We start from the raw sequence: 115343 nt of genomic DNA, 5'->3' as shown, positions 1-115343 counted from the left end.
GCCGACGGCGGCCCTGACGGTCAGCGAGGTGGACAGGCTCTTCACCATCATGCGCAAGCTCAGCGCCACCGGCGTGGGCATCGTCTACATCTCGCATCGGCTTGAGGAGGTTCCCAAAGTCGCGGACCGGGTAACGGTGATGCGCGACGGCCGGGTGGCCGGGACGACAGCCCCAGACGCACCGCAGGCCGAACTGGTCAGCCTTCTCGTCGGCCGGCCCCTGGAGGAACTTTACCCGAAACGCACACGCGCGGCAGGTCGCCGGCTCCTTCATCTCAAGGACGCCCGTTTCCATCCCGTTCGAGCGAGCGCCGGCTGGCAGGTTCCCCAAAAGGTTTCGCTCGATGTACATGAGGGCGAAATTGTCGGGCTGGCGGGCGTCATGGGTGCCGGCCGTACCGAGTTGCTCAGCGCGCTCTACGGCACCGGCCTGGCCGGCCGTTGGGCCGGCACCGTCGAGGTCGACGATCGCCCCGTGCGCCTCGAGTCCATCAGAGCTGCGCGCAGGGCCGGCGTCGCCTTCGTCACCGACGACAGGCGAGGAAGCGGGCTGATGCTGCGCACAGCCGTCGGCCGCAACCTGATCATGTCAGTGCTGCGACGGATCTCGCCGCGTGGCTTCATGTCGATGGCACGCGAAGCAGCCGCGGTGGCGCGCTCGTTCGGCCAATTCGACATACGACCGCGCAATGCCGCCATCCCGGTCGGCGCGCTGTCGGGTGGCAACCAGCAGAAAGTGGTGCTTGCCAAGGAGATCCTCGGCAATCCGCGGCTGCTATTGCTGGATGAACCGACCCGTGGCGTCGACGTCGGCGCCAAGGCGGAAATCTATGCCAGGCTTCGCGATCTGGCATCGCAAGGCCTCGGCATACTCGTCGCCTCGAGCGAAATGCCTGAGCTGATTGGCCTGTGCGATCGCATTGTGGTTCTTCGGGAGGGGTGCAACGTGGCGGAATTCAAAAGCGGCGTCGATGAACACACGGTGCTTGCCGCCGCAACCGGAAAGGCCTCCTGATGTTCGACACCAGCACGGCAGATACCGACCTGCCGAGCGGCAAGACAGCTCAGAAGCGGCGCGATCCGCTTGCACTCATCGTTCGGTTCCAGAGCCTGATCGGCTTGGTGGTCGTTGTGATCGGCGGCATCATCTTCTCGCCGCGCCGGCACGGACAGATACTGTTCATCGCCCCGGACAACATCGCCAACATCGTACGCGCCGTGTCCGAGACCGGCATCATCGCGATCGGCATGACTTTCGTCATCATCACTGCGGGCATCGACCTCTCGGTTGGCGCTTTGCTTGGCCTGGCCAGTGTCGTTACGGCCACGATGATGATCAATGGCGGCGTTGGCCTCGTGCCGACGATCCTTGCCGTGCTTCTTGCCGGTGTGGTCTTCGGTGCCGTTCAGGGCTCGATCTCGACGCGCTTCCGCCTCGAGCCCTTCATCGTGACCCTCGCGGGCCTTCAGGCCGCGCGCGGTCTGGCCTTGGTCGTCTCGGGCAACGAATACATCAACATCTCCTATGGCGACGGACCCGGGCTTGCCCCGGCTGTGTTTGCCATTCTGGGCGAGCGCCTGTTCAACAATGTGGTGCCGGTGGCGACCATCGTCTTCATCGCTTTTGCGGCGATCGCCACCGTGGTTCTCAACACCACCCGCTTTGGCCGCTATGTCTTTGCCGTCGGCGGCAATGAGCGGGCGGCGCGCCTCTCGGGCGTTCCCGTGTCCGCCGTCAAGATCACCGTCTATGCGATCACCGGCTTTGCGGCCGCTCTCGCCGGCATCGTCCATGCAGGGCAGTTCAACTTCGGCAGTGCCAATGATGGCGCCGGTTACGAACTTACCGCCATCGCCGCGGTCGTCATCGGCGGCACCAGCCTGTTCGGCGGAGCCGGATCGATGATCGGCACGGTCGCCGGCACGATCATGCTCGGCGCGCTCGCCAACGTCCTGCAGCTCAACAACATCACGCCCGCCCTGCAATTGCTCGCGACAGCCGCGATCATCATCCTGGCGGCAGTTCTTCAGTCCCTCGTCCGTCGCCGCGAAGGTCTGGTCCGTTAAGTGGGCGACATTGGAAGACTCCGGACGCCCAACTTACCCTGCGTCGGGAGAGTGAAGCTCAGCAAACCAACAGTCGAGCCAAGGGCATCGACAGGAAGGAAACAACCATGGTTATCAGGAGCACACGCAATAGCAGACAAAGGGCCTGGCAAACGTGTCTGCTTGCCGGGACCTTTCTCGCAGCCGCTGGAGGGGCTCAAGCTGCGGACCCGTTGGTCAAGGCATGCTCCAAGACCGGCGAATTCGTGGTCGGCTTTTCTCAGGCCAACAATGCCGAGCCGTATCGCCAGCACGTCAATGACGAACTCACCGCCGCCGCCAAGGCAGTGCCCCAGTTCACCTTGCAGATCGCCGATGGCGCCGGCAGCGTGAACACCCAGACCTCGCAGGTCGACAATTTCATCACCCAGAAGGTCGACCTGCTGCTGATATCGCCCTTCGAAGCATCGCCGCTGACGCCGGCGGTGAAGCGGGCCATGGAGGCCGGCATCCCCGTCATCGAGCTCGACCGCAAGACGGTCGGCGATCCGGGCAAGGACTACACGGCCTTTATTGGCGGCGACAATTACAAGATCGCCTTCGAAGCCGGCAAATACACCGCCACGAAACTGCTTCCTGACGGCGGTGAAGTTGCCGTTCTGGAAGGGCTGCCCAGTTCGACCCCTGCCGTGGAACGGCTCAACGGCTTCAAGGACGGCGTCAAGAAGAACGACAAGATCAAGGTCGTCGCCGAGCAGGCAGCGGACTGGCTGCCGGACAAGGCACAGACGGCGTTTGCCGCCATGCTGCAGGCCAATCCCGATATCAAAATGGTCTACGCGAGCAACGACATGATGGCCGCCGGAGCGCGGCTTGCCGCCAAGGGCGCCGGCAAGGAAGGGCAGATCAAGATCATCGGCACCGACGGCCTGCCAGGTCCTGCCGGCGGCATCCGGGCCGTTGCTGAAGGCGAATGGGCTGCAACCTTCACTTATCCGACGGGCGCCAAGGAGGCGATCGATATGGCAAAGTCGGTTCTTCTCGATTGCGCCACATCCGTCGAGCCGACGGTCACCGTGGCAACGACGGCGATCACGCCGGAAAACGCCAAGCAGATGATGGGTAAATAAAAATTGCGTGGCAATTGCGGTGCGGAGATCGAATTGGCACCTCCGCACCGTGTTAGCGCGTCGTTTTCGCTCATCGGCCGGCCTTCGGCAACGGCGAGGGTATCCAGGGCCCAATCAGATCGACCGTCGCTGCTCCGAAACAGCAAGAATGGAAGCCTCGGGAAGCCGCCATTAACTTTTCGTTAACCATGCCGGGCTAGCCTTAACCAATCAGTAAGGACTCGCCTCTGTGACCTGCGTCGCTCCCATCCAAAACAAGTCCATACGCTTTCGAGCACGCTCGTTTGTAGCCTTCACCCTCACCCCTGAGGCCCCGTTGGGGGAATGGCTGCAAAGCCTGGATCACTGGACCGAAAACTCTCCCGGCTTTTTTGCCGGCCGCCCGGTCGTGCTCGACCTGAATATGCTGAAGCCGGAGGTGGGCGAGATCGAAGATCTGGTCTCACAGCTCGCGGCGCGCGGGATCCGTGTCTACGCGATCGAAGCCGATGGCAACATTGCTCTTGATGCCGATCTGCCGCCGCTCCTCGTTGGCGCCAAGGAAGCCACCGCTGACGCGATTTACGTGCAGCCGGACCCGAAGGTTGCCTCAGAGTTCAAGACCGAAGAGCCGGAGGCGCCGAACTCGCTGATGATCAAGGCGCCGATCCGCTCCGGCCAGTCGGTCTTTCACCCCGATGGCGATGTGGTCATTGTCGGCTCCGTCAGTTCCGGTTCCGAAATCATCGCCGGGGGGTCGATCCACGTCTACGGCACGCTGCGTGGACGTGCGTTCGCCGGCGCAACAGGAAATTCCGCGGCTCGTATCTTTTGCCGGAAAAACGAAGCCGAACTTCTGGCGGTGGACGGCTGGTACCGCACCGCCGAGGAGATGGACGCCTCCTCGCGAGGAAGGCCGGTCCAGGCTTTTCTCGAGGACGGCGCACTTTGCGTCGCACCGCTCAATTAACAAAACATTGGAGGCACAAATATGGGCAAGGTAGTGGTTGTCACATCCGGCAAAGGGGGTGTCGGCAAGACGACCTCGACGGCCGCTCTCGGCGCCGCGGTCGCGAAAACCGGCAAGCGGGTGGCCCTCGTCGATTTCGACGTTGGCCTGCGCAATCTCGATCTGATCATGGGCGCCGAGCGGCGCGTCGTTTTCGATATCGTCAACGTCATTCAGGGAACCGCCAAGCTTTCGCAGGCGCTGATCCGTGACAAGCGGCTCGACACGCTGTTCCTGCTGCCGGCTTCGCAAACGCGCGACAAGGATGCTCTCACCGAGGAAGGCGTCGCCGACGTAATCGACAAGCTGCGCTCGGTTTTCGACTACGTCTTCTGCGACAGTCCGGCCGGCATAGAGCGGGGCGCGCAACTTGCCATGCGCTTTGCCGACGAGGCGGTTATCGTGACCAATCCGGAAGTGAGTTCGGTCCGCGATTCCGATCGCATCATCGGCCTGCTCGACTCCAGGACGATGAAAGCCGAACAGGGTGAATCGATCGCCAAACACGTCCTCGTCACGCGCTACGATGCTGCGCGCGCTGCCCGCGGCGAGATGCTCAGTATCGATGACGTTCTCGAGATCCTGTCCACGCCCTTGCTGGGAATAATTCCCGAGAGCCAGGATGTGCTGCGCGCATCCAATGTGGGCGCGCCGGTTACGCTCAGCGAAAACACGAACCCCGCTGCACGCGCCTATATCGACGCAGCAAGAAGACTTGAGGGCGAGGACCTGCCGGTCATCTTGCCTTTCGAGCGGAGGGGCCTCCTCGACCGGCTGTTGGGAAGGAGGGCAGCATGAACCTGCTCGACATCTTCAAGCGCCGCGGCAGCGCGCCGGTGGCGCGCGAGCGCTTGCAACTGCTGTTGGCTTACGAGCGCCGCAACCGCAACCAGCCCGATCTCGTCTCCGTGTTGCGCGAGGAGATCATGGCTGTAATCGCCAGGCATGTTCAGGTCGACCAGGATTTCCTGCAGGTGAGCATGGATCACGGCGAAACGACGTCGAGGCTGGAGATCGACATCCAGATCCCCAACAAAGTCGCAATGCCCATGGCCGCCGCGTTCTAGCAGAACCTCACAGCCAAGCCTTGCATCGGCTGCTCATGTGGGCGCGATGGGCCTTATCTCGCGGTGCCACATTTGATCGCGTTTGATCCTGGCCCTCGCTGGAGACTCGCGCACGGTTTGGGTCAGAAGCCATGCCGTTTGCATTTGGTAGAGAAGCCCCGCGACTGGATCCAGCCGCGGGGCGCAAATTGAGTTCTCGACGGACCTGCCGTCAAATGTTGGCGAGCAATTCGTTGACGCGGCTTTCCATGTCGGCAAGGGCAGTGTCGACGTCCTTCTGGCCACTGATTGCGGCACTCATCTCTTCGCCGATAATGTCCTGGATCGCAAACTGGCGCTGTACGGCGGACGGCAGCGGCTTGCCGAGATCGGCGACCGCAGAGATCGTGTTGCGATGCGGCAGGGCCTTGAAGGCGTCCGAGGTGATGACGGCCTTATAGGCCGGCAGGTGACCGGTGCGCGACCACTCAAAGTCGTTGTCGGCGAAGAACTTCAGGAATTTGCCGATGGCCGCGGTCTGTTCAGGTGTGCGGTCTTTCTGCGACACGGCCCAGGTGTGGCCGTCGGCATATTGCGCATGGGCGCCGCCAAACAGCTGCGGATATGGATAGACCGCATAACCGCCCTTGTTGAGCGCCGTACCCTTGGTTTCGGACTGGGCGTTGTAGTCGCCGACCACCCAGGTGCCGTTAAGGTGGACGCCACCCTCGCCGGCAAGGAAGGCGTTGATCGAGCCGCCATAATCGAGGTCCTTGGTGGTGTAGCCCTTCTCGAAGATCGCCTTGTACATCTCGACGACCTTCTTGGCTTCCGGCGTATTCAACTTCACATGCTTCGGATCGGCAAAGAAATCGGAACCCTGCTGGAAAAGATAGGTGTAGAGATTGCGTGTGTAGAGTGCAGTCTCATTGGTCAGGTTCTGGACGAAGTAAGGCTTGCCGGTTTTCTGCTTGAACTGTTCGGCCTGGGCGAGCAGTTCCTCGGGCGACTTTGGAAAGATCGGCGTACCGTCGGCATTGACGAGGCCGGCTTGTTTGAACAGATCCATGTTGACGTGATAGAGCATCGTCCAGCTGTCGATCGGCAGGCCATAGATCTTGCCGTCTTTGGTGGCGCCATTGCGCGCCGCGTCGGTGAAGGCGTCGGGTGTCACGCCGACCGACTTCAAGAGATCGTCGAGCGGCATCAACAGGCCCTTCGACTGATAATCCGACAATACGGATTCATGGATCGTGACGATGTCCGGAGCGTCGCCTGAAGCGAACTGCGCGGTCAGCTGATCATAACCCGGCCATTCCACCGTGGTGACGTTGACGTGGACATCGGGATTGTCGGCGTTGAACTTGTTGATCAGCGAGGTGATGATGCCGCATTCGCCAACGGCCTTGGTGGGATCGGTGTTGGTGCCGAAATCGGCATCGCAGGCGCCGAAAAAGCGCTGCACACTCAGTTCCGTCGCCGCAAAGCTTGGACTTGCAAGCATCATTGCGCCCACAGAGACTGCGGCAAACAGTATTTTCTTCAGTTTCATATCAGTTCCTCCTACTGAGTTTCCGCCACTCCACCCTGGATTGGCCTTCGTACTTCAATCGCTGCGCATTCCCCGGCCGGTAATTTTCGTTATCTCACCGCAGCGCCGGAGACCGCCGTGACGATGTATTTCTGGAAAAACAGGTAGACGATCAGGATTGGTGCACCGGCGAACACCGCCTGCGCCATCAGGAAGCCGATGCCTTCGGACTGGGCGAAATTGGTCTGTGTCGAGGCCATGCCGACCGTCAGCGTGAACATGTCCTTCTTCGTTGCCGAAATCAGCGGCCAGAAGTAATCGTTCCACGCGCCGAGAAAGGTGAAGATGCCGAGCGTCGCCTGTGCGGGCAGCGTGAGCGGCAGAAGCACCTTCCAGAAAATCCTGAAGCGGCCGGCATTGTCCAGCATGGCGGCTTCGTCCAGCTCCTTCGGGATGGCCTTGAAATATTGGGTCATCAGGAAGACGCCGAACGGAGCCGAAAGGCCTGGCAGAATGAGCCCTTGATAGGTGTTGTGGAACTTCAGCATGCTGAATATCTGGTGGCGGGCGACAAGCACTGCCTGTTCCGGGACCGCCAGGCCGAACAGCACGATCACGAACAGCACGTCCCGGCCGGGGAAATTCAGCCGTGCAAAGCCGTAGCCGGCGAGCGACGACAGGATCAACGTGCCGAGCGTCAATCCGCCCGAGACGATGATGCTGTTGCGCACCCAGATGAACACCGACGAAGTGCCGACGGTGTTGATGTAGTTCTTCAGTGTATAGGGCGCGTGGAACACCGAATTCGGATCGGCCATCAGCTCTGCATTGTCCTTGAGCGACAGGCCGATGACCCACAGAACCGGCGCGATCATGACGATCGAAAGCAGGATGACGAGGGCCAGCAACAAATGGTCGCCAAATGCCCGTCCCTTGATGGAAACTGCTGGGGCGCTCATGCCTGGTCTCCCCTGCTGCGTGTGACCAGGTACTGGGCCATGGCCGCGATCAGGATGAGGATGAACAGGATTTCCGATGCCGCGGCACCCAAGCCGAGATCCCAGCGACGGAATGCGGTGTCGTAGATGTAGAGCACGAGCGGTTTGGTCAGGTTGTTCGGGCCGCCGCGCGTCATCAGCCAGGCCTGGCCGAACAGCTGGAATTGCAGCACGATCTGGATAATGATCACCAGGATGAAGGTCCGTTTGATCGACGGCAGCGTGATCGAGCGTAACGTCTGCCAGCGATTGGCATTGTCCAGGGCTGCCGCTTCGTAAATATCCTGCGGAATCTGCTGGAGCGCCGAGAGAAAGAGCATCATCGGCAGGCCGATGCACCACCAGATGGTGGCAATGGCGATGCCGACCATCGCAAGGTTGGGATCGGAAATGAAAGCCGGGGCAGTTGCGCCGAACCATCCGTAGATCGTCGATAACAGGCCGACATTCGGAATGAAAACGATGCGCCAGATCAGCGTGACGATGGTGACCGACAGCACCGAGGAGGAAAAGAACAGGGTCCGCAGCACCGCGGCAGTGCGCGTGCGGCGATTGAGGCAAAGCGCCAGAAAAAGGCCGATCAGCGCCAGCGTCGGCACCGTCAGCAGCACGAAGTAGAAGGTGTTCCAGATCGATTGAAGGAAGACCTTATCGTGATACAGCCTGACGTAATTGCCGAAACCGACAAAATTTCCGGACGAGAACGTGTCGGCCTTGTGGAAACTCAGCCACATCCCCCAGAGCAGCGGGAAGAGCAGCAGCGTCGTGAAGAAAAACAAGAATGGCGCAACGAAAATGAAGTTTCGCCATTGCGGCGCATAGATGTCGGCGGTCGGGGCTCTGACGCCGGCGGCGAGCGTCGCGGTCGGGGTCATCGCCAGCCGGTCAACCATGTCAGGCCTCCCTCGCGTGCCAGGCGCGGCCGGTCTCGTTGAACAGATGCGATTTCTGGCCGTCGAAGGCGAGCCCGATCCGGTCGCCGACGGCGACGCGGCTGTTACCGGCATCCGAGCCGACGATCTGCTGGCCATCGCCCAGCCGCGCGTAGATCAGGGTGCGTTCGCCGAGCCGCTCGAGCACATCGACCACGCCGTCGGCATTGCCCTGTCCGGCGGCAACGATGCGGACGTCTTCCGAACGGATGCCGAAGGTGTACTTGCCATCGGTCAATTGGCTGGAGGCGATCTCGGTCTGCACCGATATGCCGTCCGCAAACCTGGCCGTGACGTTCTCTCCGGATTTGTCGAGCGTCGCGTCGACAAAGTTCATTGCCGGCGCACCGACGAAACCGGCGACGAATTTGGTCGCCGGGCGCTCGTAGATCTCCATCGGAGTGCCGATCTGATCGATCTTGCGATTGTTCATGACGACGATGCGGTCGGCGAGCGTCATTGCCTCGACCTGATCGTGGGTGACGAAGATCATTGTCGACTGCAGGCGCTGGTGAAGCTGGGCAAGTTCGATGCGGGTGCGGGTGCGCAACGCCGCATCGAGATTGGAGAGCGGCTCGTCGAACAGGAAGGCCTTCGGCTCCTTGACGATCGCACGGCCGATGGCGACGCGCTGGCGCTGACCGCCGGAGAGCTGGCCCGGCTTGCGATCGAGCAAATGCGGCATTTCGAGGATGCGGGCGGCTTCGTTGATGCGCGCCTCGATGACCTTGCCTGGTACGCCGATATTCGCAAGTCCGAAGGCCATGTTGTCGCGCACCGTCATGTGCGGATAAAGCGCATAGGACTGGAACACCATGGCAATGCCGCGCTTGCCCGGCGGCAGATGATCGATGCGCTCATTGTTGATGGCAATCTCGCCGCTATCGACAGCTTCGAGACCGGCAATCATTCGAAGAAGCGTCGATTTTCCGCAACCGGACGGCCCCAGAAACACGATGAATTCGCGTGCCCTTATGGAGAGCGACAGATGATCCAGCACCGTCATGGCACCGAACTGCTTGCTCACATTCCTGATCTCGATATCGGCCGTCACGTTGACGCTCCTCCTCAGCGTTTGCGCTTTCTCGATGATCCGCCCCGAAGTCAGAGCCTCAGGCGTATGACTTGGTAGGAATAGGCCGGCAGCGACAGGCTCAGCTTGCCGCCGATGACCGAGGCGCCCTCACCCTTCCTGGGGCCGACTTTGCTTGGGTTTTCGGCCGAATTGACGGCTTTCAGATCGGCGTGTGCCATCACTTGGTGATCGACGATCTCCGCTGCGCCGAAGCCGGTGAAGTCGACCACTGTTTCGATTGCCTCGCTCGAATGGCGGTTGACGGCAAAGAAGGTGACGTGGCCGGTTTGCCTGTCGTGCACACCGGCGACATCGACATAGGCGACGTCGCCCGCAACGGTGGATTTGTAGGTCGGGCTTTCCACCTTGAGATCCAGCGCATTGCCGCGGCCGTAGGTAGAAGCAAACAGATAGGGGTAAAAAATCGTCTGGCGCCATGCCGGGCCATTCGGAACGGTCATGATCGGCGCAATGACGTTGACCAGTTGCGCCAGGCAGGCGATCTTGACGACATCGGAACGGCGGATGAAGGTGTTGAGGATCAGGCCGACCTGCAGCACATCCTCGAAATTGTAGATGTCTTCGAGCAACGGCGGAGCAAAGGGCCAACCGTCGCTGCCGCCGAGTATTTTCTTGTCCTGCTCCTTGGAATGGTACCAGACGTTCCATTCGTCGAATGAGATGTAGACCTGCTTGTTGGAGCGCTTCTTGGCCTTGATATAGTCGATGACGCCGGCGACCGAGACAATGTAGTCGTCGAGCTTTTCGCTCATGGCGAGATAGTTCGGAGCGTCGTTGGCTTCGTTGTCAAAATACATGTGCAGCGAGATGTGGTCGACTTCGTTGTAGGTATGGTCGAGAACGGTCGCTTCCCATTCAGGGTAGGTCGGCATCTTGGCATTCGAAGAGCCGCAGATCACGAGCTCGAGCGACTTGGAGAAGGCGCGCATGGCCTTGGCCGTCTCATGCGCCAGCCGGCCATACTCGTCCGCGGTCTTGTGGCCGATCTGCCAAGGACCGTCCATTTCGTTGCCGAGGCACCAGAGCTTGACGTCGAAGGGCTCCTTGCGGCCGTTGGCGATGCGCTTGTCGCTCCATTTACTGCCGCCGGGATGGTTGGCGTACTCCAGAAGGTTGCGTGCTTCGTCGAGGCCGCGCGAGCCGAGATTGACGGCAAGCATCATCTCGGTGTTGGCGGAGGTGCACCAATCGGCAAATTCATGCAGCCCGACTTCGTTGCTTTCCGACGTGTGCCAGGCGAGGTCGAGCCGCACCGGGCGCTCCTCCTTGGGGCCGATGCCGTCTTCCCAATTGTAGGCGGAGACGAAATTGCCGCCGGGATAGCGGACGATCGGAACATTTAGTTCCCTGACGAGATCGATGACGTCCTGACGCATGCCATTGGCATCCGCCGTCGGATGGCCTGGCTCGTAGATGCCGGTATAAACTGCCCGCCCGAGATGCTCGATGAAGGATCCGTAGAGCCTCGGATCGATTTCCGAGACAACATAGTGCGGATGTGCCGTAACGGCTGCCTTCATGCATTCCTCCCATCGATATCACAAATGATGATTTAAATCATCTTGCCCGATATCAAAGGTGAATTGGCAGCTGTTCGTCAAGCCAAAATTGCCAAAAGTAGGACAATTAGACGAAGGCTTTGGCTCAGTAAAAAGTCAGTCATTTGAAATTGCTGCACTATTTTTCAAACCCGGTTTGATGATATCAACCGGTTTTGATCCTGAGCAGGATATCCTGATCGTAATTTCCAAAGCCCTTGCCGAAAATGTTGATCCCGCCGGGGCGTTTGGCGTCGTCCTTAACGCCGATACGAATGCGGATTGAATGATGGCTCTTCAGATCGAGTGCAACGAGGCCGGTTTCGGAAATCCTGACGCCGTCGACATAGGCGCCGTCAGTGGCAATTCGCCAGTTCTTCAGCTTGCCGTATTGCGAGCCCTTGAGCTTCCACCAGGAAGGCGTGAAGACGCCGCGCTTGTCGCCGAAATCTCCCGGTGACGTCCAGGTGCCGACATCGACTCCATTGATCGTCAGGGTGATGTCAGAGGGCCAATCGGCGCTGGTGCCCGGCACTTCCGAGGACAGCTCAATCGCCACTTCGAGTTCGGTGATCTCGGTATTGGCGAGCTTGGCATTGTTAGGGAACTGGTATTCGACAAAGCCGCGCGTGAACCACAGCAGCCCGGCCTTCATGCGGTCCGGATCGAGGAAGGTGTTCGGTACATCGAGCAGGCCGATGATGCCGTCCGGCGAACAAAGGCCGCAGGGCGCGGTAACCTCGAAGCCGGTGTAAAGCCCGATCGGCATCGACACTTCGATCGCGTCGTTCTTGACCGCACGATATTCGCTCTTGAACACGACGAGCACTTCTTCGGCCGTCGGATAACAGATTTTCTGACTGCCTTTCTTCGCTTTCTGGTTCTCGGTGCGGATCAGCCCCGCATCCTCTAGCACCTGGATATTGGTCGAGACGGTCGACTGCGGCAGCGACAGCACGGCGGCGATTTCGTTAACATTCATCGGCCCTTTCTCATGCAGCAGTTTCAGCATCGAGATACGCGTCGAGGAGGCAAGCCCCTTGAGCACGGCAATGCCTTCCTCAGGTTCGATCACCAGAAAATTGCGACTCATGAAATTGCCCGGCCCACGCAAATTTATATCCGAAATTATCCTGTATATCGGGATATCTGATTTAATCAACGTGCAGGCAGAACCCCGAGCATTTTGTTGAATCCAGCAGAGCGATGGTCGCGCGGTGGCCCTGCACAGAATTCGTGCAGGAGCCATATGCAGAGTGGACACCTGAACGCTGATCGCCCAATCTAGTCCGCAGCCGAGCCCGGTGATGGCGGCTCGCACACATAAACTGGTTGGACGGGTCGTGACCAAAGGGTGGAAATTATACGATCAGCGGCTGGCCTGGGTCCTTGTCGCGCCTGTGCTTTTGCTGCTTACCCTGCTTCTGCTGCTGCCGATCGCGATGATGACGGTCTATACATTTTTCACGTTCGTCACCGCGGGAGTGGAGTCGGCGGTGCTGACCTTCGACAACTGGAAGGAATTCCTCACCGACAGCTACTATCACGGTTTTCTTTGGAAGACCGTTCGCGTCGGCGCCATCACCGCAGTGATCTGCGCGATCCTTGGCTATTTCCCCGCCTATTTCATCTGGGCCACGACCTTCAAGCACAAATGGCTGCTGTTGCTGCTGCTCATCGTGCCGTTCTGGATCAGCTTCACCATCCGAACATTCTCGTGGATCCATATTCTCGGCGAACAAGGCCTGATCAACGTCGTGCTCATCAGGCTGGGGGTCATCAACGAGCCGTTGCCGATGCTCTACACCGAGGGCGCCGTCATCATGGGGCTGCTGCATTTTCTGCTGCCCTACATGATCCTGAACGTCTATGTCAGCCTGGAAAGCATCGACCGCACCCTGATCGCCGCCGCCCGCTCGATGGGCTGCACCAGCGCACAGGCATTTCGCGAAGTGACCCTGCCGCTGTCGATGCCGGGGCTGGGCGCCGGGCTGTTGCTCTGCTTCGTGCTGGCGGCCGGCTCCTATGTGACGCCGCAGCTGCTCGGAGGAAGCCGCGACGCGCTGTTCGGCAACCTGATCTACGATACCATCATGGGGCAGCTCAACTGGCCGATGGGCGCTACGCTTTCCATCGTCCTGTTCGTCCTGCTCGGCGCGGCCGCGGCCGGCTACAGCCGCTATATGGGCCTGTCGCAGATCATGAAGGGTCTCAGTGCATGAGAGCGGAACACCCCGATCGGGAAGGCAGATGGGCCTGGCGGCTGACCGGCGTGATCACGGTGTGCGTCTATGTCTTCATGTTCGCGCCGATCCTTGCGACGGTCGTGCTCTCCTTCAATGCCTCGATGTTCGGCGGCTTTCCCCTCACCGGCTTCAGCCTGCGCTGGTATGAAAAGCTGCTCACCAACGAGCCGGTCCTCGACGCCTTCCGGACATCGATGTGGATTGCCCTGGTGACGGCAGCGGTAACGACGCTGCTCGGCATCATGGCGGCATTGGCGCTGGTGCGCTTCGAGTTCCGTGGCAAGCAGGCGATCAACACGCTTGTCATCCTTCCCGCGCTGGTCCCCGAGACGATACTCGGCGTCGGCTTGCTGGTCATGATCAAAGCCATCGATCAGCCGCGCAGCATGACGCTTCTGGTGCTCGGCCACATTCTGCTCACGCTCCCCTACGTGGTGCTGATCGTCCAGGCGCGCATGGTCGGCATCAAACGCTCCTATGAGGAGGCAGCGCTATCGCTCGGGGCGCCGCGCGTATCGACATTCCGGGAGATCACGCTGCCGCTGCTCGTTCCCGCAGTGCTTGCCAGTGTGCTGCTCGCTTTCACCATCTCGTTCGACAACACCTCGGCCAGCCTGTTCTGGCGGCCGGCGGGCGTCGAGACCATGCCGACGCAAATTCTTTCTATGCTGAAGATCTCGATCAGCCCCGAGGTGAACGCGCTGGGCACTGTCATGATCCTTTTGACGGTCGGCATCCCCTTGGCTGGCGGGCTCATCCTGCAAAGCCTCAGCTGGTTCAAGGCAAGCAAGTGAAAATGAAAATGGGAGAACGGAAATGAAACTGACAACCACCAAACGACTGGAACGGCTCAACGAACGCTATGCCAATGGCGACATCAGCCGGCGATCATTCCTGACGCTGACGGCGGCCGCCGCCGCGGCCACCGGGCTTTCCATGCCTTGGATGGGACGCGCCCTGGCCGCTGTCTCGGAAGTGCGCTTCGACGGATGGGGCGGCGTGGTGCAGGAGGCGATCGACAAGTACGCCTTCCAGCCCTACACCGCCAAGTCCGGCGTCAAGGTCGTCCAGGGTACCTTTGGCGATGAGAACGAGATCATCACCAAGATCAAGACGTCGAAGCCGGGCGACTTCCAGATCGTCCATTCTTCGGGCGTCAACTACTACATCAAATACGTCAATGGCGGTTTCAATTCGGAGATCAACGAGGCGAACATCCCCAACATGGCCAATGTGCTGACTGCCATGATCGACCCGTTCCGCAAGATCACGCCGAAGCTGTCGGCAGTGCCATATGATTACGGCACCACCGGCATCGCCTACAACAACAAGGTCATCTCGCCGGAGGAAGCCAAGGAAAAAGGCGCCAACCTGCTCGCCGACAAGAAATATGCCGGCAAGATCGGCGGCTACGCCGATATGACGACACGCGTCTGGTATGCGGCGCTGCAGACGAAACAGGACCCCAACAACATCCAGGACATGGATGCGGTCTGGGCCAAGGTTCGCGAGACCCGCGACCTGGCCAAGAAGTTCTGGAGTTCCGGCGCGGAATTGATGGACCTCCTGTCGAGGAACGAGATCGTCGTCACCGACGCCTGGTCCGGACGCGTCGCCGCCCTGCAGCAGCAGGGCCAGCCAATCGGCTATCTCGATCCTGCCGGCTCATACGCATGGATGGAGGACATGCTGGTGCTTAAGGGATCGCCGATGGCCGAATGCGAGGAGCTGATCAACTTCATGCTGGATCCGGCCACGTCGATCGCCGTCGCCGAGGGCCAGAACTATCCGCCATCGCTTGACCCGACCAAGGTGAAGCTGACCGATAAGATCGCAGCGCTTCCGGCCTTCGACCCGACCGGATCGATGAAGTCGCTGACCTTCGCCGATCCGCTCTACTGGGCGAAGAACGAAGACGCCTGGACCAAGCAATGGGACAGGGTGTCGAAAGGTGCATGACGACAACAGCCACGACCAGCAGCCCCGGCCGGCTTCGGCCGGGGCTGATCGCGACCCGCTCGCCCAGGGCGAGAGCCAGCCGATAGGAAAGCCTGCGGTCGAGTTTCGCGACATCGATATTTTCTACGGCAAGTTCGCAGCGGTTCGCGATTTTTCGCTGGCGATCCGCAAGGGCAGTTTCGTCACCTTGCTTGGGCCGTCCGGCTGCGGCAAGACGACGATCCTGCGATCGATCGCGGGCCTGGTCGACATCTCCAGTGGCCAGATCTCGATCGGCGGAAAGCGGGTCGACGACATCCCGATCTACAAGCGCAACATCGGTCTGGTGTTTCAGAACTACGCGCTCTTTCCGCACAAGAACGTCTTCGACAACGTCGCATTCGGGCTGAAATACAGGAACGTGCCGAAAGCCGAGATCGTGCGCCGGGTCAAGAAGGCGCTGGATATGGTGCGGCTTCCCGGCAGTGAGACAAAACTGCCCTCACAGCTCTCGGGTGGCCAGCAGCAACGCATCGCACTGGCCCGCGCCATCGTTTTCGAGCCGGAAGTGCTGCTCATGGACGAGCCCTTGTCGGCGCTCGACGCCAATATGCGCGAGGACATGCGCGTCGAGATCAAGAAAATTCAGAAGGAGACGGGAATCACCGCCATCTTTGTGACGCACGACCAGGAAGAAGCCTTGTCGATGTCCGACCGCATCGTCGTGATGAATGCCGGACTGATCGAGCAGATCGGCTCCCCCGAGCAGGTCTACGACCAGCCGGCCACCGCATTCGTCGCGAATTTCCTTGGCAAGGCCAACATGCTGCCTGGCAGCGTGACGGCGATGGACGGCAAGATGGCGACGATTGCGCTCACCAGCGGCCATGTCGTAAAAGCGGCCGCGCCCAAGGCGCTCGCGACCGGCAGCGCGATCACCGTCGTCGTTCGCCCGCAGAAGCTTACCGTCGGTACCGTTGGCGCGGTCAACAGGCTCGCGGGACGGATAGTCTCGACCTCCTATCTCGGCGGCAATGCGGTCTACGAGATCGACATCGGCGCCGGCACGCAGGTGCGTGCCAACACGCTGATTGACGGCCGGCCGCTGCGCGAAGGCGAAGCGGTCGATGTCTGCTTCGAACCGCTGGCGTGCGTGCTTCTCGATGCGCAAGGCGTTCGCATTGCATAGCGAGGAGGCGCTAAGTCGTTCGACCTCAGTCTTTCGCGTCAGCCTTTGGCTCGAGAAACCGCGCATAAACCTCACCGACAATGCCGCGCCGGAAAACCAGCACGCAGACCATGAAGGTCAGACCGGTGGCGATGGTCACCGGAAAGTTGGAGGTGGCGAGCGTGTTTTCCAGGCCGACGACCAGACTGGCGCCGATGATCGGCCCAACCATGGTGCCAATGCCACCGAGGAGCGTCATCAGGATCACCTCGCCCGACATTTGCCAGGTGACGTCGGTGAGTGTGGCAAACTGGAAAACGATCGCCTTCAGCGCGCCGGCCAGCCCGGCCAATGTTGCCGACATGACGAAAGCCGCCAGCTTGTAATTGGCGACTGAATAGCCAAGCGAAATGGCGCGGTTCTCGTTTTCCCGGATGGAACGCAAGATCATGCCGAAAGGCGAGTTGACGATGCGCCAGACGGCGAACACGCCGATCAGGAAGACTGCCAGCACGAAATAATAGATGTTCATCGAGACATTCAGGTCGAGCATGCCAAGCAGCCTACCGCGCGGCACGCCCTGGATGCCGTCCTCACCTCCGGTGAAGGACGCCTGTACGCAGAAAAAGAAGAACATCTGCGACAGCGCTAGCGTGATCCTGGCGAAATAGATGCCTTGCCGCCGGATGGCAAAGAAGCCCATGACCAGGCCGAGCAGGGCCGCGCCAAGGACGCCGAGCAGGATGCCCGCTTCCGGCGGCCAGCCCCAGACCTTGACCGCGTATGCGGTGAAGTAGGCCGCCCCGCCGAAGAATGTCGCATGGCCGAAGGACAACAGCCCAGTGTAGCCGAGCAGAAGATTGAACGCGCAGGCAAACAGCGCAAAGCACAGCATCTTCATCAGGAAGATCGGATAGACGAAGAAAGGCGCCACCAGCAGCGCTAGGATGCCGAGCCCCACCAGCGTCCATTCAAGCCATGCCGAACTTTTGGCGCGCCTCTCGCGAAGTGTGAGTTCGGCCATCTCAGGCATCCCTTCCGAACAGGCCGGCGGGCCGGACCAGAAGCACGATCGCCATGATGACAAAGACCACCAAATTGGAGGCTTCGGGATAGAAAACCTTGGTCAGGCCTTCGGCGAGGCCAAGCATGTAACCGGTGACGATCGCACCCAGGATCGACCCCATGCCGCCGACCACGACAACGGCGAAGACGACGATGATGAGATCCGACCCCATCAGCGGGCTCACCTGATATATCGGCGCGGCGAGAACCCCCGCAAGCCCCGCTAGAGCGGCACCGAGGCCGTAGGTAAGGGTCAGCAGCAACGGCACGTTGACGCCGAAAGCCTGGACCAGGCGAGGGTTCTCCGTTGCCGCCCGCAGATAGGAACCCAGCCTGGTCTTCTCGATCAACGCCCAGGTTCCGAAGCAGACGATCATCGAGGCGACGACCACCCAGCCGCGATAGTTGGGCAGGAACATGAAGCCGAGATTGGTGCCGCCGGAGAGCAGCGGCGGCACGGAATAAGGACTTCCTGATACGCCATAGTAGTAACGGAACACGCCTTCGAGCACGAGCGCGAGGCCGAAGGTGAAAAGCAGGCCATAGAGCGGGTCGATATCGTAAAGCCTCGACAGCGCAAGGCGCTCGACCACGATGCCGAAGCCGCCGACGATCAGCGGCGACAGGATCAGAGCCGGCCAGTAGCCGATGCCGAACCGGGTAAGAAGCAGGTAGCCGATGAAGGCGCCGAGCATATAGAGCGCGCCATGAGCGAAATTGATGACGCGAAGCAGGCCGAATATGACGGCCAGGCCCAGACTCAACATTGCATAGAACGAGCCGTTGATGAGGCCGACCAGCAACTGGCCGAGGAAAGCCTGAACGGGTATTCCGAAGATCATCGTCATGGCGCCATCATACACCCAGCACTTCATGCAGCAGCGTCATGCGGTCCGGCAGTTCGCCGACCGGGAAGCCCGCCACGACCTTGCCGTGCTCCATCAGGTAGAAACGATCGGTGACGCGGCTGGCAAAGCGGAAATTCTGCTCGACCAGCAGGATCGTCATGCCGCGCTTTTTCATTGTCGCCAGCAAATCGCCGATGCGCTGCACGATGACGGGAGCCAGGCCCTCGGTCGGCTCATCGAGAAGCAGCATTTTCACGCCGGTTCTCAGCATGCGCGCGATCGCCAGCATCTGCTGCTCGCCGCCCGACAGCCTGGTGCCGGGGCTGTTGCGTCGCTCCTTCAGATTGGGGAAGAGATCGAATATTTCCTCCACGCTCATGCCGCCCTCGGCGACGATCGGCGGCAGGACCAAATTCTCGTCTACGGTCAGTGTGGCGAAGATGCCGCGTTCCTCGGGCACCAGGCCAATGCCTTGATGCGCGGTCCGGTGCAGCGGCAGGCGCATCAGATCCTTGCCGTCGAAAGCGATCTGGCCGGTCCGCTGGCGGATCAACCCGACAATGGCGCGCAATGTCGTGGTCTTGCCGACGCCGTTGCGGCCCAGCAACGTCACCGTTTCACCTGGAAAGACCTCCAGATCGACGCCGTGAAGCGCGTGGCTCTCGCCATACCAGGCGTTGAGGCCGCGGACTGCAAGAAGAGGCGCGGCGTCACTCATCGGCGGTGCCCATATAGGCGATCCTCACCCGTTCGTCGCGACTGACCGTGGCGTAGTCGCCGGCGGCAAGGATCTCGCCGCGCTGCATGACGGTTATCCAGTCGCAAAGATCGGCCACCACCGTCAGATTGTGCTCGACCATCAGCACGGCGCGATCCTTGGCCACCGAGCGGATGATGTCGGAAACCGTGCGCACATCCTCATGCCCCATGCCGGCCATCGGCTCGTCCAGCAGCAGCACTTTCGGGTCGAGCGCCAGCGTCGTGGCGATCTCGAGCACGCGTTTCCTGCCATAGGAGAGATCGGCGGCGGGCCTGTTCTTCGCATCGTCGAGGCCGACCGACCGCAAAAGCTCCTCGGCGCGCGGCGTCAATCGATCGAGCGCGGCCAGCGAGCGCCAGAACTGAACGCTGAGCCCGCCCGGCCGCTGCAGCGCGACGCGCACATTGTCGAGCACGCTGAGATGCGGAAACACCGCCGAGATCTGGAACGAGCGCACCAGGCCCATCCGCGCGACCTTAGCCGGCGACGTGCGGGTGATGTCGTGGCCGAGCAGTTCGATCCTGCCGCTCGTCGGCGGCAGGAACTTGGTGAGCAGGTTGAAGACGGTGGTCTTGCCGGCGCCGTTTGGCCCGATCAGCGCGTGGATATTGCCGTGGTAGAGGTCGAGATCGACATTCCTGACCGCAACGAAGCCGGCGAAGTCGCGCCGCAGGCCGCGGGCGGAAAGCACCACCCGCGGCCCATTCGGTTCGGGCGGCGCCATCGGCCCGCCAATCACTCGCTGGCCGTGGGACAGCCGCTTTCCTTGGGGCTCAGGAACGCCTCGCTGCCGGGAATTGTGGCAAGGGGTTTGTAGTAGTCCCACTCCTTGGTGCTCTCGCTCGGCGACTTGACCTGATAAAGATACATGTCGTGGACCATGTTGCCGTCGGACTGTACTTTGCCGTTCGCCGTAAAGACGTCGTTCACCGGCATCGAATGCAATTCCTTGGCGACGGCTTCAGTCGCGTCGGTGCCGGCCTTGTCGATCGCCTTCAGATACTGCGTCACCGCTGAATAGGTTGCGGCCTGGATCATGTTCGGCATACGTTTGGTGCGTTTGAAGAAGCGCTGGGCGAACTCGCGGCTCTTGTCGTCGCGATCCCAGTAGAAGCCTTCGGTCAGCACCACGCCTTGCGCCGCCTCGAGGCCGAGCCCATGCACCTCGGCCAGCGTGAATAGAAGCGCTGCAAGGCGCTGACCACCCTGCACGATACCGAATTCGGCCGCTTGCTTGATGGAGTTGGAGGTGTCGAGGCCGGCATTCGCCAGCCCGATGACCTTGGCGCCCGACGATTGCGCCTGCAGCAGGAAGGATGAATAGTCGGTCGAGCCGAGCGGATAGCGCACCTCGCCAACCGCCTTGCCGCCATGACCCTCGACGAACTTGGCGGTCTGCTCCTTGAGCGAATAGCCGAATGCATAATCGACGGTGACGAAGAACCAGCTGTCGCCGCCTTGCTGAACGAGAGCGCCACCGGTTCCTACCGCCTGCGAATGCGTGTCATAGGCCCAGTGGAAGCCGTAGGGCGAGCACTGTTTGCCGGTGAGCTCGGTGGTCGCGGCGCCGGTAACGATGTCGATTTTCTTTTTTTCCTTGGAAATCCCCTGGACGGCGAGCGCCACCGACGAGGTGGTCAGTTCCATGATGGAATCGACCTGTTCGGTGTCATACCACTGCCGCGCAATGTTGGAGGCGATGTCCGGCTTGTTCTGGTGGTCGGCGCTGACGACCTCGATCGGCGCTCCTTGCACCTTGCCGCCGAAATCCTCGACCGCCATCTTGGCGGCCTCGACCGACCACTTGCCGCCGAAATCGGCATAGACGCCCGACTGGTCGTTGAGAATGCCGATCTTGACCTTGCCGTCGGAAATCTCGGCGGCTGAGGCAGGCATCGCAGTCGCTGCAAGAAGCGCGGCCGAGACCAGGTATGATATCTTCATTGGTGACTTCCTCCCTTATGGTCGACAACAGCAACATGTCGGCGGCTGCCTGCTGCGGCACGAAGAGTGGCCTCCCGCAACTCATCCTTTCCGCGCAAAATCACGCAGCGCTGTGCGGCCGCCTATGCCCGTCCCTCAAATCGTAGCATCGCTCGGCAACGCGAGAACAGTTACTTTAGTATTAGGTTCGCGGTGCCAGGCCGCGCACCGTCGATAGCGCAACATAGGGCCGGATCGTGCGGGGTCCAGATGGCGCCTGGTCGCGCCGAAGCAGACGCGCGCCGTCATGAAATTCCGGACTGAACGGTCGTGATCAGACGTTGTAGCTGAACGGGAACTTCTGTTCTCAACCGCCGGCGGGATGATGGCATGCAACCAGGCGGCCTTCGCCAATGCTTTGGAGAAGCGGACGCTCGCTGCGGCAGGTCGGGGTGGCGGCCGGGCAACGGGTGTGGAACCGGCATCCAGAAGGTGGGTTCATCGGGCTGGGCAGGTCCCCCTTGAGCACCAGCCGCCCGCGCCGCGCCCGGTCGATGCTGGGTATCGGCACGGCGGAACGCAGCGCCGCGGTGTAATGGTGTCTGGGCGCCGCAAAGACCTCGTCGGTCGGCCCGCTCTCCACGATCGATCCCAGATACATGACTGCCACGCGCGTCGAAATCTGACGCACCACGGAAAGGTCGTGGGCGATGAACACATAGGTCAGGTTGAACTCCTCGCGGAGATCGGCGAGCAGATTGACGATCTGCGCCTGGATCGACACGTCGAGTGCCGAGACCGGCTCGTCGGCCACGATCAGCCGTGGCCGGAGCGCCAGCGCGCGGGCGATGCCGATACGCTGGCGCTGGCCGCCGGAGAATTCGTGCGGATAGCGCGATGCGTGCTGGGGCGACAAGTCGACCCGGCGCAGAAGCTCGGCCACCCGATCCGCCATTTCCGATGCCGAGAGGCGTTCATGGATACGGAATGGATCGGCCAGCAGATCGCCGACCCGCCGGCGCGGATTGAGCGAAGCGCTGGGATCCTGAAAGACCATCTGCATCTGCCGCCGCAACGGACGGAGCTGACGCTGGGAAGCATCGGTGATGTCGCGGCCCTCGAATTCCAGCGACCCCGAGCTGATTTCGGTCAGACGCACCAGACACCGGCCGAGCGTGGACTTGCCGCAACCGGACTCTCCGACGATGCCGAGGGTTTCCCCCGGCCAGATGTCGAGCGACACCGTATCGACCGCATGCACCGTCCGGCGCTGCGCCGGGAAGATCGAGCGGCCGACGCTATAACGTTTCGACAGATCGCCGGCGCGAAGCAGCGGCTGCTCGCGTGGCATGGCATTCATCGTTGCATCTCCACGCCGCCAGGCCTCTGGACGGCGAACTGTCTGCGCGTGGCCTCCGGCAACAAGCAGGCGGCGCGATGGCTCTCCCCTCGCATGATCGGCAGCTGGACCAGACAGGCGTCGTGGCGAAAGGCGCAACGGGGGCCGAAGGCGCAGCCTTTCGGCAGATTGGAGAGCGAGGGCGGAATTCCTGGGATGGCGGCGAGCCGGGCCGGACGTGGTCCCTCCATTGGCGGGATCGAGCCGAACAAGCCCCATGTGTAGGGATGCAGCGGCGCCCGGAACACGCTGCTCTTGCCGCCCTCCTCGACAAACCGTCCGCCATACATCACCAGCACCCGGTCCGCGACTTCGGCGACGACGCCAAGATCATGCGTGACCAGGATCACCGCGGAGCCGAACTGGTCGCGCAGCCGTCCGATCAGTTCGAGGATCTGCGCCTGCACGGTAACGTCGAGGGCTGTGGTCGGTTCATCCGCGACGAGCAGCACCGGGTTGCACGAGAGCGCCATGGCAATCACCGCACGCTGGCGCATGCCGCCGGAAAGCTGATGCGGGTAGCCGTCGACGACCCGATCCGGATTTGCGATGCCGACCGCATCCAGCAATTGCACGGCCCTCGCCCGCGCCGCTTTCGCCGACACTTTTTCATGCGCGCGCACCTGCTCGCCGATCTGGTTGCCGACCGTATGCACCGGGGTGAGCGCTGACATCGGATCCTGGAAGATCATCGCGATCTGGCGGCCGCGAATGGCATCGAGCGCGCGCCGCTTGAGCCCTATCAGCTCCTGTCCCATGAAACGGATGGAACCGGAGACGATAGCGTTGGGGCTGTCGATCAGCCCCATGATGGCGAGCAAGGTCTGGCTTTTGCCAGAACCGGATTCGCCGACCACCCCGACGATTTCGCGCTGCTCGACGGCAAACGAGACACCTCCCACTGCCCGCACCAGGCCCTCGTCGCTGCGGAAGGAGACAGTGAGATCCTTGACCACCAGAAGAGGAGCATCAGCCGACATTGCGCGCCCTCGGGTCGATGATGACGAAGACGACGTCGACGACGAAGTTTGCCATCACCACGAAGAAGGCGGCGTAGATCACCGTGGCCAGGATCATCGGCAGATCGAGGGTCTGCAGTGCCTCATAGGTCAGTTTTCCGACGCCCTGCAATCCGAAGACCACTTCGGTCAACAGCGCGCCGCCACCGACCAGGGCACCGAAATCGAGGCCGAACATGGTAACGAACGCGACCAGCGAGGTTCTGAGGCCATGATGCAGCAACACCCGGCGCTCGCCGATCCCCTTGGCCCGAGCGGTGCGGATGAAATCCTCCTGCATCATCTCGATCAGGCTTGCCCGCAGCACCCGGCCGTAGAGGCCGACATAGAGGGTTGCCAGCGTGAACCACGGAATGACGAGCGCCTTGAACCAGCCCCAGGGGTTCTCGGTCAGGGGGATGTAGCCGAGCGGAGGAACCCAGGAAAACAGCCAGCTGTCGTGCCAGCGGCTTTGCGTCAGCAGGTTGGCGACCTCACCCAGCCAGAAAACCGGAATGGACACGCCGACCAAGCTCAGGATCATCAGCGCCCGGTCGACGAATGTACCGCGCGTTGCGCCTGCGATCACCCCGACAATCAGTCCGCCCAGCACCCACAGCACTGCCGCGCCGCTGACCAGCGACAGCGTCACGGGGATGGCGCTTATCACGGTGGGAATGACGCGTTGCCCGCGATTGACGAAGGAGGTGAGATCCCGGCTGACAAAAAGCCGGTTCATCATCAGCCCATATTGCACCGGCAATGGCCGGTCGAGACCGAAATCGTGGCGGACTTGGATCAACGTCTCTTGCGAAGCATTGCGGCCGGCAATGCGCGCCGACGGATCGGCGCCGGGCGTCGCAAAGAAGATCAGGAAAGCGACGACACTGATGCCGAACATGACCAGCACCATCTGGCCGAGCCGGAAGCCGAGCGCGGCAACCACTAGACGCCCCTCGGCGAGGATTTCGGATCAAGCGCGTCGCGCACCCCGTCCCCCAGAATGTTGAGGGCCAGCACCGTGATGACAATGGCAAGCCCGGGCGCGAGTGCCACGACCGGCCGCGAATAGAGCAGGCCCTGGCCGTCCTGGATGATCGTGCCCCAGCTGGCATCCGGCGGCTGCACGCCGATCGACAGGAACGACAGCGAGGATTCTGTCATCATGTTGAGCGCCAGGATCAACGGCACGAAAACGATAATCCGGGTCACCACATTGGGCATGATGTCGCGCAAAAGGATGCGCCAGGGCGACGCGCCTAAACCGATCGCAGCGGTTACGAATTCGGCATGCATCAAGGTCAGGACATGGCCGCGGATCGGCCGCGCCACATAAGGCACATAGACGATGCCGATGATGAAGACCGGTAGCCAAAGGCTGCCGGAGCGGATTTCGAATGGACCGATCTGGATACTCTGCGCAATCAGCACGATCGACAGCGAAATCGCCAGCAGGAAAATCGGAAAGGCCCAGAGCACGTCGAGAATGCGCGACAGGCCGATGTCGACGATACCGCCGAAGAACCCGGAAACGACCCCGAGAAACGTCGCGAGGACGAGACACAGCACGGCTGCAGCACCCGAGATCAACAGCGAATCCCGTCCGCCGTAAAGCAGCCGCGCCGCGACGTCGCGGCCCTGGTTGTCGGCACCGAGCAGATAGGGGCCGATGCGCCAGGTCGGCCCGATCGGCGTCATGCCGAGGCCAAGGCCTTCGGTGGAGGGCTGCAGCACCGGCTGGGTCACCCCATCCACGACGATCTCGCCATTGAGATTGGTCACAAATGGATCGGTGCCGGAGACATATCGCGCATAAAGCGGCGCCGCCAGCGAGGCGATCACGATGACAACGAGCACGGCGAACGCAGATATTGCCGAACGATCGCCTTTCAGCTTACGCCATGCCGTGCGCCACGGGCCATCGGTGGCCCGGCGAACCGGGATGGCGGGCTGGTCCGCAATGACATTGACCATGAACAGGATTGCCTAGGAAAAATCTCGGCCTGGAAGATGCGCTGATCCGGCGCAAAAGGAAATGCGACGGAGAGCCGGCGGCGCTCCGTCGCATTGGGCTCCCCGGGGTTATTCCACCCAGGATTGGCTGACGATCCAGTAGAATTGCGGGCTGAAGGTGAAGTTCTTCAGCCTGGACGAGATGACATCGACCCGCTTCGGCGTGAACAGGACGGCGACCGGAGCCTTGTCCGTCACAGCCTTGTCGATGGCGGTCCAGAGTGTCGCGCCCTTGGCCGGGTCGACGATAGTGGCTGTTTCTGCCTCGGCCATCGATGCGTCGATCGACTTGTCACAGAAACCCGAAATGTTGACCGATGCGTCGGAACCCGGCGTGAACGAGGCACAGCTGAACAAGACCTGCAGAAAATTCGATGGCGCCGGGTAATCCTGGAACCATTGCGAGATCGAAATCTGCACCTTGTTGTTGGTGTTCTGGATGTAGGTGAACTGGATGTTCTGCGAGATCGGCTTGACCGACGTCTTGTAGCCGAGCTGGTTGAGCACATCCTGCAGATAGACGCCGATCGCCTTGGAGACGGTGGTGTCCTCCGTGATGATCGTCACCTCCTGACCTGCGGTTCCCGATTCAGCAACCAATTGCTTGGCCTTGTCCATATCCGGTGCGGACCACTTCTCGCCCGGATTGGCGGTAAACGGGCAATAAGCTGCAAATGACGGGAAGCCCGGCGGCAGGATCTGACAGGCCGGCTGCGCCAGATTGCTGCCGCCGAAGAGCTTGACGATCGCGGCGCGGTCGATGGCGAAGTTCACCGCCTGGCGAACGCGGATGTCGTTGAACGGCGCCAGATTGTTGTTCATCGGCGCATACCACATCGCCGTCAGCGGATGAACCGTGACCTGGCCGACATATTTGGTGCCGAGTTCGGCGAGACGGTCGGACGGCGGGGGATCGAACATCCAGTCCGCCTGCCCGTTCTCGACCGCCGTCACCGCCGCCTCGTCGGTAAGGCCGAATTCATAATCGATCTCATCCGGATATCCGGCCGGCTGCGCTTCCTTGCTCCATTCCTTGAAGTGGGGATTGCGCACGATCTTCATCAGCTTGTTGGGGTCGTAGCTTGCGATCATGTAGGGTCCGGTGCCCGGGATCGGATCGGTGCCGGCGTCCTTGAGCGGCGCGCTCGCCGGCAGGATCGACGCGTGCGGAACGGCCAGCTTCTGCAGGAACTCGGCATCCGGCTGGACCAGGTTGAAGGCAATGGTTCCGGCAGCATCGTCGACCGACAGGCCACCTTCGAGAGTACATGTAGCGGGCGCCTTCAAGCACGCATCCGCGCCGATGATGCCTTTGTAGAAGGTCCCGGCCGTCGGCCCGCTGATCTTGAAGATGCGCTGGAACGAAGCGACTACGTCCTTCGTGGTGACATCGGAGCCGTCGGCGAACTTGATGCCCTTGCGCAGCTTGAACACATAGGTCTTGCCGCCGTTCTCGACCTGCGGGAGGCTTTCCGCCAGATCCGCGACGACCTCGAAGCCGGTCTTGTCCCCGGCCTTCTTGTAGGTCACGAGGCCATCGTAGAGGACATAATTGATCTGGAAATACTGCAACGTGTAGTTGATGTGTGGATCGGCGGTGCCGGCCGCGGCATTGGCCAGCAATCGGAGTGTGCCGCCTGGCTTACCCTCCGCCGCCAAGGCGCCGCTCGCCGGCGACATCATCGTCATGCCGAACAGAGCCAGGCCGGATATCAATGCTGCAAGTGCTTTTTGGGGTCGCATATTTGTGTTCCCTCAAGGAGACGTGTCGGCCTTTGCCGCGCTGAACCCGGTCGATCGACCATGGCGCGGCTGAAAAACAGTCCTGGGTCTGCGAACGGCGTCCGCTACTTCGCCCAATCGCAAAAGACTACGGCGAGCGAAGCCGAAGGGGAAAGCTATTAAGATAGATAGGGTCGGACAGGCTTGTCTCCGCCTATTTGTTGAGCACCCAACCGACCTGGCTATTTGACAAGCAATGGCCAACGGGTAAGCTTGCCGGATGCAAAGCCTTCCAGGCGATCTAGAGAGCCGGTTCCGAACGGGGATGAGCATCGACGCTGCCATGGCGGTGGCGACGGAGGTGCTGGAGCCCATCGGTTTCACCGCGTTCATCTACGACTATACGCCCGTGCCGGTCAGCCACAACGGCGAGCTTATCACGCCCTCGCTGATGGCTCTGCGCAACGTCCCGCGCGACATGCAGGATCTCTGGTGCAAGGGCGGATATTATCAGCTCGACCCGGTGCAGGAGGCCGCGCTCGCCGTATCGAGACCGTTCCTCTGGTCGCACAACGGTGTTCAGAGCACCGTTATGCAGCGCGTGCTTCAATCCAAGCATGATCCCGTCGTCAGCTATTTGCTCGACACCAGGATGACTTGCGGCGTCACCGTCCCCATTCGCCTTGCCGGCGGCGATCTCGCCACCTTCACCGCGATCCGTGCCGATCCGGAGGCCGGGTTCGAGACCGAAGCCAGACATTTCATCGCCGAGATCGGCGATCTCAGTCATCTGCTGCATGATTCCGTCTACGCCGGTTTCGATGCTGGAATCCGCACCTGCCAACATGTCCATCTGACGTCGCGCGAACGCCAGTGCCTGCGCCTAGCCGCTGCCGGACTGACGGCCAAGCAGGTCGCGCGCGAAATTGGCCGCGCGGTGCCAACCGCAACGCTGCACCTCAACGCCGCGACACGCAAGCTTGGCGCCCGCAACCGCTTCCATGCCATCGCGCTCGCCGCCCACTATCGGCTGCTCGAACCGGAGCATTGAGGCTCGCGATCCGAGGGCGACCGGCCTCGCCCGGGCAAACCTATAACGAGCAAACCTATAAATAATGCTAGCTGTAAATGCGCCGGGCCGCTTAGTACCGTCGGCCGCAAAACAAGGCTTGGGAGGGCCCGCACTTTGGCTCCTGCCGCGCCAGGATGCGGAGCTTAGACTGTGACGGCACATGCGACCACCGAAGGATTTAGCGACTACAAGGGTTATCGCACCTGGTACCGCATGACTGGGGACCTCGGTTCGAGCCAGCTGCCCCTGGTCGTCGCTCATGGCGGACCGGGCTGCACGCACGACTATGTGGATTCTTTCAAGGAGCTTGCCGACACCGGACGAGCCGTCATCCATTACGATCAGATCGGCAATGGCAAATCGACCCATCTGCCGGACAAGGGCGGCGACTTCTGGACCGTCGATTTCTTCCTGGGCGAGCTCGATGCGCTGCTCACCCACCTAGGCATTGCCGACCGCTACGCTCTGCTCGGCCAGTCCTGGGGAGGCATACTCTCGGCCGAGCACGCCGTGCGGCGCCCTGAGGGACTCAAGGCGTTGATCCTGGCCAATTCGCTGGCCTCAATGGCGCTGTGGGTGGAAGGGGCTCAGCAATTGCGCGCCGGGCTGCCTGCTGATGTGCAAAGTGCGCTCGACCGGCACGAAGCGGCGGGAACCACCGATCATCCGGAATATGTTGCGGCGACCAAAGCCTTCTACGACCGCCATGTCTGCCGCGTCGTTCCGATGCCGCCAGAGGTCGCCCGGACATTTGCGGCAATCGAGGAAGATCCGACCGTCTATCACACCATGAACGGCCCCAATGAGTTCCACGTCATCGGCACGATGCGGAACTGGACCATCGTCGACCGCCTGCATCAGATCGAGGCGCCGACCCTGGTTTTCCGAGGCTTCTACGACGAAGCGACCGAGGCCTGCGTCCAGCCCTTTCTCGATCGTATTCCGCACGTCGAAGGCCTGGTTTTCCCGAATTCAAGCCACATGCCGCACGTGGAGGAAAAGCACGACTGCCTCGCCGCCGTCGGGCGCTTCGTGGCCAAACACGATTGACCTTCCAGCAACACGCCTGGTCCGCTCAAACGCATCGTCGACGCCGCGCAGACGTCATGAAGACAGGTTCAGAAAACCTCGAACGGCCCTGCTGCCCCTTGCGCCGCCGACGCCCATTGTGATGGCTCTGCATTGGACGGCTCGCCGAGACTTAGTCGCTGAGAAACCTGACGGATACGGAGTGCGAGGGGACCCGATGCTGTCGACCCCCGAGTTTCGCTAAGCGCGTTGCAACCGAATTCATTAGCTGGCGTTAAAGTGCGGGTGGTTTAGCGGGAGGCTTTTCATGCAGACGTATCTCGTCGAGCGTATGGACGGCGACGATGTGATCTCGGTGCGCGTCGTCAACGCGCCGAGTCCGTTCAGAGCCGCAGCCATGGTGACGGATGGGCATGTTACCTTCCGAACATGGGAAAAGGATTGGATCCGCGTGACTGACGAAAATCGGGGACAGATCTATGCATATTGTTTTGTCCCCGGCAGCTACTCCGACACCGAACCATTGCCGGTATCGCCCGGGAAAACCGCAGAATAGGCAATGTGCCTGAATAGCGGCAATTTCCGTCTTCGATCCTACTTTGGCATGTGTGCAACAGGCGTTGCCAACTTGGCACGAACGCCAGTGCTCGCCGCGTCATGCGCGCCGCGCGCACCCAACGAGCCCGGCATGATTGGGTCGGCCGGCGGTTTGCGAAACAGACGAAGTGACTAACCAAGCGTCCTTGGGTGAAGATCGGGGCATCATCAGAATGATCGATGAAAAGATTGGGGCGGGGGGCGATAAGTGACCCTAATCATAGCGTGGGCGGCTCATGTCTTCGGCATATTTGGGATCAGAAGTCGCGGATCAGGATCTAGCAGTGGATTGTCAGACAACGACCTCCAATGAATGGTCAAGTGTCCCACAATACGCACTGGATCAGGATGGTCCCGTACTGCGCCCATTTCAAAGCTTGGGCGCCGATTTTACCAACATTGCCGTCTTCGATCACCTGAGAAATATCGTCCGCCAGTACCCCGACAAGCTTGCAATCAGCGACGGCGCCAATCGTCTGACTTATTCTCAGCTTCTCCGGTCTGTTGAGACGCTGTCCTGCCAGATCGCTGCCGCCATCCCAGACGGACAGCCGATAGGAATTCTTCAGGCCAACTCGGCCTGGTATCCCGTGGCGATGCTGGCAAGCATGACGGCTGGGCGGCCTTCGGTGCCACTCAACGCGCGAGATCCTAGCTCGCGGATCCTTGAAATCGTGGCGGGGGCGCGGCTCTCAGCCATCCTGGGCGAGGGCAATGTCCGACCCGCCGGTTTGCCTCACCAGGTCAGTTGGATCGATGTGTCGACCAGTGCGGCCTCGCAATCTGGACAAGTGCCTCAGTCTTGTTCCGTCTCGGTCGATGCGTCCGCCATCGTGCTTTATACCTCAGGGAGCACGGGCCGCCCCAAAGGCATCGTTAACAGCCAGCGCAGCCTGCTGTGCCGGGTCCAGCAATATGTCGATGCATGCCACATCAACTCGGATGATATTTTCCTGCCATTGACCGGACCCGCCACAATCGCCGGGTGTCGGGAGATTCTCGCAGCCCTTCTCACCGGCGCTACCTTGCATCTGGTCGAAGTCGAAGCGGTCGGCTTGCGCGCCGTTCAACGCCTGGTGCGATCCGAAGGCGTGACAATTACCTATCTGGTGCCGGCGCTGCTTCGCGCGCTCATGGCAGACGGACCTGCTGAAGCGTTCCATTCACTTAGAGTCGCCCGGATCGGTGGCGAGAAGGTGCCCTGGACCGACATCGCCCTGCTGCGCAAGGCCGTCTCCGATACGTGCCTCATCCAGATCGGTTACTCGTCAACCGAGACCACCGGCTCGCAATGGTTCTTGCCGCGAGACTGGCCGGAGCATGGAGATTCGGTTCCAGTTGGTTGGCTGCTCCCGGGAATCACCTTCGCAATCGTCGACGAAGCGGGCCGCTGCGTTCAATCGGGCCGCAGCGGAGAGCTTCTGATTAGGAGCCCGTATGTCTTGCTTGGCCATTGGGAGGACGGGGCCGTTGTGCCGGCGGCGTCAGACCCGGATGATCCAGGCCTTCGGATTTTCGCGACAGGTGACCTTGTCCGACTTGATGATCAAGGCCTGCTGCACGTCGTCGGTCGCAAGGGGCGCCAGATAAAGATCAACGGCCGACGCGTCGAGCCAGCCGAACTCGAACGGGTGCTGCGTTGCGCGCCCGCTGTTGCGGATGCCGTGGCAATCGTGACTGCAGCCAATGAGCTAGTCGCCTTTGCCGTTCCTCGGCGCTCGGCCGAAGCGACCTTATCGGACGAGCTTCGCCAGCTTGTCAGGACCAATCTGCCGCCGCCGCTGCGTCCCTTGCGGTTGCACACGATCGCCGAGATTCCGCGTCTGCCGAGCGGCAAAGTCGACATCACGACCCTTGCAGAGATGGATCTTTCAGCCAGAGAGACAGCAGCGACGGCGCGTCCGCTCGAGCCGCGAGGCAAGCTGACGGCGCAGCAGATCGTCCAGCGGGCATGGACCAGCATCCTCAATACGCGCGTGGCGGCAGGACGCTGGGATGACGCTGGAGGAGATTCGCTGAAGCTGCTGCACTGCGTCATGGAGATCGAAAGCGCCATTGGGCAGGAGCTCGGTCTTGAGGCCTTCACCGTCGGGATGAGCGTGGACGAAATGGTCAAGGCGGTCGTGTCTGCACAGGCAGGCGACCAAAGCGCGCGCGCCCAGAAGCACGACCCTCCAATTCTTTTTCTGTTCCCGGGGTCCGTCGGCTATGGCCCAAGCCTTGCTGCCTTTGCAGCAGCGATGGGCAAGATCACCCGCGTTGCCCCGATCAGGTATCCGGCCCTGGCTATGATACTGCGCGGGCAAAACAGCCTCGCCGACATGGCCGATGCCGCCGTCGAGCAGATCCGCCGCGCTCAACCCTCGGGTCATATACGACTTCTCGGCCATTCGCTCGGCGGCGCTGTCGCTTTCGAAGTTGCGGCGCGGCTGCTGGCCGCGGGGCGAACCGTAAAGTTCCTCGGCATTCTCGACACCAGTCTCGTCGGCGAGCGAAGCGCCCGCTGGGAGACGTTTACGCGCACCTTCAATCGAATCCGAACCAACCGCGTATCCGCTTACCGGATGGCTTGCCGGGCCCTCGCGAAAGTCGCCGTGGCAATGAGGCGCGAGGCGCAACTGGTCCGGTTTCTCGATCGCTTCGCTCAGGGACAGTTTAACGCTACGAGTTTTAGAACCAAACTGGAACTGCAAGAGGTTTTGCGGGCGCGAGCTTTCTTCCAGTGGGTGGCAGAGCCAAAGCCGGCGCTGCCGATCACAGGCACCCTGTTCCGCTGTGCTCGACCCGGAATGCCTCTGGCCATCGGCTGGGATCGCGTCTTCGCCCATCTGGACGTGATGCCGATCGTCGGCACCCACATCGATATGGTCGTAGAGCCTCACCTCGCCACCAACCGCCCCCTTATCGAGAAAGCGGTGGCGCAAACCTATTCGCCAACCGAGTCTCGCAAACTGGAGTACAAGCCATCGACGTGATCTCAACATTCGGCAAGGATGCGCTGGTGCTCGACGCTGGCGCGGAGGTCGATGGCATCGTCCAGATCCTGCGCCAGCAGGTGTTTGGTACGCTGCGACGTCGAGGGGTGGTTGTCGGCCTCTCAGGCGGCATCGACAGCTCCGTCGTCGCGGCGTTGTGTGTTCGCGCCTTCGGGAAAGACAAGGTCCTCGGAATATTCATGCCGGAGCGCCATTCCTCCGGCGACTCGCTAAGGCTTGGCCGCACTGTCGCCGCACAGCTTGGCATCGATACGATCCTGGAGGACATAACACCGGCCCTCGAAGCGATCGGCGCCTATAGTCGGCAGACCGAGGCAATCCAGACTGTCGTTCCCGAATATGGGGACGGCTGGAAATGCAAGCTGGTGCTCGCGTCGGTTCTCGAGAGCAACGGTCTCAACATCACGCGCCTCACGGTTCAGGACCCTGAGGGCAGGACCGACACGGTGCGTCTGCCGTCGGCAGCCTATCTGCAGATCGTCGCTGCAACCAATTACAAGCAGCGCCTGCGCAAGATGACCGAGTACTACCATGCCGACCGCCTCAACTACGCGGTAGCGGGCACGCCGAACCGCCTGGAGTACGATCAAGGCTTCTTCGTCAAGCAGGGCGACGGAATTGCCGACCTGATGCCAATCGTTCACCTTTACAAGACCCAGGTCTATCAGTTGGCCGAATATCTTGGGGTGGAGGAAGAGGTCCGGCGCAGACCGCCCACCACCGACACCTTCTCGATGGCGCAGAGTCAGGAGGAGTTCTACTTCGCGCTGCCTTATTATCTGATGGATCTGTGCCTCTACGGCTTGAACCACGGGATCGCCAGCGAAGACGTCGCTGAGGCCACCGCCCTCACCGCGGCGCAGGTCCAGAAAGTCTTCAAGGATATCGACAGCAAACGGCGCGCCGCACGCTATCTTCACGCGCGGCCGTTGATGTCCTCTTCGATGGGCGAGGGCTAAGCGATGTGCGGCATCGCCGGAATTGTGTCACTGAGCGCCGCCGCGCCGCCCCCTTCCCGCGATGCGCTGATGCGTATGGCGGGCGCCCTGGCGCATCGCGGCCCGGACGAGCGCGGCCTCTACCGGGACAAACGTGCGGGATTGGCGCATGCCCGCCTGTCCGTCATCGATCTCGCGAGCGGCCAGCAGCCCCTCGCTGGCGCGGGCGACACAATGTGGATCGTCTTCAACGGCGAAATCTTCAATTACGTCGAGCTGCGACAAGATCTGGTCGCGCTCGGTTATCGCTTCCGCACACGCAGCGACACCGAGGTCATCGTCCATGCCTATCATGCCTGGGGCGAGGCCGCCTTCGAGCGGATGAATGGGCAATGGGCAGTCGCCATCTGGGACTCAGTGGCGGGTCGTCTCGTCTTGTCGCGGGATCGGTTCGGCATCTGCCCGCTGCATCTTTGCGAGCATGGCGGACGGCTTTACTTCGCCAGCGAAGTGAAGGCCATTTTCGCGGCCGATGCGGATATACCCCGCGCCTTCGATCCAGCCGGCATCGACCAGACTTTTACACTCTGGACTGTCGTGCCGCCGCAAGCCGTATTTCGAGGAGTAAGCGAACTCACGCCGGGGCATGTCCGCATTTATGACAGCGGCGTCGTTCGCGAGCGGGCTTTTTGGAAGCCTAGCTATCCAGAGGTTGACGGACTCGGCGGTGATGAATTCACCGGCTCGCTTGATGACGCGGTGGAGGAAGTGCGCAGCGCCCTGGAGGCCGCGACGGCGCTAAGGATAGTACGCGCCGACGTGCCGGTCGGCTGCTATTTGTCCGGCGGGCTCGACAGCTCGCTTGTCGCCGCGCTGGGGAGACGCTTCGCGGGCGAGCGCTTCCAGACTTTCTCCCTGCGTTTTGCCGACGCCGAGTATGACGAGACGCATTTCCAGCGCCTGGTTGCCGGCGTGGCCGGCAGTGACCATCATGAGGTGGTCGTTTCGCGCAGCGATATCGCTGGCATCTTTCCTGAGGTGATATATCACACCGAGCGGCCTATCCTTAGGACCGCGCCGGCGCCGCTGTTCCTGCTCTCGAGACTGGTGCGCCAGCATGGCATCAAGGTCGTGCTGACTGGCGAAGGGGCCGACGAAATGTTCGCGGGCTACGATTTGTTCCGCGAGGGCAAGGTTCGCCGCTTCTGGGGACACCAGCCCGCCTCGACGCGACGCCCGCGGCTGCTGGAGCGCCTCTATCCTTACCTCAGCCGCTCGCCGGTGCAACAGCAGGCGATGGCACGCCAGTTCTTCGGGCGCGACATCCACGCCCACGACGCGCCTGGTTTTGCGCATGACACGCGCTGGCGTACCACAAGCGCCATCAAGCGACTGTTTTCGGCAGACATGCGCGCCCAAACGGAGCGCCGCAACGCCGTGTCCGAGCTGCTTGCCCGCCTACCGGCGGAGTTTTCGCGATGGGGCTCTCTTGCGCAGGACCAGTATATCGAGATCCAGACGCTTATGTCGGGATACCTGCTTTCCTCGCAGGGGGACAGGATGCTCATGGCCCATTCCGTCGAGGGGCGATTCCCATTCCTCGATCATGAACTCGTGACGCTCGCGAATTCGCTTCCGGCCGCCTACAAGCTGCGCGTGCTCGACGAAAAGCACGTGCTGAAGCGTGTCGCGCAATCGATCGTGCCGTCGGAAATCGTCGCTCGCAAGAAGCAGCCGTACCGGGCCCCCAACGCGCTTTGCTTCGTCGCAGATGGCGCTCCGGCCTATATTCGCGAAGCACTTTCGGAGGCGGCGCTGCGCGAGGCAAACGTCTTCGATCCGAAGTCGGTTACCCGGCTGCTGAGCAAGTGCCAGGCCAGCGCCGGCGGCGGCGACCTGTCCAACTCCGACAATATGGCGCTGGTCGGGGTGCTGTCGACGCAGCTTCTTCATCAGCAATTTATCGCGAGCCGTCCCAGTGGGGCTCGCACGCTCAAGCTCAGCGTCGATATCGACCGCGAGCATCGCGAAGAGGTGCTCGCATGATACACGGCGCCGTACCGCTCCTGCACGACTATCTCACCCACTCTGCCAGCCGGCTCGGCGGGAAGGTTGCCCTGGTGTGCGGCAACCAACGTGTCACCTATGGCGATCTCGATATGCGCTCGAACGCCATAGCGCACCATTTGAGCGAGGCTGGAATTGCGCGTGGCGATCGGGTGGTGATCTTCGCCGACAACACTGTCGAGGCCGTCGTCGCTTTCTGGGCCGTGCTCAAGGCCAACGCCGTGGTGTGCATCGTCAACCCGCTCACCAAAAGCGACAAGCTTGATTATCTGCTCAACGATTGTCGCCCGACGGCACTGATCACCGACAAACACCTGCACTCGATTTTCAGGGAGCCGGCGCGGAATTGTCCATCCTTGCGCTGTGTGATCGTCTCCGGGCCGATCGAACGCGACGATCTGCAAGAACTGCCGCATGCTGTGGGCTGGGACACTACGGTAGCGGCAGCCCGCAGCACGCCGCCCGCACGTCGCTGCATCGATATCGATCTCGCTGCAATCATTTATACGTCCGGCTCGACTGGCGAGCCCAAGGGCGTGATGCTGACGCACCGCAACATGATTGCCGCGTGCGCCTCGATTTCCTCGTACCTGGCGCTTGCCGAAGACGAGGTGATCCTCAACGTCCTGCCCCTCGCCTTCGACTACGGTCTTTACCAGATGATCATGGCGTTCCGAGCGGGGTCTCGGCTGGTGCTTGAACGCTCGTTCGCCTTCCCGGCGCAGATCCTTGGGCTGATTAAGCAAGAAAGGGTGACGGGTTTTCCCGGCGTACCGACCATCTTCGCCGCACTCGGGGAGCTCAAGTCGCTCAGGGATCAGGATTTTTCGAGTATTCGCTACGTCACGAACACTGCGGCCGCCCTGCCGCTCAAGCACATTCTCCTGCTTCAGGAGCTATTTTCTGGTGCCCGTATCTATTCGATGTACGGCCTTACCGAATGCAAGCGCTGTACCTACCTGCCGCCGGAGGATCTGGAGCGAAAGCCGTTGAGCGTCGGGATCGCCATCCCCAATACGGAAATGTGGATTGTCGACGAGCATGACAGGCGGGTCGGCCCCGGTGTCGTTGGCCAACTCGTCATCCGCGGAGCGACGGTGATGAAGGGCTATTGGGGCAAGCCGGAGGCGACGGCCAGGAAGCTCAAGCCCGGACCGCTGCCCGGTGAGCAGGTCCTGCACACCGGCGACTACTGCCGGATGGACGCCGAGGGCTACCTCTACTTTGTCGGTCGCGGCGACGAGATCATAAAATCGCGAGGGGAGAAGATAGCGCCGAAGGAGGTAGAAAATGTATTGATGGACATTGCGGGCGTACGGCAAGCCGCGGTCATCGGCGTTCCGGACGAGTTGCTCGGGCAAGCAGTGAAGGCTTTTGTCGTGATGGAGCAAGGAAGCATCATCGGCGAAAAGCAGTTGCAGAAAGAATGCCAGAGACGGCTGGAAAACTTCATGGTTCCGAAATCCATCGTTATTGTACCCAGTCTGCCGATGACCGACACGGGCAAACTCAAAAAAACGTCCCTGTCATGAGTCGGTATCAGGGCGAAGTTGATCAGCATTCATCTTTTGTACCGGAGGCGAAATCAATGTTATCTACCAAGGATAGAACCGATACCTGCAGCGATCAAATTCGCGCTTTCCTGGCGTCGAATTTCTATATAGCCGATCCGGAGAGCCTGGAGAGCGACACCTCGCTTCTCGACCAAGGCATCGTGGACTCGACGGGGGTGCTCGAGGTTATTGGCTTCATCGAGGAGACCTTCGGCATCACAGTCGAAGACAGCGAGCTCCTGCCCGAGAACCTCGATTCCATCGAGGGAATTGCGCAATATGTCAGGCGCAAGAAAAACTGATTGCCGGTATCTCGCGCATCTCTGTTTCAAATTCCGGGTGGTTTCAAGCCCCGACCACGCGTCTGAACCTGCCACGACTGCGGTTCTTACGCCTGCGCCTTCGTATGTCCCACAACCACCCTGCCCTCGCCGGCTTGGTTGGTGACTGCCCGGATACTCTCATAAGCCTTGGAACGCTCGAGCAAACTCATGACCTGCCGGTCCTGGCCAAGGCCAACCTCAAAAAGCAGGATGCCTCCGCGCCGCAAATAACGCGGCGCGTCCTTGAGCACCCGCATATGGATGCTCAGGCCGTAGGGGCCGGCTGCAAACGCTTCACGCGGCTCAAGCTCGACCAAATGCGAACGGTCGCCCTCGAGCCGTTTTTCCGAAATGTAGGGCGGGTTGCAAACGATCACGTCGATCGTGCCGTCAAGCTCCAAGCCGGAGAAGGCGCTGAACAAGTCGCCCTGAAGGACCGTTACCCGGTCCTCCATATCAAGATGGGTGACGTTGCGGCGCGCGACCTCGACGCATCCATCGGTAAGATCGCTTGCCCAGACGCGCGCGGTGGGAGCGTGGTACGCGATGGCGCACGCCAGATTGCCCGCCCCACAGCACATGTCGACAACGCGAGGCACCGGCAAGTTCAGTTGGCTCAGAACATCGAGAGCGGCCTTGCCGAGCAGTTCCGTTTCCGGTCGAGGAACAAGCGCGCCGGGCGAGACGAGCAACTGCAATCCCATGAAGGTGCTGCGGCCCCTGCCGTAGGCATCCGCAACATTGATCTCTTCGCTCATGACACTCGCCTCCCCGATTTTAGCCGGTGTTGGTGGCCGACAATTGCGTACCGATGAAGTGTATCTCAAAACCGTTGAACTCTCGATCGACAAAATCAAAACCCATTGGCCCCCCAGAGGCTTTGAAGCCGTGATGCTACAAAGATGATCATAAGCTTCTGCTCTGTGTCATGATTAGGAATATCTCCTTACCCGACCCGGTTATCCCCAGCCTGGCAAGCCAGTTGCCGAATTCTCAGCCTGACGTCACGATTTTGCTACATTTTAATCAAAGAAGGCACGTATGTAAGCAATTCGTAATGTTCCAGCAGCGAAGGGCGGAGCTGCTGCTTCCCGGAAGGTTAAAGTTTGTCCCTCATCGACAGAACCGACGAGATTGCGCGGCAATTTCGCGTCAAAGAGCGCACATCATGAAGTCAATTAAAGGGCGCTCGCTCGATCTACGCTCCGCGATGTTCGGCTGTTTGCACGGCCTCGTTGGCGTAGGCGTTTTCTCCGCATTGATAAATATCCTCGCCTTGACCGGCTCCGTCTACATGCTCCAGGTCTACGATCGCGTGCTGCCTTCGCAGAGCGTGCCGACTCTTGTCGGATTTACAATCGGGATGCTGGGACTTTACGCGGCCTATGGGCTCCTCGATTTCGTGAGGCTTCGCCTGTTGGTCCGCATCGGCAGCCGCCTGCATAGAAATCTGCAGCAAAAGGCGTTCGCAGCCTCGCTTTCCCTGCCCCTCGTTGCCGGGCCGGATGCGAACCGGGTACACCCACTTCGTGATCTGGACCAGCTACGTGGCTTTCTTTCCGGACTGGGGCCGACAGTCTTATTCGACGCTCCCTGGATACCATTTTATATGGTGGTCATCTATCTGCTGCACCCCGCGCTTGGCGTGCTGGCAACGCTCGGCGCTTGCGCCGTTGTGCTTTTGACGGTGGTTGCGGAGATCATCGGCCGCAAACCTGCGGCTCGTGCATCTGAAACACTCGTTGCACAGCGGCTTCTGGCCGATTCCGGCCGCCGTAACGCAGAGGTTGTTCAGGCGATGGGCCTGTCCGCCCCGCTTAGCCGGCGCTGGAACGAGGTCAGTCATCTTTATCTGAAGAACCAGGAACGGCTCTCCGATGTCGTCGGCGCGGCGAGCTCACTGTCGAAGACGCTCCGAATGGCTTTGCAATCATGTGTACTGGGGCTTGGTGCCTACCTTGTGATCGGGGGCGAGGCCTCGCCGGGCGTGATCATCGCGTCGTCCATATTGCTGGGCCGCTCACTGGCGCCGGTCGATGTGGCGATCGCAAACTGGAGAGGGTTTCTGGCAACCCGCAAAAGCTATTCCGAGCTGGCGGCAGCGCTGGATGCTTTTGACAGCCAGCAAGAGCCAATGGAACTGCCAGGCCCAAAGGCAGAGCTTGCGGTCGAGGAATTAACCGTCGCGCCACCAAGTCTGCAGAAGCCAACAATCTTCAATGTAAGCTTCCGCTTGTCCAGAGGCGCAGGGTTGGCGATCGTCGGCCCGAGCGGCTCCGGCAAGACCACGCTCGTGCGCGCTTTGGTCGGGGCATGGAAGCCGCTTCGTGGAACGGTAAGATTGGACGGCGCCGCGCTCGATCAGTGGAATTCAGAGCTGCTCGGCATTCATATTGGCTACCTGCCGCAGGATGTTGAGCTGTTCGACGGGACGATCGCGGACAACATTTCAAGGTTCGGCGGCAAAAGCGACGCAAAAGGCGTGCTGGCAGCTGCCAAAGCTGCGGGCGTGGACAAGATGATCATGCGTCTTCCGCAGGGTTTTCAAACACGCATCGGAGAAGGCGGCGCAGCCCTGTCGGCTGGGCAGAGGCAGCTCGTCGGGCTCGCCAGGGCACTTTATGGCGATCCATTCCTCGTCGTTCTTGACGAACCAAATTCCAATCTGGATGCAGACGGCGATGTTGCTTTGGCCGGCGCAATCCTGGCAGTGCGTCAGCGCGGCGGTATCGTGATCGTCGTTGCGCATCGTCCCTCCGCTCTCGTCAATATCGATCAGGTACTCGTCCTGTCGAACGGGATGCTCCATTCGTTCGGCTCGCGCGAAGACGTTCTGACAAATGTGATCCGGCCCTTCCCGCGTCCGGACAAGCCAAACACTGTCGTTCCGCTGCAGCACGGTGCAAGCGGGCATGCGTGAGGTATTGCTTAGTGTCTAACGTGACCATGTCGTCATATGCTGCGGTCGGGGGTGAAGGCCAACCGATCGGGGCGAAACCAGAGCCGGGTGGCATCCGGGCCAATCTACCCTGGGCCAATCTGCTCTGGAGCCTGGCAGCACATTGTCGTTCCGCCGCACAAACGTGCAGCCGGGCATATGTGAGGTATTGCTCTACCGTTACCGTGTCGTCATACGCCGCGGCCGGTGGCAAAAGCCGATCGTTGGAGACGAAGCCAGAGCCGGATGGCATCCGGGCCAATCTGCTCTTGGGCCTGGCAACCAGCTTGCTTTTGATCTTTGGCGGAGGGCTCTGGCTGGGATTGACAACGATTGCCGGCGCGGTGATTGCACCTGCAACTGTGGTGGTCGAAAGCAACATAAAAAAAGTCCAGCATCAAACCGGCGGCACCATCGGCGGAATCTTCGCGCAGGACGGGGATCATGTGAAGGCCGGCGACGTGTTGGTCAGGCTGGACAACACATTGACCCGAGCAAACCTGCAGATAATCACCGAGGACCTCAATCGCGCCACCATTCGTCTGGCCCGACTGGAGGCCGAGCGCCAGGGTCTGCCGGAAATGCAGATCCCGCCCAGCCTTCGGGTTCAAATGGGTGACCCGCAAGTGGCGGCACTTGTCAGTGGCGAGCGTGCCTTGTTCGAAAGCCGTGCTGCGGCGCTGGCTGGCCAGAAGGCACAATTGCAAAGCCGTGCGAAGCAGCTGGAACGTCAGATCGATGGCCTCAAGGCACAGCAGTCTGCGACGGATGAGTCTCTGGATTTGCTGACCAAGAACCTTGCTGATGTCGAATCTCTCTACTCAAAGAAGTTGGTGTCCAAGGAGAGGTTGAGCAATGTCAGCCTGGAGAAGACCCGGACGCGCGGCGAATCGGGACGCCTTGTCGCTGCGATAGCGGAGGTACAAGCTCACATCAGTGAAACGGACCTGCAGGTGCTTCAGCTCGACGACCAAATGCGGAGCGACGTAACCAACGAACTTCGCGAAACGGAAGCCAAACAGACCGAACTCAGTGAGCGCAAGGTGGTGGCGGAAGACGAACTCGGAAGGACAGACATTCGCGCCCCGCAATCGGGCACAGTACAGGAATCTTCGGTCCACACCATCGGTGGCGTGATTGGCGCTGGGGAGGTGCTCATGATGATTGTGCCCGATTCCGACAACCTTGTCGTCGACGCTTCGATTCCTCCGTCGCGTATCGATGACGTCCATCCCGGACAGCAGGTGTCAATCCGCTTTCCGGCGTTCGACGCCGGCACCACACCTGCTTGCGAAGGCTCGATCAACCGCGTCTCTGCAGATCTGATCAAGGATCAGCAACGTCAGCTTTCTTATTTTTCGGCGCGCATCGACGTCGAGAATGAAGCGACCTGCCTGACAGGAGAGAAAATACTCAAACCGGGCATGCCCGCCGAAGTCCACATAAGAACCGACGAGCGCAGTGTCTGGTCCTACTTGATGAAACCCCTTACCGATCAATTTTCCAGAGCTTTCAGGCAGTAACCGGTTGGCAACCCAACCGACAGCGCAGCCGATCTATCGGGTCGCCGCGTTTTCGAGAGCGCTACTGAACCTTACCTCGATCGTGTCTCCCGGCATGACCTCGGTGTCTTCTTGGGCCGGCTGTTTCCGCCATGCTTCGCCGACCTTGCGAACGATCGTGACCTGAGCCTGGATCGTTTCGCCGGCAACCGGCAACGGCAGAGCGGCAGCTCCCGTGGGCTGCAACTTCTGGCTGGCTGCACGAAGTCTTGCGCTGATGTCGGCAAGACGCACGTTGGTATCCTTCAACTCAGTCAGCAGACCCATCCTTCTTTGGTTGACATTGCGTTCGTGCTGTCTGGCAAAATCGTCCTGCTGACGTCGTGCTCTCATAAGTTCAACCGACGTTTCGAGTGCCCGGCTGGAAGAAAGAACCAAAGCGCGCCGGACATCGGCGAGCCGGGTATTGGTGAGATTTCCGGACTCAAACGCTTTCCTTACGCGCGCCAGCTCGTCTTCGTCCGCCTTCACTCCATCCGCTTCGGCCTGCTCGCGCTTGAGCAGGGTCTCGGTTTGTGCAGCAGCATCCTTGCCACTTTTTTCGAGAAAGCCCTGCTCTTGCCGGAAGTTGTCCAACGAGAGCTTCAGCCCTTCTGCTTCGGCTTGGGCGATCGCCGGCGCAAAACCTGCCGGTAAGGGCGATCCTTGTGGTGGCTGCATATCGAAAGTCGACTTGTCCTGAAGTTCGGCGCGGATGCGGGCGCTGTGAAAATAGTCTCTCGTGTATTCCCCCCAAAGCGACTCATAATCGCGCCGCAGATCCACCGGATCGGGACCAACCTGGTTTGCCCGCGACCGCAAAAGGCTGAAACCACCTGACACGGCAATCGCCTGCCGCACGGTCATCAGCGGGCGGTAGGCCTGCTGTCCGGGAGTGAGCACGTCGCCGGTCACATAGATCGGCCTGTATTCTGCAACCACGGCGGTCACGTCTGTCGGCTTGATGACGATCATTTGCTCACGCCCGTCAGGCAGACGCTGGTGGAATATTTTGGTTGGCAAGATCGTCTGCATGCGTGTTTGCAGTTCAGCCGGAGTTAGGCCGCCCACCGAAACCATCCCGACTTCGGGAAGCGCGATCGTGCCGTCCATCTGGATCACCGCACGTTGCGTTCGCTCCGGGATGGCGGCAATTCCTATCTCGACGGTGTCGCCGGCGGAAAGTCGATAAGCGACCCGCGCTTCCGCTGCGCCGGCCGTATCCATGGCCGCCAGCATACCGAACACGACAAGAAGGATTCGATTAACGAGGACCATTGGCGGCAATCTCCTTCTGGTTCGACCGCGGCTCTTCCGGCCAATCGAGACGGGTGACGAATTCGTAGACCGGCCCGCCAGGCACGCCCCAGTTGCTCGACCAGATTACCTGTGAGCCGTCGGGGGATGGCGAGGCATGGGTCTCGCTCCAGTAATCGGACGGGACGTTGTGAGTTTGCGTGACGCGTCGAACCTCCCCGCTGCCGTCGAGGCGAAGCGCGATCACCTCTCGCGCATATGGCGCCCAGTCGGGATTGGCAGATATCTCTTCCGGCTTGCCGCCATAGCTCACGAACACCCAACCGCGCCTGTCCAGTGCCCGCAGGGATGCATGCTCGGCTTCGCCGAACTTCATAAGTGAGGTGACCTTTCCGTCGGCCAGCCTCCTTTTGATGACATGATATTTGTCAGGGTCGGATTTGCTGATGCCCACGAAAACTTCGCTGCCATCTTCATCGACCGTCATATCGCCATGGCCGGGGCGATGATGGTCCGTCCACCTCTGCCGCAACGTCCCGTCGACGGCGAAAATAGCTCGCTGTTCTGTGTCCTCTTTCACATTCTGAAAGCACAGGATGTTCGCTCCGAGCGGGGAGATCGAGCAGGCGCTGACGGTTCCGGCAAGCTGGGCAAGATCGATGTCCGGAAATTTCCGGCGCTGCTTGAGATCATAGGCAAATACAACTGTCGCGCCATCCCCACGGATTGCGCGCACTGCTATGCGATCGCCGTCACGGCTGGGATTGCCTTTGGACGGCCCGAACTGAAGATCATGATAATTCGATGAAACGAACAGGACGTCTTCGCGATTGGTCCGCGGCGCCCAGGTCGAAATTTTCCGGTCCTGAACGCAGATCATCAGATCGGCATTTTGCGGATGCCATTCGCATTCAGCCGATCGAGCACGACGGAAAAGCGGGACATAGGTCTGCCCGTCGAAAAAGCACATGCCATTGCAGCCGTTGGTGATGACGAGGAGACTCTGGTCCGAATTCCAGGCCTGGGCGCTGGAATAACGGTGGCTGCAAAATTTTTTCTCGCATACGACGCCATTCCCAAGAGCCCCAGGCTTGGTAATGCGCATGAAAATTGTCCCGAAGGCTGGATCGGTCGCGGGTTGGAGATAATCGGGCAAGTCCATCATCACTGGCGCAACAAATTGTCTCGACGCGCTGCTTTGCCGACTGCCTGCCACGGTCAAATCCAACGACAAGGCAGCCGCAATCAACAGCGGAGCCAATCCACGCGAGCGAAAGGTCATGTCATGTAGCCCATTTCGTGTCGCACCCGGCCTTCGCTGAGGCGCCCCTGCCACCATCCGATGGTCCGCTCCAACCCTTCGCGCAGGCTGGTCTGGGCGCGCCATCCAGTCTTGCTTTCGAGGAGCGAAGAATCGGCCAGCAAGGCACGCACCTCGGAATTCTGCGGCCGCAGACGGCGCTCGTCGCGGTGGATTGGTTTTTGGCAGCCACTCAACTCGATCACCAGATCCAATATGTCCGAGATCGTCACAGCGCGCTGGCTTCCGGCATTGTAGGCATTGCCAAATTCGAGCTCAGCCGAACCTGCGGTCAAAAACGCCGCCGCAGTGTCTTCCACGAAAGTAAGATCGCGGATCGGGCTTGTGTCTCCCACCATGATCGCCGGGCATTTTTTGTCGAGAGCCTGGCGTATGATGGTCGGTACGATGGCCCGCTCGCTCTGGCGTGGGCCATACGTATTGAAGGGGCGCATGATAACCACGGGGATGTCGAACGATCTGGCGTAGGACTCCGCCATCATGTCCGCACCGATCTTGGATGCCGAATAGGGTGACTGTCCCTGCAATGGGTGGGATTCGCTGATAGGCATTGTCAGCGCGGTGCCATAAACCTCGCTGGTCGAAGTGTGCACCACACGCTCCGTCTCCCATTGGCGCGCCGCTTCGAGGACATTGACCGTGCCCAGGATGTTGGTCTCTACATAGGACTGGGCCGCGGCATACGAATACGGGATGGCGATCAGTGCGGCGAGATGAAACACCACCGCCTGGCCGCGCACGATCCGGTTAAGGAACGCGCTGTCGCGAACGTCGCCGCGGACGAGGTTCAGCTGGCTTCGAATGGTGTCCGGTAAATCGTCCAGCCAGCCGTGGCTGTCGAAGGAATTGTAGAGAGCCAGCGCAGTGACGTCCGCGCCGCCACGGACGAGCGCTTCGGTGAGATGCGACCCGATGAATCCATCGGCACCCGTAACCAGAACTTTCCTGCCCTTGTATCCCATGACCCAAGCGTTCCCCTATGACGTGAGGCACTGACTTTGCAAATCCACGAGAGCGCGGGTACCCCACCTGCTCTCAAATTCCGATCCGCGGCGGCGAAACGACGCCAAGCACCGCCAGCAAGCCGCGCACCATCCAGATGACATCAGAGACGATCGTGCGCTGCGGATAATAGGAAAGGTCGAGCTTGGCTTTGGCAGGAAACAGAACCTCGCGGTAGAACAGCAGCGGGTCCACGGATCGGGGATAAAAATGAGCTTCATGCCGGAAGAGAACCTGGGCTGGACCAAACAAGCCTGGCTTGTATTGTAAAATACCCTCGAAGCCCCCGCGAAAACAATCGGCGAAAGCAAGGCTCTCCGGGCGTGGCCCGATGATTGCCATCTCGCCTCTGAAGACGTTCCAAAGCTGTGGCAGTTCGTCGAACTTGGTGGCGGCGAGGAACCGCCCTACCGGCGTCATGCGGCTGTCATCGGCCATGGTCAGCGCCAAGCCACCGGGATCGCATTGCACGCTGAATTTGCGGAACTTGTACATGCGGAATGGGCGAGCACCGGCCCCGACGCGGGTCTGCGCAAAGAAGATGGGCCGACCGCCTTCCAGCAGCAGCGCCACGGCAATCAGCAGCATCAGCGGAGCGAAGACGATCGCCGCGGCTGCAGCAATGACGAGATCAATTGCTCGTCTCGCAGACCCATGGGCGGCGCTTGAGACGTTAGGCCGGTGAATGGCTAGGTCCAGGGCATTCATGCGGCTGTTCCTGTCTGAGCACAGTTATTGACCGCCGCGGCAAGAGCGACCACTACCGTTTCGACCAAAGGTGCGGTGATCTGCGGATGCAGCGGTACCGTGAGTTCGCGCTGGGCGAAATCTTCCGTGCGCGGTAAACGAGTACCGGGAATAAGCTCACGATAGAGCGTCATCTGGTGCACCGGCGGGTAATGGATAGTGGTCTGGATCCCTTGCGCGCGCAGTGCGTCGATGACGTCTTGCCTGTCGGCGTAACGTGGCAAAAGGATAGGCATGATGTGGTAGGCCGACGTCCGCGGCTCGTGGAACGGGATGGTCACGGCCGGGCAATGCTTCGCGATGAGACGGCGATACAGCATGACCAGGATACGCCTGATCTCATTCCACTCCTGCAAATTTTGCAGCTGGACCAGTCCAATTGCAGCCCGCAATTCATCCATGCGATAATTGAATCCGAGCATGGTGACATCATACTGCGGGGTGCGGCTGTTCAGCCTTTGACGTGTCCCAGTGGTCATCCCATGTCCACGCGCCTGGCGGATTGTCTCGAGCAGACGGGCATCCCGGGCAATCACCGCCCCGCCTTCCGCCGTGGTCATATTCTTGTTGCCGTAGAAGCTGAAAGCTGCCGCAGCACCGAATGTTCCCACCTCTTTCAAGCCCGGCGCATGTGCAGCATCTTCGACGATATGCAGCCCCCGAGCACGGGCGAATTTCTGCCATTGTTCCCGATCGGCGAGGTAGCCGGCGAAATGGACAAGAATGATTGCCTTGGTACGGGCCGTGCATTTCGCTTCTGCTTCCACGATCGACATCAGCGGCACGTCGGCTGACTCGATGTCGACGAAGACCGGTGTCGCACCGACATAGAGGACCGCATTTGCGGTCGCCACGAAAGTCAAAGATGGGACCAGCACCTCGTCGCCCGGTCCGATACCAAGCGCGTGCAAAATGAGATGAAGCGCTGCGGTACAAGAACTGACCGCGACGCAATCCTCCGCACCATGCACGTCGGCAAAAGCTTGTTCGAAGGCTCGTACCTGCTCCCCCATGGTCAGCCAGCCGCTATCGATGACCTTGGTCAAAGCAGTCTTCTCCGGCACACCCAAGATTGGGGCACTGACCAAGAGCATCACAACCTCCTAGACTGATAATTGCGGGACCGGGCTCGTGATTTCATCATGCAGCCGTCGCAGTGACCTCGATCGAGGCCGACTGGTCTTCCCAGGAAATGGTCTGTGCGTTCTGAAAGTCGTCGACGCGCCCGATATCGAGCCAGAGACCCTCATGCTTGTACACGTGCACGGTTGTGCCGTTCTGCATCATCTGCAGCATCAGGTCGTCGAACCCAAACGGTATGCCGGATGGGATAAACTGCAGAACATCTGGGTTCATGCAGTAAATTCCCATGCTGACCAGATGCGAAAGCGTCGGTTTCTCGCGAAAGGTCTGCACGGTGTTATCGACTTCGTCGATGACGCCGAAATCCATCTTGATCAGGCGACAGGCTGTTGCGATCGTCACTGGATCGGTGTGCTTACGGTGCGCTGCTACAAATCGACTGAGGCTTAGATCCGTAAGGACATCGCCATTGAGAACGATGAATGGCTCCGTCAGTTCATCCCTGATCAAAGACAGTGGCCCGATGGTGCCAAGCGGCTCCATCTCCTGCGTATATCGAATTTTCAGGTTCCACTGCGAGCCATCTCCACACACGGTGCGGATCAAATGGCCGAGATACCCGGTTGTGATATAGACTTCCTGAATACCGTTGCGTCGCAACCATTTCAGAAGCATCTCCAGAACCGGCCGAGAGCCGATCGGCATGAGCGGCTTCGGCAAGATCGATGTGAAGGGGCGAAGGCGTGTTCCCATTCCACCACATTGAATCACCGCTTTCATCTGGTCCTCCCATGTTCATTCGGCCTGAACGCCATCGTCACGGGCCGGCTATTCCTACCCCGATCAGCACCCGGGAAACGCGTTCTTGCTCCCTCAGAAGAACCGGTGAGACTTCCCGTATAAAGACCGGTGAGATTTCCCGCCGACCCTGATCCGGACATTGCATCTGGATGGTATGTGGCCCTCGGGGTGGATGTCGTCGTGCATTCGAATGGCAACAATTCAGCCGTTCTGGTGTTCAATATCCGTGGCAGTGCTGAACGACCCAGGCGGTCTGTCAGCCTTCCAAGAGATCAGAACGTATGTTCAACAAGGGTCGGCGGGCCTCGTTCACAAGGGCTAAAAAAAGAGGAGCGTTTCCCGTTATTTAGGATTATATTAGAAACCTGACGTTTGCGGTGGTGGGGATGCCGCTGGCGTCGACTGGATGAATCGACGAGTGAATGGCCACGGCTTTCAAGCCCATCACCGTTCAATCCATTCAGATATGCGTTGGGGTAGATCAATGTATCGAATCGTCATCGCCGACGATCACGGCTTGTATCGTCGTGGCTTGCGATTGGCACTGACCGCAGGCATTCCAGGTGTGGAGATATTTGAAGCGTCTTGTTTCGACGCAGTGCTCAGTTTGCTGGCAGAGCAGTCGTTCGTTGATCTTGCGATCCTGGACCTGAATATGCCGGGCCTGTTCAATCAAGAAGTGCTCGGCGGGATCCTGGCCGCCTATCCGGACACGCGATTTGCTATCGTTTCCGGAAACGATTCACGCTCGGAAATACTCACGGCTCTTTCGATCGGGCTTCACGGCTACATCGTAAAATCGCAGACGGACGAAGAGGTCGTTCTGGCTGTCAATGAAATCCTCTCCGGCCGCATCTATGTTCCTGCACTTCTGTCACGCCCGGGTGCAACGCAAACAACTCACGCGCATACACACTCCGAGAAAGGCCCACACCGACATACCACTGGCGCCAACCTTGGCAGGCTGACCTCGAGGCAACAGGAAGTCCTCAAGCTGATGGCGGAAGGCTATTCAAACAAGGAAATTGCGCGCGATCTGGAAATCGCAGAGGCGACCACGAAAATCCACGCTGCTGCGGTTCTGCGTGAATTGGGGGTACGCAATCGGACAGAAGCTGCCGTTATGCTGAAGACTTGGCTTGCGAAACATGCCAGCTAAAGCGCCGCGCATCCTTTTGGACGTGCAAACGGCGCCCCAAGACTCCTCATGCATATTACTGCATATTGCCAAAACTGCGCTGCGGCTTTTGGGCCAACGACATCCTTAGAAAAGAACCTAAGCTCATCTCACAGGCCGTTCAGCGCGACGCGCCTTTAGGTTCCTGCTTTCCGAGTGGAGCAATGCATTAGGATCCGATTTCCTTGCGTGACAGTCGCAGCGAATACCGCAACCCGTGATCCGACATTTCCAGCTTGGGAGAGTGACCGACAAGCGGCGCTCCATCCACTCCGATTATCATGGAACCGAAGCCATGCCGGACCACACTTGAGGTCCGCCGCCGCCCCGATTCCACCCACTCGAACACGACCTCACTGCCTGTGTCTTCAGGTGCGAACGTCCAGCTTACGTCGATCCGGCCTTTTGGATCGCCAAGCGCTCCATATTTCATGGAATTGGTGGCAAGCTCGTGAACGATCATTGCAAAACTCTCGGCGGCGCCTCCCGACATCGCCACGGAAGGACCGCTGACCGATATGGCGCGCGTTCCCATATATGGTTGCAACTCTTGAGCAACGAGGTCGTTTAGCACCCCCGATACGCTGCCGTTGCGTGAAAGAAGCAGATGGGTTGCCTCGAGCGCGCGTATCCGGTCGATCAGCGTTTCCTTGTATTTGGCGACGTTGTTTCCGGGAACATCGACCATTTTCACGAGCGCCGTGATCACCGCGAAAACGTTGCCGAATCTGTGGCGTTGTTCGAGCATAATGCGCTCCCGCTTCTTTGCCGCGGCGCGCAGCAGCATGGTTTGCCGTCTCTCGCTCAGGTCGGCAGCCACTCCAAGCCGCTGTCCACCGTCATCATGTCTTTCCTCCCTTCCGCGCAGGGCAACCCAGCGGATATGTCCGTCCGGTCGGCGGACGCGTATCTCAACATCGTAATTCGTGACCGATGATGCGGACTTTCTCGATGCCGCCAGCTTTGGCCAGTCCGCCGGATGAACGACAGCTGATAGTTCCTCCAAACGGCGGCTATTGGCCTGGGCCAGGCCGAGAATGTCCCAGAACGTGTCCGAGCCTGTGACTGTCCCGTCTTTAAGGTCGATCCGCCACGTAGCCAAGCGTCCAGCAGACAGAGCGAGGTCTAGCCATTCCTTCTGAGCCCGAAGCGCTTCGTGAACAGCTCGTCGTTCCGAAATATCGTCGACCACCACGAAGATGCTCTCCGAGAGAACCCCCTCGGGCACGGACGAAGAAAGGGTTATCCGAGCCCAGAATGCCGTCCCGTCCTTTCTTGACAGACGCACCTCCGAAACGAACGAAGCAGTGTCATTACCCAGCCCCGCCAACAATTGCGCCAAGGTGTCCCGGTCGTTCGGATGGGCGAGCGTATCGAGCTGCAATTGGGCAAGCTCCTCCTCCTTGTACCCAGTCATCTCACAAAGGCGTCTGTTGGACTGCAGCAACTCACCTTTCTCGTTGGTGTTCGCGAATCCCATGGCAGCACGTTCGAAGGCCCAACGATAGCGGCTTTCGGTCGCTTCGACGGCAGCGAGCCTGGCCTCCGCGACTTCCAGCAACTCACGCAAGTCCTGCCGCAGGCGATGGAACGTCATGGCAATCACCCCACCCGAAACCAGAAGCAGGATTGCGCGTGCCCAATCTCCATTTGAAATCTGATCGTGTCCTCGGGCCCATAGGCCAACGGTCACCATCAGAATGGTCGCCGCGAGCGCAGGCACGCGATCTTCGAGATAGGCGATAATAATAATAGCCGGAACAAATTCCAGAAAACTGGCGCCTTGCCCAATATAGCCTGACGATTTTATTTCAAATATCAGTGTGGCAGCTAATACCGATGCAGAGGCAATATGAGTTAGCAATCTGCCCGACGGGTTCGAATTCGACCTGAGCGACTGCGAGTTCATGGACACAGACTACAACCTTCTGACTAGCCCGTCGAGACTAGAACAAAAAACGTACAGCTTAGTACCACTGCCGGATTGCCATACCGCTATCATAGCGCGCATTTTATCGGATGCAGCGGGGGCTAGGAGCTGCCTTAGAACTGTCAGATCCTATTGGGTTTTCAAGGTGGTGATGAACATATTATCCGTCAGCGCGTAGAAGACTAGAATCCAGCTACACATAAAAGACTATCTGAATCCCGAATACTTATTTCGGGCGTGTGAAACTTTGGGTTAGGGGTAGAAAATGAATCTGATCGATAGACATGTTGATGCTTCTTCGGGCAGTCGGTACATTGTCACGAGGAGCCAGTATGATTTTAAGGCGCGGAATACGCGGCCCTCTTCTGGTCACTTTCCCGATCGAGCATCAGATCCACCGGACGCAAGGCTCGGGGAACCAAAAGGCCGCAGTCTGGAATCCATAACCGGCGTGCTTGATCGCATCGGCTGTGGCTATCTCGTGCTGAATCGCGAAAGAAAAGTAGTCGAGTGGAACGCAGCCGCCCAAACCACGCTTGAGCGCCAAGGCGAAGCGGCTGACACGGCGAACGGACTTACGGCCGCCCTAAGGCGGTTGATCGCGAATGTTCCGGGCCAATTCCTGCCGGGCTCGTTGTCCTGGGTGGTGATCCGCAGCAGGGGCGACCGGCCGGTGATACTGAACGAGAACGGAGTTATCGCTCCCGATGGGACGAGCATCGTTGCGTTGCTGGACCGGGACAACAGGTCGGGGCCAAATCCTCGAACTCTGCAAAGAATGTTTGGCTTGACGAGCGCGGAAACGCACCTCGCCTTGCGCTTGGCTCAGGGCGACGCGCCTTTGGAGATCGCTCGCAGTTGGCGTCTCAGCCGCACCACGATCCGCTCCCAGCTTGCCTCGCTGTTCGCCAAGACCGAAACGAAGCGCCAGGCGGAACTGGTGGCCCTTCTTGGGCGCATTTCGGTCCTGCCATAAGGGCCGCGCAGTTGTTGGGTCTAGTTGGCGGCATCCACATGCGACGGGGCTCGGTCGACCGGTGCTGGAGGCCGTTTCAACCTAGCTTGGCAGGTCACGTTGCGCAGCGCGCCGGCGCCTGCTCACCTGTGCCGACGCCGACGCCCCGGCACATAACATCCCGGCACAATTGGCCGGGATCTCGGAATAGGCAATTCGACACTGTCGAATGACGTCGAAGGGGCAAAAAATTGGATCATGATTTAAACGGTGGGTCCGTTCTTTCTGCGGAAAATATGGAAACCGCCCGATCCCGGTCAGACCGCGCCGTGAAGGAACTCGCCCCGATAGGACCGATCGTCGTCACCGGTGCTGCAGGCTTCATTGGTTTTCACGTCGCCTTGCGGCTTTTGCGTCTGGGTGTCGAAGTCATCGGCGTCGACAATTTCACCCCCTACTACGATCCACGACTCAAGGAAGCGCGGTTTGCACGTCTCTGTGCCGAGCCGGGCTTCACTCCGATGCGAATTGATCTAGCGGATGCCGCCCGCGTTCAGTTGCTGTTTTCAGAATTTCGACCTTCACACTTTGTGCATCTCGCGGCCCAGGCCGGCGTGCGTCATTCACTTGTTGACCCGCATGCCTATTTGCAATCGAACATAGTGGCGTTTCTCAACGTCCTTGAGGGCTGCCGGCACTTCGGCGTCAGTCATCTCGTCTACGCTTCGTCGAGCTCCGTCTACGGCTCAAATCGAACCATACCGTTTTCCGAGCATCACGGCGCTGACCATCCTGTCAGTCTGTACGCCGCAACCAAGCGTTCAAACGAATTCATGGCGCATTCATACAGTCACTTGTTCGGCTTGCCCGTGACCGGACTGCGCTTCTTCACCGTTTATGGCCCCTGGGGCAGGCCCGACATGGCAGTCTACATGTTCACGCGTGCGATTATCGAGGGGAAACCAATCGAAGTAGCCAATGCCGGCAGCGTGTGGCGAGACTTCACCTATATCGACGACGTCGCTGAGGGGGTGGTTCGAGCACTCGCTGCACCGCCGCGACCCGATCCGGGTTGGGATTTTCTTACCGCAGATCCCGCGACAAGTTCTGCGCCGTATCGCGTCTATAATGTTGGCAACGACCGGCCGGAGGAGATTAACCGGCTGATTTCGCTCATCGAGACCGCCCTTAGCTGCCGGGCGATTCGCGTGGAAGTGCCTTTGCCACCCGGCGACGTTCTGGAGACTCGCGCCGACGTGAGCGATCTTCGCAACGCTGTCGGCTTCGCCCCGGCGACAACGCTCGAGGACGGAGTGCAACGCTTTGTCGAATGGTACCGGGACTTTCATGGAACGAATATCGCAGCCAGCACACAGCAACAAACGTTGATGCATGTAGAGGCCACCGTGTAATCCGCGCCTTGTCGGAGCGACGAATCCACGCGTCGGCCATCCTGGTCGCGGCTGCCGGTCTGGTCAAAAGATCCAGCTGGTACCGCATAACGTGACGACGACATTCCCGAGCATCGATGCCCGCGCGATCCCCGCAGAAATCAGTTCATCGCGGGCAAGTCCAACGAGCGGTCTCAATTTCAGAGCTGCAGTTATACCCGGCACGGAGCACAAAGAATTCGCCGCATCGCCGCTCTGCCGAACGATGTCATTCAGATGGATGATGGTGACGTTCAGGCCCCATCGTAAGCTCCGGTCAACCGCATTTTGCCTCCTCGGAATCGCGAGCTCATGTCCCAAAGCTACTTTCTGAGATCCAGGACGGTTCCTACGGTCGAGAAAATAATCACCCGTGTTCCTCCAAGCCCGATCGGCAGTATTCTGCGCGCGGCAGGAGGCGTTTCGGCCATGGCGATTGCCGGCCAGTTGATCCTCGTCGCCGCTATTCCCGTTTTGGCCCGGCTATATTCCCCGGCAGATTTCGGGATCTTCACGATTTATCTTTCGATCGTAAACATCCTCGGCGCGATCGCAGCACTGCGTTTCGAGGCCTCTCTTTATGGTGTCAAGGACAATGCGCGGGCGTATGTGACTGTTAAGCTCATTCTCCTGGCTGTCTCGGTGACGAGTGTCCTCGCCTTTGCGGCAGGACTGCTGTGGGCGAGCATCGCTCCGGCGCGCGTCGGCCACCTCGCCTGGCTTGTTCCGCTTGGGATGGGGGGCGCAGGTCTCGTCGAAGCTATGAACTGCTGGAGCCTGCGCGCAGGCCTTCTACGCGACTTCGCCCTCGGCCGCCTGGTCTTGCCGGCGACCATGGCCCTGCTGCAATTAATGTTTGGGCTCGCCCATTTCGGAGGCGAGTCGATGGTGCATGCTCATATCCTGAGCCAATTCGTCTTTATCGGACTCCTCGGCTCCCGGATTCTGAGCCGGGAAGACATACGCGGCGTCGCACGGGCGCCGTGGCGTACCGTCGTTGCCGTCGCCAGGCGAGAATACAAGTTTCCGTTGTTCGACATTCCCTCAGCTCTCGCGAGTTTCGCCATCATCAATCTTCCCGCGATACTTGTTGGTTCGCTGTTTGGCGCCGCTTTTGCGGGTTACCTGGGAGTGGCAGCGCGGCTGGTGACTGCACCGGTCACGCTGATCGCCACCCCGCTCAGCAATGTTTTTGTCTCCGAGGCGAACAAAAACAGCGATCGCCGACATCTGCTCGGCACCGCGCGCGGCCTCTTGATGCTTTCAGCCGGCCTCACTGCATTGCCAATACTGGCGCTTGGCCTGGCCGCGCCATATCTTGTCGTCCCCCTTCTGGGCCCGCCCTGGGTTCCTGCCGCAGACATTATGACCGCGCTGGCGTTCATGGGTGCTGCACAGGCGTTGGCGACGCCGCTTCAAGATGTCCCAGCTCTCCTGCGCCGGCAGGAGCTACGGCTTCTCGTCGACGGCGCGCGGACGGCGCTGGTGTTTGGTCCACTTCTTGCCGGTGCTGAGGCAGGTTGGGAACCACTCAACGTCATTTATCTGATGGCGGCCGGCGGCGCCGTCGGGTTTGCACTGAAAACGGCGGCATCTCTGTATATTTTGAGCCACGACGTCGAACCAGCAGGAGCTGCCATACCAAAGCATAGTCATAATCTCGAGGGAAAAGCACCATGAAGCCATCGCAGCTTGATCAGCTCCAAACGACCGATGTGGTTGACCAACATCACTACGCTGATGCTTCGCGACTGCGCCCTTTCATTTCAGTTGCCATTCCAACCTTTCGCCGTCCGGACACGATCCGCCGGGCGATGGATAGCATCCTGAGTCAGGATTTTTCCAGTTGGGAGCTGGTCGTCAGCGACGACGAGGGCCGAGAGGGACCGACCTGGGCAATTGTTGCCGAGTATGCACGGAGCGAGCCTCGCATCCGAATTGTCGAGAACTGCCGGGGCCGGGGTCAGGTGGAGAACACCAACAATGCCATGCTCGCTTGCGTCGGAAAATGGATCAAGCTGCTCCATGACGATGACTGGCTCGCCCCAGGTGCACTCAAGACCTTTGCCGAGGTTTCCACCAATCATCCCTCAGTGGCATTCATGACCTGTGCAGCGAATATAATTGAGGACGATCGGATGAAATTCCGATTGCCACCGCAAGGGCGAGAACGGATTTCCCTCTACTCGAGCCAGCAATGCCTGACGGACCTCTATCTCGTCCGCACGACGCGGAGCCTTGGGATCATCCCATCGACGCTGTTGATCAACCGCGACGTCATTCACGCGGGTTGCCTCATGCGCGCGCACAATTCAATTCCAGCCGGAGTCGACCAACTGTTCTTTGTCGATCTGGCCTGCCACGGAGACATGGTCGCGATAAAAGATGGCTTGATCTTCTACGACGCGACGAACCACCCGAGCATCACTACAACCAAGAGTTTCGATGAGGTCGATCAGGTAACGCTTGCCGTCAAAGAGCTTAACTGGAACCTCATCGAGGATCGTAAACATCTTCCCTGCCCTGAGACTCTGTTACGGGCGCTACGGGTTGCTCGTCTTCCCAGCCGATTCCACCAGCAACCCTGGCGAGCGACGATCCGAGATGCAATGCAAATTCTTCGTCCATCAGTTATGAAAATTGCGAGCCAGCACATTCTTACTTATGTGTTCGCGATCCGCCCGAGACTGGGTCGATTGCGTAGCCTGAGACGATTTAGCTTCTGAGCGTGGCGGCATCGTGGAGCGCGACGGCGGGCCGGCTGGTGCGCATCGTATACCGTCGAAGGCGGCTTTCCTTCGGTCTGGCCTTTAGGGGTAAGCGAGATGACCATTTGTCCGGCATGTGGCAGTGTACCAACCGCGAAATTGTTCGAAGTGACAGCAGATGAGGCCTCTCGACATTTCATCAATCCGCGTCAGGACCCCGATCGCTCTCGAAAATTAACAAGCCACCTGTCGGATCTCTGGGGCAGCAACACATGCGATATCCGCAAATGCGCAGATTGCGGATTCGGTTTTGCAGATCCCTTCGTCGCCGGCGGCGTTGAATTCTATAACTTAGCCTGGGCGTACCCTTCTTATCCGACCATGAAATGGGAATATGCAAGGACTATCGAAGAGCTCGCGGGCCTGAAGACTGGCGGAAAAACTGCCCTCGAAGTGGGGTCTGGGTTCGGGTATTTTCTCGATCGCATCAAGAATAAATTCTTCCATGTTTCCGACATCTCTGCGGTCGACTACAACGAAACGGCGCGATCTGTACTGGCGTCGAAAGGCTTCAAGACCTATTCAGGCGATTTTCGGACGGACAGCTTCGATTCTATGAAAGAGGCCTTCGACTTTATTTTCATGTTTCAAGTCTTCGAGCATATGGACCAAGTGGACGACGTTTTTGCTCGATTGAAATATCTTCTGAAGGCGCAAGGATCTGTCTTTATCGCCGTGCCAAATGAAAACAGAACTTACTACATGGAGTCCCATGGCTCGCTCATAGACATGCCACCAAACCACATCGGTCGGTGGACGAAAGAAGCCTTCGATGCCATATGTCAGCGGCACGGCTTGCAATTGAGCAAGTGCGAGCGGGAGCCGTTCAATCTCGCCAAATTCCTGAAACAAGACATCGTCCACAGCTTTTTCCGAAAGGGAGAGAAACCAGGTAGCGTGAGTGAGTTCGTGCGCGCCCTGCCGCGAAGCAAAGCGCAACGGATTGCGCAAGGTTTGACTGCCCTTGCGATTTCACCATCGCGGTTGCCGGCATGGGCATACGCGGTCAGGAACGCATCGACGATGGGCGGGAGCGCACTCTGGGCAAAGATCGACAAAGTCTCGTCACCTGCGCTACGGATTCATCGCCAAGCCAAGCAGCAATGAGCCGGTTCGCCATACCGCTTGCCGCGTGAAGGGTGAGTTCGACACCACTAGGCTGCGGGGGTGGATGCCAAGCAGACGAAGGACGGCGTCAGGCGCGTCGCCTCAGGTGTGGATTCCGGAATTCATGAATGCCCGTCCGGCGGCTCCTGGCCAGTAGGTTCCGTTGTGACACTTCGGACCCACGCTCCGGATGGACCTCTCCGCGACAACCCCAGCTACTGGCGGATGGCCCGCGCCCAGCAGCCGATCGGCGCAGCGCCTTGCGCGGTGATTTTCAACCAAGCGGGAAGCCCAACAACAAAAAGCCGCGCTCGTCATGTCCTCTCCAGCAAGAGATCAGCGCTGTCCCCGAACCGGTAACCAGCGTGCTTCCTGAGATTAACCTTCGTGAGAACGCTTGCGACGGGGACCGAAGCTGGTGCATCGCCCGCAAGCAGGTCTAGAACGCCTCGCGCGATGCTGCGTCCCGTTTTCGCCCAGCGAACGGCGAAAAGAACCACGTCACCCCAGCCTGTCAGGAGCCTGGCCTCTGGTCCCTCAAGCCCCAGCGGTCCATTTATGATGACGACCCGATAGATCGAGTGCAGTTCATCTTTGAAAGGGGAGCCGTCGACACTGGACAGCAAGGGCAGCAGATCCTCCGACGGTGCGAGCGCCATGAAGTCGATCCCGATTGCCGACATTCCTGCTATCGCATCGTGCAGTGCACAACGGTCACTCACATAGTCTCCGAAAAAATTGTGCGGCTTACGTGCGCTGAATTCCTTCACAAACTCGCCCGTAAGGCGGTGGTCCGTGCGGTCCAGATCAATGAAGAGTACTCGCCCTCCAAGTCTGGTGGCCGCCAAGGCCATGCTCCATGCGAGCTCGGTCTTGCCATCATCCTCACCGCAGGATGTTATCAAGATTATGTTCGAGCAATCCCTCGCCTGTTGGGGCGCCGCGGCGACAAGCAGGGACGTCACGGCGCGGCTGTATCTGCACCCCTGCTGGCCTGAAACCAGCTGCTGCAGTCGCTTCGCGTGCGTTGTGGGAGCCTGGGGTATTAGCCCGAGGCACGGAACCCTGAGCGCTGCTTCAGCTTCGGCCTCTCCGCGCAAAGTGCGATCGAAGCGTTGGCGGACAAGTATGAAAATCCCCCCAATCAGGCCAAACACGACCATGCCGGGCGGAATAAGAAAAATTGGCGAAAGAGTCGTTGGATTGGTAGGGGGCCACGCCGCTGAGAGAAGCCTGACTCCGGGGGATGGACTTGCAATACGCCGCATCAAGTCCTGTTGCCGGGTCAAAAGGTCGTTGTAGCGCTGCGTCAGGATGCTGACCTGCGGCTCGAGAGCGCGCAATCCGGAAAGCCGGCCGGCTGTATCGGCCACAACCGCATCCAGGACATCCTTACGCTTTTGCAGCGCCGCGATCTGGGAGCGATAGATGTTCGCCTCAGCAGCGACATGGGCGATTTCTTGTTCGATCTCACGATCGATCGCATTTGTGACATCCTCATCTGCCGTGCCGTTGGCCTGGCGTGCCAAGAGATCGGCCAGCAAGGGTGATCCGATGGCTTCGGCTACCGAGGCAACCGGCGCGCCCCCCTTTCGCAAGTCCTGAATGTGTTGGAGTCGGGATTCGGTTGCGGAGAGGTCCGCTTTCGACAAGGAAATTTGCTGGGTGAGTTCGGCTGTCTCCTTGGCAGCGTTGTCCGCCGCACCTTGATCGACCGCGCCATGGCTCAACCGATATCTCTCCAGACGATCAGTCGCTTCTGCCAGACTGCTTTGTATAGTCGGCAGCCCGGAGACTATCGATTCGAGTTCCAGCCTGTCCGACGCTTGGCTTTTCCTTGCCAGATCGCCAATATACACTTGGACGAACGTGTTGGCGATCAGAGCGGCTCGCGCCGGATCATGATCGGTGAAGCCGACGCTGATAACTCTCGATCGCAGCTCCTGGCCGATTCTTATACCTTCACGCAGCACCTTGAGTTCAGCCGCATCAGGCTCCGCCGGCGTGCTTCGCGGCCAAATTTTGGCCAGCAAATCGGCTGGAACCGAGCGCAAATTCAGCGGCTCGACGCCAACAGGCTTCGGAGGAGGGTTTCCGGTTCGAGCATCAGCCTGTTTAGCACCATTGTCCGTTTTGCGCAGCGCTGCCACTACGCTTCGCAGGTGGCTTTGCGATGAGAGCATGGTGATATGGTCGTCAATGCTGGAATCCAGCTGATCCTGAGCAGAGACCAAGCCGCCGGCAGGGGCCGCTCTACTAGGTGCGTCGACGATTATCTGTGTGGTGGCCTCGTATAGGGCAGGCCGTACAAGACCCCCAAGCGCGGCCAAGACACCGCCTGCGACGACCATGGCCAGGAGGAACCACTTTTTTCTTGAGAGGGTAATGAGGAGCTGATGGAGCGGGGTTTGCGTGTCCATCTGCTCACGCAACGGCCGTTTCATGCGCGGAGTGATTTCGCGCGCAGGCAAGTGCATTTCGGTAACGTGCGGAAGGTGGATGCGGCTAACTATGGACCCTTCCATCTTAATCTCCTGTAAGTTCGGGCACGCGAGAACCCGTTGCTGGCGGCGATGGCCGCCGCCTTGCCTCGTTGTGCCAGGCCTGGAACATCAAAGCCGGCCACAATTCGCGAGAATGGTCGTGCCTGCCATCGACGTGATCGCGCCAGCACGCATCCACCTTAACAAGGTCGAAAATTCCGTCTCCGGAGACGCGCATATCGGCGACAAGATCGTTTGCCCAACTGAGCAGCGGGCCTCTCAGCCAGACTGCTATAGGAACATCGAAACCTTGCTTTGGCCGCTCGATCAGTCGCTGCGGAACGTACCGGCGCAACAACTGACGAAGGATCCACTTACCTTTGCCATTACGAACCTTCGTATTCGTCGGCAGGCGCCAGGCGAATTCGACAACCCGATGATCGAGTAGCGGGCACCGCCCCTCGAGGCTGTTGGCCATGCTGGCGCGGTCCAGCTTCACCAATATATCGCCGGGCAGGTAGCCGGCCATATCGTCATACAAAAGACGGGACAGCAGCCCATCAAGCCGGTGCTCGACGTGGATTGATGAGGGGGGCTGGTGGAGGCTGAGGTTCTCGGTCGACGATCTCGTCAGTCGCCGAAACAACTCGTCCTCATCGGCTGCAGCGAGCAGCTGAGCGAGGCGATCCAGCCGGTCGCCCCGCAGCGCATGCCGTGCACCCTCCGAAAGCGGCAGCTTGCCGACGAGATCGTGACGGGCTGCACGGGCCAGTAACCCAGTGCCTGCCGCGAGCGCCCGACGCAGTGCTGACGGCAGAGTATGCTGTCGTCGCAGGCGGGCCGCCATGAAGTGGCGGGCGTAGCCGGCGAAGCATTCATCGCCACCGTCACCCGACAGAGCCACCGTAACGTGCCGGCGGGCGAGCCGCGCCACCAGCAGAGTTGGTATCTGCGATTCGTCAGCGAAGGGCTCGTCCCAGATCTGCGGCAATTCTGGAATGACTTCGCGCGCTACGGCAGCCGAAAGGTGGAGTTCGGTATGGTCGGTGCCCAGATGCCGCGCGACTTCCGCAGCGTGGGGAGCCTCATCGAACCCGCCCTCTCCGAAAGCGATCGTGAACGTGCGCACCGGCTTTTCCGATTGAGCCTGCATCAGGGCTACAACCGTCGAGCTGTCTATTCCGCCCGACAGGAAGGCCCCGAGCGGAACGTCAGCGATCATGCGCTCCCGAACGGCAAGTCGAAGCAGGCCATCCAGTTCATTGGTAAGTTCTTCGTCACTGCCGACGACCTGCTCCGCCCGCCCTTTGGTGGCGGTTTCGGCCAGCGACCACCAGTATCGAATACGATGCGCTAGCGAGGCGGCACTTCGCGACGCGGCGAAGTCAGCGGCTGTCACCGACAGGACCGAACCCGGCGGCAATTTGAATACGCCTCGCCAGATGCAGCTGTCATCCGGTACCCATCCCTTCGAAAGCATCGCCGCGGCCGCATTGATATCGAGCTCCTGACAAAAACCTGGAAAACGGGTGATCGCCTTCAACTCAGAGGCAAAAACAAGCGCATCACGTGTTGAGGCGACATAAAGCGGCTTTTTGCCCATTCGGTCGCGGGCGAGATGGAGCGTCCTCGTCTTCAGATCCCATAGTCCTAGCGCGAACATGCCGGCGAAGCGTGTGAGTGCTTTTTCGAGGCCCCAACTCTCGATGGCGCCAAGCATGACTTCGGTATCGCTGGTGCCCCTGAAATGACGACCTGTACTTTCCAGCTCGCGGCGCAGATCGCGGAAATTGTATATTTCGCCGTTGAACGTGACGACGTATCTGCCGCTTTCGGAATGCATCGGCTGACGGCCCGCCTCCGACAGATCAACAATGGCCAAACGCCTGTGACCGAAGGCAAGCCCCGCTTCGCTATGTATCCAGAATGCCTCGCCATCCGGTCCGCGGTGACGAAGCGCGGCCGTCATTTGCTCTATTGCCTTGAGCGGCTTCGTGTCGGCTGAATCGGGGGCAAGAAGAATTCCGGCAATACCACACATGCCATTAACCCGGATTGTTAGAGATTGCAGAAACTGCTTTCGGAGTACCGGCGACAAGGCAGATGGTCAGCGCAAACCACACGATCGGGTGACGGATGATTAGGTGCGGCATGCCGAAGATGACGATTGACACCACGAGCGCTAACAGCGCGTCGAGCTTCGCACGCCACACCGACATGATGGCGGCGCCGACGATCCAGACCAGCGCCAGAACCGCAATAAGACCACCTTGAGTGTACAGGTCGAGGATCGTGTTGTGAGCCTCGAAGGGTCGCTCCAGAAATTGCGATTCGAACACTGATGGGCGCTCGAGATGCGGACCTGGACCAAGGCCCAGCGACCCGGATTCCGCGCCCTTCTCCAACGCTTCGTCCCAGAGATGCACGCGGAGTGCGGCGGTTTCGGCAGTGGCCTCGCCGCCCTTGTCCTTGGTCAGGCCCTTGGCGAAGTTTTCGAGGACGCTCGCCTCCGTCACGGCGTAGGGGGTTATCGCGATCGCCAACGGAAGGATACCGACAAGCAACAGGAGGACGGCTTGCCGTGAAAAGCTGACGCTGTTGCCACCGGTCTTGAGCCATGTGCTGATCCGCAGCCCGAGGAACGTCAGGCAGGTCAGGATGCTGGTATACAAATAGGTATCGCTCTTTGTTAGCCTCCCGACATAGAAGGTTAGGAACAAGCTGGCGATCCCAAGAAACCTGCCCCATCGATTGCTGGTGGTGGTCGCAAGATGCAAGGCTAGCGGGCCGAAGATTGCGCAGTAGAGCGCGAGCTGGTTTGGATTATGCGACCAGCCGCGAAAGCGGTCCCAGTACCAGGGATCGACGTCAGCTCGGGGGATCCAGCCCCAGCCCTGTCCCAGCTGAATGGCAAGGGCCATATTCGCGATACCCACGACCCACCAACCAGTACGACGGAGATGGCGATCAGCCTCGGGTTCTGCAGCGGCAAGGCACGTGACGCTGACCAACAGCAGGTAGGCCATCGTATCGTGCATCAGACCCGTCAGATATAGAACTGTGGTCAGATAGCCGACAACGGTGCCGACCGCCAGAGCAAGCGCCATGATCGTCCAGTAGCTTGCAAGGAGTGTCAGCGCCGGCCTGGTCTCCAGGCGACCGCCGGCAAGCACACGCCCAATCGACAGCATGATCCAAAGCACGAGGAGCAGCTCGCCAATCCCCAAGGGCGACCCAGGAATGTCGAGTTGCACCGCATAGGTCATTGCGAGGCCACTGGCCAGGATCGCGTCCCGGATCATCGGCGCACATCCAATCTACTGCTGACAGCATCCTCTCCAATTAAGATCGGATACGCCGGTCGGGCGAGGCCACCGTGGGATTTGACGCTAAGGATATTTTCGTACAGATCGCAATACTGCGCGACCACCCGCGGCAGCGCGAACTGCTCACGGACGAGTTCGACAGAACGACCGCCCATGATTTTTCCGTGACTGCGATCGGACAGGATGTCGAGTATTCGAGATGCAAGGCCATCGGCGTCGTAAGGTTGGACTAGGTAGCCGTTCCATCCATCCTCGACCACCTCATTGCAGCCGGGCATCTTTGAGGCGACGATGGGCAATCCTGCCAGCCCTGCCTCTAGCAGGACGCGCGGGATTCCTTCTCGATATTGTGTGGGGAAGGCGAACACGTCGGCCATGCCAAGAAGGGCTGGAACATCGCGTCGTGGGCCTAGCGCGATGACATGAGGAGCGTGTCGATCGATTTCCGACTTGTCGACTGCAAATGGACCTTCGGACTCCCAAGGGCCGACAAGCACGAAACGCGCATTAGGCCTTTTAGAAAGGACGCGAGGGACTGCTTGGAGCAGCGTCGGGATGCCCTTCTGGCGGGTCAGCCGGCCCACAAAAATTACGATCTCTGCTGACTGGAGCCCGAGCTCCTGGCGCATTTTCGTCGCCGGCGGAGCAAGATGCCTCGCCATAGCGAACGCATCGACGTCGATGCCAGAACTGCGGATCACTCTTCCGCTGCCAGGTTCAATCAATCGAAAGCGCTTGAAGAAAGCCTCATCGTCCCGATTCTGAAATACCGTCGCTGCCGTCCAGAAGGAGGCAAGCCATTGCAGTCCGCAAAAGATTGGACGTAAGGCCAGAGCCCGCGGTTCCAGCGACGAGAATGTCCAGCCCAGGCCGTTGATCGTGCGCACGACCGGGACCGTTCCGCGCACCGAAAGGGGTGTCAGCAGGTTAGGCTTGGTATCGAAACTTTGGACGATGTCAGGCCGGAGTTGCGCAACCAATTTCCGAATCGCTCTTACAGCGGTCCACTCGCCACTGCCGCTGGCAAATCGGTCGAAACCGTAGCGGCGATGCGGAATGCCATGCCGCAAAAACGCAGCCTCATCGCCGGTTGAAACTGCCGTGACCCGGAAGCCGCTTTCACGCAGCGACATTAGGAACGGAATTCTCAGGGCGTGATCTTCGCCTCCCACACAAACGAGATGCGGATTCATCCCGAAGCTCCCGTCCGTGCGCCGTGTTCCGGTCGCGTGAAGTAATTGCCTTTCGCATCTGCTTTCATGGTTTTGCTTCGTTACTTCTGTGCGCGTGAAAGGATACGGTAGGGGGAGGCTTGCATACTGTCCTCGTCTGTTTGAATGAGGTAAACCGCATGGGGATCGCGGCCTTACGCGTATCGCGAACCACCTCGACGGCATCTAGTGGTGCATAGGAACGCGTACGCGGATGAATTGCGCCTCGAACTCCAGGGAGTTCGGCCAAGCCGGACTTGCAACTGATAAGGCAACCGAAGAAAGCGCTTCCGACAGTCGTGCGTTGTACGCTGCTCTACGCTGGGCGCGTCGGATTCCTAAGCTCCCGGTCCGGGTTTGCGCCTCAGCTTGTCCCGCTTGTGCTACCAGGCATGATAGTCGACCCCCTCAGCCACAACTCCTGGCGCAACCTGCCTCCTTGCGACCAGCGGATAAGCCGATTCGACCGTTCCGATGTCGGCAACCTGATCTGCCGACCGATATCACGCGACGAACGCGCAGACGCCTACGAATTATCCACAACTAATTGGTTGCGGGAGTGAGACTGTGGAGGGGTGCGGCTCTTAGGTTAACGTCTGTCTGATCTCTCAATGCTAGGATGAACAGTTAAATAGAACCTTAATTCACAAGTATATTTCAGCAATACGCAAGCTATATTTTAGACCATGAGACTACATGGCTTCCAATTAAATCAGATAATCCGGATGGAACTACGGCCTTAACGGGATAGTATTCTTGTTCTTTATTTAACACGTCTATTGGGATTCCTCCTTCCGTGCAGCATTCCTATTGGCGATCAACCATTCTATCAGAGCCTGCAGGTATGTGATTTGGCGCTAATATACATCCTCTAGTAGGCAAGCCTTGGGGCGCTATCGAATGAGACAAAGGAATATTGGATGGCAACTCTGCACTACGCATCGGGCGGATCCGCCACCGAAATTGCAACCGCCGGCTTCAATCTGGCTGACGTTCAGTATGTTTCGCTGGTCAACGCATTGCCGGATGGCATGAAAGGCCTGGTCTATCTCAATGAGCATGAGGGCGTAACCGCATCCTTCATCGAGAAAATGACCCCCTTCCTCGGCAATCCGAATGTGTTTGGGTTCTATCTTGTTGACGAGCCCGATCCCACGGGCAGGTGGGGCACCTACGCAACCGCTGAGAACCTGAAGGCGGAATCCGACTGGATCCATGAGCATTTTCCGGGCGCCAAGACCTTCATCACCATGATGAACATGGGATCCCCGACCAATCCGGATTTTACCAACACCTACAATCCGGCCAACACGCATATCGACTATTTTGGAATAGACCCCTATCCGGTGCGCACGGGAACGGACACGGTCGACTACGACATGATCGACCGAGCCGTGGCTGCAGCGGTGAAGTCGGGCATCCCGATCAGCAACATCATTCCGGTCTATCAGGCTTTTGGCGGCGGCAATTGGGAGACTTCCGACGGCGGCAGACAGGTCATGCCCACCCCCGAACAGATGCAAATCATGATGGATCATTGGGCCAAGCTGGTTCCGTCACCCGCCTTCGACTATACCTACAAGTGGGGAACGCAGAACGGCGACACCGCGCTTGAAAGCTCGCCGGAACTGCAAGCCTTTTTCCGGGAACACAACCTGATCGATACTGGGACTGCCCCTTCTCCCGCCGACACAAGCGACACCTTGTATGGCACCAGCGGCGACGACGTGTTCCACGGGGCCGGTGGTCATACGATGATCGGCTATGGCGGCAATGACACCTATTATGTCGAGGATGTCCGCGACAAGGAGATTGAGGCGGCGGGAGGCGGTACAGACAAAGCACTTGCCTCCGTAAATCATGCCCTTGCGGCCGGCTCCGAGATCGAGCTTCTCGCCACCAGCAATCCGTCCGGCACGACGGCAATCAATCTCACAGGCAACGGCTTTGCCCAGACCATTCAGGGCAATGCCGGCGCCAATGTCATTAACGGCCTCGGCGGCGCCGACACGATGATCGGCTATGGTGGCAATGACACCTACTATGTCGACAATGCCGGTGACAAAGTGGTGGAAGCGGTGGGAGGTGGCGCTGACAGGGTGTTCACTTCGGTGAGCCATGCTCTTGCGGCCGGCTCCGAGATTGAACTTCTCACCGCCATGTACCCGTCCGGCACGACGGCAATGAACCTCAACGGCAACGAGTTCGCCCAGACCATCCAGGGCAACGCCGGCGCCAACATCATCAACGGCCTAGGCGGCGCCGATACGATGATCGGCTATGGCGGCAACGACACCTACTATGTCGACAATGCCGGTGACAAAGTGGTGGAAGCGGTGGGAGGTGGCGCCGACAGGGTGTTCACTTCGGTAAATCATGTTCTTTCGACCGGCTCCGAGATCGAGCTTCTCGCCACCACCAATCCGTCCGGCACGACGGCAATCAACCTCAACGGCAACGAGTTCGCCCAGACCATCCAGGGCAATGCTGGCGCCAACATCATCAACGGCCGAGGCGGCGCCGACACGATGATCGGCTATGGCGGCAACGACAACTACTATGTCGACAATGCCGGTGACAAAGTGGTGGAAGCGGTGGGAGGTGGCGCCGACAGGGTGCTCGCCTCGGTGAGCCACGCCCTTTTGGCCGGCTCGCAAATCGAGCTCCTCGCCACTACCAATCCGTCCGGTACGTCTGCAATCAACCTGACCGGCAACGGGTTCGCTCAGACCATCCAAGGCAATGCCGGCGCGAACATCATCAACGGCGGCGGCGGTGCCGACATCTTGACCGGTAACGGAGGCAATGATGCTTTCGTGTTCAACAGCGCTCTTGGAGCCGGCAATATCGACAAGGTCACCGACTTCGACAAGCTCCAGGACAAGATCCAGCTCGACGACGCCGTTTTTGCCGGGCTTAAGCTGGGTGGCCTTTCATCCGATGCTTTCTTTGCTGGCACGGCCGCGCATGATAGCTCCGACCATATCATCTACAACAGCTCAACGGGAGCGCTCTCTTTCGACAGCGACGGGATCGGCGGCGCAGCTCAAATACAGTTCGCCACTCTCTCTCCAGGTCTGTCGCTTACGGCAGGTTCGTTCCTTGTGATCTGAACGACCCGGAACGGCGGACCTTCGAGCCGGTCCGCCGCTCCGTCTTTGTTCAAGCACCGGTTTTTTCCAAAGCAGGGTGCCCATTTCGGGCTGATGCTCACCTTTCGTCACCCAGCGGGTTCGGTAGCAAGGCATCATTGAAGGATGGCTTGAATCCGCCCGCCAACCGAGTTTACTCGGCGCGGTTCGCGACCCCGCTTCCGTGTCTTGAAAGAGCTAGGGCATCTGAGTGAAATAGAAGCTAATCGCACGTTGCATGATGACGAGGCAAAACGGCTTCGCAATTGATCCGGTATGCACTTTCTCGTCTCTTTATTCTTATTCGGCAAACGAACGGTCAGATCCCACCTGAACTTGGCATCGAGTACCAGACCCCCTAGGCCGCTATCAGATCCGTTGCGCAATAGCGGCCATAGCTTCACGAACGGCCCCTCGTCGCAGATCAGGGATAGATAAATCGGAATGCCAATTACTTGAGCGCGAGGGCAGGAACCAGGCAACGACGAACCCGGTTAGTCATTTGGCAGTTATCCGTCGCTAATAAACGTCCGCCGAACAGTTTTGACGTCCTTAAGTCTTCCTCATGGGCGAGTGCGGCAGGCGCTCCAGCTGGGAACCGTCCTACTCTCACCTTTTGTGCGGTTTCCTACATTGATTTGATCTCGATCACGGAGATCTGCCGACCGATATCAGATGATGAGCGCGTAGATGCCTACGAATTGTCCACAACTAATTGGTTGCGGCAGTGAGACTGTTGAGCGGCCCGGCGTCAGAGGTTAACGTCATTTTGATTTTCTGCGCGAAAGTTGATGTCTAAAGCAAACAAATCAATAGATGTATAGCCATTATAAAAACATCGAAAAACTTCAAGAACTACAACGCCTTCAAAATAAAGTCTCAATTCTGGCGTCATTCTGACATCAGAAGACAATAAGCGTCTTGTCCGAAGTCGCTGCTGTCAAAATAAGTCAACAATCCGTGCAGCATTCCTACAAACGGTCAATGATTCTATCAACGGGTGTCTGTATGTGATTTGGCGCTAATATACGCCGTCTGTAGGTAGACGCTGGGCGCTATCGAAATCAGAAAAAGGAATATTGGATGGCAACTCTGCATTATACGTCGGGTGGATCCGCCACCGAAATTGCAACCGCCGGCTTCAATCTGGCTGACGTTCAGTACGCTTCGCAGGTCGACGCGTTGCCGGAGGGCATGAAGGGTCTGGTGTACCTCAATGAGCACGAGGGCGTAACTTCATCCTTCATCGAGAAAATGACCCCCTTCCTCGGCAATCCGAATGTGTTCGGATTCTACCTTGTTGACGAGCCCGATCCCACGGGCAGGTGGGGCACCTACGCAACCGCCGAGAACCTGAAGGCGGAATCCGACTGGATCCATGAGCATTTTCCAGGCGCCAAGACCTTCGTCACCATGATGAACATGGGATCCCCCACCAATCCGGATTTTACCAACACCTACAATCCCGCCAACACGCATATCGACTATTTCGGAATAGACCCGTATCCGGTACGCACGGGAACGGACACGGTCGACTACGACATGATCGATCGAGCCGTGGCTGCAGCGGTGAAGTCGGGCATCCCGATTAACAACATCGTTCCGGTCTTCCAGGCCTTTGGCGGCGGCAATTGGGAGACTTCCGACGGCGGAAGACAGGTCATGCCCACCGCCGAACAGATGCAAACCATGATGGATCATTGGGCCAAGCTGGTTCCGTCACCCGCCTTCGACTATACCTACAAATGGGGAACGCAAAACGGCGATACCGCGCTTGAAAGCTCCTCGGAACTGCAAGCCTTTTTCCGGGAACACAACACCACTACCGCTGCGGCTTCAGACACCACCAGCAGCGACAGCAGTGCTGCTGCGCCCGCTTCCGACGCCGCCACCAGCGATAGCAGCTCGACTGTGACTGCGCCTTCTCACGTCACTACCGGCGACAGCACCTCGACTGCCACCGCCGCTTCCGGCGCTACCACCAGCGATAGCAGCTCGACTGCCACCGCCCCTTCCCACGCCACCACCGGCGACAGCACCTCGACTGCCACCGCCCCTTCCGGCGCCACAACCAGCGATGGCAGCTCGACTGCCACCGCCCCTTCCGGCGCCACAACCAGCGATGGCAGCTCGACTGCCACCGCCCCTTCCGGCGCCACAACCAGCGATGGCAGCTCGACCGCGACGGCGCCTTCGCACCTCATCGCAAGCGATGGCAGTTCGACTGCGACCGCCGCCGCCGGCGCCACCACCAGCGATGGCAGCTCGGCCGCGACGGCGCCTTCGCACCTCATCGCAAGCGATGGCAGTTCGACTGCGACCGCCGCCGCCGGCGCCACCACCAGCGATGGCAGCTCGGCCGCGACTACGCCTTCGCACCTCATCGCCAGCGATTCGACTGCGACCGCCGCCTCCGGCGCGACCACGAGCGATGGCAGCTCGGCCGCGACTACGCCTTCGCACCTCATCGCCAGCGATTCGACTGCGACCGCCGCTTCCGGCGCCACCACCAGCGATGGCAGCTCGGCCGCGGCCACGCCTTCGCACCTCATCGCCAGCGATTCGACTGCGACCGCCGCTTCCGGCGCCACCACCAGCGATGGCAGCTCGACTGCGACCGCCGCTTCCCACTCCGACCGCGGCGGTTTTCACGCTTTGACCGATCTGTTCGGCAGCAACGACACCAGCCATGATACTGCCGGCGACAAGGCAAACGAAGGCAGCGGCGTTGACCGGGTATTGGCTGCGTTGAACCACTCGCTTTCGGCCGGCTCGGAGCTTGCCGCGACCAGCAGCCCGTCCGACACAACGGCAACCAGCCTGACCGGTCACGGGTCCGCCCAGATCCTCCAGGGCAACGAAAATGCCGGCGCCAGTGTCAGCAAGAGCGGCGCCGCCGAGTTTGTATCCGGTCACGGCGGCAACGATGCCTTCGACTTCAGCAAGCTTCAGGACAAAGTCCAACTCGACCACTCCGCTCTTGCCGAGCTCAGGTCGGGAGGGCTTTTATCCCACGCTTCCTCTACCGACACGACTGCGCACGATACGGCTGCCGATGATGGTTCCCATCATATCATCTTTGACAGTTCAACCGGGTCGCTCTCTCTCGACAGCGACGCGACGGCCGGCGCAGCACAAACGCACCTCGCCACCCATTTCCCGTGGCAGCATCAGTCTTTGTGATCTGAAAACCAGAGCGGCGGACCTTCAACTCGAGTCGTGTCCGCCGCTCGTCTTTGTTCAAGCACCCGACTTTCCAAAGCGGGTTGCCCATTTTCGGGCTGATGCTCGGCGCGGTTCACGACCCCGCTTCCGTGTCCTGAACGGTACATCACCAACCGTGGAATAGAAGCTCATCGCACACTGCGTGATGACCAAAACGGCTCCGTAAGCGAGCCGGCACGCACTTTCTCGTCTCTATTCAGCAACCGACGGGTCACCCCCGCCTGAACCTGGCATCGAGTACCAGATCCCTCGGCTAGGTCGCTATCAGATTGCCGAAGGGCCTGACGCTTCATGGATTGTGGAAGTCGCTTGGCGTCTATCTCGCTGAAGCGGAAGCGTCCACCAGGCCAGCATGGATGTCCTTGCCATGATGACATTGATCACGCCGAGCTTTATTCCCGTGAGGCGTTGCAGGTGCGTTTGGCCATGCAGGGCATGGACCGAGCCGTACGGCTGGTAAGGCACAAGCCGCTTCTTGGCGAACCGGCCTCTAAGCATTTGGCAGATAACGACAAGGGGGGCCCGGAGGGACGTCGTCTTCTCAACAAAAACAATCAGCGGGTGGTTCGCCCAGCCATATCCTTCGCATGTTTTCGTATTCGGTGGCGAACCCACTGGCGAGGACTGAGGCCCGCTCAATCGTAGCGAAGGCTCACAGGTGTGCGCCGCTTTGCCTGTCAAAGATATGGACCCGGCGCGGATCGATCCTCAATCTCACCTCTTCACCAGGCCGGACGGAAAGCCTGTCCTTGACAATGGCGTCAATAGCGTCCTCGCCAAACTTGGCGAAGATCTGTGTCTCGGAACCGGTCGGCTCGAGCACCGAAACCGTCGCCGGCAAGCCGTCCGGCGCGATGTCGATATGCTCGGGACGTATGCCGTAGATGACCGGCTGCCCGCCCTGCGCCCTGGCCCCCTCGGCTGGCAGCACGGATCCGGTGTCCGACACGAAGATCTGCCTGCCGTTCTTCGAATCGATCCTTCCCTTGATGAAGTTCATGGCCGGCGAGCCGATGAAGCCGGCGACGAAGACATTCCCCGGATTGTCGTAGAGAGCGAGGGGTGCGCCGATCTGTTCCACCTTGCCGTCCCTCATCACCACGATCTTGTCGGCCATGGTCATCGCCTCGATCTGATCATGGGTAACATAGACGATCGTTGTGCCCAGGCGTTGATGCAGTTCCTTGATCTCGACGCGCATCGCAACACGAAGTTTGGCGTCGAGATTCGACAGCGGCTCATCGAACAGGAAGACCTGCGGGTCGCGCACAATGGCGCGTCCCATGGCCACACGCTGGCGCTGTCCACCCGATAGCTGTTTCGGAAATCGGTCGAGCAACTTGCCTAGATCGAGAATTTCGGCCGCCTTCTTCACCTTGGCGTCGATCTCGGCCTTCGGCCTGCCCTTGATCTTGAGCGAGAAGCCCATGTTGTCGGCGACGTTCTTGTGCGGATAGAGCGCATAGTTCTGGAAGACCATCGCTATGTCGCGGTCTTTCGGCAGAACATCGTTCACCACCCGGCCACCTATGCTGATTTCACCGCCCGATATCGCTTCGAGACCGGCGATCATGCGCAACAGGGTGGATTTGCCACACCCCGATGGGCCGACGAGGATGACGAACTCGCCATCGGCGATGTCGACATTCACGCCGTGGATGACCTGGGCGTTTCCATAACGCTTGATGATGTTCTTGACGGTGACCTGAGCCAACTTGCATCCCTTCTATTGCGGTAGAGCAATCTGCATCTTCACTTCGCCCTTTGGGGCAGACGCGGCGATTTCAAACGCTCGAACGCTGTCTTCGAATTCCAACGTGCGCGTGATCAGCGGCTTCACATCGATCGCTCCGGAAGACAGCATGGCAACGCAGCGCGGAAAAACATGCGCATAGCGGAACACATGCTCGACGCGCGCCTCGCGCACCATCGCTTTGCCGACGTCGTAGTTGATGCCATGCATCTGCACGCCGACGAAAACCACCCGGCCGGCCGGACAGAGCGGATCGAAGACCCCTTCCGCCGCGCGAGGGCTGCCGGAGCATTCGAATACGATCTCGACGCCCCAGCCTTCGGTGGCGGCGAGAATTTCATTGGCGAGGTCTTGCCTGGCGACATTGATCGGCGTGATCGGGCCGAGCTTTGTTGCGAGCTCGAGCTTGGTGTCATCGACGTCCGATACGAAGACCCGGGCGCAGCCCGCCGCCAGCGCAGACAGTGCCGTGACCAGGCCGATCGGGCCAGCGCCCATGACCAGAGCGATGTCGCCCGGCTTCACTTGGGCCTTGGTGGCGGCATGGACGCCGACGGCCAGTGGCTCCACCATGGCCGCCTTCGCGAAGGAAACATTGTCCGGAAGCCTGAAGGTGAAGTTCTCCGGATGAACAACGGTCGGGCGCAGAACGCCGTGGATAGGCGGCGTCGCCCAGAAACGAACCGCTGGATCGACATTGTAGAGGCCCATGCGCGTCGCGCGACTGTTCGGGTCCGGAATGCCCGGCTCCATGCACACCCGGTCGCCGACCTTCAGCGATGTCACCTCGGCTCCTGTCTCCACGACCGTGCCCGACGCCTCATGGCCGAGGATCATCGGCGCCTTCACCTGGAAAACGCCGGCGCCGCCGTGCGTATAGTAGTGCACATCCGAGCCGCAGATGCCGACGGTATGCAATTTAATGCGCACGTCGCGGACGCCGAGCACCTCCTCGCGCTCGATCGGGAAATCCCGCAGCGATAGTTTCATCTTCTCTTCAAGCACCAATGACTTCATGAGCCTGCGTCCTGTCCTTTTTCTCCCGCGCTAACCACGCCAAACGATCAGCACACCCAACACGATCGCCAGAGCATGGCAGACGGACAATGGGATCGACTGTTCGAGAAACCTCATCCAGAACAGTTCGAGCGCAACGAACAGATAGATGCCTACAAAAACCCGGTCGAACCAGTTGGTCACGATCGGCAGGAAACCGGTGCGTTGCGGGCTTGCGACAATGGTATTGGCTTCGTCATCCACCTCATCGAGATCGACGGCGTGCTCCATCGTACTACTCCTTGACCGCGCCGAAGGTCAGACCGGCCACGATGTGCCGCTGGACAACCGAGAAGATCAACAGCGCCGGGACAAGCGTGATGATCGCAATGGACGCCATCGTGCCCCATTCGGTTCCGGTCGTGGTCACGTATTCTGACAGGCCGGTGGTGATGGTGCGCGCGTTGAAGCTGGTGAGCGTTGCGGCGAGCAGGAATTCGTTCCAGGCGAACACCCAGGTCAGGATCAGGGTGACGGCGAGGCCGGGCCGCGCAAGCGGAAAGATGACTTCGCGGATCACCTGCCACGTCGTGGCACCGTCGACGGTTGCGGCCTCGTCCAACTCCTTTGGAATACCGTCGATCGTCGGCCTGAGCGTCCAGATGGCGAAAGGCAGGTTGAACGTGCAGTAGAGCAGGATCATGCCCGTCCGTGTGTCGTAGAGCTTCCACTCTCCTATGACGAAGATCTGCGTGAAGAGCAGGAAGAAGGGCAGCAGGAATACAGCGGCTGGCGCCATGCGGTTGGTGATCGTCCAGAAAAAGATGTTCTCCTTTCCTGCGAGATCGAAGCGCGACAGCGCGTAGCAGGCCATGAACGCCAGAACCGTCACCAGCGTCGCGTTGCCGGTCGAGATCACGATGGAGTTGAACATATAGCGGCGCAGCGTATCGTCGCCCAGGACCTTGACATAGTTCTTCCAGTAAACCGTCTCGAGCAGAACGCTCGGCGTGGTGAACAGTTCGACGGCCGGCTTTACGGAGATGACGAACAGCCAGTAGATCGGGAACAGCGTCAGCAGGCTGAGAAAGATCCACAGCAGAATGGAATAAACAGGGCGGTTGGCGCGCATCAGGGTGTTCTCTTCTGGCCGCGGCGGGCGACAAGGGCGACATAAAGCAGCCAGCACATCACCAGAGTGAGGTACAGGACGATGATCGAAGTGGCCGAGCCGTATCCGTAATCGGTCTTGGGAAATACGATCTTCCAGATGTGCAGGCCAAGGTACCGGGTCGCGGCGCCAGGGCCGCCACCGGTCAGCATCCACACTTCGTCGACGGTGCGCAGTGCATCCATGAGACGAATGAAGACCGTCGCCAGGATCGCCGGGCGGATCATCGGCAACGTGACGTGCCAAAAGATCTGCCACCTGTTGGCTCCGTCGATCTGGGCCTGCTCGAACGGCTCCTTAGGAAGCGAAACGAGTGCCGCAAGCAGCGTCAGCGTCACCAGTGGCGTCCAGTGCCAAATATCCATGATGACAGTCAGTGCAAAGGCCATGTTCGCATCACGACCGATATTGAGGTCGTAGCCGAACCAGGATTTCAACAAATACGGGATGATGCCGATGCTGGGTGTTGTCATCAGGCGCCAGACCGATCCGACGACGATCGGCGCCACGATCAGAGGCAGGGTGTGGATCGTGCGGAAGAAAGCCCGGCCGGGAAACTCCCGCATGAACAACTGAGCCAGAAGGTAGCCAAGGACCACTTCACTCAATACGGCGAAGAAGGCGAACTTCAGCGTGAACGCGATGGAGGTCAGGAACTCGCTGTCGAAGACGAGGCGGCGGAAATTGTCGGCGCCATTGTAGACCATATAGGGATTTGCGCCGAACGGGTTCCATTGATGGAAAGCCACATAGAGCACGTACAAAAATGGGACGATGCCGAAGATCCCGAGGATCGCAATCGTCGGGGCGAGCATCAGCCATCCAACTCTGTTTGATCGCACGCCAGCCCTGTTTGATCGCATGGAACCACTCCCTGGAAGGCGCATCCGCCGCGACATTCTATGAACCTCGCGAGGCGGCAAACTGCGTACCCGGGCCACCGCTTTCGCGGCGGTCCGGGCACTGCGTTCGCACTGCTACTTGCGGTAGCCTAGGTTCTTCAGTTCCGCCTCGGCAGCGGCAGCCATCTGGTCGAGCCCATCGTCGGACGACACCTCACCCAACAGAATCTTGTAGAAGATCGGCGCCGTTGCTTCGCGTACCTGTGCATGGAACGGATAAGGAGGGGCGCCGGCAAACAGCTTTCCGTCGTTCTTGAGCATGGTGTAATAGCCGTTGAGCTTCTTATCCATCTCTATGACTTTAGGATCGTCGTAGGTTGCCGTGTTGGTGATGCGCGGCGCGGCGACCGCCCAATCGCCCTGGACCGAATCCTGGCCGATATACTGGAGGAAGAGAAGCGCCGCTTCCTTGTTCTTCGAGGTGACTGGAAGGCCGAAGGCGCCGCCGTCGTAGTAGCCGATATAGCCTTTGCCGGACTCGGCATCCTCCATGACCCCCGGTTCGACCGGCGGAAGGGCGACGCCGACATTGCCAACCACCTTCGACTTCTCAGCGTCCGAGGCGATCCAGGCGGCGTTCTCGCCATAGACAAGGCCCTGTGCCACACGACCCGCCGCGAAGGTGGTGGCGACTTCGGTCCAGGTGCTGGCCTGAGATTCCGGTGGCGCGATGTCGCGCAGATGCAGCCAGTATTTGAGCGCCGCCTTTGCCTTGTCGCTGTTCATCGCTCCACCATTGGCGACGGACGCGGCATAATTCTTCGATGCGTCGATGCCCCAATTGTACACGCCGAACGTCGGCGCGACCGATTCGAAGAATTCGTACCAGGAAGCCGGGTGACCGGTGTGCGCCTGAGCGGTCGTGCCCCACAATTCCTTGCCGTTGTCCTTGCCCCATTTGGTAAAGAATTCCGCGATCTGCGTGTATTCCTCATGGGTTTTGGCAGGAACCAAGTCCTTGCCGGTTTCCTTCTTGAAGGCTTCCTTGACGGCAGGATCATTGAACAGATCCGTCCGGTAGAGATAGAGCTTGATGAAAGCTTCCATCGGAATGCCGAACAGATCGCCGTCGCCGTTCTTGAAATAGTTCGCGAACGTCGTGAAGTGCGTCTCGTCGTAACCCGGCGCTTTCAGCGACGGATCGTCCTTCAGAGATTTCGTGATGTCGACCAGGAAATCACGGGCGAGATAGGCATAGATGATGTCCTGCTCGATATAGACCATGTCATAGATGCCGGTCTTGGCTTCCATGTCCTTGATCGCCTTGTCATACATCTGGTCCCAGGATGTGGTTTCAATCTCCACCTTGATGCCCGTCGACTTCTCGAACGCAGGCGCAAGAACATCCTTGATATAGTTCGAAGGCGGGGTGCTTTCGGTCACCCCGTGCAACGTAACACCCTTGTACTTTGCGCCGGCGTCTGACCAGAAATCGGCCTTGGCAGGCATCACGCTGGTCATTAGCCCCACTGCCAATGCGGCAAGGCTTATTCCGAGTTCATGTCTCATTTTTCACTCCTCCAACAGAATCTTGAATGTCAGTCCGTCATTTCGCAGTCATGGCAACGTTCCTTCCCGCCAGACCGGAAACCTCCTGGCCATCAAAGGCCTTGTGGCGGCCCCGCCTCGGCGATTTCCTCCGATCAACCCGGTGGTGCCTCCCTGCTTGATCCAAATTTAAGACGCCAGCGCACGGGCACTGGCCCTATGAAGATTCATCGCTTTCCGTGTCCGCACCCGAGCAGAAAACTCCCCTCAGGTGCTGGCCTTGGGAGGCAACCTGTATTTTCTGCTGTTTCGAATTGCCGGCTTGGTCTCAACTCACGGACCGAGTTGGCCATATTCATGCAAACGAGCACAGAAGAGCGCTATCGGCCCATCTGTCGCGAAGAGCGGAGAAATTGGATCACAGGGGCAAGTTAATTTCCTCCTCCACGTTTCGCTGGTTGGCAGCGTTATATGTTGTTCTTGTCCACAAATTAGACGATACGCGAATTCTGTCAAGCCACAAAACCCGCCGAGGCAGCGTCCCCCGGATTCCGCGTAATATCCGCGACATATTTGCGTGGATGATGCTCGATCCGGTTAGGAGTTGCCGCGCGCACCAGCATTTGTTGCGCCGTCGAGGACCTTGACATTTGTCACGATGGGCATTTTGTTGTCCTTGTCAACATTCACAGAGTCGCCAGTACCCAGGAGGAAACAGCCGATGCGCAGATTGGGCATTCATTCGTTCGTATGGACCGGCGGTGGCACTCAGGCCATGCTTGAAGAAGCGATGGAGAATTCGGCTGCGTGCGGTTACCGGCTGATCGAGTTTGCGTATCTTCAACCCGAAAAGTTCGACATCCATCGCCTCGCCAAGAAGGCTCAGTCGTTAGATCTCGAAATCGCCGTCACCATGGGCCTGCCCTTGAGCGCCGATGTGTCGAGCGAGGACGGCGCTGTCGTGAAGGCAGGTGAGGAATTACTCGCGAATGCAGTCGCGGCGGTGCGGGACATCGGCGGCACCAAGCTCGGGGGCATTCTCTATTCCGCGCATACGAAATACTCGACAATGCCGAGTGATCGCGGCCGCAAGAACAGCGTCGCAGCCATTGCCAAGACGGCTGACGCAGCAAAGAAGGCCGGCGTCGATCTGGTCCTGGAGGTCGTCAACCGGTTCGAGACGAATCTCTTGAACACGGCGGCTCAGGGCCTCGACTTCATCAAGGCGACCGGCTCCGATCACGTCACGCTCCATCTCGACACGTTTCATATGAACATCGAAGAGGCCAATCCAGCGGCGGCCATTCGTCTGGCCGGCGACAAGATCGGCTATTTTCACATCGGCGAAAGCAATCGCGGCTACCTCGGCGATGGGGTGATCGATTTCGATCGCATCTTCGACGCGTTGCTAGACATCGGCTATAGCCGCGACATCACCTTTGAATCGTTCTCCAGCGCCGTGGTCGATGAGGGTCTTTCCCTCGCATGCGCCATATGGCGCGACACCTGGACCGAGAACATGCCGTTGGCAAAGCATGCCAAGGCCTTCATCGACCTGAAAAAGCAAGAGGCGGTTCGTCGGCGAACGACGAATGCCCGTCCATAAGTCGAGGACAATCTGATTATGCGGCAGTGCGGACCCTCTGCCTAAGACGCCCTGCTCCGCGGTCTTCAGCGCTGTAGTGCTGTGGTTTTTTCGCTGTTCATCGGCAGCCTCGGATCCGTGAGACAGAAGCTTCGGGGGGATGCGTGTTCAATAAGATCGCGCCAGTTGCTGCACGCCTGCGCGGCGTGTACCAAGTGAGCGCGTTGTGGTTGCGTTCGGCTTGCGGACCGCAGGTAACCTGGAGAGACCTAAGTGAATGACCCGGCGCTGACCGCCAGTTCAAATCGCAGGATTCGACAAAACAATGAAGTGGCGGCTCTAAGAGCCCTTCATCAATTTGGACGTCTCACTCGAGCCGAACTCGCGCGCAAGTTACGGCTTAACCGCTCTTCGTCGGGGCATATCATCGCGAGCCTGACGGCTGACGGTCTGGTGCGCGAAGCAATTGAGGATCTGCCTGAACAAGCGGGCTATGCCCGAGCCGGCCGTCCCGGCATCATGCTGGAGCTTGTGCCGGATGCTATTTTCTTCCTTGGGGTCGAGATCGGTGTCGAGCATATCAGTACGGTAGAGATCGATCTTGGAACCAATATCGTTTCGACGAATGTGGAACCGTTTGATGGTCCGTCGATCAACGTAGAGGCCGCGGTCGACCGCGCCGTGAGGCTGGCTCTCCAATCTATTCCTGTGTCAAAACTGGAGCGATGTGAAGGCGTTGGCGTATCAACCCCGGCGCAAATGGACAAGAATGGCTTCGTCCACTTTGCGCCGCTTCTCGGCTGGCGAAATGTTCACCTTGCAAAGCTGGTGAGAGACGCCCTGCCGATTCGTGTTCCGGTCCTTGCCGAGAACGATGCCAACGCATTCGCCATCGGCGCGACTTACGGGCGCAGCGAGGTGCATTCCGGCGTCACGCTTTTTCTCGTTATGGAGAGCGGTGTCGGCGGCGGCATTATCGTTGACGGCAGCCTTTTTCGCGGCGCCAACGGGCTGGCGGGGGAGATTGGGCACTTGATTGTCAGCGACGCGCCAAGCCCGCGCCGCAATCTCGAACAACTAATCGGCCTTGAAAACATCATGGCCGAGTATCGCAAGACCTCCGCCCTCAGTGATCCGACATTCGGCAACTTCCTTTCCGATGTCCAAAACCGGTTGCCTAGCGCTGTCTCAATAGCCGAGGACTGGGCAAGGGCTTTGGCAATAGGCCTGGTGCAGACTTGCCGAATCATCGACGCCGACAAGATCGTGCTGGGCGGTTCGGTCGCCGCACTCTATCCCTTGATGGCTGCCAGGGTCACTGCACACATCCATGCCATACAGGAATCCAGTTTCCCGTTCCCATCGATCACAATGAATGATGAAGGAACTGTCGGTTCCGCTTTCGGTGCGGCCTGCATGTTACATCAGCGATATTTGTCTCTGCAAAGTCAGCGTTTCGCCGATGGTACGGCGGAACTCGAAGGGGCAGAGGGAGACGAAGGCTAATATCAGGTTCGGCACTGCCGAACCGATGCTGCTGCTCGGGCCACCTGTTTGATCGCAATTTAGAATGCCATTGTGGCCTGTCCGTCTCGATTGATTAATATGTTGCATAAAGCTACAAACATAATTAGTGTAGTCCCTGGAGGAGCATCGCGCATTCCCATCGTGGCCGTCTCGGGTTGTCGTTCGCTGTGGAACAGGATCAGCGAGCGGCCGCAACCTCCAGGCGCATGCTCCAGCTAAAAGATGTGCGCTAGCCGAGTTGTATGATGCCCGCAGATGCGATTTTAAGTCAGACCAAGCTCGCACCCGACGCACTAGGGCCGACCGTCGTCATCGGCGAGATCCTGGTGGAGATCATGGCCAAAAGTCGCGGCGACGGCTTTCTCGAGCCGATAGAGCTTATCGGCCCCTACCCCAGCGGCGCGCCGGCGATTTTCATCGATCAATGCGCCAAGATCGGCGGGTCGGCGGCAATCGTTGCATCGGTCGGCGACGATGATTTCGGCCGCATCAATGTCGAACGGCTCCGGTCTGACGGCGTGGACGTATCGGCTGTTTCGGTCAGTCAGGATTATCCGACCGGAAGCGCGTTTGTTCGCTATCGCAACGACGGCTCGCGCGACTTTGTCTTCAACATCGGAAAATCGGCGGCGGCCCTGGTGAGCCTGACGGTTGAAGCGAAGGCGCTGTTCGAGCGGGCTGGACACCTCCACGTCATGGGTAGCGCTTTTGCCATCCCGGGTATCTGGGAGACGATGGATTATGCCATCGGCGTCATCAAGCGGCGCGGCGGCTCCGTTTCACTTGACCCGAACTTGCGCAAGGAATTGCTCGGGCTCGGGCAGACGCAGGAGCGCTTCGCCAAGCTCGTCGACATCGCGGACCTTATCCTGCCCTCCGGCGACGAATTGTTCATGGCAGCTGGAGTTGATGGTGAATCTGCCGCGGTCATCGCGCTCTTTGGGCGCAGTGTGACGGAGATAGCCCTTAAACGCGGCGAACACGGATCAACATTCTTCGGTGCTGACGGCTCGCGGATTGATTGCTCGGCGTTCAGGGTTGCGGAAATTGATCCGACGGGCGCTGGCGACTGTTTCGGCGGCGCTTACGTCGCTTGCCGCCGTCTCGGCATGCCTGTGTTCAAAGCCCTGGAGTATGCCAATGCCGCGGGCGCTCGCAACGTTACTATTCAAGGTCCGATGGAAGGTGTCGCCTCGCGTCGGCAGCTTGACGAATTCATCGCCGTGACCCCGAGAAACGCTCGATGACCGGTCTCCTCAAAAACCTGGCGGCGGCGCGGCGCAATGGTTCGCCGATAGGCGTCACGTCGGTCTGCTCAGCGCATCCATTGGTCATCCGGGCAGCAGCGCGCAACGCTGCACGCTTCTCCGGCACGCTTGTGATCGAAGCAACCTGCAACCAGGTCAACCAGTTCGGCGGCTACACCGGAATGCTGCCCAGCGATTTTGTTCGTCTCGTCCAGCACATATCGGCAGAAGAAAAGCTTCCGATGGAAAGGATCATCTTCGGTGGGGATCACCTTGGGCCAAATCCGTGGCGCGGGGAACATGCCGGCGCAGCGATGGCGAAGGCAGAAGAGATGGTCACGGCGTACGTGTCCGCCGGCTTCCGAAAGATCCACCTCGATGCTTCGATGGGATGCGCCGGCGAGCCTGCCGCGCTCGACGACGCCACAACGGCGGAGCGTACAGCGCGGCTGGCCATGGCGGCAGAGCGCGCGGCGCGCGCCGCAGGAGATGAGGCGCCGGTCTACATCATCGGCACCGAGGTGCCGACGCCCGGCGGCGCCAATCATGCAATCAGCGACATTGAGCCGACCAGCGTAGCGGCGGCGACGCACACGATCGATGTTCATCGCGATCTGTTCCTGAAGCAAGGCTTGGCCGATGCGTTCTCACGCGTCATCGCACTGGTGGTCCAGCCCGGTGTGGAGTTTGGCAATGAGAATGTGGTCCTTTACGATTCCGCCAGGGCACGCGGGCTGACGCGGCTGCTCGAGCAGGAACCTAGCCTGGTCTACGAGGCGCATTCAACCGACTACCAGGGACGAACATATTTGCGCCAATTGGTCGAGGACGGCTTCCCGATCCTGAAAGTGGGGCCGGAATTGACCTTCGTCCTGCGCGAGGCGCTCTACGCGCTGGACCTTATCGCGACCGATCTTTTGCCGGGCTACGGAGCCCGTCCACTCTATCAGGCCATGGAGCGATTGATGCTGGCCAAACCCGGCAATTGGCAGGGCCATTATCACGGCTCGGAAGCCGAACAGCGCATCCAGCGCCACTACTCGTTCTCGGACCGCATCCGGTATTACTGGAAGCAGCCGGAGGCGGAAGCAGCGGTCGCGAGGCTGACCGCAGCCCTGCACGGCAAGACGGTGCCGCTCACGCTGTTTCGCCAGCATCTGCCCGCATTCGATGCGTTTGCAGGCAAACCGCTCGAGCCGACCTCGTTACTGATCGCCTCGATCCAGCGCAGCCTGGACGAGTACCGCTTCGCCTGCACGGGCGAGGCACTCAACACCGAAAGTAACCCGACGGATGGAGGACGAAGATGAGCGAACAACTCTCTGGAAAGGTCATTGCAATCACAGGCGCGGCATCGGGTATCGGCCTTGCTTGTGTCCGTGGTTGTCTCGATGCTGGCGCGCGGGTGGTCCTGATCGACTATGCGGATGAGAAACTGCGCAGCCTGGCTGCTGATCTCGGCGAGAACGCGATTCCTTTGAGGGTGGATCTCACCAATCCGGAAAGCGTGGCAGGCATGATGCCCGGCATTCTGGACAGGGTCGGTCACCTCGACGCCTTCCATGCCAATGCCGGCGCCTATATCGGCGGTGATTTCATCGATGGTGATCCGGACGCCTTTGACCGGATGCTGAACCTGAACGTCAATGCCGTATTCCGAACTATTCATGCGGTCCTGCCGCACATGATCGAGCGGGGCACGGGAGATATCGTGGTCACCAGTTCCGTGGCCGGCCACACCGCGGTGCCGTGGGAGCCGATCTACACCGCTTCCAAGCACGCAGTTCAAGCGTTCGTCCATGCGCTGAGGCGACAGGTGGCGAAGCACGGCATCCGTGTCGGCGCGATCGCCCCCGGACCGGTAATGACGCCCCTCGTCGCCGACTGGCCGAAGGAGAACCTCGCCCGGGCGATGGCGGCCGGAAATCTGTTCGAACCGAAGGAAATTGCCGAAGTCCTGCTGTTCATGCTGACCCGGCCGAGAACGGTTACAATTCGCGATATCGTCATTCTGCCGACCAACTTCGACATTTGACACGTAGCGTCTCGGCATCGAAATTCGAGGAGGTAGGCCATGTACCAAGCGCGCTTCAGGGTGGACAACGAGGTCGCCGTGGTGACCGGCGGAGGCAGAGGTATTGGCCTCGCATGCGCCGAAGCGTTGGGCGAGTCCGGAGCGCATGTGGTCATCATAGAGCCCGACGAGCAGATCGGCAGTGCTGGCAGGGATGCACTGACTGCGAAAGGCTACTCGGCCGAGCTGATGCTCGGTGACGTCACTTCGTCAACAAGGATGAGCGAGATTGCTGACACGCTCGCCGCTCGGGGGACGCCGGCTTCGATTCTCGTCAACAATGCCGGCGTCGGCAGCAGCGGCATTTCGTCGGAAGATATCAGTGATGAACTCTGGCTGTGGATGATGAACGTCAACATCAACGGCGTCTTCTGGTGCTCGCGCGCTTTCGGCCGCCACATGATCGCGGCCGGCCGCGGCTCAATCGTCAATCTGGGTTCCATGTCGGGCACGATCTGCAACCGGCCGCAGCCGCAAACACCTTACAATGTCTCCAAGGCGGCCGTGCATCACATGACCCGCTCGATCGCCGCCGAATGGGCGCCTCATGGCGTGCGGGTTAACGCGGTGGCGCCAACCTACATCGAAACGCCGATGGTCCTGGCGATTCCGGAAAACGCGCCGCGTATAGAAGCGTGGTTGCGAGACACGCCAATGGGCCGCATGGGCCAGGCGCACGAAGTCGCCAGCGCTGTCCTGTTCCTCGCTTCCGACGCGGCCAGTTTGATGACCGGAGCCGTCGTACCCGTCGATGGGGGATTTACGTGCTGGTAGGACGGTAGCAGCCAAGAGTTTCCTCGCGGTCACTTCTCTCACCGAAGCTCGAGCTCGAGAAGGTGGATGCGGCTTCGGCCGCCGGCACATCGCCTTAGGTAACCTCGGCGCCGATCGCAGCCAGCGCGAACCACGTCGAAATCCTTGTCCCCAACCAACAGTCGAGCCGCCCGCCAGGCACCGCCGACCAATGTAGATCGGCAATCTGTCAGCAAAATTAGTGACGCCTCCGCACGGGCGACGCTGGCCGAGCCCTGCTTCGAACGGTCATGCCGCCGCTGGGCGGTTCGCAGTCTCGCCGCGACTACCAGAAGGCTTGTATGCGCCCATTGCGATGGCGCGCACCTCCAGCGGTGTAGTCGAGCAGAGTCGCCTGCTTTCTAACTCATTCGAGGGAGACCGGGCGATCAGACGGCTCGCCGTCGGCTTAATGCCCATTGATATAGGTCATGGAATTTGTTTGTTGTTGCAGCCAACAAATTACAAGATCGGGAGGATAGGACGAAATGCTACCCCTTCATAATTTTCGTGGACTAATGACCTCGACGGATCTGTAGGATTTGCGCAGCCGCTCAGCTTGAGCTCAGCCATGGCTTGCCTCCCGGGCACCGGCACGTTTGGTCGTGTCGTTGTTGTTTTCGTCATCTTGCGCCATCGCCAGCGGCGCGCCTGGTTCGCCTTCCCACAGGATCAGGCTGGCGGCGCCGATCAGTCCGGCCTGATTGCCGAGTTGCGCCGGCACGATGGGTACGTCCCGGTAGGCGGGCATCGCCCGCTGCTCGACGACCGCCCTGATGCTTGGAGCCAAGAGGTCGAAACCGTTGGCGAGACCGCCACCCATTACGATCAGGTCCGGCGAATAGAGATGAAGCAGATTGGTGAAGCCGATGCCCAGCCAATTCGCCTCCGCCTCGATGAGTGTGCGCGCGCGCCCGTCGCCTGCACGCGCGGCCTCGACCACGTGCCTGGCCGAGACGTCGCCGTCGGCCGAAAGGCGCCGCAGCAGCGAGCCGTCGCCCGGCGCCGTCAGCGCCGTGGCGCGCCGCCCGAGCGCGGTTCCGGAGGCGACCGCCTCGAAGCAGCCGACGGCGCCGCAGAAGCAGCGGTCGCCTTCGCCGGTGATGGTCATGTGGCCGATCTCGGCCGCCAGCCCGCGCCGGCCATGATAGATGTGACCCTCGGCAACGACGCCACCGCCAATGCCAGTCGACACGGTGACGAACACCATCGACCCGGTGCCACGCCCGGCGCCGAAGCGCCATTCGCCGAGTGCTGCGGCATTGGCGTCGTTCTCCAGCCGCACCGGCAGACCGAAATACTTGCCGAGAATGTCGATCAAGGGCACGTCGTGCCAGCCAGCCAGTGTCGGCGGTGCGATCACGATCCCGGCCTTGGGGTCGAGCGGCCCCGGTGCGCCGACGCCGATGCCGGCAACCTTGGCCTGTGGGTGCTGTGTCAGAAGGTCCCCGGCCAGCGCGATGATCTGGCCGATCACCGCTTCCGATCCCGCGATCGCCATCGTCGGGGCCGAAACATGGGCGATCACGTGGCCGCCGCTCTCGACCAGCGCGCCGCGCAGCTCCGTTCCGCCGAGATCGAAGGCAAGCGCCACCTTTGTCATCAGGCGGCAATCTCCAGCCCATGCAGCCAGGCCATGCGCTGCGCAAGGTCGGGGTCGCCGAATGCCAGCGATCCGAGCACCACGGTTTCGGCGCCGGCGGCGCGCAGGCGGGGCACCGTTTCGTGGCGGATGCCGCCATCGGCAGCCAAGATGATTTCGTTCTCTCGACCTGCTTTTCGCATCAGCGCCCGTGCCTCGATCAGGCGCGGGCCGGCCTGGTCGGACAGGCTCTGGCCCTTGACGCCGATGGATGTGCCGAGAAGCGTCACGAAAGCCACTTGCGACAGGAAAGGTTTGACCGCGGCCACCGGTGTTTCCAGTCTCAGCACCACCCCGGCCTCGACGCCGAGCTCACGCGCCAACCGCACGGCGCGTAGGCCGGCCTCGCCGTTTTCCGCATGGACGCTGACAAGATCGGCGCCGGCCTCGATGAATTGGCGCGTCTGCTCCTCGACGATCTCCGCTTCAACCATCAAATGCACATGGATCGGCTTTGCCGTCAGCATGGCGATCCGCGCCACCAGGTCCGGAAAGAACAGGAAGCCGGGGGTGAAGCGGGCGTCCGCGACGTCGATGTGGTGGAGGTCGACAAAGGGATCTATGCGCTTCAGGTCGCGCTCCATATTGGCGAGGTCGGCCGACCACAGCGAAAACTCGCCGAGCAACCGGTTGCGCGGAAGGGCGGCGATGGCAGCGGGGCCGGACAGGGATTTGGTCGTCATAACGGGACAAGGCTCCGGATGTTGAAGTGAGCGTGAAGGAAGGTCGTGATCTCAGCCTGCAGCTCGGCGAAATGCCTGACGCTGTCGAGCGCCTTGGGAGAGATTTCCGCAAAGGTCGCGCCGGGGATCGCCGTGGCAAGCGTGCGCGCAGCCGGCAGCGGATGCACCGCATCCATGGCGTTGCCGATGACCAGCGTGGGGACGCCAAGGGCAGCGGCGTTGCTTTCAGAAACGCCCGGTCCGTCGGCGGCGATGTCGGCGAGGACCTGCGCGAATGGCGCGGCGTCCGGCCGGTCGAAATAGCCGAGTAATGAGGCGAGATTGTCGGGCGCGTGGCGCTGCAGGCGCTCGGCGGTTTCCGATTGCGCGAAGATCGTCCTGGCCTTGTCGGGGCCGTGGTCGAGGATGAGGCCGGCGACCTCGGCGATCGGCCGCAGGTTCACCGGCGCGCTGTCGAAAATCCAGGCCGGGCGTACAAGCAGCAGACCCGCGATGCGGTCCGGGTGGCGACAGGCAAGGCGCAAGGCAATGGCGGCGCCCATGGAAACGCCGCCGGCGACGAAACGGTCGAGACCGGCTTGATCGGCGGCGGCAACAACATCGTCCGCGAACATGCTCAGGGAAAACGGACGGCGGCTGCCCAGTCCGGAGGCGCCGTGCCCCCGGCATTCCAGCGTGATGCGCCGGAAGTCGGCACCGGCCGGGAAAGCCTGGGCGATTTGCGCCTCGCCGCCGCCCAGCCCATGCTGGAAGACGACGGCAAGCCCGTTGCCATTATCAGAAATCCGAAGCGTGGCGTCGTCGCGAAGCAGAGCGGCCAGGCGAGCCATCAGGTCAGCCCCATCAGGAAGCGAGCAACCCCTGGTGCCTCTTCGGCCGAGAGGCCATGCGTGACCAGCGGCCCGTCAAAGCCTGATGACTTCAGCCTGGCGACGAAATCCAGGAAATCGACGACGCCCCTGCCGGCGGTGGCAAAGCGGCCGTCGGCCAAGCGGTCCTTGGCATGCGCCATGGCGACGTGGCCGGCGGTGCGTTCGACGGCGGCGGCCACGATGGCGCTTGCTTCCTCGGGGCTCGCCTGCTCGAACAGGTTGGCCGGATCGAGCACGACGCGCAACCGCTTCGAGCCCATCTCGGCGATGAGGCGCATCGCGTCCTGCGCCGAGGTCACGATGTTGGCCTGTTCGGGCTCGATGCCGAGATCGACGCCGTGACGCTCGGCGAGTTGAAGCGCCTTTTCGATCTCGCCCGCCATATCGTCCCATGCCTCACGGTCGGCGTTGTTGGGGTGATACGCCCACTGATCGTCCGCGTTGCGCGTTCCCGTGCACAGGGTGACGAGCGGAACAGCAAGGGACGCCGCGGCCTTGATGACCACGCCAAGCCGGCGCATGCCGTCGTCGCGCACCGCGTTGTCCGAATGGGCCATGTTGTAGGTGCCCGACAGCGCCACCAGGGCGACGCCGGAGGCACCGGACGCCGCCGCGATGGCGCTGATGGCACCGTCAGGCACCGCATCCGGCATCGACGGCAGGCCGGCACAGGCAAGGTTGAACTGGGTGACGGCAAATCCCGCGTCGCGCACCGCCGCCAGCACGCCGGCCGGCTCGCTGCCCGGAAAGGTCCTGGCGAACACCCCGACCTGCATCAGACCGCTCCCGTGACGGCAGCGATCTCGACGCGCAGCCCGCTCTCCACCGAGCGGGCGATCGCCACCATGGCGCGGATCGAGGCGAGGCCGTCCTCGACATCGGCGCCGCGCAGCGGCGCGCCGTCGAGGACCGTGTTGGCGAGGCCTTCGAGTTGCCGCCTGAAGAAATGGCCGTCGGCGCCAAGCGGCTTTCGCGCCGTCGCATCCTTCTCGTGAAAGATGTCGACCTCGCTCGCTCGGAAATACCAGGGATTGAAGGTCTTTGCGATCACGGAGCCGTTCTCGCCATAGAGTTGAAAGCCTTCGTGCCAGTCCATGCGGACGGCGACGGTGAGGTCGAGATGGCCGAGCGCGCCATTGGCGAATTCAGTTTCGACGAACCAGCAATAGGCGCCGAAACGCTCATTGAGGCGGGCGCGCACCGCGACAATCTCGCCGCACAGGAAACGTGCGGTATCGACAAGGTGCGAGCCGTGCGCGAGCATGAAATACTGCCTGAGGTCGGCCTTCGGATTGCCGGCCGGCTTCTTTGCCAGCTTGCTGGTGACGGGCAGCGGCTGCACCGCATCGGTGTTGGTGTAGCGATGCGTGGAATCGCAATACCAGGCCTTCAGCGCCAGGATCTCGCCCATCTCGTCGCGGACGAAGTCGCGCGCCGCCTCCAGTGCCGGGTCGAAGCGCTTCATATGGCCGACTTGCAGCACCTTGCCGGAGCGCTTGACCGCATCGGCGAGCGTCTCGCCCTCTTCGACCGAGACGCCGATCGGCTTCTCGCACAGCACGTGCTTGCCGGCCCCGAGCGCCTTGATCGACATCGCAACGTGATAGGCGTCCGAGGTCGCAACGATCACCGCTTCCAGTTCAGGGTCGGCGAGCATCTCATCGTAGTCGCCATACATTTTTTCGGGCTCATAGGTCGCGCCCATGCGCGCCAGCAGGTCGGGAGCGGCATCGCAGATCGCATAGAGGTCGGCATTCCGGGCTTTCACGCAGGATTCCAGATGGGCAAATTGCGCGATCGGCCCGCAGCCGAGCACACCGACACGAAGGCGACGGTCTTGCTTGCGGATCATGGTCTCTTCCTCAGGCGCCGTAGCCGCGCATCGTCTGGCGGTTGGTCTTGACCGCGGCCGCCGGATCGGCGGCGGCGGTCTCGGATTCCTCTTCCAGCACCAGCCAGCCATTGAAGCGTGGCGCTGCACTGGCGATGTCGATCACCGCCGCGGTATCGCAGACGCCCTTGCCGAGCATCGCCCATGTGCCGCTGGCATCGACATCCTTCAGGTGCACGTAGCGGATGCGGTCGCGATAGGTGGTGAGCGTATCGGCCATGTCTTCATGGCCGCGCAAGATGTGGCCGGTATCCGGCACCCAGCCGACGAGCGACGGATCGACCAGCCCAAAGATCCGGTCGTAGTCGGCGCGATCGAAGAGCAGCGTGTTGTGGTGCGAACTCGGATGCACCGCGACCTGGACGCCCGCCTTGCGCCCTAGCTCCCCCGCCTTGTTGTAGACCTCCGCGGCGATGGCAAATTTGTCGTCGCGCGGGCCGTCGGAGACGACTGTCGCCGAGCCCATCGACACGAGCGTACCCGGAAAGGCGGCGGCGAAGTCGATCCATCGCTTCGCGGTCTCGAGGTCGTTGCCGATCTTCTCCTTGAGCGTAAAGCCGCTCTTGGAACCGAAGGCGAAGGAGACGAGCGTCAGGCCTGACGCCTTCAGCGCGGTCGCGAACTCCGCCGGCTTGTCGGCATATCGGCCGATCATCGCGTCGGTGATCTCGATGCCGGCATAGCCGCCATCGGCGATCGCCTTCAAGAGATCGTCCGGGCCGCCGGCAAAGCGCTCTCCGAGCATTTCCCAGGTAAAGGTCTGGCAACCGACTTTCAGGTCTTTCACGATCGTCCTTTCATTCCTTGATGCCGCCCTGCGCTAGCCTTGCGGTTCTGCCATTCGTTGAAGGCCTTGATCAGGTCGCCAAAGGTTTCCTTGCCGAAGAAGGCGGCGCTGGCAAGCTGATTTCGGAACGTGATTGCGCCCGCGCCGGTCGAATGCCGAGACCCGTGCCGAGCGCTGCGGCGCCCAGCATGCCGGCGCCGATGAGAAATTGCCGGCGATCGGCGATGGTGACGCGAGCCACAGGCTTCGTAGCGGCGGTCGGCCGTTTTTCATGTCAGTCATTTCCTCCTCCTGAAGGCTGGGCGCCTCCAATGTTGCGCCAGGATTTTCGCATGTTCTGCAAAAATTTTACGCGCGTCAATATTTAAAGTGCTGTATAGCGAGCTGTGATTGCGGCTCGCCACCGATTCAGCGGCCAGCCGAAATGTCATCGCGTTGGGAGGCAGACTCGAAAATGCAAGGAAAATCAAAGACGAAGCTCGGTATCGGCGTTGTCGGATGCGGCAACATCTCGATGACTTATCTGCGCAACGCGGCGCTCTTCGGCTGCGTCGAGTTGCGTGCATGCGCCGACATTTCCACCGAACTGGCGGCGCTGCGCGGCAGCGAATACGGCACCCGGACGGTCAGCGTCGACACGCTCCTAGCCGATCCGGAGATCGACCTTGTCCTCAACCTGACCACCCCGGCGGCGCATTTCGACATCTCGTTTTCGGCGCTTTCGGCGGGCAAGCATGTTTTCACCGAAAAGCCGCTGGCAACCTCGGCCAGCGACGGCCGCCGGCTTGTCGCCGAGGCGGCGAAGCGCAATCTGCTCCTAGGCTCGGCCCCCGACACTTTTCTCGGCGCAGCCGGACGGCGGGCGCGCCGCCTGATGGACGAGGGCGCGATCGGCCGCGCGGTCACCGGCACCGCCTTCATGATGGGGCGCGGCATGGAGCACTGGCATCCCAATCCGCAATTTTACTATCAGCCGGGCGCCGGCCCAATCTTCGACATGGGCCCCTATTACCTGACCATGCTGGTCAACCTGCTTGGGCCGGTAGCACGCGTGATGGCGATGGCGACTCGGGGACAGGAAGAGCGCCTTATCACCGCCGAAGGTCCCTACAGGAACACCAGTTTCAAGGTCGGCACGCCGACCAACATCCTATCGCTGCTGGAGTTCCGCTCGGGCGCCACCGTCACCTTCGGAGCCTCCTGGGATGTCTTCAGACACTCCAATCACCCTATCGAACTGCACGGCACGGAAGGCTCACTGCGCCTGCCCGATCCTGACACGTTCGGCGGCACCGTATCGCTTTCGGAACGCGGCGCCGACTGGGCCGACTTCCACAGCGAGAGCGAGCTCTACGGGGCGCGCAACTGGCCTTACGCCGCGCCCGACCGCGCCAACTACCGCATGCTTGGCGTCGCCGATCTGTCGCGTGCGCTGACGACGGGCAGAAAACCCCGCGCCTCCGGCGATCTCGCTTTGCATGTGCTGGAGATCATGGAGGCGATCCTCGCTTCGGGAGAAAGCCGCGAGTCCGTCGCCGTCAACGGGACAGTCGACCAGCCGCCGCTTCTTGGCGAGGACGAGGCGACGAGCCTGCTTGCCTGACGCGTAGGATCCGTCGATGACTACGTTGCTTTCATCACTTCTCGATCCAGAAGCCCGGCATGTGCTCGACCTCGGCCGACAGGCTCCCGTGCGGCCGTTCGAGGCCGGCACGCCTGAAGAGGCGCGGCGCGCCTATGAGGAGAGCTTTCCCACACTGCAGGGTGAACGCGAGCCGGTCGCCTCGCTGAACGAACGCTTCATCGACCGGCCTAGCGGCCCGTTGACGCTCAGGATCTATCACGGGCGACGGGCGGCCTTGGCCAGTGCCCCCGCGCTGCTTTATCTGCATGGCGGCGGCTGGGTAATCGGCAATCTCGATTCCCATGACGAGATCTGTCGCTGGTTTGCCAACATGGCGGCCTGTGTGGTCGTCTGTCCCGACTATCGGCTGGCGCCGGAACACAAATTCCCGGCCGCCATCGAGGATTGCCGCGCAGCGTTTGCCTTCATGCAAAGTGCGGCCGACGATCGCGGCATCGACGCGGAGCGGGGCGCTGTCGCCGGCGACAGCGCCGGTGGCAATCTCGCTGCGGTGCTGTGCCTGATGGTGCGTGGGAGCAAGAATCCGCCGACCGTGCAATTGCTGTTCTATCCGAACACGGATGCCTCGCAGACAGCGGACAGCTATCGCCGTTTTGCTGAGGGCTATGGTCTCACCGCGGCAACGATGGCCTGGTTCCGCGACCACTATGTCAACCATGCCGGGGATATCGACGACTGGCGCGTGTCGCCGCTGAAGGTCGCCAGCCTTGCCGGCGCAGCACCAGCCTTTGTCGCGATCGCCGGTCATGACATTCTCATTGACGAGGGTGAGGCTTACGCAAAGCGTCTGCAAGATGACGGCGTGCCTGTCGTGCTGAGGCGCTGGCCTGGCCAGATCCACGGCTTTGTCTCGATGGGCCGCCATGGTCCGGCCTCGCGGCAAGCCGTCGGCGCGGCGGTTGCCGCGTGGCGCGGCTTCGATGGAAAGCTCAGGCCGATTGACGCATGACCAGCGTCGCGTCGAGATTGACCTTGGCGGCAACCTCCGCTCCATCCTCGTTCAGCAGGGCCAGCAGCGTCTCGACGCTACGTCCCGCCATGGCGGCGAAGTCCTGCGCCATGGTGGTGAGGCCTGGACATGTGTAGCGGCTCAGCGGGTGATCGTCATGAGCTGCGACACGCAGGTCGCAATCGGCCTTGCGACCGACCTTGAGGCCTTGCGCGTAGGCGGCCGCCATCACGCCGAAGGCGAGACGGTCGTTGTTGCATAGAATGGTCTTGCCCGGCAGACCGCCATTGCCGAGCATTTTTTCCATTTGCTCGTAGCCGATCCGTTCGAAATCCCATGTGTAGTCGTCGGTGTTGCCGATGACGACAGGCTCATGCCCGAGCCGCTTCATAGAAGCGATATAGCTTTTCAGTCGTTCTGGCGAGTTGTGGTTGACGTGCGGGATATCGAAATAGACCGGGGCGTCGCCGGACCGGCACAGATACTCGACGATGGTCGAGACGCTCTGGGCATTGTTGTTGCCGACGAACGGCGTTCCGCCTTCGAGATAGGTGTCGAAATAGACCACCGGTATGGCCTGCGTCAGCTTCTCCAGCGTGCGGTGGTCCGAGCGCAGGCCGAGCGGCGCGATGAGTGCACCGGAGACCTTCAGCGACAGGATGGTTCGCGTTGCCTCCACTTCGAGCTCGCGCGAGCCGTGCGAGGAGATCACGATCGGCCAGTAGCCTTCGTCGCGCAGCCTGAGTTCGATGCGGCTGACCATCTCCGAATAGAAGGGGTCGGCCACTGTCGGCACCATGATGCCGATGCTGCGGGTCCGCTTGCGGTTCAGGTTGCGTGCAAACAGATTGGGCTGGTAGTCGGACGAGCGCAGCGCCTCTTCGATACGCTGCCGTGTCGCGGGCTTGACGCTGGTCGGATCGTCGAAATATTTCGACAGCGTCGGCCTGGAGACGCCGCAAGAGCGGGCAAAATCCTCCATCGTCTTGTGCGTCGTCGGCATTTCAAACGCCTCGCGTTCTGGACATCCAATCACTGGGTTGCCCTAGCGCTGCCCCAGGGTACCCGCATCCGGTGCGCTGCCGTGCAACGGCAAGGCAAAATTTTACAGAGAGCTTCAGCAGTTTCAACGCGTATCGCTGAATTTTTTCACGCGTAAATTTATTAGTTGACGCGAAAAGTACAAGCCATATTGACTCCGGATATCGGTTGCCGCCAGGCAGAATTGCACGCGACTGAGAGGGGTCGAGAAGCTGGTCTCAGCCGGCGAGATCGAGCTTCGGCGATTGACGCAGCGTCGGCGCCGAGATGCTGAGGGCAGCAACAGCGCGCTTTCCGGTCTAGCGCGATATGAAGATCCTTAATGTGCTAAATTTGTCTTCGTACTCCGAAACGTCGGTTGCCAATGGGACACGCTGCCAATTCTGGGCACCACAATCCGGAAGGCACCTACACATAGCGCACTTCGACTCCCAGCTTGTCCAATCGACTGCGAATCCCATAGGGCATAGCGGTGTCGGTGATGATCAGATCGACACGTGACAACGAAAATGCCTTGGATGAGGCGCCAATATCCCATTTGCTTGAATCCGCCACAAGGATCACGCGCCTGGCCATACGAACCAGATTGCGTTTTGTGCGCGCAATGTCTTCTGAGACATCGACGACATCGAATGACTGATCGATCGCATGCGCGCTGAGGAACGCTTGGTGGGCCACAAGGCCGCCCACAGCCCTGTCAAAATCCGACACGATCGTGCTGACCGTCGAGGGATAGACCCGACCGCCTATCATATGCACGTCCAGCCCAGGGCGATACATCAGATGCTGTGCAATGTTCATCGCGGTTGTGGCTACTACCACATTGTTGACCGGGGGCATCTGCATTGCGACCTGCAGCAACGTCGAGCCGCTGTCGAACACCACGGACTGGTTGTCTATGATCTGGCGCGCCGCCATCTGCGCGATACGCCGTTTGGCATCGAAATTGCGAGACATCCGCTCTTCGAAGGCCGCCGCGGGCGAATCAGCGGGCAAGGCGATCGCACCGCCATGCGTTTTGATCAACTGCTTTTTTGCATCCAGAATTTCCAGGTCGGACCTGATGGTCACCTCGGAGACGCCGAAGTTTTCCGCCAGTTGGCTGGTACGCGCCTGGCCGGTCCGCTGAAGCGCGAGCATGATCTGATGTCGCCGTTGTTCCGCAAGCATGTGTAACCCCGAATTGCTGTTTGGATAGCTGCACGCCAACCTTTCGAAAATCGAATAGGAAACCGGCTTGCGTTTGAGAATTCGACGGATACCGCCTCACCGCAGCGAACGCTAGCCGTTGCAGTTGCAACCTATATCGAAACGAAAGAAATCGAAATATTGAATATTGTTTTGCTTTCGAGTTAGGGTCCCTCAACGTCAGATCAACAATTGCGAAGGGACTGCACTGATATGGGCCTTGGAACTAAAATTCGCTTGTCGCGGCTGTTCTCGCATCGATCTGGGAACCTGTTCGGTGGTGCCGTCGACCATTTCGTAGGTTACGGCAACGTCCGCGAGGGAGGCCTTGCGGATCTGCCCGGCGCGCTCAAGCGGGTGATGGCCGGAGAGCCAGATTACATCAGCATTCAGCCTGGTGCGGCGCGTCATTTGTGGCCGGCTTACGCCGGCAAGGCAGCGCTGGTCATTCAGGCGGGATGCTTTACGCCCGACGATCGGATCAGTCAGTTGATCGCGACGCCCGAAGATGCAGTGCGCTATGGTGCCGATGCGCTGGCGGTCGCCATTCCGGTGCGGGGCGATACCGAGGGTCACTACATTCGTTGGCTTACCGATACGGTCAACGCGGCGGCTCGTTTCGAAATGCCGGTCGTTGCACATGTTTATCCCCGCGACTATTCAAACGGCTGCAAGATCGTCTTCACCCCCGACGAAATCGCCTACGCAGTGCGGATTGGTTTTGAGACCGGTGTTGACGTGATCAAGGTCGGATACACCGGGGACTTCGACTCATTCAAGGAAACCGTGGCCACTTGCCCGGTTCCCATCGTTATCGCCGGCGGTCCGAAGACCGAGGATCTTCTGGGCGCTCTCACCCAGACGTCTGAAGCCCTGCGCGCCGGTGCGAAGGGTGCCGTCGTGGGGCGCAATCTGTGGGGGCACGGTGACACCACGATGGCAGCGCGTGCATTCAAGTGCGTCATTCACGATGGGATGGCGCCGCAAGACGCTTTGGCGGCTGCGGGCACGTGAGCCGTGACCGGCAATCTGCAGGTTTTGGGCTTCGGAGCCTTGGCGATTGACGACATCATCTATGTCGACAGCCCGCTGGGTGCTGGCAAAGGGAAGGTGACAAATCGCACGAAGGACCACGGCGGCAATGTGGCGACGGCACTCGTTGCTGTCGCCAAGCTGGGGGGGCGTGCCGGTTTCATCGGCTGGCTGAGTGATCAGCCACTTACGGATGTCGGCGCCCACGAGCTTGAACGACACGGCGTCGACATATCTTTCGCGCCACGTCGTTCCGATGCCAAGCCGATCCGGTCGGTTATTACGGTCGCGCCCGATGGTGACAGGTTCATCGCCTATGATGATGATGTGCCGCACGGGACCTCCGATGCGCTGGCCGATAGCGTCCTTGCGCAAGCCCAGGTACTGCTGATCGACGGTTACGCCACGCACGCCGACATGATCGTTGCTCGTGCCCGTAAGCTGGGTCTAGCGGTGGTGGCCGATATTGAGTGGACTGTCGGACCTGCGACCGAACGATTGATCCGCCTGTCAAATCACCTGGTATTGCCTCTGAAATTTGCCCAAACCTATACTGGCGAGGGCAAGGCGACAGCGATCCTGCGCAAGCTGTGGTCAGATGACCGCTCCGCGGTCGTGTTAACCGAAGGCGATCGAGGAGCCTATATCCGGCAAAAGGACGATGTCGTTTTGTGGCATGTCCCGGCCTATAAGGTCAGGGCAGTGGACACGACCGGCGCGGGGGATTGTTTTCATGGCGCCTATGCCTTCGCTCTTACGCAGGGAAAGCAGCCTGTCGCCTGCGCTGTTTATGCAACTGCCGCGGCCGCGATCTCAGTGACGGGCCGGGGTGGCCGCATGGCTCTGCCGGATCACAACGCCTGTGTCGCGTGGATGGCGAAAGAAAATGCGCCTGTGCCCATACCGATTACGTCGCCAGACTGAGAATTCATCACTCGGAACTTGCCGCTGCTGGTGGGGCGTCCGAGGCGCGCGGTTAACCGCGCAGATAGCAATGCCGGTTCGATCTGCAGTCGCGCCGGGCGGAGGCTATTCGGATGTTTAGGTAGCGCTGACAATAGGGAGGATGTGACGTGGCTGTTGTTGTGTTGGACAAAATTTGCAAGACCTACGGGACGAAATTCCAAGCCATCAAGGATCTTAGCCTGACGATAAACGACGGCGAGTTCCTCATTCTCGTTGGCCCTTCGGGATGCGGAAAATCGACAGCCTTGCGCATGATCGCGGGGCTGGAGGAGATCAGCAGCGGAACCCTGAGCATTGGTGGAGAGAATGTTGAGGACCTGGCGCCGAAGGACCGGGATATTGCGATGGTCTTTCAGAACTATGCCCTTTATCCGCATATGACAGTGTTCGACAACATAGGCTTCTCGATGAAGCTTGCGGGGAAGAGCAAGGCCGAGCGCACGAAGCGCGTCCATGAAATAGCAAAGACCCTGCAGCTGCACACGCTGCTCGACAGTAAGCCGGCGGCGCTGTCTGGCGGACAACGCCAGAGGGTCGCCATGGGGCGCGCGATGGTGCGCGAACCGGCAGCCTTTCTCATGGATGAACCCTTGTCAAACCTCGATGCCAAGCTGCGCGTGCAAATGCGCGCGGAAATTGTCAGCCTGCAAAGACAGCTGGGGGTGACCACGATTTATGTAACGCACGATCAGACCGAAGCCTTGACCATGGGCGACCGGGTTGCGGTCTTGAAAGGCGGTGTCCTTCAGCAGGTCGACACGCCAAAGACGCTGTATAATCGACCAGTCAATGCCTTCGTCGCGGGGTTCATCGGCTCGCCGTCGATGAACCTGTTCGAAGGCCGTTTGCACAATGGCAGGATCAACCTGCCGACCTTTTCGATACCGGTGCCGACGAGTGCGTTTGAGCGCTCTCCTGGTCTGAGTGCCTTCGAAGGCAAGACGCTCATCTTCGGCATACGCCCCGAGGATCTCTACGACAGCAGTCTGGAATCGGGATCGCGACATGCCACTCTACCGGCCATCGTGAAGACGACAGAGGAATTGGGATCCGAGCTTATCGTTCATTTGAAGGTCGACGCGGTTCGAATCGATTCTGGCGATCCAGATGCTGTTGAAGATCTAAGCGGGGCAGCAAACGTCGTAGCGAGGTTTGAAGCCGTCAGCGTGGTCCGGCCGGGCGAGTTGATTAATCTGGCGATCGATGCGGCCAAGTTGCACTTCTTCGATCCCCAGACGCACCTCACAATCTAGCGTGATCCGCGATGGTTGACCTGGGTAAAGGGTCGAAGGCGCAAATGTCGCTTCCGTCTTCTGGTCCATTTGCGTAGGTGATGGTAGACGCTGGCTTCGCTCTCCTGGGCAATCCGACCAGTTCTCGCTCGCCCATCAAATCGGTTGGTTGATGGTCATTTTAGGCCGTCAGCTTTGAGCTGCCTGCTCCAGATCGGTAGGCCGGCCAGGAAACAAGCATGGGTGACCAGGATTGTTCGCTTTGTATCAAGGGAAGCTCGGGCCGTCTTCGCTGGCAAATGGTGAGACTTTGCTCGACATCGGTTCAGCGCGCGACAGCCGATTTTTCCACCTGAGGTGGAGATCGTCTTGTGCCCGGCGGCACCCTGTCATCGACAACCAAAACGATCGCCTGAACGCCTCTGAATTGCGACGTCTACGCGAGCGCGCGACCCACCGAATGGCGTTTTTTCTCTTCGAATATACGACTTTCATTTGCTTTCTTTTTAGGGGAGTGGCTTTCATTTGTTTACGAAAATAGAGAAAAGAAAGCGGCACAAGCAATGTGCACAAGGGAAAAACTATCTCAGAGAACTTAAGAAAACTATATACTAATCAACGGCTTACATTCATTCATAACGTCCCGGCATCCTACCCATTTTTCACGATTGCAGTTCTTGATTGACACAAAGACCCGGAAAAGAACCTAGTTTGATCGCGATCGGGAGGATCGAGCCAAACGTCGCTCCTAGGAGGAAAACATGAACGTCAGAAGATATATTGCTGCGGCCACGTCCGCTGTGGCTGTCTGGGCACTGTCTGCTACCTGCGCCTTTGCTGAGACCAATCTAGAATTCATCCAATGGTGGGAGCCCGAAATGCCCGCCGGTGCTCTGCGTAGCATCATGGACGACTTCGAAGCCAAAAACCCTGGTATCAAGGTGACGCTCGTCAGCGGTCCCTATTCCGCCACCCATGATCAGATCGTGGTCGGCGCCGCGTCGGGGACGCTCAGCGACGTCGTCGGCCTGGACGGAGCATGGGTCAATGGCCTTGCAAAGCAGGGCGCAATCGCTTCCATGGACAGCCTGATGGCTGACGCCAAATATGATCAGAGCCAGATCGCTGACATCATCAAGGTCAACGGCCAAAGCGTCATGTTCCCGCTCGCCTCGTTCGTATACCCGGTCTTCGTCAACCTCGATCTGGCCAAGGCTGCTGGTGTCGACAAGATGCCGGCCAACCGCACAGAATTCGCCGCTGCCGCGAAGAAGATGACCAATGCGGACAAGAATGAGTACGGGTGGGTGCTGCCGCTATCGCTGCAAAACCCCGGCGGCATCCAGAACGACGTGATGTCTTGGGTCTGGGCTTCCGGAGCATCGATGCTCAAGGACGGCAAGCCCGACGTGGAAAATGAGGCCGTGGTCGGTACACTCGAATACATCAAGTCGCTACAGGACGCCGGCGTCATATCGCCAGGCATCTTTGCCAAGAAGGAACAGGACAAGGTCGAAGAGTTCGTCAACGGCCGTGTCGGAATGATGATCGACTCGCTGGCTCATATCAATCTTATCCGCCAGCGTAACCCCAATCTCAAGTTCGGTATCTCTGCGCTTCCTGCAGTCGATGGCTATACGGGTAAGCGCGGACTGCCCTATGCCTCTTGGGGCATCGGCATTAGCAACAGCACCGAGCATAAGGCAGAAGCCTGGAAGCTTGTCGAATATCTGATGAGCCCGGAAGTGAACGGCCGCCTAGTATCGCTCGCAAATGCCTTTCCGGGCAACGTGCAAGCGAAGCCTGACTTCTCGAAATCGGACCCGCTGTTCGAGGAAGCCTTCAAGATCTTCCAAAGCGGTCACTTGGCCAATGAATTCGTGGGCTTGCCGGTGGCCGAAGACCTGATGCGCGACATGAACGTCGAAGTGCAAAAGATGTTCGACGGCCAGCAAACCGCAAAGGAGGCCGCTGCCAACACGCAAAAGCAGTGGTTGGTTGACTTCGCCAAGTAGGCGCTGCTTCAGACAATTCGGCAGCGCGATAAGATCTATCGCGCTGCCGCTGCATCGGAACCGGACCATACGGTCGATGACCAAGCGGATTGTACCTCATGAGCCTCGCCAATGAAGGTTTGATCGTCACGCGAACGAAAATGCGGAAGCGTGGCATGCTTTCTTACAAGACGAGAAAGCGGCTGACTCCGCTGTTTTATGTGGCACCCGCCACGTTTTTGTTTTGTCTACTAATGCTGTTTCCCATGATCACGGTCCTGCGGTATTCGCTGATGGACGGCGCAATCATGAAAAAGGACGCTGCTTTCATAGGGTTGCAGAACTACGAGACGATCTTCACAGATCCAGTCTTCTGGCAGTCGGTCGGGCAGACCCTCTATTTCACGGTGATGAGCGTCATTTTCCACCTTCTAATCGGCCTGGCCTTCGCCCTGTTGCTGAACACCCAACGCGTCCATCCGATGATTAGAAGCATCCTGCGTGTTCTCTACATATTACCCTGGCTCTTTACGGCAGTGATCATCGCGATCATCTGGCGGCTGCTTTTGGATCCCAATGGCGTGGTCAACAGCATCCTGATGACGCTCCATATCGTCAACTTCAAGGTCGAGTGGTTCTCCTCGACGAAAACCGCGATCCATGCGTTGACGTTTGCGAACATCTGGGCGGGATATCCCCTATACATGGTCAGCTTGCTCGCCGGTCTCCAGGGCATCCCCAGGGACCTTTACGAAGCCGCCGGCATCGATGGCGCCAATGAGTTCCAAAAGTTTCGGTACATCACGATCCCGCAGCTGATGCCGATCATCATCAGCATCGCCCTGCTGGATTTCATCTGGACGATGCAAGTCTTCCCCCTGGTCTGGATGACAACGGGCGGTGGACCGATCCATTCGACCGAGGTGCTGAGCACGTATACCTATAAGCTTGCGTTTTCGAGTTACGAATTTTCACAGGCTTCGGCGAGCGCGATCTTCATCTTGATCATCTCGATGGGCGCGACTTACTTCTACATCAAACACCAGAAGGCCAGGTGACCGGCAATGGCAAAGCGCTCCTTCAAAAACACCGTTTTGCCGACCGTACTGACATATCTCGGGCTCGCGGCCGGTCTGGTCTTTGCAGGCTTTCCAATCCTGTGGATGTTTTTCACTTCGTTGAAATCGAACACCGAGATCTTTGCCCTGCCGCCGAGACTGCTGCCCGACCATTTCACGAACGTAGCCTATCTTTCGATCTTCAATGATCCGACCAAGGTGCGCTTCTTTCTCAACAGCTATCTGGTCGCGGGAGTGGTAACCCTCCTGACGTTACTGATCGCCATTCTGACGGCCTATGGCTTCAGCCGCTATTCATTCCGGCTTAAGAATACGCTTAACGTCTTCATCATCAGCACACAGACCGTACCGCCGATCACGCTTCTGATCCCCTATTTCGGCATGGTCGTCGCCTTCGGCATTTTCAACACCTATTTCGCGCTGATTCTAACCTACATGGTATTCACCCTGCCTTACGCAATCCTTCTGATGACCGGCTATCTCAATACCCTGCCAAAGGAACTCGATGAGGCAGTGCTGGTCGATGGGGGGTCAAGTTGGACAGCGCTGTGGCGTGTGATTATCCCTCTTTCAGTCCCTGGCGTCGTCGCGACTGCGGTCTATACGTTTCTGTTGGCGTGGAACGAGTTCCTTTTTGCGCTCACTTTGACGAAGTCGACGGACATGCGGACCGTTCCGATCGGTATCGAGTTGCTTATGGGCCAACATGCGTTCGAATGGAACGAGATGATGGCGATGAGCGTGCTGGGATCACTCCCGCTTCTGATCCTGTATCTGATTGCACAACGTTACTTCCTCGCGGGCCTGGCCGCCGGGTCGGTGAAGAGCTGAGCAAACTGACTGCCAGTTCGCTGTTCGCTGCTGAACACATCAACCCATACCGGCCCCGAAAGTCCGGTCTTTGACAGCGCCAGCGCTATTGCCAAATACTGCACGTCGAGGGTCGTGCAGGCCGAAGGCGGCGACAGGACGCCGTTGCACAGCCCGATCGCGCTCGACATCTCTCCCGCGGTTTGCCACCTGTTTCGCCCGGATGGCCTAGCGCTGACGCCGCTGCCTTCGACCTGAGTGGCGCACTCGGAATTTGAATCCGACTGCTGACAAAGCCGGCTTCTAGCCTGGCCTCGACATCCCCGGCCTTGTCGATTTCGCCATCTGATGCCGCGATAGCTCGACACCGGTCTGCTGCAATGCAGCACATCAAAACCCGCGGCACACCATTTTAAATCTTGACGCGTGTCAAATTTTTCTAAAACATGCGGAAACGCTGACAAGGCATCAATCAGCGCTCTGGGAGGAGCAATGCCTGGCACGAAAAAAGGCCCCAAAGGGGCCCTGACCCACGAATTGCATGGCGATCGCCGATCGGTCGGCAGTCTGTCATCGCAAACCTCGAGGCAGCCCGCGCCACATCAGGCATTCCGTTCGCCGAAAACGAACCAGATGCAACGCACCCAACAAATAGGAGGAGGACGACGCATGCGCATGTTCAATTGCCTGACGCTTGGCGCAGGTCTGTTTGCAACCATCGTTTCAGTGCCGGCCCTTGCCGAAGACGCGGCGCGCGTCGCGGCCCTCGTCAAGGGTCTCGATAATCCCTTCTTCCAGTACATGCACACGGGTATCGAAGAGCAGGCCAAGGCCAACGGCGTGGCCGTCACCGTCCAGGCAGCCGCCAACATGGGCGATGCAACCGGGCAGGCCGATCGGTTGACCGCCATGGCCATGCAGGATTTCGATTGCTACCTGGTCAATCCGATCAGCGTCTCCAACCTGGTGCAGGCGCTGGTGCCCGTCGCCCAGAAGAAAAAGCCGATCGTCAACATCGACAGCACCATCGATGCCGAGCAGGCCAAGGCGGCGGGCTTTGCCATCTCAACCTATATCGGCACCGACAACGTCGCCGCCGGCGCACTGGCCGGGAAGGAGATGCTGAAGCTGGTGCCGAAGGGTTCCAAGGTCGCCCTGGTGGCAGGCATCGTCGGCGATGTCGGCAGCAATGCCCGCATCAAGGGTTTCAAGCAGGCCGTCGAAGGCAAGCTCGAAGTCGTGGTGATGGTGAGCGCCGACTGGGATCGCGAGAAGGCTCTCACCGCGGCCACCGACATCCTGGCAGCGCACCCCGATCTCGCCGGCTTCTTCGCCGCTAACGACATCATGGCACTCGGCGTCGAACGCGCCGTGCAGACAGCAGGCAAGGACGTCAAGGTGATCGGACTTGACGGCATCGTCGACGCGCTGAAATCGGTTGCCGCCGGCGAACTCTCCGCCACCGTGGCGCAATATCCCTATGTCGTCGGCGCCATGGGCGTGGAAGCCTGTGCCGCGGCGGCCAAGGGCAAGACGCTTCCCGCCAACGTGCCGGCGCCAGTGCTGTTGATCAACAAGGACAATGCGGAAGCCTCGCTGAAGAACTTCCCGCGCCCGGGTGGCGACTATCCGGATCCCTTCCGCGAGATGTTGCAGTGACCACTCCTGAACAAAACGCGCCCGCGCATGACGCGGGCGCGTTGGAGGAGAGCCGCCCCTCCCTGACGGCTCTCCTCCTGGATCCTTCCTTCTGGGCCGACTGGGCATCCGTCGTCGGCCTGGTCGGCCTCGTCATCGTGTTCGGCATCGCCCAGCCGATCTTTCTCAGCATCGCCAATTTGCAGGCCCTGCTGCTGGCGGCGGCGATCCTTGTCGTGCTGTCGATCGGCCAGACCTTCGTCGTCGCGACAGCCGGCATCGATCTTTCGCTCGCGGCCGCCGTAATGCTGGGCGCCATCATTCTGGGCCTCGTTAACGCCGCCGGCTATGGCATCTTGCTGGCCTGCGTGCTTGCCGTCGCCGCCACCAGTGCCGTGGGATTCCTGAACGGCGTGCTCATCACCGCCGGGCGTATTCCCGACTTCGTGGTGACGCTCGGCACGCTTTCGGGCATCACCGGCCTTGGCCTGATCCTGGCGGGGGGCGTGCGGAGGATGGTGGGCTCGCCCTTCCTACTGCGGCTGGCCTCCGGCTCCTTCGGGCCGTTCGGTTATCCCGTCTGGGTGGCAATCGCCGCTGTGCTCGTGGCACATATTGCGCTCTACCACACCCGCTTCGGCGTGCATCTGCTGGCGACCGGTGGCCAGACCGAAAGTGCCCGCTCGCTCGGGATCCGGACCAACCGGGTCAAGATCGCCGCCTACACGATTTCCGGATTCTGCGCCGGCATCGCCGCGCTGCTTCTGGTGGCGCGCATCGGCTCGGCCGAGCCGCTGATCAACACCAGCCTGCTGCTCAATTCGGTTGCGGCGGTGGTTCTGGGCGGCGTCAGCCTGTTCGGCGGGCGCGCCAGCATTCTCGGCCCGGCAATCGGTGCGCTGATGCTCACTGCCCTCGTCAACGGGCTGACGCTGCTTAGCGTTTCGGCCTTCTACCAACCGCTCGCCGTGGGTGCCATCGTGGTGCTGGCGGCCCTGATCATGCGGTATCAGAAATGAGCGCCGTCCATCACATCCCGTCGACCGACGCGATCCTTGCCTGCGAAGGATTGAGCAAGCATTTCGGCGGCATCCGCGCCTTCACCGATGTCGCCTTCCAGGCTCGTCGCGGCGAGGTCACCGCTGTCATCGGCGACAATGGCGCCGGCAAGTCGACGCTGATCCGCTGCCTGGTCGGCGTCCATGTACCGGATGGCGGCGAGATCTTCTTCGACGGCCGGCCGCACCCGTTCGCCAATCCCGACGATGCGCGCAAGGCCGGCATAGAAACGGTTCACCAGAACCTGGCGCTGATCGACGAACTCACCGTCGCGCAGAACCTTTTCCTCAACCGCGAGATCGTGCGCCGGATCGGACCCTTCGCCTTGCTCGACCGCAAGGCCATGAAGCAGCAGGCTCGCGCCATGCTCTCGCGCCTGTCGATCAACATGCCCTCGGTCACCCAGCGCGTGCGGCGGCTGTCGGGTGGACAGCGGCAGGCGATCTCGATCTGCCGTGCTGCCGGCTCCGGCGCCAAGCTGGTGGTGATGGACGAACCGACCGCGGCCCTTGGCGTGCAGGAAACCGCCAATGTCGAAGCCCTGATCCGGCGCCTGCGCGAACAGGCTGTCAGCGTCATCCTGGTCAGCCACAATTTCGATCAGGTGCGGCGTCTGTCCGACCAGATCTGGGTGATGCGGGCCGGACGGATGGTGGCCACGGTGCGGGCCTCGGAGACCACGGGCAACGAGCTCGTCGCGCTCGTCACCGGCGCGGCGTGACGGCGGGGACACTAACCAGCCAGGGACGACATGATTAAGATCAAAGGGAGTTTGCAGTGGCAGTAATCCGTGTCGGACTTGTGGGTCTAGGAGAGGTTGCGCAGTCGATCCATCTGCCGGTGCTGAGCGATCAGCGCGACCGCTGGCTGATATCCGGCGTTTATGACGTTTCGGCGAGCCTGATGGCGCTGTGCCGGTCCGAATATCCGACCGCCGCTGCCTTCGATTCCGCCGAGGCACTGATCAATTCACCTGACATCGACGCGGTTTTCATCCTCTCGTCCGATGAAACCCACAGCCGCTTCGTGCGTGCCGCCATCGAGGCGAACAAGCATGTGTTGCTGGAAAAGCCGGCCTGCCTGACGGTGCGCGAGATCGACGAGCTGCTGGCGCTGACGCCGAACTACGCCAAGACGATCTTCGTCGGTTACATGAGGCGCTATGCTCCGGCCTATCTGGCGGCGATTGAGGAACTGCCCGACTTCGCTGACATCACCCATGTCCGCATCTTCGACCTGATCTCCGACGGCCGGCATTTCCTGAAAAAGAGCCAGAATGTCCTCTATCCCCAGGACATCGAGCCGGACTTGCTGGCGCGCGGCGCCAGGGAACGCGAAGCGCTGATCCGTGAAGTGGTGGGTATTGATGCCCCCGCCGATCTGGTGCGGGCCTATCGGGGCCTGACGGCGCTCTCCTCGCACCACATTTCGGCGATGCGGGGACTGCTCGGCGAACCGGCTCGCGTGCTGGCGGCGCACCGCACTAATGGCGGCGCCAATACCAGCGTGACATTCGACTACGGACATTTCGCCGCCTGCTACGACGCGGTGGTCGACGATCTCGGCCTGTTCGACGCCATGATCGAGGTGCGCTCGAACACCAAGCGGGTCCGCATCATCTACGCCACGCCCTATATCCGCAGCCTGCCGACGCGGCTGGAAGTGACGGAAGCCGGCGTCGGCGGTCCTGTGACGAGGACATACGGGCCGCTCTATGGCGATGCCTTCTCCAATGAGCTCGAAAGCTTCCATCGCCACATCATGGACGGCACCAAACCTCTGACCGATCTCGCGGACTCTCGTCGCGACTTGGTGCTGATGGCGGAGATCATTGATCGCATGAAACAGACTACGGGGATTATGCGCTGAAGCTGCCCTTTCATTGAGGGTAGATCCGACGAGGAGATTGCATTGGCTCCCGGCTGGCGGGTCTACGCTTTCCGGCTCGCGGTCTATCCGCCAACCATCAGCTTGACGACTTCGTCATGGTTGGTTTCCGATATCTTGCGCTCGCCGGCCTGGACGCCGCGCCGCAGCACGATGATGCGGTCGGACACGGCGAAAATATCCAGCAAATTGTGCGAGATGAAGACTACGCCCCTGCCTTGGGCCTTGAGTTGGTGGATGAGCGAAATGACCTTGCGCTGTTCGGGCACGCCGAGGGCCGCGGTCGGTTCGTCCATGATCAGGATCTGTGCGTCCCAATAGACGGCCCGGCCGATGGCAACAGCCTGCCGTTGACCGCCGGAGAAATTGCTGACCGGGGCATCGAGCCGGCTCACATGGAAATCCAACCGTCCCATGGTCTTCTTGGCGGCGACGGCCATGGCCTTGCGATCGAGCACCGGCAAGAAGCCGAAGGCCTTGCGCATGGGTTCACGGCCGAGGAAGATATTGGCGCCAATGGACAAATTGTCGGCGAGAGCGAGATCCTGATAGATTGTTTCGATGCCTTTTTCGCGCGCGTCATGCGGCGTCGCAAATGTCACCGGCTGACCCCTCAGCAGAATTTCACCGCCCGTCGGCTGAAAGACGCCCGATATCGCCTTGATCAGCGTGGTCTTGCCGGCGCCGTTGTCGCCCGCCAGGGCCACCACTTCGCCCGGCCGCACGACCATGGAGAAATCGTTGAGCGCCCGGACGGCGCCGAAGTGCTTGGAAAGATTCCGGACTTCCAGGAGGGGGGTGGTCTGGCCTGGGCTATTCATCCTGACGGGCTCCACTGAACCGGCGCTGCGCCTGGTCGATGAGAACGGAAATGATGATGACGACGCCGACGGCGATGAACTGCCAGAACGGCTCGACATTGACGAAAACCAGCCCGTACTGAATGACCGCGATCACCAGCGCACCGGCGACCGTCCCGAAGATCGTGCCAGATCCACCGAACAGGCTGGCGCCGCCGATCACGACGGCTGCGACGCTGTCGAGCAGCAACGGCTCGCCGGCCTGGGCCGCGCCCGCGGTGAAGCGCGCTGCATAGAGAGCGCCACCGAGGCCTGCGCACATCGCCGAAAGCACATAGAGGCGCAGGATATGGCCTCTGATGTCGATGCCGGCACGACGAGCCGCCTGCACATTGGCGCCGATGGCGTAGTTATGCTGGCCGAACCGGGTCTGGCTCAGGATGTAGTGCATCGCGACGACGAAAACGGCTGCAATGATGACGAGATAAGGCACACCGTAGAACCTGCCGTTGCCGAGCAGCGCGAACCAGGAATTCTGGACCGGCACCGTCGTGCCGCCGGCGAGCAGGAAAGCAGCGCCGCGCGCCACGCCAAACATGCCAAGCGTGCCGATGAAGGGCGGAATTCTGAGGCGCGAGATCAGCAAGCCGTTGATCATGCCAGGGACTCCCGCGACGATCACGGCCGCCAGAATGCCCACCATCATGGCCAGAGGCACCGGCATGGCGGCGCCAGCCAGATTCGTGGCATGGGCCGCGACAACAGCAGCAAGGCCCATGATGAAGCCCAGCGAGAGGTCGATGCCTCCCGAAATGATGACGAATGTCTGTCCGGTCGCAAGCAGCAACGGCGCCACGGCAAATATCGCAATGGATTGCACGTTGAACGGATTGAGCACGAAGGTCGCGCCGAAGGAGACTCTCGACCAAACCTCGAAACAGATGATCAGGCCGGCGAGAAACAGCCAGGCGCGCCCTTCGGCGATGCGTCCGAGCCAGGTCCTGGCCGGATCACCATGGTCGGCCTGAGGGGCGACATGGGTTTCGCTCTGCTCGGTTGGTGATGTTGAAGTCATTGACACATCCGATCCGCAGCGCGGCCTCCGTCAACAGGGTCCTAGAGACCCGGCGCAGGTCTCCTCCCGGCAAGCCGGAAGGAGACCAAGCTGGTTGGAATCATTCGGAATAGAGATACCTCATTCGGAATAGAGGTACTTCGAGATATTCGGGTCCGCGATGTTTGACTTGTCCATGATCGTAAAGCCGGTGCCGATCGCAACCGGGATTGACTGGCCGGTCAGGTGGGCATAGGCCGAAACGACACCAAAATAGCCGATCTCGGCCGGATGCTGGGCAATCGCAACGTCCACCAAGCCGGTGTTGATGTTGTCGACGATGCTGACCGGTGCGTCGAACGCGACGACCTTGATGGTGCCGCTTTGCCCTGCCTGCTTGACGCCGTTCGCCGCGCCGATCGCCGAGAACAGATTTGCACCGAACACACCAACGAGATCGGAGTTGCGCGCGAACGTCGCTTGGAGCTGCGAGGCAGCCTTGTTGGCGTCGTCGTCGTTGAACTGCGTCTCGAGCACGGTGATGTCCGGATGCTTCGCCATCTCCTTCTTGAAGCCCTCTTCACGCTGATCGGTGGTCGAAATGCCGGGCTTGACGTTCGAAACATAGACCTTGCCCTTGCCGCCTATGGCCTTGACCAATGCCCGCGCGGCGATCTCACCGCCCAGAATGTTGTCAGAAGCAATATAGGACAGCGGGAAATCCGCCTCACCGGCACCGGTCTGGTAGACGCCGCTGCCGATGAAAGTGTCGACGGTGATCACCGGGATGCCGGCATCATTGGCCTTGCGGAGCGGCTCGACCAATTGAACCTTGTCGGTTGGCGCGATCAGGATCGCGTCCGGCTTCTTGGCGATGACCGCGTCAAGCACGGGGACTTGCGTTACCGGATTGAAATCCGAAGCGCCCTGGAACACCAGGGTCACGCCAAGGGCATCGGCCGCCGCCTGGGCGCCTTTGCGCATGGTGATGTAGAAGCCGTCGGTGGTAAGGCCCGGAACGAGAGCAATGGTGAACTTCTTGTCCTGCGCCAAAGCGGGCGTGATCAGCGCCGTTGCGCAGATGGCGAGGGCCGCCAGGGCGGCAACAATCTTCTTCATAACATCCTCCTCATAATGTTGGCAGATTTGCCGTTGCGATTGATATCGGAAATGGCCGTCAATCTGTTCAGGCTAGGAATCGTAAATGCGCTGACGGCTGGGAAACGGGTTTCGCCTGCTTGCTGTTAACGGGCAGCTCCTCCCAGGCGCCCAGTCATTAGATCAGCCAGTCGAAACCGACCAGCTCTGATGCCCGCAGTCCCGTTTCCTCGCATCCGCAAGGTCCAGAGAACTGCGCCGCTAGGCGCATGCGCCCCTAGCTGCAAGGTTGTAACACTTTGCTGAAAGAAATTGCAACCGGGTACTTCCCTGGCCGGAACGCTTTTCAAACCGGACAACATCTGTCTGCTCCGCAGGGCCCCGCACGGCAGACTATTGCCCCCAAGTCCCTGACGAGACAACAGGTGATTTCGGGGCGCCAGGGTCACGGACCGCGTGGCGTCGATCGGTTCAGGATTGATCAGGCGCGCCGATGTCGCGCATCATGGTGTCCGCCTTCTATCGAGGCACGAGAGCCACGAGGATGGCTTGCGCCGTTTTCGTGTCCGTTATCAGGGCATTGATGAGTCTCGCGCGGACGGCACCGATGATGGCCGTCGCCTTCTCCGGCGAGGCGGCAACGCCGATGACCAAGGGGACGGTTCGAAGCTGGGCCGGCGACATTGCGATCATCCGGCCCTCCCCTTCCCATGGGATAAGGGTGCCTTCGGCGTCGAAGTAATGGCGGATGACGTCTCCAGCCGCATGAAACAGGGCCTGTTCGCTCAGTGTGGCCGCGCTCGCCTCGGGCGGATTGATGGCATGGGGCAGGCCGATGCCGACGATCGCAACGTCGGTCCGGTCCCAAAGCGCGACGCTGTCGCGGATGGCCGCATCGCCAAGGAAGACCTCACGCAATTCGGTGGACGGCAGATAGGGCGCATGGATGAAATGCGGCGTCCCGCCGAACTCTTCGGCGGCCAGCCGTACAAACTCGTTGATCTGGAAATGCGCCGCCTGCTGCTGCATGCCGCCGGTGGCAGCGACGGTAAGGACCCCGGGAATGCGCGGCAGGCCTGCCCGGATCACCTCGCGGATGGCTCGCCCCCAGCCGACGGCAACCACCGAGCCGGCCGTCAGTTCCGCTTGCTTGAGCAAGGCGCCGAGCGGTGCGGCGAGCGCCGTCAGCGCTCCGGCTGCCGGCGTTTCGACGACCGCGGCGTCGCGCAGCCCCAACCCGTCAATCAACTGCCTGGTGATGTCTTCGGGCGTCACAAGATCGAGAACCTCGATCCGCACGATGCCCTCTGCTCTCGCCCGCTGCAGCAAACGCGATATGGTGGCGGTGGAGACACCGAGCCGGCGCGCGATGTCGACCTGCGACATCTCCGCCTCGTAGTGCATTTTGGCGACCGTATGCAGCATCGTCCGCGATGCGGCCGCATCTTGTGCGGGAGGGACAGACAGCTTGCAATTCCTTTCAGCAATGTGTTACAGACCCATCAACCGATGGGAGTTATCGCGCAAATCCGGCAGACTCGCAACTTGGGTTCGTTTCCACCGAACGTTGCTGCCAAGCCAGATTTCTCGGTTCGATAGGCGCATCAAAGCGGCAAACCTTCCTGCCGGCAGGCAGGTAAAAACTGAACATTTCTTGTTCCACGGATCTGCGCCCTGGTGAATGGGCGCCAACATCGGACAAAAGACCATGACAAAGATGACGACGGCGGAGTTACGCGGCTATCAGCAGATATGCGGCAAGGACGGGGCCATGATGGCCATCGCCTGTGACCAGCGCGGCGGCATGCGGACCTTGCTGGCGTCGGACCCTGCCGAACAGGCCAAAATCACCAACGACATGCTCGGCGACACCAAGGCGGACATCACGCGATACCTCGCCAGTCAGGCATCCTGCGTGCTGCTCGACCCGCTCTGCGCGGTGCCGCGGGTTGTCGATGAAGGGGTGCTGAACCGGGATACGGCTCTGCTCATCGGCCTCGATGCCTCGGGCTTCGACGTCTCGCCCGCCGGCTACCGCCTGTCGCGCCTCGTTCCCGACATCGACGCGCGCCGCGTCCGCGAACTCGGTGGCACCGGCGGCAAGATCATGGTCTATCTCAGGGCCGACAGACCGGAGGCGAACGAGTATAACGTCGCCATTCTGCGCCAGTGCATCGCCGACTTCGGGCAAGAGGACCTGCTGCTCGTCGTCGAATTCCTGACCTATCAACTCGAAGGCGAAAGCCTTGAAGACTATACGGCCAAGATCCCCTGGCTTGTCGAAGAGGGCACTCGGATTTCGCTGGAATGCGGGGCAAAGGTGCTCAAGCTTCCTTATCCCGGAACGCCGGAAGCCTGCGCCAGGATCAGCAGCATGGCCGGCGAGGTGCCATGGGCGGTCCTCTCCGCCGGCGTCAACCACGCAACGTTCCTGGGCCAGGTCGAGATCGCGATGAAGAACGGCGCGTCAGGCGTCATCGCCGGCCGGTCGCTGTGGAAGGACTGCATCTCGCTGGACCGTGACATTCAGCGGGAAAGGCTTAAGACCATCGCAGTGTCGAGATTGCACGAGCTTCAGGCCGTGATCGGAAACTACCGGCAGAAAGCCGCTTAGTCATTCGCCGTTCACACCGGGCACACACGGGACGTCATGCCTCATAGTTCGATGGCCATCGGGATCGATATCGGCGGCACCAATCTGCGCGCCGCCCGCATTTCCGGCACAGGCGAAATCCTTGACCGCATGTCCGAAAAGAGCGCGCCGGACCCGGCGCTCATGCTCTCCCGGATCGCCGAGATGGTGCGCCGGCTCGATTCTCCGGAGGTTGCCGCCATCGGCATCGGCGTCCCGGGACGCGTCGATGCGCGGCGTCGCGCCGTCTTGTCCGGAGGCTATGTCAACCTCGCCTCGGTCTCCCCGGCGCAACGGCTGGAAAACCTGGCGGGCAAGCCCGTCGTGATCGACAATGATTGCAACATGGCACTGGTCGCCGAGATGGCTCGAGGCGCCGCCATGGGTCACGAAAACATCCTCATGTTCACCATCGGGACCGGCATTGGTGGTGCCGTGGCTCAAGACCGGCAGATCGTCCGCGGCAAGGGGACGGCGGGGCAGCTCGGCCATATCACTGTCGACATATCAGGCGAAGCCTGCGTCTGCGGCCGGCGCGGCTGCGTTGAAACCACCAGCTCCGGTACAGCACTTGGCCGTCACATCGCACGCGCAGGCCTCGGTCCGGATATCTCGGTCGATCAGCTTTTCGCGCGGGATGCGAGCGGCGACACGCCGGTGCGCGGGATACTGGAAGCCTGGGCCAGACCGTTGCGTGCGGCAATCGATACAGCGGTGGCGATGTTCGCCCCCGATCTGGTGCTGCTCGGCGGCGGACTTGGCCAGGCGGCCCATCAGGCGCTTACCAAGGCTCCGGCCTTGGCTCCCTGGTACCAATGCCCGGTTGAACCGGCGCAACTCGGCGACGACGCCGGCGTCATCGGCGCCGGTCTGCAAGCGCTGGCAGGGCAGGCGGCAGTTACGGCCTCGCCGGTGACCTCGCCATCCGCTGGACTCAACCCGGGCCGGCGTGCCGTGCCCGGCCAGCGCGCCGTGCTGGTCAACGGCATCCCCGCCAGCGGCAAAAGCACGGTCTCGCGCGGTATCGCCGACCGGATGGGATGGCCGTTGCTTACGCTCGATACCATCAAGAACCCGTTCCTCGAAGCGCTCGGCGGCGGTGATCGTGAATTCAACCGCTCGCTCGGTCGCGCCAGTTATGAAGCCATCTGGTCGGTGGTCGGCGAAGCTCCGGCGGGCACAACAGTTGTCGTCGATGCCTGGTTCGGCTTCCAGCCGCGCCAGGTGCTCGAGGATCACCTGCGAAGGGCTGGCGTCGAGCGGACCGCCGAAATCTGGTGTCATGCACCCGGCGAGGTTCTTGCCGAGCGCTATCGCGCACGGCTCGACCAGCGTCCCGCTGGCCACCCCGGAGCGGCCTATGTCCCCGAGCTGATCGAGCTGGCCAAGCGCGCCGAGCCGCTGCGGCGTGGACCGCTCTTTGACGTCGACACGACGAAACCAATCGCTTTCGATGCCATCACGCAATGGCTGCGGGCGACGATTGACACATAGGCAGGCGAAGCTTGCGCGCCTGAAATGATGATCTCCAGATCCGCGCGCGACTTGTCCGCGACATGATTCATTCGTGCTCTTGATTCAAAGGTATGACCTGAGGAGTGCTTTGTAACGATGCGACCGAGGATCAGCTCGGCATTGCCGGCGCCATAGGCGGCAGCCGCCCGCCCGCCGATGTCACAGGCCATCGCCGGCGCGGCTTGCGACCTGATGTCGTCGACCTCGCCATAGATGGTAGCCGTGTCACGCCAGCGCGCGCCGCCGCCCGCCGCCCAGGTGCCGATCCCCGATGCGCGGTACCGAGCGGCCATCCCAAAGCTCCATCATCTGCATGCCCGCCTCCATTATCTCAACGACGCAGGCTGGCGTGGCGGGCACGCTCGCGGATCTCTTCGCGAGAAATGCCGGCATCCGCCAGTGTGCTGTCCGGAACCTGCCTCAAGCTCGCAAGCGTTTGGCGATAGGCAAGCCAGCGGGCGAAACGGCGTCGAAGTTCATACAACATGATCGTCTCCTTTGGCGCGCAGAATGCCCGCGCGCTTGGGTTGGTCGAAAGCGCAAAGCATCTGCGCGAAGCGCATGCGCGATCGAAAGGATTGCGCTGGCTTCTTGGCCAGCCGAGGCGCTTGTCGCTGTCCCGCCAAGCAGGATTGTCCAACGCCTCCAATGCCTGCACACTTGCGCATGATACCCGCTTCGCGCTACAGCCACGGTCGCAAGGAGTTTTTCATTTCTGCAAAATGGATATCGGCTGGGACGATCTGAGGTTGTTTCTCGACGTTGCGCGGCTGGGTGGCTTGAGCGCAGCGACGGGAACCACGCGCCGCAGCGCAGCCACCCTTGGACGACGCGTCACCGCGCTCGAAAAGCAGATCGGCGAACCGCTGTTCGTGCGTCAGCAAACCGGCTACCGGCTGACCCCAGTCGGTGAAGAACTGC

At 60.3% G+C, this 115343-nt stretch carries 96 protein-coding genes and 1 pseudogene (1 of these 97 running past the window's edge); 50 read left to right on the top strand and 47 right to left on the bottom strand.

Features of this window, described 5'->3' with window-relative positions:
* The 6 genes from NKJ94_RS10780 to minE all read left to right on the top strand — a co-directional run.
* A protein-coding gene (locus NKJ94_RS10780; RefSeq protein WP_352524863.1) for a sugar ABC transporter ATP-binding protein crosses the window boundary here: on the top strand, positions 1-1015 show its 3' portion. It extends 503 nt beyond the left edge of the window; the window shows 1015 of its 1518 coding nt (coding positions 504-1518); its start codon lies off the left edge, out of view; its stop codon occupies positions 1013-1015.
* Entirely contained in the window at positions 1015-2067 is a 1053-nt protein-coding gene (locus NKJ94_RS10775; RefSeq protein ID WP_352524862.1) for an ABC transporter permease, read from the top strand. Before NKJ94_RS10780 ends, NKJ94_RS10775 begins: the two co-directional genes overlap by 1 nt.
* Before the next feature lie 107 nt (positions 2068-2174).
* A complete protein-coding gene (locus tag NKJ94_RS10770) occupies positions 2175-3176 on the top strand; it encodes a substrate-binding domain-containing protein (RefSeq protein WP_352524861.1) in 1002 nt (333 codons plus the stop codon).
* A gap of 229 nt (positions 3177-3405) precedes the next feature.
* Positions 3406-4125, top strand: coding sequence for a septum site-determining protein MinC (minC, locus tag NKJ94_RS10765; RefSeq protein ID WP_352524860.1), 720 nt, complete (start codon positions 3406-3408; stop codon positions 4123-4125).
* A 21-nt stretch (positions 4126-4146) separates the two neighbouring features.
* Entirely contained in the window at positions 4147-4962 is an 816-nt protein-coding gene (gene minD / locus NKJ94_RS10760) for a septum site-determining protein MinD (protein ID WP_352472499.1), read from the top strand.
* Positions 4959-5231: a cell division topological specificity factor MinE gene (gene minE, locus NKJ94_RS10755; protein WP_352524859.1), complete on the top strand. Its 273-nt coding sequence runs from the start codon at positions 4959-4961 to the stop codon at positions 5229-5231. Before minD ends, minE begins: the two co-directional genes overlap by 4 nt.
* Positions 5232-5442: 211 nt before the next feature.
* Here minE and NKJ94_RS10750 read toward each other — a convergent pair whose 3' ends face one another.
* The 6 genes from NKJ94_RS10750 to NKJ94_RS10725 all read right to left on the bottom strand — a co-directional run bounded on the left by NKJ94_RS10750 (position 5443) and on the right by NKJ94_RS10725 (position 12398).
* The gene (locus tag NKJ94_RS10750; RefSeq protein WP_352524857.1) at positions 5443-6762 is read right to left on the bottom strand and encodes an ABC transporter substrate-binding protein; all 1320 of its coding nucleotides are present in this window, start codon (positions 6760-6762) and stop codon (positions 5443-5445) included.
* 89 nt (positions 6763-6851) lie between these two features.
* Positions 6852-7700, bottom strand: a complete 849-nt coding sequence (locus NKJ94_RS10745; RefSeq protein ID WP_352524856.1) for a carbohydrate ABC transporter permease — start codon at positions 7698-7700, stop codon at positions 6852-6854.
* The gene (locus NKJ94_RS10740) at positions 7697-8614 is read right to left on the bottom strand and encodes a carbohydrate ABC transporter permease (RefSeq protein WP_352524963.1); all 918 of its coding nucleotides are present in this window, start codon (positions 8612-8614) and stop codon (positions 7697-7699) included. The genes NKJ94_RS10745 and NKJ94_RS10740 overlap by 4 nt, the downstream gene beginning before the upstream one ends.
* Before the next feature lie 19 nt (positions 8615-8633).
* Entirely contained in the window at positions 8634-9725 is a 1092-nt protein-coding gene (locus NKJ94_RS10735; protein WP_352524855.1) for an ABC transporter ATP-binding protein, read from the bottom strand.
* Positions 9726-9775: 50 nt separating this feature from the next.
* Positions 9776-11287, bottom strand: a complete 1512-nt coding sequence (arfA, locus tag NKJ94_RS10730; RefSeq protein ID WP_352524854.1) for an arabinosylfuranosidase ArfA — start codon at positions 11285-11287, stop codon at positions 9776-9778.
* Between the two features lie 184 nt (positions 11288-11471).
* Positions 11472-12398, bottom strand: a complete 927-nt coding sequence (locus NKJ94_RS10725) for an ArsR/SmtB family transcription factor (RefSeq protein ID WP_352524852.1) — start codon at positions 12396-12398, stop codon at positions 11472-11474.
* 250 nt (positions 12399-12648) lie between these two features.
* On the opposite strand from NKJ94_RS10725, the gene NKJ94_RS10720 reads away from it, so the two are divergent.
* Genes NKJ94_RS10720 through NKJ94_RS10705 form a run of 4 tightly spaced genes read left to right on the top strand, consistent with a single transcriptional unit; the run spans position 12649 to position 16678 of the window.
* Entirely contained in the window at positions 12649-13527 is an 879-nt protein-coding gene (locus tag NKJ94_RS10720) for an ABC transporter permease (protein WP_352524850.1), read from the top strand.
* Positions 13524-14345 carry an ABC transporter permease gene (locus NKJ94_RS10715; RefSeq protein WP_352524848.1) on the top strand — a complete coding sequence of 274 codons (822 nt, stop codon included), beginning with the start codon at positions 13524-13526 and terminating at the stop codon, positions 14343-14345. The genes NKJ94_RS10720 and NKJ94_RS10715 overlap by 4 nt, the downstream gene beginning before the upstream one ends.
* A gap of 22 nt (positions 14346-14367) precedes the next feature.
* Positions 14368-15510: an extracellular solute-binding protein gene (locus NKJ94_RS10710; RefSeq protein WP_352524847.1), complete on the top strand. Its 1143-nt coding sequence runs from the start codon at positions 14368-14370 to the stop codon at positions 15508-15510.
* Complete coding sequence (locus NKJ94_RS10705) at positions 15503-16678, top strand: ABC transporter ATP-binding protein (protein ID WP_352524845.1); 1176 nt, start codon at positions 15503-15505, stop codon at positions 16676-16678. Before NKJ94_RS10710 ends, NKJ94_RS10705 begins: the two co-directional genes overlap by 8 nt.
* A 25-nt stretch (positions 16679-16703) precedes the next feature.
* Here NKJ94_RS10705 and NKJ94_RS10700 read toward each other — a convergent pair whose 3' ends face one another.
* From NKJ94_RS10700 to NKJ94_RS10655, 10 genes are all read right to left on the bottom strand, one after another.
* Positions 16704-17681: a branched-chain amino acid ABC transporter permease gene (locus NKJ94_RS10700; RefSeq protein WP_352524843.1), complete on the bottom strand. Its 978-nt coding sequence runs from the start codon at positions 17679-17681 to the stop codon at positions 16704-16706.
* A gap of 1 nt (position 17682) precedes the next feature.
* The gene (locus NKJ94_RS10695; RefSeq protein WP_352524842.1) at positions 17683-18570 is read right to left on the bottom strand and encodes a branched-chain amino acid ABC transporter permease; all 888 of its coding nucleotides are present in this window, start codon (positions 18568-18570) and stop codon (positions 17683-17685) included.
* 7 nt (positions 18571-18577) lie between these two features.
* Positions 18578-19288: an ABC transporter ATP-binding protein gene (locus tag NKJ94_RS10690; RefSeq protein WP_352524840.1), complete on the bottom strand. Its 711-nt coding sequence runs from the start codon at positions 19286-19288 to the stop codon at positions 18578-18580.
* Complete coding sequence (locus NKJ94_RS10685; protein ID WP_352524838.1) at positions 19281-20054, bottom strand: ABC transporter ATP-binding protein; 774 nt, start codon at positions 20052-20054, stop codon at positions 19281-19283. Before NKJ94_RS10685 ends, NKJ94_RS10690 begins: the two co-directional genes overlap by 8 nt.
* Positions 20055-20065: 11 nt before the next feature.
* Positions 20066-21274, bottom strand: coding sequence for an ABC transporter substrate-binding protein (locus tag NKJ94_RS10680; RefSeq protein ID WP_352524836.1), 1209 nt, complete (start codon positions 21272-21274; stop codon positions 20066-20068).
* Positions 21275-21620: 346 nt separating this feature from the next.
* Positions 21621-22613: an ABC transporter ATP-binding protein gene (locus NKJ94_RS10675; RefSeq protein WP_352524834.1), complete on the bottom strand. Its 993-nt coding sequence runs from the start codon at positions 22611-22613 to the stop codon at positions 21621-21623.
* A complete protein-coding gene (locus NKJ94_RS10670) occupies positions 22610-23632 on the bottom strand; it encodes an ABC transporter ATP-binding protein (protein WP_352524832.1) in 1023 nt (340 codons plus the stop codon). The genes NKJ94_RS10675 and NKJ94_RS10670 overlap by 4 nt, the downstream gene beginning before the upstream one ends.
* On the bottom strand, positions 23622-24596 hold the full coding sequence (locus tag NKJ94_RS10665) for an ABC transporter permease (RefSeq protein ID WP_352524830.1): 975 nt from the start codon (positions 24594-24596) through the stop codon (positions 23622-23624). Before NKJ94_RS10665 ends, NKJ94_RS10670 begins: the two co-directional genes overlap by 11 nt.
* A complete protein-coding gene (locus NKJ94_RS10660) occupies positions 24596-25624 on the bottom strand; it encodes an ABC transporter permease (RefSeq protein WP_352524828.1) in 1029 nt (342 codons plus the stop codon). Before NKJ94_RS10660 ends, NKJ94_RS10665 begins: the two co-directional genes overlap by 1 nt.
* A gap of 108 nt (positions 25625-25732) precedes the next feature.
* On the bottom strand, positions 25733-27406 hold the full coding sequence (locus tag NKJ94_RS10655) for an ABC transporter substrate-binding protein (protein WP_352524826.1): 1674 nt from the start codon (positions 27404-27406) through the stop codon (positions 25733-25735).
* Between the two features lie 304 nt (positions 27407-27710).
* On the opposite strand from NKJ94_RS10655, the gene NKJ94_RS10650 reads away from it, so the two are divergent.
* From NKJ94_RS10650 to NKJ94_RS10615, 8 genes are all read left to right on the top strand, one after another.
* A complete protein-coding gene (locus tag NKJ94_RS10650; RefSeq protein ID WP_352524824.1) occupies positions 27711-28436 on the top strand; it encodes a LuxR family transcriptional regulator in 726 nt (241 codons plus the stop codon).
* Between the two features lie 171 nt (positions 28437-28607).
* The gene (locus NKJ94_RS10645; protein WP_352524822.1) at positions 28608-29507 is read left to right on the top strand and encodes a proline iminopeptidase-family hydrolase; all 900 of its coding nucleotides are present in this window, start codon (positions 28608-28610) and stop codon (positions 29505-29507) included.
* A gap of 286 nt (positions 29508-29793) precedes the next feature.
* Positions 29794-30042 (top strand): hypothetical protein, encoded by a 249-nt coding sequence (locus NKJ94_RS10640; RefSeq protein WP_352524820.1) that lies wholly within the window; start codon positions 29794-29796, stop codon positions 30040-30042.
* Positions 30043-30319: 277 nt separating this feature from the next.
* Positions 30320-33058 (top strand): AMP-binding protein, encoded by a 2739-nt coding sequence (locus NKJ94_RS10635; RefSeq protein ID WP_352524818.1) that lies wholly within the window; start codon positions 30320-30322, stop codon positions 33056-33058.
* Entirely contained in the window at positions 33055-34038 is a 984-nt protein-coding gene (gene nadE, locus NKJ94_RS10630; protein ID WP_352524816.1) for an NAD(+) synthase, read from the top strand. The genes NKJ94_RS10635 and nadE overlap by 4 nt, the downstream gene beginning before the upstream one ends.
* 3 nt (positions 34039-34041) lie before the next feature.
* Entirely contained in the window at positions 34042-36063 is a 2022-nt protein-coding gene (asnB, locus tag NKJ94_RS10625; protein ID WP_352524814.1) for an asparagine synthase (glutamine-hydrolyzing), read from the top strand.
* A complete protein-coding gene (locus NKJ94_RS10620) occupies positions 36060-37616 on the top strand; it encodes a class I adenylate-forming enzyme family protein (protein ID WP_352524812.1) in 1557 nt (518 codons plus the stop codon). The genes asnB (NKJ94_RS10625) and NKJ94_RS10620 overlap by 4 nt, the downstream gene beginning before the upstream one ends.
* Positions 37617-37672: 56 nt before the next feature.
* Complete coding sequence (locus tag NKJ94_RS10615) at positions 37673-37939, top strand: acyl carrier protein (protein WP_352524810.1); 267 nt, start codon at positions 37673-37675, stop codon at positions 37937-37939.
* Between the two features lie 86 nt (positions 37940-38025).
* On the opposite strand, the gene NKJ94_RS10610 is transcribed toward NKJ94_RS10615, so the two are convergent.
* Positions 38026-38718, bottom strand: coding sequence for a N5-glutamine methyltransferase family protein (locus NKJ94_RS10610; protein ID WP_352524808.1), 693 nt, complete (start codon positions 38716-38718; stop codon positions 38026-38028).
* 410 nt (positions 38719-39128) lie between these two features.
* Between NKJ94_RS10610 and NKJ94_RS10605 the strand changes: the two genes are divergently transcribed.
* On the top strand, positions 39129-40880 hold the full coding sequence (locus NKJ94_RS10605) for a type I secretion system permease/ATPase (protein ID WP_352524806.1): 1752 nt from the start codon (positions 39129-39131) through the stop codon (positions 40878-40880).
* 242 nt (positions 40881-41122) lie between these two features.
* A complete protein-coding gene (locus tag NKJ94_RS10600) occupies positions 41123-42421 on the top strand; it encodes an HlyD family type I secretion periplasmic adaptor subunit (RefSeq protein ID WP_352524804.1) in 1299 nt (432 codons plus the stop codon).
* Between the two features lie 33 nt (positions 42422-42454).
* Here NKJ94_RS10600 and NKJ94_RS10595 read toward each other — a convergent pair whose 3' ends face one another.
* The 6 genes from NKJ94_RS10595 to NKJ94_RS10570 form a co-directional block, all read right to left on the bottom strand.
* Positions 42455-43717, bottom strand: a complete 1263-nt coding sequence (locus tag NKJ94_RS10595) for a polysaccharide biosynthesis/export family protein (protein ID WP_352524802.1) — start codon at positions 43715-43717, stop codon at positions 42455-42457.
* Positions 43704-44978 carry a WD40 repeat domain-containing protein gene (locus NKJ94_RS10590; RefSeq protein ID WP_352524800.1) on the bottom strand — a complete coding sequence of 425 codons (1275 nt, stop codon included), beginning with the start codon at positions 44976-44978 and terminating at the stop codon, positions 43704-43706. The genes NKJ94_RS10595 and NKJ94_RS10590 overlap by 14 nt, the downstream gene beginning before the upstream one ends.
* The gene (locus tag NKJ94_RS10585; RefSeq protein ID WP_352524798.1) at positions 44975-45979 is read right to left on the bottom strand and encodes an SDR family NAD(P)-dependent oxidoreductase; all 1005 of its coding nucleotides are present in this window, start codon (positions 45977-45979) and stop codon (positions 44975-44977) included. The genes NKJ94_RS10590 and NKJ94_RS10585 overlap by 4 nt, the downstream gene beginning before the upstream one ends.
* A gap of 73 nt (positions 45980-46052) precedes the next feature.
* Positions 46053-46727: a sugar transferase gene (locus NKJ94_RS10580; RefSeq protein WP_352524796.1), complete on the bottom strand. Its 675-nt coding sequence runs from the start codon at positions 46725-46727 to the stop codon at positions 46053-46055.
* Complete coding sequence (locus NKJ94_RS10575; protein ID WP_352524794.1) at positions 46724-47860, bottom strand: DegT/DnrJ/EryC1/StrS family aminotransferase; 1137 nt, start codon at positions 47858-47860, stop codon at positions 46724-46726. The genes NKJ94_RS10580 and NKJ94_RS10575 overlap by 4 nt, the downstream gene beginning before the upstream one ends.
* Before the next feature lie 46 nt (positions 47861-47906).
* Positions 47907-48629 carry a nucleotidyltransferase family protein gene (locus NKJ94_RS10570; protein WP_352524792.1) on the bottom strand — a complete coding sequence of 241 codons (723 nt, stop codon included), beginning with the start codon at positions 48627-48629 and terminating at the stop codon, positions 47907-47909.
* A gap of 505 nt (positions 48630-49134) precedes the next feature.
* On the opposite strand from NKJ94_RS10570, the gene NKJ94_RS10565 reads away from it, so the two are divergent.
* Positions 49135-49809, top strand: coding sequence for a LuxR C-terminal-related transcriptional regulator (locus tag NKJ94_RS10565; protein ID WP_352524790.1), 675 nt, complete (start codon positions 49135-49137; stop codon positions 49807-49809).
* Positions 49810-49996: 187 nt separating this feature from the next.
* On the opposite strand, the gene NKJ94_RS10560 is transcribed toward NKJ94_RS10565, so the two are convergent.
* Positions 49997-51736 (bottom strand): sensor histidine kinase, encoded by a 1740-nt coding sequence (locus NKJ94_RS10560; RefSeq protein ID WP_352524788.1) that lies wholly within the window; start codon positions 51734-51736, stop codon positions 49997-49999.
* A gap of 286 nt (positions 51737-52022) precedes the next feature.
* Here NKJ94_RS10560 and NKJ94_RS10555 point away from each other — a divergent pair, with 286 nt between their 5' ends.
* The 5 genes from NKJ94_RS10555 to NKJ94_RS10535 all read left to right on the top strand — a co-directional run bounded on the left by NKJ94_RS10555 (position 52023) and on the right by NKJ94_RS10535 (position 58017).
* A complete protein-coding gene (locus tag NKJ94_RS10555; RefSeq protein WP_352524786.1) occupies positions 52023-52733 on the top strand; it encodes a helix-turn-helix transcriptional regulator in 711 nt (236 codons plus the stop codon).
* 275 nt (positions 52734-53008) lie between these two features.
* Complete coding sequence (locus NKJ94_RS10550) at positions 53009-54124, top strand: NAD-dependent epimerase (protein ID WP_352524961.1); 1116 nt, start codon at positions 53009-53011, stop codon at positions 54122-54124.
* Positions 54125-54571: 447 nt separating this feature from the next.
* A complete protein-coding gene (locus NKJ94_RS10545) occupies positions 54572-55822 on the top strand; it encodes a lipopolysaccharide biosynthesis protein (protein WP_352524784.1) in 1251 nt (416 codons plus the stop codon).
* Positions 55819-56868, top strand: coding sequence for a glycosyltransferase family 2 protein (locus NKJ94_RS10540; RefSeq protein ID WP_352524782.1), 1050 nt, complete (start codon positions 55819-55821; stop codon positions 56866-56868). The genes NKJ94_RS10545 and NKJ94_RS10540 overlap by 4 nt, the downstream gene beginning before the upstream one ends.
* A gap of 99 nt (positions 56869-56967) precedes the next feature.
* Positions 56968-58017, top strand: coding sequence for a class I SAM-dependent methyltransferase (locus NKJ94_RS10535; protein ID WP_352524780.1), 1050 nt, complete (start codon positions 56968-56970; stop codon positions 58015-58017).
* A gap of 314 nt (positions 58018-58331) precedes the next feature.
* On the opposite strand, the gene NKJ94_RS10530 is transcribed toward NKJ94_RS10535, so the two are convergent.
* From NKJ94_RS10530 to NKJ94_RS10515, 4 genes are read right to left on the bottom strand one after another with little or no spacing between them, the layout of a single operon-like run.
* Positions 58332-60542 carry a GumC family protein gene (locus NKJ94_RS10530; RefSeq protein ID WP_352524778.1) on the bottom strand — a complete coding sequence of 737 codons (2211 nt, stop codon included), beginning with the start codon at positions 60540-60542 and terminating at the stop codon, positions 58332-58334.
* Between the two features lies 1 nt (position 60543).
* Entirely contained in the window at positions 60544-62541 is a 1998-nt protein-coding gene (asnB, locus tag NKJ94_RS10525; RefSeq protein ID WP_352524776.1) for an asparagine synthase (glutamine-hydrolyzing), read from the bottom strand.
* Between the two features lie 4 nt (positions 62542-62545).
* The gene (locus NKJ94_RS10520; protein WP_352524774.1) at positions 62546-63802 is read right to left on the bottom strand and encodes an O-antigen ligase family protein; all 1257 of its coding nucleotides are present in this window, start codon (positions 63800-63802) and stop codon (positions 62546-62548) included.
* A complete protein-coding gene (locus NKJ94_RS10515; protein ID WP_352524772.1) occupies positions 63799-65019 on the bottom strand; it encodes a glycosyltransferase in 1221 nt (406 codons plus the stop codon). Before NKJ94_RS10515 ends, NKJ94_RS10520 begins: the two co-directional genes overlap by 4 nt.
* A gap of 938 nt (positions 65020-65957) precedes the next feature.
* Between NKJ94_RS10515 and NKJ94_RS10510 the strand changes: the two genes are divergently transcribed.
* From NKJ94_RS10510 to NKJ94_RS10500, 3 genes and pseudogenes are all read left to right on the top strand, one after another.
* Complete coding sequence (locus NKJ94_RS10510) at positions 65958-68150, top strand: autotransporter outer membrane beta-barrel domain-containing protein (RefSeq protein WP_352524770.1); 2193 nt, start codon at positions 65958-65960, stop codon at positions 68148-68150.
* 1101 nt (positions 68151-69251) lie between these two features.
* On the top strand, positions 69252-71351 hold the full coding sequence (locus NKJ94_RS10505; protein ID WP_352524768.1) for a calcium-binding protein: 2100 nt from the start codon (positions 69252-69254) through the stop codon (positions 71349-71351).
* Positions 71352-71659: 308 nt separating this feature from the next.
* A pseudogene (locus tag NKJ94_RS10500) lies at positions 71660-71858 on the top strand (tyrosine-type recombinase/integrase); the annotation flags it as partial.
* A gap of 187 nt (positions 71859-72045) precedes the next feature.
* On the opposite strand, the gene NKJ94_RS10495 reads toward NKJ94_RS10500, so the two are convergent.
* From NKJ94_RS10495 to NKJ94_RS10470, 6 genes are all read right to left on the bottom strand, one after another.
* Positions 72046-73107, bottom strand: a complete 1062-nt coding sequence (locus NKJ94_RS10495; RefSeq protein WP_352524766.1) for an ABC transporter ATP-binding protein — start codon at positions 73105-73107, stop codon at positions 72046-72048.
* A 12-nt stretch (positions 73108-73119) separates the two neighbouring features.
* The gene (locus tag NKJ94_RS10490) at positions 73120-74163 is read right to left on the bottom strand and encodes an NAD(P)-dependent alcohol dehydrogenase (protein ID WP_352524764.1); all 1044 of its coding nucleotides are present in this window, start codon (positions 74161-74163) and stop codon (positions 73120-73122) included.
* 30 nt (positions 74164-74193) lie between these two features.
* Positions 74194-74433, bottom strand: a complete 240-nt coding sequence (locus tag NKJ94_RS10485; protein ID WP_352524762.1) for a DUF2160 family membrane protein — start codon at positions 74431-74433, stop codon at positions 74194-74196.
* A gap of 4 nt (positions 74434-74437) precedes the next feature.
* Positions 74438-75274, bottom strand: a complete 837-nt coding sequence (locus tag NKJ94_RS10480) for a carbohydrate ABC transporter permease (protein ID WP_352524760.1) — start codon at positions 75272-75274, stop codon at positions 74438-74440.
* Complete coding sequence (locus tag NKJ94_RS10475; protein WP_502896231.1) at positions 75274-76128, bottom strand: carbohydrate ABC transporter permease; 855 nt, start codon at positions 76126-76128, stop codon at positions 75274-75276. The genes NKJ94_RS10480 and NKJ94_RS10475 overlap by 1 nt, the downstream gene beginning before the upstream one ends.
* A gap of 162 nt (positions 76129-76290) precedes the next feature.
* Positions 76291-77724, bottom strand: coding sequence for an extracellular solute-binding protein (locus NKJ94_RS10470; protein ID WP_352524758.1), 1434 nt, complete (start codon positions 77722-77724; stop codon positions 76291-76293).
* Between the two features lie 700 nt (positions 77725-78424).
* On the opposite strand from NKJ94_RS10470, the gene NKJ94_RS10465 reads away from it, so the two are divergent.
* From NKJ94_RS10465 to NKJ94_RS10440, 6 genes are all read left to right on the top strand, one after another.
* A complete protein-coding gene (locus NKJ94_RS10465) occupies positions 78425-79309 on the top strand; it encodes a sugar phosphate isomerase/epimerase family protein (protein WP_352524957.1) in 885 nt (294 codons plus the stop codon).
* Positions 79310-79561: 252 nt separating this feature from the next.
* On the top strand, positions 79562-80794 hold the full coding sequence (locus tag NKJ94_RS10460) for an ROK family transcriptional regulator (protein ID WP_352524756.1): 1233 nt from the start codon (positions 79562-79564) through the stop codon (positions 80792-80794).
* A 266-nt stretch (positions 80795-81060) separates the two neighbouring features.
* On the top strand, positions 81061-82062 hold the full coding sequence (locus NKJ94_RS10455) for a tagatose kinase (protein ID WP_352524956.1): 1002 nt from the start codon (positions 81061-81063) through the stop codon (positions 82060-82062).
* Complete coding sequence (locus NKJ94_RS10450) at positions 82059-83372, top strand: D-tagatose-bisphosphate aldolase, class II, non-catalytic subunit (RefSeq protein ID WP_352524754.1); 1314 nt, start codon at positions 82059-82061, stop codon at positions 83370-83372. Before NKJ94_RS10455 ends, NKJ94_RS10450 begins: the two co-directional genes overlap by 4 nt.
* Positions 83369-84097 carry an SDR family oxidoreductase gene (locus NKJ94_RS10445; protein ID WP_352524752.1) on the top strand — a complete coding sequence of 243 codons (729 nt, stop codon included), beginning with the start codon at positions 83369-83371 and terminating at the stop codon, positions 84095-84097. Before NKJ94_RS10450 ends, NKJ94_RS10445 begins: the two co-directional genes overlap by 4 nt.
* 39 nt (positions 84098-84136) lie before the next feature.
* Positions 84137-84910: an SDR family NAD(P)-dependent oxidoreductase gene (locus NKJ94_RS10440; protein ID WP_352524750.1), complete on the top strand. Its 774-nt coding sequence runs from the start codon at positions 84137-84139 to the stop codon at positions 84908-84910.
* Positions 84911-85493: 583 nt separating this feature from the next.
* On the opposite strand, the gene NKJ94_RS10435 is transcribed toward NKJ94_RS10440, so the two are convergent.
* From NKJ94_RS10435 to NKJ94_RS10410, 6 genes are read right to left on the bottom strand one after another with little or no spacing between them, the layout of a single operon-like run.
* A complete protein-coding gene (locus NKJ94_RS10435) occupies positions 85494-86531 on the bottom strand; it encodes an ROK family protein (RefSeq protein ID WP_352524748.1) in 1038 nt (345 codons plus the stop codon).
* On the bottom strand, positions 86531-87253 hold the full coding sequence (locus NKJ94_RS10430) for a ribulose-phosphate 3-epimerase (RefSeq protein ID WP_352524746.1): 723 nt from the start codon (positions 87251-87253) through the stop codon (positions 86531-86533). The genes NKJ94_RS10435 and NKJ94_RS10430 overlap by 1 nt, the downstream gene beginning before the upstream one ends.
* Positions 87250-88083 (bottom strand): alpha/beta fold hydrolase, encoded by an 834-nt coding sequence (locus NKJ94_RS10425; protein ID WP_352524745.1) that lies wholly within the window; start codon positions 88081-88083, stop codon positions 87250-87252. Before NKJ94_RS10425 ends, NKJ94_RS10430 begins: the two co-directional genes overlap by 4 nt.
* Complete coding sequence (locus tag NKJ94_RS10420) at positions 88083-88901, bottom strand: sugar phosphate isomerase/epimerase family protein (RefSeq protein ID WP_352524743.1); 819 nt, start codon at positions 88899-88901, stop codon at positions 88083-88085. Before NKJ94_RS10420 ends, NKJ94_RS10425 begins: the two co-directional genes overlap by 1 nt.
* Positions 88901-89977 carry a Gfo/Idh/MocA family protein gene (locus tag NKJ94_RS10415; RefSeq protein WP_352524741.1) on the bottom strand — a complete coding sequence of 359 codons (1077 nt, stop codon included), beginning with the start codon at positions 89975-89977 and terminating at the stop codon, positions 88901-88903. The genes NKJ94_RS10420 and NKJ94_RS10415 overlap by 1 nt, the downstream gene beginning before the upstream one ends.
* Positions 89978-89987: 10 nt before the next feature.
* Complete coding sequence (locus tag NKJ94_RS10410; RefSeq protein ID WP_352524954.1) at positions 89988-90761, bottom strand: sugar phosphate isomerase/epimerase family protein; 774 nt, start codon at positions 90759-90761, stop codon at positions 89988-89990.
* 496 nt (positions 90762-91257) lie between these two features.
* Here NKJ94_RS10410 and NKJ94_RS10405 point away from each other — a divergent pair, with 496 nt between their 5' ends.
* Positions 91258-92406, top strand: a complete 1149-nt coding sequence (locus NKJ94_RS10405; RefSeq protein ID WP_352524739.1) for a Gfo/Idh/MocA family protein — start codon at positions 91258-91260, stop codon at positions 92404-92406.
* Positions 92407-92422: 16 nt separating this feature from the next.
* Positions 92423-93397, top strand: a complete 975-nt coding sequence (locus tag NKJ94_RS10400) for an alpha/beta hydrolase (protein ID WP_352524738.1) — start codon at positions 92423-92425, stop codon at positions 93395-93397.
* Here NKJ94_RS10400 and NKJ94_RS10395 read toward each other — a convergent pair.
* Complete coding sequence (locus NKJ94_RS10395; RefSeq protein WP_352524737.1) at positions 93378-94400, bottom strand: LacI family DNA-binding transcriptional regulator; 1023 nt, start codon at positions 94398-94400, stop codon at positions 93378-93380. The two genes, NKJ94_RS10400 and NKJ94_RS10395, sit on opposite strands and share 20 nt — an antisense overlap.
* 446 nt (positions 94401-94846) lie before the next feature.
* Positions 94847-95608, bottom strand: a complete 762-nt coding sequence (locus NKJ94_RS10390) for a DeoR/GlpR family DNA-binding transcription regulator (protein WP_023680295.1) — start codon at positions 95606-95608, stop codon at positions 94847-94849.
* A gap of 231 nt (positions 95609-95839) precedes the next feature.
* Between NKJ94_RS10390 and NKJ94_RS10385 the strand changes: the two genes are divergently transcribed.
* The 10 genes from NKJ94_RS10385 to NKJ94_RS10340 all read left to right on the top strand — a co-directional run bounded on the left by NKJ94_RS10385 (position 95840) and on the right by NKJ94_RS10340 (position 107305).
* Positions 95840-96640, top strand: a complete 801-nt coding sequence (locus NKJ94_RS10385; protein ID WP_352457857.1) for a beta/alpha barrel domain-containing protein — start codon at positions 95840-95842, stop codon at positions 96638-96640.
* Between the two features lie 3 nt (positions 96641-96643).
* A complete protein-coding gene (locus tag NKJ94_RS10380; RefSeq protein WP_352524736.1) occupies positions 96644-97582 on the top strand; it encodes a PfkB family carbohydrate kinase in 939 nt (312 codons plus the stop codon).
* A gap of 149 nt (positions 97583-97731) precedes the next feature.
* Entirely contained in the window at positions 97732-98877 is a 1146-nt protein-coding gene (locus NKJ94_RS10375; RefSeq protein WP_352524734.1) for an ABC transporter ATP-binding protein, read from the top strand.
* 740 nt (positions 98878-99617) lie between these two features.
* Positions 99618-100871, top strand: a complete 1254-nt coding sequence (locus NKJ94_RS10370; RefSeq protein ID WP_352524733.1) for an ABC transporter substrate-binding protein — start codon at positions 99618-99620, stop codon at positions 100869-100871.
* 140 nt (positions 100872-101011) lie between these two features.
* Positions 101012-101908, top strand: a complete 897-nt coding sequence (locus NKJ94_RS10365; RefSeq protein ID WP_502896222.1) for a carbohydrate ABC transporter permease — start codon at positions 101012-101014, stop codon at positions 101906-101908.
* Between the two features lie 6 nt (positions 101909-101914).
* Positions 101915-102760, top strand: a complete 846-nt coding sequence (locus tag NKJ94_RS10360) for a carbohydrate ABC transporter permease (protein WP_352524729.1) — start codon at positions 101915-101917, stop codon at positions 102758-102760.
* Between the two features lie 648 nt (positions 102761-103408).
* On the top strand, positions 103409-104398 hold the full coding sequence (locus NKJ94_RS10355) for a sugar ABC transporter substrate-binding protein (RefSeq protein ID WP_352524727.1): 990 nt from the start codon (positions 103409-103411) through the stop codon (positions 104396-104398).
* Positions 104395-105396, top strand: coding sequence for an ABC transporter permease (locus NKJ94_RS10350; protein ID WP_352524726.1), 1002 nt, complete (start codon positions 104395-104397; stop codon positions 105394-105396). Before NKJ94_RS10355 ends, NKJ94_RS10350 begins: the two co-directional genes overlap by 4 nt.
* Positions 105393-106157 (top strand): ATP-binding cassette domain-containing protein, encoded by a 765-nt coding sequence (locus tag NKJ94_RS10345; protein WP_352524724.1) that lies wholly within the window; start codon positions 105393-105395, stop codon positions 106155-106157. The genes NKJ94_RS10350 and NKJ94_RS10345 overlap by 4 nt, the downstream gene beginning before the upstream one ends.
* Before the next feature lie 56 nt (positions 106158-106213).
* Positions 106214-107305 (top strand): Gfo/Idh/MocA family protein, encoded by a 1092-nt coding sequence (locus tag NKJ94_RS10340; RefSeq protein WP_352524723.1) that lies wholly within the window; start codon positions 106214-106216, stop codon positions 107303-107305.
* Positions 107306-107388: 83 nt separating this feature from the next.
* Here the strand turns inward: NKJ94_RS10340 and NKJ94_RS10335 are convergent, their stop codons facing one another.
* From NKJ94_RS10335 to NKJ94_RS10320, 4 genes are all read right to left on the bottom strand, one after another.
* Positions 107389-108144 carry an ATP-binding cassette domain-containing protein gene (locus NKJ94_RS10335; RefSeq protein WP_352524721.1) on the bottom strand — a complete coding sequence of 252 codons (756 nt, stop codon included), beginning with the start codon at positions 108142-108144 and terminating at the stop codon, positions 107389-107391.
* Complete coding sequence (locus tag NKJ94_RS10330; RefSeq protein ID WP_352524719.1) at positions 108137-109198, bottom strand: ABC transporter permease subunit; 1062 nt, start codon at positions 109196-109198, stop codon at positions 108137-108139. Before NKJ94_RS10330 ends, NKJ94_RS10335 begins: the two co-directional genes overlap by 8 nt.
* A 120-nt stretch (positions 109199-109318) precedes the next feature.
* Positions 109319-110296, bottom strand: a complete 978-nt coding sequence (locus tag NKJ94_RS10325; protein ID WP_352457851.1) for an ABC transporter substrate-binding protein — start codon at positions 110294-110296, stop codon at positions 109319-109321.
* Between the two features lie 498 nt (positions 110297-110794).
* The gene (locus NKJ94_RS10320; protein ID WP_352524718.1) at positions 110795-111700 is read right to left on the bottom strand and encodes a sugar-binding transcriptional regulator; all 906 of its coding nucleotides are present in this window, start codon (positions 111698-111700) and stop codon (positions 110795-110797) included.
* A 283-nt stretch (positions 111701-111983) separates the two neighbouring features.
* Here NKJ94_RS10320 and NKJ94_RS10315 point away from each other — a divergent pair, with 283 nt between their 5' ends.
* Positions 111984-112889, top strand: coding sequence for a tagatose-bisphosphate aldolase (locus NKJ94_RS10315; protein WP_352524716.1), 906 nt, complete (start codon positions 111984-111986; stop codon positions 112887-112889).
* Positions 112890-112925: 36 nt separating this feature from the next.
* Entirely contained in the window at positions 112926-114401 is a 1476-nt protein-coding gene (locus NKJ94_RS10310) for an ROK family protein (protein WP_352524714.1), read from the top strand.
* A 352-nt stretch (positions 114402-114753) separates the two neighbouring features.
* Here NKJ94_RS10310 and NKJ94_RS10305 read toward each other — a convergent pair whose 3' ends face one another.
* Positions 114754-114909, bottom strand: a complete 156-nt coding sequence (locus NKJ94_RS10305; protein WP_352524713.1) for a YjiS-like domain-containing protein — start codon at positions 114907-114909, stop codon at positions 114754-114756.
* Between the two features lie 40 nt (positions 114910-114949).
* On the opposite strand from NKJ94_RS10305, the gene NKJ94_RS10300 reads away from it, so the two are divergent.
* Positions 114950-115343: helix-turn-helix domain-containing protein (locus tag NKJ94_RS10300; RefSeq protein ID WP_352524712.1), on the top strand; the 394-nt coding region annotated here is incomplete at its 3' end.

Origin of the sequence: Mesorhizobium sp. M0060 (assembly GCF_040323155.1) — a bacterium.
Lineage (GTDB): Bacteria > Pseudomonadota > Alphaproteobacteria > Rhizobiales > Rhizobiaceae > Mesorhizobium.
The sequence above is the reverse complement of the archived record's forward strand: the minus strand, read 5'-3'. Positions and strand labels throughout refer to the sequence as shown.

What these genes read in the sequence shown, in the direction of transcription:
- NKJ94_RS10775 (WP_352524862.1), top strand. Translation starts at nt 1,015, where the DNA reads ATGTTCGACACCAGCACGGCAGATACCGACCTGCCGAGCGGCAAGACA.
- NKJ94_RS10770 (WP_352524861.1), top strand. Translation starts at nt 2,175, where the DNA reads ATGGTTATCAGGAGCACACGCAATAGCAGACAAAGGGCCTGGCAAACG.
- minD (WP_352472499.1), top strand. Translation starts at nt 4,147, where the DNA reads ATGGGCAAGGTAGTGGTTGTCACATCCGGCAAAGGGGGTGTCGGCAAG.
- minE (WP_352524859.1), top strand. Translation starts at nt 4,959, where the DNA reads ATGAACCTGCTCGACATCTTCAAGCGCCGCGGCAGCGCGCCGGTGGCG.
- NKJ94_RS10750 (WP_352524857.1), bottom strand. Translation starts at nt 6,762, where the DNA reads ATGAAACTGAAGAAAATACTGTTTGCCGCAGTCTCTGTGGGCGCAATG.
- NKJ94_RS10745 (WP_352524856.1), bottom strand. Translation starts at nt 7,700, where the DNA reads ATGAGCGCCCCAGCAGTTTCCATCAAGGGACGGGCATTTGGCGACCAT.
- NKJ94_RS10740 (WP_352524963.1), bottom strand. Translation starts at nt 8,614, where the DNA reads ATGACCCCGACCGCGACGCTCGCCGCCGGCGTCAGAGCCCCGACCGCC.
- arfA (WP_352524854.1), bottom strand. Translation starts at nt 11,287, where the DNA reads ATGAAGGCAGCCGTTACGGCACATCCGCACTATGTTGTCTCGGAAATC.
- NKJ94_RS10725 (WP_352524852.1), bottom strand. Translation starts at nt 12,398, where the DNA reads ATGAGTCGCAATTTTCTGGTGATCGAACCTGAGGAAGGCATTGCCGTG.
- NKJ94_RS10715 (WP_352524848.1), top strand. Translation starts at nt 13,524, where the DNA reads ATGAGAGCGGAACACCCCGATCGGGAAGGCAGATGGGCCTGGCGGCTG.
- NKJ94_RS10710 (WP_352524847.1), top strand. Translation starts at nt 14,368, where the DNA reads ATGAAACTGACAACCACCAAACGACTGGAACGGCTCAACGAACGCTAT.
- NKJ94_RS10700 (WP_352524843.1), bottom strand. Translation starts at nt 17,681, where the DNA reads ATGGCCGAACTCACACTTCGCGAGAGGCGCGCCAAAAGTTCGGCATGG.
- NKJ94_RS10695 (WP_352524842.1), bottom strand. Translation starts at nt 18,570, where the DNA reads ATGACGATGATCTTCGGAATACCCGTTCAGGCTTTCCTCGGCCAGTTG.
- NKJ94_RS10690 (WP_352524840.1), bottom strand. Translation starts at nt 19,288, where the DNA reads ATGAGTGACGCCGCGCCTCTTCTTGCAGTCCGCGGCCTCAACGCCTGG.
- NKJ94_RS10685 (WP_352524838.1), bottom strand. Translation starts at nt 20,054, where the DNA reads ATGGCGCCGCCCGAACCGAATGGGCCGCGGGTGGTGCTTTCCGCCCGC.
- NKJ94_RS10680 (WP_352524836.1), bottom strand. Translation starts at nt 21,274, where the DNA reads ATGAAGATATCATACCTGGTCTCGGCCGCGCTTCTTGCAGCGACTGCG.
- NKJ94_RS10675 (WP_352524834.1), bottom strand. Translation starts at nt 22,613, where the DNA reads ATGAATGCCATGCCACGCGAGCAGCCGCTGCTTCGCGCCGGCGATCTG.
- NKJ94_RS10670 (WP_352524832.1), bottom strand. Translation starts at nt 23,632, where the DNA reads ATGTCGGCTGATGCTCCTCTTCTGGTGGTCAAGGATCTCACTGTCTCC.
- NKJ94_RS10660 (WP_352524828.1), bottom strand. Translation starts at nt 25,624, where the DNA reads ATGGTCAATGTCATTGCGGACCAGCCCGCCATCCCGGTTCGCCGGGCC.
- NKJ94_RS10655 (WP_352524826.1), bottom strand. Translation starts at nt 27,406, where the DNA reads ATGCGACCCCAAAAAGCACTTGCAGCATTGATATCCGGCCTGGCTCTG.
- NKJ94_RS10650 (WP_352524824.1), top strand. Translation starts at nt 27,711, where the DNA reads ATGAGCATCGACGCTGCCATGGCGGTGGCGACGGAGGTGCTGGAGCCC.
- NKJ94_RS10640 (WP_352524820.1), top strand. Translation starts at nt 29,794, where the DNA reads ATGCAGACGTATCTCGTCGAGCGTATGGACGGCGACGATGTGATCTCG.
- NKJ94_RS10635 (WP_352524818.1), top strand. Translation starts at nt 30,320, where the DNA reads ATGTCTTCGGCATATTTGGGATCAGAAGTCGCGGATCAGGATCTAGCA.
- asnB (WP_352524814.1), top strand. Translation starts at nt 34,042, where the DNA reads ATGTGCGGCATCGCCGGAATTGTGTCACTGAGCGCCGCCGCGCCGCCC.
- NKJ94_RS10620 (WP_352524812.1), top strand. Translation starts at nt 36,060, where the DNA reads ATGATACACGGCGCCGTACCGCTCCTGCACGACTATCTCACCCACTCT.
- NKJ94_RS10615 (WP_352524810.1), top strand. Translation starts at nt 37,673, where the DNA reads ATGTTATCTACCAAGGATAGAACCGATACCTGCAGCGATCAAATTCGC.
- NKJ94_RS10610 (WP_352524808.1), bottom strand. Translation starts at nt 38,718, where the DNA reads ATGAGCGAAGAGATCAATGTTGCGGATGCCTACGGCAGGGGCCGCAGC.
- NKJ94_RS10605 (WP_352524806.1), top strand. Translation starts at nt 39,129, where the DNA reads ATGAAGTCAATTAAAGGGCGCTCGCTCGATCTACGCTCCGCGATGTTC.
- NKJ94_RS10595 (WP_352524802.1), bottom strand. Translation starts at nt 43,717, where the DNA reads ATGGTCCTCGTTAATCGAATCCTTCTTGTCGTGTTCGGTATGCTGGCG.
- NKJ94_RS10590 (WP_352524800.1), bottom strand. Translation starts at nt 44,978, where the DNA reads ATGACCTTTCGCTCGCGTGGATTGGCTCCGCTGTTGATTGCGGCTGCC.
- NKJ94_RS10585 (WP_352524798.1), bottom strand. Translation starts at nt 45,979, where the DNA reads ATGGGATACAAGGGCAGGAAAGTTCTGGTTACGGGTGCCGATGGATTC.
- NKJ94_RS10580 (WP_352524796.1), bottom strand. Translation starts at nt 46,727, where the DNA reads ATGAATGCCCTGGACCTAGCCATTCACCGGCCTAACGTCTCAAGCGCC.
- NKJ94_RS10575 (WP_352524794.1), bottom strand. Translation starts at nt 47,860, where the DNA reads ATGCTCTTGGTCAGTGCCCCAATCTTGGGTGTGCCGGAGAAGACTGCT.
- NKJ94_RS10570 (WP_352524792.1), bottom strand. Translation starts at nt 48,629, where the DNA reads ATGAAAGCGGTGATTCAATGTGGTGGAATGGGAACACGCCTTCGCCCC.
- NKJ94_RS10565 (WP_352524790.1), top strand. Translation starts at nt 49,135, where the DNA reads ATGTATCGAATCGTCATCGCCGACGATCACGGCTTGTATCGTCGTGGC.
- NKJ94_RS10560 (WP_352524788.1), bottom strand. Translation starts at nt 51,736, where the DNA reads ATGAACTCGCAGTCGCTCAGGTCGAATTCGAACCCGTCGGGCAGATTG.
- NKJ94_RS10555 (WP_352524786.1), top strand. Translation starts at nt 52,023, where the DNA reads ATGAATCTGATCGATAGACATGTTGATGCTTCTTCGGGCAGTCGGTAC.
- NKJ94_RS10550 (WP_352524961.1), top strand. Translation starts at nt 53,009, where the DNA reads ATGGAAACCGCCCGATCCCGGTCAGACCGCGCCGTGAAGGAACTCGCC.
- NKJ94_RS10545 (WP_352524784.1), top strand. Translation starts at nt 54,572, where the DNA reads ATGGCGATTGCCGGCCAGTTGATCCTCGTCGCCGCTATTCCCGTTTTG.
- NKJ94_RS10540 (WP_352524782.1), top strand. Translation starts at nt 55,819, where the DNA reads ATGAAGCCATCGCAGCTTGATCAGCTCCAAACGACCGATGTGGTTGAC.
- NKJ94_RS10535 (WP_352524780.1), top strand. Translation starts at nt 56,968, where the DNA reads ATGACCATTTGTCCGGCATGTGGCAGTGTACCAACCGCGAAATTGTTC.
- NKJ94_RS10530 (WP_352524778.1), bottom strand. Translation starts at nt 60,542, where the DNA reads ATGGAAGGGTCCATAGTTAGCCGCATCCACCTTCCGCACGTTACCGAA.
- asnB (WP_352524776.1), bottom strand. Translation starts at nt 62,541, where the DNA reads ATGTGTGGTATTGCCGGAATTCTTCTTGCCCCCGATTCAGCCGACACG.
- NKJ94_RS10520 (WP_352524774.1), bottom strand. Translation starts at nt 63,802, where the DNA reads ATGATCCGGGACGCGATCCTGGCCAGTGGCCTCGCAATGACCTATGCG.
- NKJ94_RS10515 (WP_352524772.1), bottom strand. Translation starts at nt 65,019, where the DNA reads ATGAATCCGCATCTCGTTTGTGTGGGAGGCGAAGATCACGCCCTGAGA.
- NKJ94_RS10510 (WP_352524770.1), top strand. Translation starts at nt 65,958, where the DNA reads ATGGCAACTCTGCACTACGCATCGGGCGGATCCGCCACCGAAATTGCA.
- NKJ94_RS10505 (WP_352524768.1), top strand. Translation starts at nt 69,252, where the DNA reads ATGGCAACTCTGCATTATACGTCGGGTGGATCCGCCACCGAAATTGCA.
- NKJ94_RS10490 (WP_352524764.1), bottom strand. Translation starts at nt 74,163, where the DNA reads ATGAAGTCATTGGTGCTTGAAGAGAAGATGAAACTATCGCTGCGGGAT.
- NKJ94_RS10485 (WP_352524762.1), bottom strand. Translation starts at nt 74,433, where the DNA reads ATGGAGCACGCCGTCGATCTCGATGAGGTGGATGACGAAGCCAATACC.
- NKJ94_RS10480 (WP_352524760.1), bottom strand. Translation starts at nt 75,274, where the DNA reads ATGCGCGCCAACCGCCCTGTTTATTCCATTCTGCTGTGGATCTTTCTC.
- NKJ94_RS10475 (WP_502896231.1), bottom strand. Translation starts at nt 76,128, where the DNA reads ATGCTCGCCCCGACGATTGCGATCCTCGGGATCTTCGGCATCGTCCCA.
- NKJ94_RS10470 (WP_352524758.1), bottom strand. Translation starts at nt 77,724, where the DNA reads ATGAGACATGAACTCGGAATAAGCCTTGCCGCATTGGCAGTGGGGCTA.
- NKJ94_RS10465 (WP_352524957.1), top strand. Translation starts at nt 78,425, where the DNA reads ATGCGCAGATTGGGCATTCATTCGTTCGTATGGACCGGCGGTGGCACT.
- NKJ94_RS10455 (WP_352524956.1), top strand. Translation starts at nt 81,061, where the DNA reads ATGCCCGCAGATGCGATTTTAAGTCAGACCAAGCTCGCACCCGACGCA.
- NKJ94_RS10450 (WP_352524754.1), top strand. Translation starts at nt 82,059, where the DNA reads ATGACCGGTCTCCTCAAAAACCTGGCGGCGGCGCGGCGCAATGGTTCG.
- NKJ94_RS10445 (WP_352524752.1), top strand. Translation starts at nt 83,369, where the DNA reads ATGAGCGAACAACTCTCTGGAAAGGTCATTGCAATCACAGGCGCGGCA.
- NKJ94_RS10440 (WP_352524750.1), top strand. Translation starts at nt 84,137, where the DNA reads ATGTACCAAGCGCGCTTCAGGGTGGACAACGAGGTCGCCGTGGTGACC.
- NKJ94_RS10435 (WP_352524748.1), bottom strand. Translation starts at nt 86,531, where the DNA reads ATGACAAAGGTGGCGCTTGCCTTCGATCTCGGCGGAACGGAGCTGCGC.
- NKJ94_RS10430 (WP_352524746.1), bottom strand. Translation starts at nt 87,253, where the DNA reads ATGACGACCAAATCCCTGTCCGGCCCCGCTGCCATCGCCGCCCTTCCG.
- NKJ94_RS10425 (WP_352524745.1), bottom strand. Translation starts at nt 88,083, where the DNA reads ATGGCTCGCCTGGCCGCTCTGCTTCGCGACGACGCCACGCTTCGGATT.
- NKJ94_RS10420 (WP_352524743.1), bottom strand. Translation starts at nt 88,901, where the DNA reads ATGCAGGTCGGGGTGTTCGCCAGGACCTTTCCGGGCAGCGAGCCGGCC.
- NKJ94_RS10415 (WP_352524741.1), bottom strand. Translation starts at nt 89,977, where the DNA reads ATGATCCGCAAGCAAGACCGTCGCCTTCGTGTCGGTGTGCTCGGCTGC.
- NKJ94_RS10410 (WP_352524954.1), bottom strand. Translation starts at nt 90,761, where the DNA reads ATGCTCGGAGAGCGCTTTGCCGGCGGCCCGGACGATCTCTTGAAGGCG.
- NKJ94_RS10405 (WP_352524739.1), top strand. Translation starts at nt 91,258, where the DNA reads ATGCAAGGAAAATCAAAGACGAAGCTCGGTATCGGCGTTGTCGGATGC.
- NKJ94_RS10400 (WP_352524738.1), top strand. Translation starts at nt 92,423, where the DNA reads ATGACTACGTTGCTTTCATCACTTCTCGATCCAGAAGCCCGGCATGTG.
- NKJ94_RS10395 (WP_352524737.1), bottom strand. Translation starts at nt 94,400, where the DNA reads ATGCCGACGACGCACAAGACGATGGAGGATTTTGCCCGCTCTTGCGGC.
- NKJ94_RS10390 (WP_023680295.1), bottom strand. Translation starts at nt 95,608, where the DNA reads ATGCTTGCGGAACAACGGCGACATCAGATCATGCTCGCGCTTCAGCGG.
- NKJ94_RS10385 (WP_352457857.1), top strand. Translation starts at nt 95,840, where the DNA reads ATGGGCCTTGGAACTAAAATTCGCTTGTCGCGGCTGTTCTCGCATCGA.
- NKJ94_RS10370 (WP_352524733.1), top strand. Translation starts at nt 99,618, where the DNA reads ATGAACGTCAGAAGATATATTGCTGCGGCCACGTCCGCTGTGGCTGTC.
- NKJ94_RS10365 (WP_502896222.1), top strand. Translation starts at nt 101,012, where the DNA reads ATGCGGAAGCGTGGCATGCTTTCTTACAAGACGAGAAAGCGGCTGACT.
- NKJ94_RS10360 (WP_352524729.1), top strand. Translation starts at nt 101,915, where the DNA reads ATGGCAAAGCGCTCCTTCAAAAACACCGTTTTGCCGACCGTACTGACA.
- NKJ94_RS10355 (WP_352524727.1), top strand. Translation starts at nt 103,409, where the DNA reads ATGCGCATGTTCAATTGCCTGACGCTTGGCGCAGGTCTGTTTGCAACC.
- NKJ94_RS10345 (WP_352524724.1), top strand. Translation starts at nt 105,393, where the DNA reads ATGAGCGCCGTCCATCACATCCCGTCGACCGACGCGATCCTTGCCTGC.
- NKJ94_RS10335 (WP_352524721.1), bottom strand. Translation starts at nt 108,144, where the DNA reads ATGAATAGCCCAGGCCAGACCACCCCCCTCCTGGAAGTCCGGAATCTT.
- NKJ94_RS10330 (WP_352524719.1), bottom strand. Translation starts at nt 109,198, where the DNA reads ATGACTTCAACATCACCAACCGAGCAGAGCGAAACCCATGTCGCCCCT.
- NKJ94_RS10325 (WP_352457851.1), bottom strand. Translation starts at nt 110,296, where the DNA reads ATGAAGAAGATTGTTGCCGCCCTGGCGGCCCTCGCCATCTGCGCAACG.
- NKJ94_RS10320 (WP_352524718.1), bottom strand. Translation starts at nt 111,700, where the DNA reads ATGCTGCATACGGTCGCCAAAATGCACTACGAGGCGGAGATGTCGCAG.
- NKJ94_RS10315 (WP_352524716.1), top strand. Translation starts at nt 111,984, where the DNA reads ATGACAAAGATGACGACGGCGGAGTTACGCGGCTATCAGCAGATATGC.
- NKJ94_RS10310 (WP_352524714.1), top strand. Translation starts at nt 112,926, where the DNA reads ATGCCTCATAGTTCGATGGCCATCGGGATCGATATCGGCGGCACCAAT.
- NKJ94_RS10305 (WP_352524713.1), bottom strand. Translation starts at nt 114,909, where the DNA reads ATGTTGTATGAACTTCGACGCCGTTTCGCCCGCTGGCTTGCCTATCGC.